Below are 112,395 nucleotides of genomic sequence, written 5' to 3'. Positions count from 1 at the left end.
GAAATATTCCGGCGGCATCGGCGGTCTCGGCGGCGGGTCGATCATGACGGCGGGCCGGTCGTCATCTGACTTCATGAGGGGGTATCGGTTGTGAGCCGCAAGAAAAGATCCACGGCGTCCTTCGCCGCAGATCCTGCTATCGACGCCCGCAAGAACTTGCCGGCTCAGGCGCGGGCACTCGTTGCGAACGCACGCAACGACATCACGCTCCCGGTCTATACCGGGCGCATGCAGCCGCTCGACGACACGCTGCTCGAGCGGGGCGACGGCAAGGGCCTGAAGATCTATGACGAGATCGAGCGCGATACCTGGGCGGGTTCGGTCCTCGACAAACGCAAGAAGCAGCTGACGGCCCGCGAGTGGCGGGTCGAGCCCGCGAATGATCCGAGCGCGCGTGACATCGAGGCGGCGGCAGTGGTGCGTCAGGTCTTCGAAAGCCTGCCCTTCGACCGCATCTGCGAAGATCTGCTCGATGCCACCCTGAAGGGCTTCGCGATTTCCGAGGTGGTCTGGGCGCGTGACGGAGCGGGGATCTGGCCACAGCAGATCGTGGCGCACGATCAGCGCCGATTCGTCTTCGACGAGGAGTGGCGCCCGCGCCTGCTGACCATGGCAAACATGTATCTGGGCGAGGAGCTTCCCGAGCGGAAGTTCATCGTCCATCGCTTCGGTGTGAAGGGCAACAACCCCTATGGTCTCGGCCTGGGGTCATCGCTGTTCTGGCCGGTCCTGTTCAAGCGCGAGGGCATCGCCTTCTGGATGCTGTTCCTCGACAAGTTCGCAGGGCCGACGGTGGTGGGTGAAACGCCCTTCGGATCGCTGCCGGAGGTCGATCGCAAGACCATCGATGCACTCGCCGGGGCGCGTACCAGTTCAGCCATCCTGGTGCCGACCGGGACCAACACCAAGTTTCTGGAAGCGTCAAAATCCGGCTCGATCACCTACCGCGATTTCCTCGAGTATTGGGACAAGCAGATCTCGATCCGGGTCAACGGGGAGACCCTGTCCACCGACATCGGGTCGAGCGGATCCCGGGCGGCGGCCGAGACCCACGCCGACCAGCTCGGCCTCTTGGTCGATGGCGATTCCGACCTGTTGTCCGCTACCCTGCGCGACACGCTGATCCGCTGGATCGTCGAATACAACGTGCCAGGCGCGCGCCTGCCGTCCGTCTGGCGCGAGCGTCCGGCAGACGCCAAGGCAGAGGCCGAGACCAGGAAAGCCGAAGCGGAGGCGGCCGCGGCCACGAACAGCGCGCTGCGCGACGTGCTCCAGATCGCGGCGAAACTGACCGATGATGCCGTTGCACGGAAGCTCATCGTGGCGTCTGGCCTCGTTGGCGATCTGGATGACGATGTGATCGATGCCCTGGTGACGATCCGCGGTGATCTGCGGGAGGCTCCGCCGGTCGATCCTGTTCCCGGTGTTCCAACGGGGGTGCCTGGCGTGACACGCGCGCCGGTTTCGGTCGGGGCTGCGCCCCGCCTGCCCGGTGTCACTCGGTGAGCGCTCCGCCTTGCCCCTGCTGCTCCTACGCGGTCGATGACCGGCCAGCCGGGATCGCGGCGCAGGCGACGCAGGCGGCACGTCCGCTGATCGAAGCACGGATCTCTGCGATCCGCGAGGTGATCGAGCGGGCGGAGAGCTTTGACGCTGCTGCTCGCGGGCTGCTCGACCTCGCTGCCAGCTGGACACCAGAGGCGTTTGGCAAGCTGATCGGATCGGCGACGGAACTGGCGGCCTGGGAGGGGCGCGAGGCGGTCTTTCTCGATCTGGACGAGGAGGAGCTGACCAGCTTCTATGCCCCCTGGTTCGTCGCGCCAGACCTGCAGCCTCCGAGCGCCGAGTTTGCGGACAAGGGGATCCTCTTCAATTTCCAGCCGCAGATCGACTTCCTGAAGCAGAAGCGGCCGGCGGCATCGAAGGTCTGGACCGACAAGATGTTCGGCGACCATGACCGCGAGTTCGTCGTGGCGGGTGTCACCGATCTTGCCATGGCGGAGGAGTTTCACCAGGCCATTCTGGATGCTGTCGATGGCGGCGGCGGATACAAGTCCTTCGCCGCTGATTTTGACCGGCTCGTCGAGAAATACGGCTGGTCCTACAACGGCGGCCGCGAATGGCGGATCCGGACGATTTTCGACACCAACGTGCGCACGAGCTACATGGCGGGCCGCCTTGCCATGATGCGAGACCCTGACGTGGTCCGGCTGCAGCCATGGTGGCAGTATATCCACGGTGAAAGCCGGACGCCGCTGCAGCCCCGGCCGATGCATGTCGCTTGGGACGGTCTGCTCGCGCGCCATGACGACCCGTGGTGGGACATCCATTTCCCGCCGAACGACTGGCTGTGTTCCTGCGGCGTCCGTGCGATGTCCGAGCGGCGCGCCATGCAGCAGCCGCGGTGGGGCCAGATTCCACCCGCGGACATCATGCGCAGCGTGCTCGATCGGACCAACCAGCGCACGGTGCAGATGCCGCAGGGGATCGGCCTTGGCTGGGACTATCAGCCGGGAAATCTCTGGGAGCGCGGCATGGTGCCGTCAAAGCTCGAGGAGGAGGCCGGTGGTTTGACGCCAGACGGGCGCCATGCAGTGCAGATCGATACGCCCGAGCCGATCGCTGATCTGGTCGCCGCCGCAAAGCCGTTCACCGCGACGCCGCTGCCGCTCAATGTGCGCGATGAGGACTACGTCACGGCCTTCCTCAAGCCGTTCGGCGCCGCGATTGGCCACGCGGTGCCCTGGACCGACCCGACCGGTGTCACCCTGCCGATCTCGGATGAGCTGTTTCGCGAGACGGCGACGGGCGCATGGAAGGTGGGAAAGAGGGATCGGGCATCCCTTACGCCGCTGCTGGCGGAAGCGCTTCTTGACCCGGATGAAATCTGGGTCGGGGTCGCGCGAAAGGTCAACCGACAGACGGGAGCGGAAGTGCTGACCGTCGATCGGCGCTACATCCGCACCGATGGGAAATCCGGGCTCATGGTGGTCTTCGAGGTCGGTCGTCGGTGGTGGCAGGAAATCACCGCCTACAACACGACCGACAAGAAGGGGAACCCGGATCTCGCGCTGCTCAATCGCCGCCGGGGCGGAAAGCTCGTCTGGTCGCGACCGAGGAAGTAAGGACCCGCCGGGGTGATCCGGCGGTAGCGTCGGGGGCCTACCAGGAACATCACCGTTCATCGGATTGCCGACACAAGGGTAATATAGCCCACAAGAGGTGAGATTTCCATATGGACCGCACGTTTTCGATCGAGGTGAACGACCGGGAGGCCAGCGAGGCACTCGCGGCGCTGCTGCACCGCATGGAAGAGCGGCGCGGTTTCTACAAGACCGTCGCGCAGCTGCTGGCAGACTCGGCGCGGGAGAATTTCCGCAAGCAGTCGGCCCCCAGCGGCATCCCCTGGGAGAAGCTCAAGGCCGCGACGATCCGGGAGCGCACCCGCAAGGGGCAGCTCCCTCTCACCATCCTGAACACGAACGGGGTGAAGGAGGGCATTCACCTGGCCGCAGCGATCTCGCAGGATGCCGACAATGACGCGGCGCGGGTCGGTGTGCTCGATCAGGATCCAATCCGCCATTATGCGGCAATCCATCAGTTCGGCGGCACTATCCAGATCCCGGCGCGCAAGGGCCGCATCTATCGTCATTACGATCCGACCTCCGGGGTGACCGGCCGGAAATTCGTGTCGCCCGAGTCCGAGGGAGCCAAGGCGACCGAGGTCGATATCCCGGCCTATACGGTCACGATGCCCGCCCGCCCCTACCTCGGTGTCTCGGCCGATGATGAGACGGAGATCCTGCTGCTGGCCGGAGACTGGCTCGGCCTCGAACCCGGGGCGTGACGGAGAGCGCTCAGGAGTGGCCTTGACCGTCTCGGGCTGCCGTCGCCCGTCCGGACCGGAGATGCCGCGTCAAACAGGCGTCAAAATCGCTCTGGCGGCATAACGCATCCCCTCCCGCCGGTGCAGGCGCTTGACCGGCCCGGGATCGGCGGCGCATGGTGCCGCAGGAGGCGGATCTCGACGCCGATCATCCCCCCGGACCATGTCCGGGGGTTTTGCATTTTCAGGCATGCAAAACCGGGGTCACCCACCTGCTCCCGGATAGCCATGCCCCAGTCACTCCCCACCTCGGCCCCCATCTCGGCTCGCATCGACGTCTTCCGGACCGGACGCTTCACCTCCATGGAGGGGGCGCCGCTCAGCTACACCGCCGCCGATCTGAAGGCGATCGCCGCATCCTACGATCCTGAGACCGCCCCCGCGCCCATCGTCGTCGGGCACCCCGCCTCTGATGCGCCCGCGCTCGGCTGGGCCGAGAAGTTCGACTTCGACCCCGAGACGGAGCATCTCAGCGCCACCATCCGCGATATCGAGCCCGCCTTTGCCGCCTCGGTCCGCGCCGGGCGCTTCCGCAAGGTGTCGATGTCCTTCTTCCCGCCGCATCATCCGGCCAACCCCAACCCCGGCTCCTGGTATCCACGCCACATCGGCTTTCTGGGGGCCGCGTCCCCCGCGGTGCCGGGGCTGAAGAATGTCGCCTTCTCGATCGCCCCGGCCGATGCGATCACCTTCTCGGCCGAGTTCGCCCAGTTCGGCGATCCCGGGTTCGAGCGTTCGGCGTCGCTGTTCCGGCGTCTGCGCGACTTCTTCATCGAGAAGCACGGCCTCGAGGAGGCGGACAAGGCGCTGCCGTCCTACGAGATCGAATGGCTGAGCGAGATCGAGACGTCCCGCAAGCCCGACGACATCGGCGATGGACCGGGCTTCGCGGCCGGTGGCTTCGTGTCCGGAGAACAGCCGCCCGGCATGCGGTGCATCATTCTGAAATCTGAAAAGGAGGCCCCCGTGCCCGGAGAGAAACCCGCCGACTTCGCAGCGCGCGAAGCGGAGCTGACCGAACGCGAGCGCAAGATCGCCGAGCGCGAGAGCGCCGCCGCCCATTCCGAAAATGCCTCCTTCGCCGAGCGCATGGTCGATGAAGGGCGTCTGCTGCCCGTGCTGCGGGACAAGGTCGTCGCGCTGATGGATGCGCTGCCCGGCCATGCCTCGGTGTCCTTCGCCGCCGGGGATGCCCCGATCTCGCCCGTCGCCGCGCTGCGCGAGGTGCTCGAAGCCCAGCCGGTGGTGGTCACCCTGGGCCGTCATGACCTCGGGCAGCTGCCGGCCGATGCCGCCGCCACCACCTCCTTTGCCGCTGATGGCAAGCCCGTCGATGGCGACGAGATCGCTCTGCACCACAAGGCCGAGGCCTACATGCGCGAGCATCCCGACACCTCCTATCTCGACGCCGTCGCGGCCGTCTCCTGCTGAGAGGATCCAACATGCAGTATTTTCACGATGTCCTGCCCTGGACCGTCATTTCCACCGGCCTGTTCGCGGCCAACGATTTGGTCGGCTTCAATGGCGCCAAGGTGGCGGCCGATGACGCAGCGGTGCTGGGCGTCGCCAAGAACCCCTGCACGGTGATCGGCGATCCGGTCGCCCTGAATGTTCTCGGGGTCGCCCGGGTCAAGGCCTCGGGTGCGATCACCGTCGGCGCGAAGCTCATCTCGGCCGCGGCCGGCGGCGTCAAGGTTGCCGGCGCCACGCCCGTCAACGTCTTCGCCACCGCACTGACCTCCGCCGCCGACGGCGAGTTCGTCGACATCCTCATCCGCTGAAGGACTGAACATGCCCCAGACCATTCTCAACACGCGCACGGCCCAGGTGATCAGCCCGATCCTGTCGAACCATGCGCGCGGCTATCGCAACCCCTCCTTCGTGTCGCACGTCCTTTTCCCGCGCGTCTCGATCCCCAACCGCTCGATGTCGGTCCTGAAGTTCGGCAAGGAAGCCTTCCGCAAGCTGAACACCCGCCGTGCGCCGGGCACCAACGTGAAGCGCGTGCAGTACGGCTTCGACGCCGGCACGGTGTCGCTCGTCCAGGACGCGCTCGAGGGCGTCGTGCCGATCGAGCACCAGCAGGAGGCCGAGAAGGTTCCGGGGATCGATCTCGGGTCGAATGCGGTCAACATGGTCCTCGATGTGGTCGATCTCGGCCTCGAATACGAGGCCGCGCAGATCGCGCGCACCGCAGCGAACTATGACGCCAACCACAAGCTGGCGCTGGCCGGTGCCGACCGCTGGACCAGTGCGACCAGCGATCCGGGCGAAGACATCGGTGATGCGTCCGAGATGATCCGGCGGTTCACCGGGCGCCGGCCGAACACGCTGATGCTCGGCCCCACGGCCGCGAAGGCGCTGAAGAACCACCCCAAGATCAAGGAGCAGTTCAAGTACGTCTCCAAGGATTCGATCACGCTCGAGATGCTGGCGGCCTATTTCCAGCTCGAGCGCGTGGTCACCGGCGACGCGGTCTACCTGCCGGAGACGGCCGACGACAGCGTGGCCGCCACCGATGTCTGGGGCGACGATGCGATCCTCGCCTGGGTGCCCACCACCGGCGGCAACTACATGGTTCCGTCCTATGGCTACACCTATGAGCTGATGGGCTATCCGCAGGTCGAGCAGCCCTATTACGACCGCCCGTCGAAGTCGTGGATCTATCCGACCACGACCGAGCGCAAGCCCTATCTGGTCGGCGCCGATGCCGGCTTCCTGTTCCAGAACGCCGGCGCGGCCGCGGTATAAGACCGCCAAGGCGGTCGGTTTTCCGAGTGGGCGGTCCGCCGCCCGCTTCATCAAACCGACAGGAGAGCGATAGCGATATGGACGTCACCGAAGTCACCCTTGCGACCGCGGCCAAGATCCGCGGCAAGATCGAGCCCGCAGGCAAGATCGTGGTCGTCGACCAGACCGTTTACCGTCATCTCAAGGAAAGCGGCGCCATCGGCGCAACCGCGCCGCAGTCGGTGGCCGACGCGGTGCTCGAAGATCGCACGATGCTCGAACGGACGATTGCCGAGCAGTCCGCCGTGATCGATGCGCTCACCGATGAGCTGAAGGCGATGGAAACCCGTGCGGACGAGGCCGAGGCGCAGCGCGACCTGCTGCAGGGCCGTGTGCTTGATCTTCAGGCACAGACCGCCCCGGGCGCGGCCGATGCGCCCGTTTCGCACGATGCCGAGGCCACGAAAAGCACGCCGCCGAAGAAGGCGCGTGGCAGTCAGAAGGGCTGACGAGCAGCAGCCCTTCACCGCCGGGGGCGCGCCCCCTTCCTCGCGCCCCCGGCACCAATCCCTCAGCATGACCAGGACATGAATATGGATACGACCAGCCTGACCAAGAGCCAGAAGTCGACCTTCGAAAAAATCAAGAACGCGAAGCAGCCGGTGGTCCTCCCCGTTTCCGCCGCGCGCGTTCTGGTCAAACAGGGACTGATCCGGAGCGATGGTTCGAAAGGGCATGGCAAGGCGAAAGCCGCCTACGTCCTCGCTTGATTACAAGGCGCACGCTCTTGGAGGTCATCTGATGCACTGGGCCGATATCCTCATCTCCCGCCTCATGCTGGCGATCGACTGGTGCGCCGGTGTCTTCGCTCTCGGCTTCAAGATCATCGTGACGCCCATCGACCTGCGGTCCAACTACCCCGGGGGTGAAGACTGGCGGGCATCGGGCGGCGCGGCGGATGTGCGCCGCCGTATGCACCTGGCGCGCTCGCTCACCGGACGACGCGTGGGCGGCATGATCTGCTCGGGTGATCTTGGCGCCGGGCGCCTGATGCTGGTGGGCTGAGCGATGTATGCGAGCCTGGATGACCTGATCGAACGCGCGGGCGAGACGGAGATCCTGCAGATCGCCGATCGCGACGGTGACGGCATCGCCGATCCCGAGGTGATCGAAGCGGCGCTCGGCCACGCCGACAACAAGATCAACTCGTGGGTCGGCGTCAAATATCGCATCCCCTTGACGGTGGTGCCCAACATCGTGCGCAGCTGGGCGGTGTCGATCGCGCGCTATTACCTGCACCGCTATGAGCGGCCCGAGTACGTGGCCGATGACTACAAGGATGCGATGTCCGACCTGAAATCCGTCGCCGAAGGCAAGGCGGCCGTGCCGGGCGCGGCAGGTCTGACGCCGGCGGCGAGCGATCAGGCCGGCACGGTCCTCGCGGTTCACCCGGCGCCGCATTTTGACCTGCGGGGCTGGCGGTGACCGATCTTCTGGATCTCGTGAAGGAGCGCCTCGAGGCGCTGGCTCCGGCACTCACCTCGGTCGAGGTGATCGAGGACATCGAGGCGATCGCGAAGGGCACACCGGCCGGATCCGGCGCTGCATTCGTCGCACCGTATCGGGAGCGTGGCACTGCCAACGAGCTGTCTACCGGCTTTCGCCAGCTGGTCTGGGTCGAGTTTCTCGTCGCCTTCCAGATCCGCATTGCCGACGACAGCAAGGGCACGGCCCGGGTCGCTGCCTTCCGTGCGATCAAAGGCGAGATCGAGGCGGCGATCGCAGGCTGGCAGCCCACCCCGGAGGCCGCGCCGATCTCGTTGATCGGTGGCCAGGGCGGGCGACTGACGACCGGGGTCAGCACCTATGTGCAGACCTGGGAGACGACGCGATACCTCACGGGTTGACGCGCTCCCCCACGCGGCCGCATTGTGGCTGCACTCCAGCGAGAGATGACCCCCGGACCTTGTCCGGGGGTTTCGCATTTCCGGCCATGTCAAACCAGACCAAGGCGCCCGGCATCCATGTCGGGCCACTGATTGTCGAGGTTTGAAATGAGTCGACCGACCACCGGAGGCCGCTGGATCCGCAGCGCCAAGACCGGCGCGCTGACCCGTCAGAATGATGCGGAGACGAGCACGCCGCCGGCCCAGGCTGATGCCCCGGCCGAGAAACAGCCGAAAACCAAGGCGAGCGACACCGCCGCCACCAACCAGGAGGCCTGACCATGGCATCCCGTCGCTGGCGCAAGCTCGCCATTCTCGTGAAAATCGAAACCATCTATGGCGCGGATGCGGCTCCGGTCGCCGCGAACAGGATCGTCGCCACCAATGTGAATTTCACGCCGATCGAAGGTGATGAAGTCTCGCGCGACCTCCTGCTGCCGTATCTCGGCAACCAGGGCGTCGTGCTGGCCGGCATCTATGGCAAGATCAGCTTCGACGTCGAGGTCTCCGGGGGCGGCGCGGCCGGTGATGTGCCCCAGTATGGTGCCCTTCTGCGGGCCTGTGGCATGGCGGAGACCATCACCGCCGGCACCTCGGTCGTCTATTCGATCGTCGAAGACGCCGTCGAAGCCGCGTCGATCTACTTCGAGAGCGACCTTGTGCGCCATGTGCTGCTCGGCAGCCGCGGCAACGTGTCGGTGAACTTCACGCCGAAGGGCATCCCGCGTTTCACCTTCACGATGACGGGGCTGCTCGGCACCATCACCGATATCGCGACGATGAGCGCCGTGACGGCGGCAGGCCTTGTCACGCCGTTGCCGGTGTCCAAGGCGAACACCCAGATGACGCTGCACGGCTGGTCCGCTGTGGCCGAAAGCCTGGCGCTGGATCTGGGCAACACGGTGACGCCGCGGTTCCTGATCGGCGACGAGCTGGTGCTGATCTCGAACCGCTCCACGACCGGCACGGCCGTGGTCGAGGCCCGGTCGCTCGCGACTGTCGACTGGTTCGGGCGCGCGCTGAACCGCACGCGTGGGGCGCTGGCGCTGACCCATGGCATCGCGGCCGGCAACATCGTCGAACTCGATGCCCCTGCCGTGGAAATCGGCAAGGTGACCCAGGGCAACACCGACAACATCTCGAACTACTCGCTGCCGCTCTCGCTGTGTCCGACCGCGGGCCTCGACGAGCTGACGATCACCGTTCGCTGACCCCATGACCGGGCGCCGCGCGCGCCTGGTCTCCCCTTCCTCTCTTCCGGAGACCTGCTGATGAAATTCACCCTCGTCGAAGCCCCGACCTTCTGGTGGCCCGTCACCGTCCGCGTCCCCGACCCGGATGCCCCCGGGAAGACCATTGCCCAGGATCTCAAGGTGCAGTTCACGCCCAAGACCCGCGACGAGGAGATCGCGCTGAATGAGCAATTCGCCGCGCTGAGCACCGATCGCGAGCGCGCCGACGCCGAGATCGCGAACTGGCTCGAGATCATCAAGGGCTGGGACGGTGTCGTCGATGGCAATGGCAATCCGGTGGCTTTTTCGAAGGAAACGCTGCGCGCCGCACTGCAGTGGCAGTGGTTCCGCTCTGCTCTTTCGAAGGCCTTCACCGACAGCGCCTTCGGCCTCGAGGCGCAGCGGGGAAACTGACCGAGGCCGCGCGGGCCTGGGCCTTCGCGCGGCTCGGCAAGGTCGACGATCGCCAGCCGGTGCGCATCGACCAGGACATCGCTGACCAGTTCGCCCGCTGGGGTGTGCCGGTTCCCACCGATGCAATCCAGGAAGACGAGGGAGAGATGTTTGAGGTCTGGGCCAGCAACTGGGATGCTCTCCTGGCGTTTCTCGCGGTCGAGACCCAGTGGCGCATTGCTGCCGGCGTTGGCGCGTTGATCTGGATCGGCCTCGATTACAGCGCCGTCGACGTCGCCTTTCGGCGGCTTGGCATTGGCGATGACGCATTCGCGGCAGTGCAGCAGATGGAGCGCGCAGCGCTCGACGTCTTCGCGAGGGCGGACTGATGGGCGAGAACAAGGCATTCAACGTCTCGATCGTTTTTAAGTCAGAAATCGAGGCGGCCAAGGCCGGGATCGAGGCCATCAAGCGCGAGCTGTGGACGGTCAGCGCCACGACCGCCCAGGCTGCGAAAGTCACCGACGAAAATGCGGCGGCGATCGACCGTGAGGCTGCCTCGACCGCCAAGGCGACGCAGGCGCAGGAGAGCTACACTGCAGCGGTCAAGCGCTCTGAAAGCGCCCGGCGCGCCGCCCAGGCTGCGCCCGTCGTGCAGTCGCTTCCGGGGACGGTTCCCGCCAACTCCCTCGGTACACCGGCACCGGGGCCATCGGCGCCACAAGATGGTGGTCTCAGCCCCGCCCAGAGGGAGGCGATCCGGGCCCGCTACAACCCGATCTTCGCGATGTCGCGGCAATACGAGACGGAGCTGAAGCGCATCGCAGAGGCCGAACGGCTGGAAGCGCTGACCGCCCACGAAGCGACCGCCGCCCGCGAAGCGGCCGCGGCCCGCATGGCCCCTGTGACTGCAGGCATGACAAAGCTCGGGGCCGCGACGAAGCTCACTTCGTGGGAAATGCGCGGCCTGTCCATGCAGGCGAGCGACACGATCCAGTCGCTGGCGCTGGGCATGCCGCCCCTGCAGGTTCTGCTGCAGCAGGGACCGCAGGCGATCGACCAGATCGGCGGGATCGGGCGGGCGCTGTCATTGCTCAAATCTGCCCTGACGCTGCCGCGTGTTGCCGCCGGCGCCGCCACAGCCGCCGTCGTGCTCGGCGCCATGGCGTGGAACGATTACCTGAAGTCCACGAAGGAGGTCACGACGGCAGCCTCGGGGCTCGGCCGCGCGGTGGCGGGCAGCGCCGGAGAGATGGAAGCGGCCGCCCAGACCGGCGCCCGGGCGGCAGGGATCTCGGTCGCCACGGCGCGCTCGATGGAAGCGGCGTTCCTACGCACCGGAAAGATCGGGCATGAGAACTTCGCCCAGCTGATCGGGATCTCGCGAGATTTCGGGGCGACGATGGGGATCAGCGCCTCGGCCGCAGGGGATGCCCTGGCCGAGATGATGCGCGATCCGGCGAAAGCAGCGAATGAGCTGAGCCAGCAATATGGCCTGATCGATGCCAAGACCGCAGAGCATGCGCGGAACCTGGCTGCGCAGAACCGCCTGACCGAGGCGCAATCCGTGCTGCTCGAAGCGCTGCGCGGCAGACTGGCATCGGCAACAGAAGCGACCACTGGCTGGGCCAAAGCCTGGGAGAGCGTCGGAACCGCCGCCGCGAATGCCTGGGACAAGGTCGGTGGCGCGCTCAGTTACGTGTTCCTGGATCGGAGCACTGAGGACAGGATCTCGGATCTGCGGCGCATCCTTTCGATGCCGCGCGTGCGGGGACGGGACGCTTATCAGGCGGAACTCGATCGCCTGCTGGCGGAGCAGGCCGCGAAAGAGGCGAAGGCGGAACAGGACAAGGCCAATGACCGCGGCACCGCGGCCAACACCATCGCGGGCGCGTCCGGCGTCAACGCGACGGCCAAGCGCATGCAGGATCTGCGCAACCAGATCGTCGTGCTGCGCGCAGGCCTCGACGGCAATACCGGCATCAGCGACGGACAGCGTGATCAGATCACCGCTGATCTCGAGGCGAAGACCCGCATCCTCGCCGCTCTCGAGAACAGAGAGGCACGCCAGGCCGAGCTCGATCGGCTCGAGATCCAGATCCAGACCGAACGCAACCCGCTGCTGCGAGCCGAGCTGGAGGCGCGCCGCACGCTGCTGCAGATGGCTGATCAGGAGGTGGCCTCCGGCGAAATCAGCACGGCCGCACAGCGCGCCCGCAACCAGGTCATTGCCCAGACGATCGCCGGCGCGAGCAGCCAGGCCAGTGCGATGGCGGCCGAAGCCGCGATCCGCGGACAGCTGACGGCCAAGATCGCCGCCGGCACGGTCGCCGCAGCTGACGCGGACACATGGATGGAGCGCGAGCTGACGATGCGCCCGCTGCTGGCCGCGGCCGCGATTGCTGAGGGGGCCGAAAGGGCGCGCCTGGAAGAGCAGATCCGCAAGCTGGGTGACGCCTATGATGGCCTCGCCACGGCGCGCCGAGAGGCGGCAGTCAACGCCGACGCACGGGCGAGCCGAGACCGGATCGCGGATCTTCGGCTGGAAACCGGTCTGATCGGCCAGACCTCGGCCGCGCGGATCCGCGCTCAGGCCGCAGCGGATGCCGAACGCTGGATCCGGGATCAGGGGCCAGACCTGTCGCCGACCGATGCCAAGGACAAGCGGCGGCGGGCCGCGGATGAGGCCGAGGCCCAGATCCAGCGGGACCGCATGCAGCGGACCGAGGAGCTGCGCCGGGCCCAGGAGGCCGCCACGTATCAGGCCGCAGCGCGTCTGGCCTCCACCCCGATCGCGCGCGCCGAGATCGAGGCTCAGCAGGAATATGCCCGGGTGATCGCCGAGACCGGCGATGCGCAGGAGGCAGCCGCCCGGGCAGACCTGATCCGGAGCGCGGCCGTGACCGAGCTGCGCGCGGCCCTGCAGGACTATGTTCGGACGCAGGACGAGCAGATTGCCCGCATGCGCCTCGAGGCGTCTCTGGCGGGCCAGTCCGCGGCCGTGCGGGCACAGGCACAGGCGGCCTATGAGGCCGAGCTCTACATTCGCCAGCAGGGCCTCGATGTGGGCAGCGCCGAGGCCGAGCAGCTGCGCGAAAGAGCGCGGCTGGCCACTGATGTGCGGCTGCAGACAGAGCGCATCACGGAGGCCTTGGATACCGTCGGCAAGGCCGGCGAAAATGCCATCGACGGCATCGTCGGGGCATTGCGAAAGGGCGATATCGGCGGGGCGGCACAGGCCCTCTCTGACCAGATCACCGGCATGCTGAGCGAGCTGGCCATCTCCAACCCGCTGAAGAACGGGCTGATGGGGACGAATTATGCGACGATCTTTGACGCAGGTGGCCTTGGCGGCATCTGGGATCGCCTGACCGGCAAGACGCCGGCGATCGATCCTACCAGGGCGGGCGCGGATGCCGCCACCCAGGCGATGCGCTCGGTCGCGACGATGCAGGTCACGGCCGCGACGGTCATCATCGGTGGCGCTGGCACGGCGCAGCTCTCGGGCTCGGCCGGTCTCGACCGGATCGGGGCCGCGAACAGCGGTGCTGCACCGATCGCGGCGAACAGCGGCAGCGCCCCACTCGGCGGATCCTCTGCGATCCAGTCGCAGATCTGGAACTTCTTCTCCGGCAAGGGCCTCGCGCCGCACCAGATCGCCGGGATCATGGGAAATCTCTCGGCCGAGAGCGGGTTCAACCCGCTGGCTGTCGGGGATGCCGGGGCGGCATTCGGGCTCGCACAGTGGAATGACCGCGCGGGATCGCTGTTTTCCTCGATCGGCGGCAAGCAGAACCTCGGCGATGTCGGCGCGCAGCTCGAGTTCATGTGGCAGGAGCTGCAGACCTCGGAGCGGGCCGCGATGCAGAAGCTGCTGGCATCGACCAACGTCCAGGATGCAACGGCGGCATTCGTCGGTTTTGAGCGCCCCTCTGGATGGAGCGCTGCGAACCCAGCCGGGTCGATGCACTTTGACCGCCGGCTTGCGGCGGCCGAGGCCGCCCTTGGGAAGTTCAGCGCCACCACGGCCACGGCCGCGACCGATCTTGGCGCGCTCGGTGAGGGCTTTGACGTCTTCGGAAATGCCCTGTCGCAGGGGCTGAGCGGGCTCATGTCCGGCGGCGCGTCTGGCGGGTTCTCGAGCTTCTTTGGCACCTTCGCCACGGGCGTTGCCCATGCCTGGGGCATCCCGGGCTTCGCGCGCGGCGGCGAAACCGGCGGCTCGGACCCGTCAAAAATCGCCGGCGTGGTCCACGAACGCGAGTATGTTTTTGACGCTGCATCGACCTCGCGCATCGGGGTCGCGAACCTCGAGGCCCTGCGCCGCGGCACGCTGCGCGGCTATGCGACGGGCGGGTATGTCGCGCCAGTGGCCTTCTCGGCGCCAGCGATGGCATCCGGTGGTGGTGGCGGCAGCTCGGCAAGCAGCGGTCCGATCCGTATGGTCGTGAACAACTACGGCACTGATCCGGTGATTGCCGAGGAAACGACCGACGACCAGGGCGGGCGCCAGATCACGATGACGATCGGTGACGCGGTGGCCGCGGCCGCCACGCAGCGCGGCAACCCGGCCCGTCGGGCGCTCGACAGCGCCTGGCAGCCGAAGAACCGGGTGGTGCGGAGATGAGCACGGTTCCGACCTGGCCCGAGACCCTGCCGCGCCCCGAGCGGTCGAGCTGGCAATCCAAGCTGCAGGATGCCCGCCGCAAGCGCCAGAACGACGCTGGCCCGCCAGCATATGCACGCAAGTTCTCCTCCGTCGCGCGCCTCGTCAGCCTCTCGGTGATGCTCGACCGCAATCAGCGGGCAGTGTTCGATCAGTTCTACGAAGACACCTGCAAGTATGGTTCGACCCTCTTCTACATGCCGGACCCGACGACCGAGGGGTGGCCGCTGCTGACGTCAGACGGTGTGCCGATCCTCGCCGGCGACGGGGTGCCGCTGCTGATGTCCGGGCGGTGGCTGTGCCTCTGGGGTGATGACGTCCCCGTCGAGACTCTGAGCGGGATCGAGTTCCGGAAGTCGTTTTCAGTGGTGGTGATGCCATGAGCCGGCGGATCAGTCTGAATGCCCGTCTGATGCAGGATGCCGAGGCCTCGGCCGAGATCCAGGTGGTGCTGATCGAAATCTCGCATCCGGATCTCGATGCGCCGGTGCGGCTCTCGACCGACAACACCGAGCGGGTATCGGAGCCGCCAGACATCGCCTATGGCACGCGCTCGAGCTGGCGCGGGGCGAACCCGGTATCGGAGCCGTGGCTGTGGATCATCGCGTCGACGGTGCTGCCGGGAGATCAGGAGGACGCGCCGGCCGCCGCAACCCTCGTGCTCGAAAACCTCGATGCCTCAATGGTGCAGCTGCTGCGCAGCTTCACCGAGCCGCCCGAGGTCGCGCTGGCCGTGGTGCTCGCCTCGAGCCCGGACGAGATCGAGGCGGAATTCGATGATCTGCAGATCGTCTCGATGGACGCCACCGCTGGCGAGATCACGCTCAGTATCTCCCGCGAGCTGATCGAGGACGAGCCGTTCCCGTCCGGGCGCATGTCCTATGCCCGCTTTCCGGGGCTGTTCGCATCATGAACTGGTCGGCCCGCTACATCGGCACGCCCTGGCGCGATCGCGGCCGCGATGCCTCTGGCTGCGATTGCTGGGGGCTGGCCTGCCTCGTCTATCGGCAGGAGCTGGGCATCGATCTGCCGGACTACCTTGGCGCCTATCTCTCGGCCGATGAGCGCGCCGAGATCGCGGCCCTCATCACGGCGGGCGCGCAGTCTCCGCTCTGGCACCCGGTCGATGACTGCCCGGGAGAGTTCGACCTGGTGGTGTTCCGCCGCGGCCGGCTGACCAGCCACATCGGCATCGTGATCCGGCCCGGCCTGATGCTGCACATGGCGGGAGAGGATGCCGCCAAGGTCGAGCACTATTGCGAGGGCCACTGGCGACCGCGGCTCACCGGCATCTGGCGCCATACCGGGAGGATCGCATGACCGACGAGCTGATGACGCCGGTCCTGGCGATGCCGCATTTCGACCCGGGAGACCGCATCGAGATCACCGTGCCCACCGGCCGGACGATCGCCGAGATCCTGCGCGTCGCGCTGCCCGATGCGGCGCCGGATGATCTGCTGCGCTGCCGCGTCGTTCTGGTGACGCCGGCCGGCGCCGAGGCGATCGAGCCGAAATTCTGGGGCTGCGTCCGGCCGCGACCCGGTGTGCGCGTGGTGATCCGGGTCATCCCGGGCAAGAGCGCCCTGCGCTCTGTGCTGGCAATCGTCGTCTCGATCGCTGCAGTGGCGCTCGGCGCGATGTATGGCCTCGGGCTCGGCACCGCGCTCGGGTTCACCGGCACGACCGCCCAGATGATCGGTGCCGGTCTGATCGGCATGGCAGTGACCGCCATCGGCACGCTCGCGATCAATGCGCTGATCCCAGTCGATGATCTCGAGGCCGAGAACCGCTATTCGATCTCCGGCTGGCGCAACACGCCGCGCCCCGACGGCGTCGTGCCGTTGGTGATGGGGCGCATCCGTTGGGCCCCTCCCTTCGCCGCGCTGTCCTACACTGAAATCGTCGGCGATTTCATGTATGTCCGGGCGGTGTTCTGCCTGGGCTATGGCGAACTCGAGGTCTCGGACCTCTGGATCGGCGAGACGCCGATCGAGGAATATGACGAGGTCACGACCGAGATCCGGACGGGGGCTGCCGGCGATGACCCGATCTCGCTCTATCCGCAGCAGATCGCCGAGCAATCGGTCGGCGTCGAGATCCAGCGGCCGCTCAATCGCGATGACCTCGGCGAGGTCACATCGGGATCAACGCTCAAGCCGGTCGTGCGCACCACGGGCGATGATGCTGCGGGCGCGAGCTGCATTTTCTGCTGGACCGGAGGGCTGGTGAAGATCTCGGATGGCGGCGACAAGCGGAGCCAGACGGTCGAGATCAAAATCGAATACCGGCTCGACGATGGCGTGTCGGACTGGGTCGAAGAGACCACTCTCAAGGTGACGGCCAAGAAGCTCGAGATGTTCTGGCGCCAGTACACGTGGCAGTTCCCCGTCCGCGGCCGCTATGACGTCCGGGTGACCATGCTGACCGAGGAAACCACCAAAACCTCGGTCCAGCGTGACACGACCTGGGCGGCGCTGCAGACACTCCGCCCCGAATATCCGCTCGCCATGGATGGGATCGCGCTGATCGGTGTGCGGATCAAGGCGACCTACCAGCTGCAAGGTACGCTCGACACCGTGACGGCGATGGTCTCGCGGGTCTGCCTCGACTGGGACGCGGCAACGCAATCATGGATCAAGCGCGCGACGCGCCGACCGGCCTCTCTCGCGCGCTATATCCTGCAGGCCGCGGGCAATGCCAAGCCGTGCACTGATGCCCGCATCGACCTCGATGCCTTCGCCGACTGGCATGATTTCTGCGTCGAAAAGGGGCTGGAGTTCAACGAGGTCTTCGAGGACAGCTCACTGACTGTCGGGGCCGCGCTGCAGCGTGTGGCCGCTGCCGGCCGCGCCTCGATCCGCTGGACTGGCACGAGATACACGGTGATCATCGACCGCCCGCGCGACCTGATCGTCGACCACATCGGGCCGCGCAACAGCCGTGGTTTCAAGGTCTCCAGGAAGTATTTCCGGGCGCCGGATGGGCAGCGGGTGCGCTTTCTCGATGAAACGAACGACTACAAGCCGGCAGAGCGGTTCATCCCATGGCCCGGCAATGATACTGGCGCGCGCGACACTGTCGAGGAGGTCTCTCGCCCGGGCAAGACCTCGCCGGTCGAGATCTGGCGCGAAACCCGCCGCCGCATGTACGAGACGATGCACCGGCCCGACATCTATCAGGTGACGCAGGACGGTGCGGCTCGTGTGGCGACGCGCGGCGATCTGGTCGCGCTCAGCCACTATGTGCTCGATGGGCGCAGCACGGTGGCGCGGGTTCGTGCTGTGACGGGGGCGATGATCCAGATCGACGAGGCGCTGACCATTCAGGAGGGCGTCAACTACGGGATCAGGTTCCGGATTTTTGACGCCGCTGACACGATCGGCACCTCCGAGCATCGTGCAGTCGAGATCGTGCAGGCAGAGCGACCGGCTCTGCTGCGCCTCACCGGCAGCGGCCCGGTGCCGGGCACGGGCGACCTCGTGCATTTCGGGGTGCTGGGAGAGGAGACCGTGCCGGCGATCGTGACCGGGATTGAGCCGGGACAGGACCTGAGCGTGATCCTGACGCTCGCCGATGCCGCACCGCAGATCGACGAGATCATCGACGCCGAGGAGGTGCCGGAATGGTCGGGCCGGGTCGGTGCGGTGATCGACATGGGCAGTACAATCCCGGCAGTCCCGGTCATCGCATCGATCAGCAGCGAATGGGACGAGACGCCATTCAGTTCAGCCTTCTGGAATTACTGGGTGATCGTGTCGCTGACGCCCGGGCATGGGTCTGCGGTGCAGATCGCGCGTTACGAGGTGGACTGGCGCCTGTCTGGGGCCTCGAGCTGGACGACGATCTCAGCGGCAGTGACAAACGGCGGCATCCAGATTGACGGCCATCGTGGCGACGCCATTGAGGTGCGCGCGCGTGCGCTCACAGCAATGGGAGTGGCCAGCAGCTATACCAACGTCGTCGCGCTGACCATTGGCGCCTCCGATCCAGCTCTGCCGGCAGAGCTGGATCCAGAGAGCATCGATATCACGGCTCTGTTGGGCGGCGTATCTGTCGCGTGGGCAGTGTCTGACCCCGATACCACGGCCGTGCAGATCTACCGATCGACGACAGCGATGCTCGATCGCGAAGCGGATGCAGTCGGCACACCGGTAGCCGTATCTGCCGGGCAGAGCTATCAGCGCATACTCGGCGCCGATCTCGACAATCGCGTTTTGGGGTCCGCACTGTCTGATGCGGGCCCCTGGACGGCCGGGCTCGGCTGGTCGATTTCCGGTGGGATCGCATCACATAGTGCTGGCGATGCGGGTGCTCTCGCCCAGGACATCGACCTCCTCAGTGGGCGGTCCTATCGCATCGCCATCACGGTCTCTGGTCGCACGGCCGGCACGGTCACCGCCTGCCTTGCCGGCGGTATCGATCGGATCGGTACTGCCATCGGCACCAATGGTCGAGCTCTCGATCGCATCACCTCGGCAGCCGGAAACACGGCGCTCGAGATCCGGGCGAGTGCTGATTTCGACGGATCGGTAGATGACGTGACCCTCTACCTCGAGACGGAATCCTGCCTGTCTCAGGGCAATCATTACATCTGGCTGGAAGCACAGAATGCCGACGGTCTCGGCACGATTTCCGGCCCCTTCACTGTGGAGATTATCTGATGGCAAATGGCGTCACGACCGTCAATCTCACCTCGTCCTCGTTGATCGACACGCTGGTCGGATCCTATGCAGGATCGACGCGCAAGATCACGCTCACGCGCCTGGTGGCGCTGATCAACTCGCTGCTCGGCCCGACCTATGCCACGCGCGCCGAACTCTATGCGGATCGTTCCTGGCCGGATGGAGCAATCGGCTACGTGCGCGGCGATCCGACCTCGGCCTACAACGGTGTCTATACGAAGTCCGGGGCGAGCGGCTCCGGATCCTGGACGCGCACGGGGGATCTGCCAACGAGCGCTGTCGAGGCCGCCCAGATCGATACCTTGTCGAATGCGCTGACGGCTCTGGGAGATGACCTGCACACCCGCCGGGTCGTCGCTACTGCCGGCAACAATTTCTCTGCCGTCACCTGGCCGCCGGGCACGACCACGGTGCTGCAGCGCGACGGCGCGTCGTTCCGGGTCTGGCGCCTCTACACCGATGCGGTGCCGACGCCGGTCGATGCCACGCATTACCAGCAGGACGCGACCGGCGCCTGGTGGAACAAGGTGTTCGATCTGGCCGAGGTGACCGCGGCGATCGCGGCCGAGGCCGGGCGGGCCGAGGCGGCCGAGGGCGTCATCTCCGCATCGCTGACGGCTCTGGGAGCGGACCTGCACACCCGCCGAGTCGTCGCCACCGCCGGCAACAACTTCTCGGCCGTCACCTGGCCCGAGGGCACGACTACGGTACTGCAGCGCGATGGCTCGTCATTCCGGGTCTGGCGTCTCTACACCGACGTCGTGCCCACGCCTGTCGACGCCACCCATTACCAGCAGGACGCGACCGGCGCCTGGTGGCACAAGGCCTTCGATCTGGCTGAGGTGATGACCGCGATTGCCGCCGAGGCCGAGCGGGCCGGCGCGGCCGAGGGTGTGATCGCCGGGAACCTCGTGAACGAGGTTAACCGCGCAACCGCGGCCGAGGGCGTCATCGCCGGGAACCTCTCGAACGAGGTTAACCGCGCGACCGCGGCCGAGGGCGTCATCGCCGGGAACCTCGCGAACGAGGTCAACCGTGCGACCGCGGCCGAGGGCGTCATCGCCGGGAACCTCGCGAACGAGGTCAACCGCGCGACCGCGGCCGAGGGCGTCATCGCCGGGAACCTCGCGAACGAGGTCAACCGCGCAACCGTGGCCGATGCACGTCTGGCGCGGGCCGCAGGCGGCGCGCACAGCTACAGTGAAGATGCACTCGACGACGAGGCTGCAATCCGCATCGACTTCGCATCAGGGGAGATGTTCATCAAGGCTGTCGATGGAGATAGCGCGCGCGATCCGTCCGAATTCGCGTCCGTCAGCCCCATGACCCAGCTCGTCAAGAACCGCTCCGGTGTGCTGCGCCGTTCGGTTGCCGGGGCGCTGCGGCGCTCAGTGGCTGCGGACGGTGCTTCGGGGGCGGTATTCGAGCCCCAGGCGACTGTCTGGGGATCCGACAATGTCCTGGGGACAGGAGTGACCGTTTCCGGGATTACCGTCGCCGCCGATAGCTCGGTGCCGGCTGTCGAAGGCACCACGCCCAAGGCGCTGACCGCCACTGCCAGCGGGACGGCTGCGCGATTTTTCGGCTATGCAGCCATCCCGATCACGGTCGGCTGGTATCAAGTCGACCTGATCCTCGCGCGCCAGGATGCGCGCTACATGATCTTTCGCCTCCCGCCCGAGGCAGGCAGCACTGCTTTCGGCGGGTCGGGCTACGTGTTCTGCATCGACCTGCAGGAGCGGACCTTCACCAACACCATGACGAGCACGGTGGCTGATGCAGATGGCCCGTTTTTTGACGACCTTCCCGGTGGTCTGATCCGCATCCGCTTCCGCTTCTGGGCATTCAGTGCCTATGCAGCTGGCCATTTTTTCTACGTCTACCCCAAGGAAACGTCGAACACGACGCTGACCTCGACATTCGCGGCGGGAACTGCGCTCGGGGTGATCCACCATTTCTCGGTCCAGAAATGCGCATCGCCGCGGCTGCCTGCTGCACCGGTCGGAAACGGTGTTTCGGTTGCCGCGGACAAGATGGAAATCGATGTCTCGAACCTCATTCAGGACCCGCTTTCCTGGTCGTTCGAGTGCCATTTCAGGCTGTCCCCAGGTTTCCGGGAAACGGCGGACGGGATAGTGCCGATTTTCAAGGTGAGCGTTGATCCGGATACCGCCAACCGCGGTGTCGGGCTCGAGATGGTCGGGCGCGCGATTACCGCGGTTCTGGGCAGCACCAGCGTCCCGAAAACTGTCTCGATCGAGGACGTCTATAGCGATAGCTATCGCGTTGCGATGTCCTACGATGGTGAAACGCTGCGACTGGCCGTCAATGGCCTGATGGCATCTGCGACGGTCAATTCTATTGCCAACCTCTACACGCAGCTCAAGCGCCTCCGTTTTGGCGACTACATGCCGATTCAGGATGGCACCCTGCGGCCGTTTTCCGGCGCGATCGAGTTCTGGCGCTATGTGCCACGGGCGCTGAGCCAGGATGAAATGATCGCGGCGACGACCAGTCCGCAGACGATCATCCCGGGGTCATCTGTGCCTGTTTTGGCCGATGGGACCGGTCAGCCTGTGCTCAGCCTCGCGGGAGACGGCAGCATCGATTTCAAGCCGGGCCGGGCTGCGGCGCGATACCTGCTGTCCGGCGCCTATTGGGCTGATGCTCTGCCGGCCGATGCGATGGCAATCACCCCGCGCACGAACGGTGACGTCGATTACCTGACGGATACCTGGGGCGGCCGCACCCACCGCGTGCGCCAGAGCGCCGAGGGGTGGGGTATTTTCTACCGGGCCGATGGGCAGGTGGATATCCTGTGGGGGTCTGGGCAGTCTCTCGCCTACGGCAACGTCTATACCGATCCGGTGGTCTCTCCGGACACGCCCGGATTTCTCGACGTCGACGACGGCAACCCGTCGTCGGTATTCGGGTACTCGGCAACGGGGTACTATAACGATCGGCTGACCTATCCGTGGATCGCTGCAGCCAATGGCGGCGGCGGCAATGTCTACCCTGCGGCAAAAATGCTCGCCAACCTGCGAGCCGAGGATGACCACACGCCGCTGCCTCTGATCGCGAAAACGATCGGTCAGAGCGGTGCACGCATTCTCTCGCTGTGGCCGTGGGGGGTCTACTCCACTGATCCGTGGGACGAGGACGGTAACTGGGTGGAGGGGACGACGGTCAAGGACCCGGCAATTTTTCCCGACACGCATTGGCTCAATGTGCGCCGCTGGCACCAGTCCGTGAAAGATGCCTGCACGCGGCTCGGGTTCACGCCCGTGGTGAAGGCGTTCACCTGGGTCCAGGGCACGGCGGACAAAACCAACTTGCACTATTATGACGACCTGGTTCTGTCCCGTGCCGATTTCCGGAAGCTCACCAAGGAGTTCTACGGGGAGCAGGAGCATGATCCGCTGTGGGTGCTGTCCCAGAGCGGCGGCGATACGGACACCAGCACCATCGTCTGGCCAGTCTGTGATGCCCAGCTGCGCTATTGCGAGGAGACGCCGCGCACCGTTCTCGGGGCGCCGCTCTACCAGCCGGATATCGTGCTGCAGGACGGTCAGGTCCACCCGAACTACCACTCGACCACGATTTTCGGCGAACTTCTCGGGCTCGCGACGCATGAAACGCTCAACGGCCGGAAATGGACGATCGGGACACCGGATATCACCGTCGCTGCCGACCATCTGATCCTCGACTATTCGAAATGGCTGCGCGACGACGAGCTGCTGACAATCGCCGCTGATACCTACTATGGCGGCATCGGCATCGATGTCGGCAAGGGTGTGCAGATCGTCGATGTGATCAACACCACCTCGTCCTCGTCCTCGCGCACCGGTGCGCTGACGCCTGTGACCGGGGTCGAGGTCATCAATGGCGGCACTGCCTACAAGGTCAGTTTCTCCGGGGCGATCCAGAAAACGCAGGGGTTCCAGGTGCGGTATGCCCTGCAGCAGCAGGATATGAGCACCGCTGACCCTCTGCACTATGCTCACCGCGGCCTGCTCCGCACCACATGGGAGCGGCCCTCATTCGCGCTCCCAGACCGCAAATTGCATCGCTGGCTGCCCTCATTCCGCAAGGAGTTCCTGCTGTGACGATCATCAAGGGCCGGGTTTCCGGCGCGATTTCGGCATTCCATTCTGGAGACCTGCGCAAGCGGTTGTCGATGTTCGGGGACGACATTCTCGGGCTGTGGGTGCCGCAACCCGGGGTGTCGTTCTCCGCGGGCGTAGCTCTCGGCAGCGCGGTCCCCGGCGTGTTCTCCTCGGCAATCGGGCGGCGGGACAGGCTCGGCATGCGGGCGTATGGCGCTGCGCGTGGAGCCACCTATCGGGTCGTCGATGGGCTGATGGCGATGGACTGTTCGACGGGCTCTGCGAATTTCAAGACCACGCCCACCAGCACCGCATCGTTTGGCCTCGGCCTGATCCTGCATCTGGATGCCGCGTGCCTCACTGCAGCCCGAACCATCGCCGGCAATGGCGAGCAGGGCGGCGGATATTTCAGCCACGCCCTGACCCGCTCCTATGGTGGTGCTGTTGACGGATTCGTCGGCTGGCAGGGGGTCTCGTCTACCTATCTGCGCGACACGGCTGACGTCTATACCCGCAAGGACTGCACCATCACCAAACCCGGATGGTATGTTTTTTCGCTCGACAGGAATAACGGACTGAACGGCATGGCAATCAACGGCGGCCGTGTCGCCGTGAATACAGCCGGCACGACGCCTCCGACGATGACGTCGACCTATGTCGGCTCGAACAGCAGTGCAGTTGGGGCCCCGGGTACGGTGTCGATGGCGGCGCTGTTCGCCTGCAATGGACCGCTGGCCCAATCCGCAGATCGTCTCGCTCAGTGGCGCGATCTGGCGGCAGCAATCCAGCGTGACCTGACGGTCAGTGGGTGAGATAGGCTAGGCGAAAATTTTCGTCCGTAAGCTAATGCTCAATCGTCCGGAAGCCGCCGCGCCGCCACACCGCAAACTGCAAACGGCCCTGACGATCAGGCCGAATGATTCTGTGGAGGGGTAGTAACTTCCGGACAAAAGCATAACCCCAGAAAAAAGCATGCAACGCGTTGAGAACGAACAGAAAAGTGCCGCTTCTGGCGAAAAGTGCTTTCGGACAAAAATGTAAGGAACCGCCCAAAACTGGCGCTTCACCTATCATCGAACGATCACGTTCTAAACATCGAGGCAACAATCACCTATCAACAGGCAACATGATGACAACATTAGTAGAAAACGCATAGCATGGAAACTTATGGGGGCTCAGAATGCCCATCTAAAGATGCGATGCGGAGCGCCAAGGTCTGACCAAGGTCGGAAATCTTGTTCCGGTCTGGTCAGATTGCGTCAGACATTAAAATTATTGTTATAAGTCAAAGTGATACCTCGGAAAATCAGAGGTAAAAACAGCATCATAGGTCTGACCAAGGTCGGAACGTAGATACAAGGCAGGATCGGGAGAATATTCTTCAAATCACGGATAAGTCAGGATGCTTTCCCATGCCTATGGGGGGGGCGCTTTGACGCTAGTGGCCCCATCACGGATCAGAGGCCGATCCAGTCCTCGGCAAGCAGCATGATCTCCATTTCGTCTTCGGCCGAGACCCCGAGGTAGGGTCGGGCAGGCATGGTGACCATGTAACCCGCGATATCGACCTCGGTCGCGCGCGCGCCGTCGGATTTTGGCGAGACGAATTTCCGGCCGGTCACTCCGGTGGTCGGATCGTAGTGACGATAGATGCGGCCCTTGCGCGCCGGGATCGGGATCGTGCCGCCGAACTGATGGATTGCAGCATAGTGGCGGACGGGATCCTGATCGAGAACACCGACCCGGGCCGCGTCATTGTCGGCATCCTGCGAGATAGCAGCTTGCAGGTGGATGCCGTCCTTCACGCCATTCGTGTTCAGGATCGTGAGAGGGAGCTGTCCCTTGCGGGTGCGCTCCCGGATCGTCGCGGCCTTGAGCTTCGCCCAGGGAGTGCCGCTGGGGGCCGTCTGCTTGCGGAAATTCTCCCGGGACGAGCTCGCGAGGAGTTCGGCTACGTTTTGGTAAAACCCGCGCCGCTCTTCCATGCGGCGCAGCAGCGCCGCGAGCGCCTCGCTGGCCTCCCGGTCGTTCACCTCGATTGTAAAGCCATTTTCTGGCATCGTCGTTGCTCCTTTAATATACGACCACATCAAGATCAGAGGATACGTGTTTAGTTCCATTTCGCTGCGATGGTCACCGCTTCGGCGAAGGTGACGGTCTTCTCGCGCTGGATGCGCAGAATGCGGGCGTAGAGTTCGGCCTGTTCCGGATCAGCATCGAAGCCGCGTGGCAAGTTCATGCCGTCAAAAACACTGACGGGGATCGCGTCCTTGACGCTTTGAGGCGGAGTGACCGGCGGGCGTGGTAGTGGCGTCTCTGTCGAGACCGAAGGGCTCGGGCCGCATTGAGGGGTCACAATCGGCTTCGGCAGGGCCGGAAGTTTCAGATCATCCAACCCGAAGACGGTGACACGGCGCAGGGACCATTGAGCGGGGGCCGGGTTTCCCGGCGCGCCCGGCGGGAAGAAATCAACGTCGATCGTGCCGCGCTGACCGGATTTCAGCGCCTTGGCGACCTCGGGCCAGACCGACCCGAAATCAGCGGTGAGGGTATCACCCCGTGCTTCGAGCAATGCCACCCAACCATAGGCCGGATCGTCTATCTTGGGGATGCCCAGAACGAGCGGCACAGGCGCGGTTTCGCGCTGCTCGTTATAGGTCGAAGCGATCTGACGCAGCACCTCTGCGGTGATGACCGGAGCCGCGCCGCCAGCTGCGCTGGCACGATAGATCGTGAGAGGGCCGACACATTGAACATCGGTCGCGAAATGCACCTTTCCGGTGATCGCGTGCGGCGTGCAACGGTCAAAGTCACCGCCGAAAATATACCCGGGGGAGCGTCCCATCTTGACCTCACAGGTTGAAGGCGAGGCCACCTTGCGGGTGACCTCACGGTGTCAACGTCCGTTCTGGGCGATCACCACGGCGTCGGCGAAGGGCATGTCCGGGTTCTGGCGCATGATCTGCTGGGCGCGGGCGGCAAGCTCATTCTGGGTCCGGTCGATCTCGTGCCCCTTGGGCATGTTGGCAGCCGCTGCCGGGGCATTCGTGAACGGGTCCGGGCCGAGGTCCATGGCCCCGAAGCTCACCACCTTCGGCATGCGCTCCAGGAAGGAGAACAGCCATTCCTTGGCCGGGATGGTTTCACCCGAGGCGAAGCTGACGGTATGGCGCTGGTCAATCCCGGCGCAGAAGCTGATGACCTCATCCTTCAGCACGGGGAGAAGACGCCCTTCGTCCACCAGCTTCTCCACCTTCTGCGCAAACAGAAGCTGTTCCAGCTCGGCTTCGCGCGCGGACACCTGTTTTCTTGACGGGCTGGACGCGAAGGCAGCGATATCGCCTTGCAGGATCGCCGTTCCGCCGTTCGGGATACTGCCCTTTCCCGGCGCGGGCAGGTCGTCGAAGAAGCTGACACTGTGAAGGTGAATTTCGCCTGGTGCGGGGTTGTCCGGTGACTTCGGCGCGTAGAGAGAGGCGAAGGTGATCGGCCTGCCCATCGACATGCCCGCCGCGAAGGACGCGTTGCCACCCGGGCGCGGGATGGCAAAGAGCGTGCCATTTTCGACCACAAGCGCGCGGATGAACGAAGCCTTCGGGGGAACACCGAACGATGCGGGGGCGGCGAACATGGTGGCGCTGTCCGCCTTGTAGTTGGCGGCGAGGGCGAACAGGTCACCCTCGTTGATTTTTGACGGCACCTGCCCGATCGCGGTGCAGATCGGGCCTGCGCGCAGGATCGGGATTGCCCCGGATTGCGGACCTGCCATGGTCATGCCCCCGTGATGCCGGTGAACAGGAAGCCCGAGGCGATGCCCGTCATCACCGGAACACGTTCATAGGTTACGCCATAGACCCACGACTTCACCTCGCTCTTCCATTCGGGCTTCTCCACGAACGGGTGCCCTTGCAGGGTGTAAGTGTAGCCGAAGGAGGGGTTTTCCATCGCCGCGTCCTGCGTCGGCGTGTAGGCCAGCACCGCGACGTTGTCCCAGGCCTCATGAAACACCGGAGGGGTGGCGTCGGTCTCGGTGACGTAGGTGGTCTTGCCCACGGCCAGCTCTTCCAGATCGAACAGGCCCGCCAGCATCTTGGCCGTGACAGATTCGGCGGTCGTATACTTGAACCGTTCGATGATCTTCGGGTGCTGCTTGAGCGCCTTGAAGCCGACATTGGCAACGACCATACGGTTCGGCTCGACGCCGCAGGTGGTGCGCACCTGATCTTTCGCGGCCTCGATGTCCGCGATCGGATCGCTCGCGCCGTCATTCCAGCAATCCGCACCCGAGAGCGCGAGCTTGTTGTTCGCGCCATAGCGGGCGGTATCGGTGGCAAGTGCGGCCTGTTCGATTTCCAGAGACAGCGTAAGGCTGTTCATGGCCGTGTTGACCGCGCGCTTGCCAAGGTCGATGCCAGGCACCGTCTGCGCATCTTCCATGAACTCACGGGGCACGGGAACATCCAGGGCATATTGCTTCAGCGCGAAGGGCTCGCCCTGATAGCCGAACTGGATCTGCGCCGTGTTCGCGCCGGGCGCACGGATCGCCTTGTAATCGACGAAGCTTTCCAGCCCGAACCGGATGACGGTGCCGCCCCGTGCCGGGACGGGGACGGCCGGGAACAGGATATGCCCGACCCGTTCGTTGTGGCGATAGCCCTGGGCGATCGTGGTGAGGATCGGATCGACGACGCGGGCCGTTCTGGTGTTGAGGACTGGCAAGGGGGAACTCCGTGTTGCTCAGGTAGGGAAAATCTGGCGCAGGAGCGGCTTTGATGGTCTCTGGCCACCCGGACACCTGAAAAGGCGAGAGGCCACGTCAAACCGGCGTCAAAATCGCTCCTGCGAGGTGTTCAGGCGAAGCCGCCCGACTGGACGGGCGTTCCGCCGCCGGACGGCGCGCCGAGAAGGGCGGGCAGACTGCGCGGTTTGCGGTTGGGATTGTTGACGCCCCGGCTCGCCAGCAGGCGGCGAACGTGGCGCTCGGTGAAGCCGATCACCTTGGCGATTTCCCAGTTCGCAAGCCCCTTGCGCACCAGATCGACCGGATCGGCTTCCGGTTCGCTGCCCCGGCGCGGAAGCGGCACGTAATAGGCCGCATAGCCGACCGTTGCCGCCATCAGGCGGGCATTCTCCAGCCCGATCGCCTGGGCGAGGAAATGCCCCTCATGGATTGTCTCGGGGCGGTTCGGGAGATTGATGGTCTGGCCGCCCAGGGCATCGCACAGCCGGTCGAAGACATAATGCCCGAGCTCGTCAAGGATCATGTCCTTGATGAGCTGGGCGTTGCTCTCGTCCGGGAAGTCGATGCGGTCGATCCGTGCAGTCATCCTTGAAACCCTCCATTCAGACCCGTTCACAGGACTATGTCCTGTGAAAAAAGCCGGTCCCCCGGACATGGTCCGGGGGATGCGGGCGGGTGCTCGGGGATGATGGCCGGGCGCAGCGGGGAAGTTTCGGGTTCTCCAAACCGCGTGTTGCTCTGACTGCGGATGGCATTGCTGCACTTTGGCAATGCAGGCAGATCGCCGGGGGTCCGTCCCACGCCCCTCGGTCGATGATGCCGGAACGGCTGGCCTTCAAGCGAGAGAAGGTCAGCCGTTTTCGCCTGATCGAACAGGAAACGGCAGATCGTGGCGGTTCTGGGTGCAACGCCACCGAAGACGCCGGAAAGGCCCGGCCGGGCGCATCCGGACGGGCCTTTCGTTCGCCAAATGTTCTGCCAGAAGCCAGACTCTGGCTTTTGGCACATGACTGATAGCGGTTGCGACCAGAGTCCAATCTCTGGACTCTGGTCGGTGGCCGAAGTCTGGCTTTTAGCACACTTTGCCCACCTCCCCCGTCAAATCCACTTGCGGCGCAGGCGTTTTTGACGCATCGTCGCAAGTGGAGCTTGAAAACTCTTACCAGTGGTGGGTCGCGCCACCGTGATCGGTGCGAAGGGTGGGAAATCATTTCCCACGCATTTTCCTGATCAGAACGGCGCAGCATATCCGGCCTTGCCGGAGGCGGTCGCACATGGTGTGGCCGGGAGGGCAAGGCGTATGTCCAAGGCGTTCGCGCCTAAAGGCCCTGCTGCCGTCCACTGGCGGTTTTCAACTCCCGGCTTCCGCGCTGTTCGCGGATTTCGCGCCTTGAAAAGCGCTTACCAGTGGATGCGACCATGAATACCGAACTTGCCCCCGACCTGAATCTGTCCGATTTCGTGACGCAGGTCGATGATACCTATCACGCCCTGCGCGCCTTCAACTTCCTGCTCGACCGGATGCACGAAACCCATGCGGGCGGGGTCGATGCGCTGATCGGCTACGGGATCGGTCAGCTCCTGCGCCGTCATGTCGATGATCTGGCCGAGATCAACAGCGATGTGTTCCGCCTGATCACCCGGGTTGACCGCGCCGAAACCGCGCTGGCCGAGATCGAGGACGCCCACCGCCCCGCCCTGCAAGACCCGGCCCCCAGCGCCGAGGATCGCATTGCCGAGATCATCCGCACCGCCGTTCTGGCCGAGGCCAGCCGCCCAGCGTGGCACGATCTGGACATGATCGCCGCCCGCGCCTGCGTTGACCGGGCAGACGTGGCCCGCGTGATGTTCGTCCTGACCGGCGAGGATCACGCCGGGGAAGCCTATCGCGACAGGGGCGGGCATCCGGCCGAGGGGATGGCCGCGCATCTGCTGGCGATGCAGATCAACCGCGCGTTGGCCCATGGCGAAATCTGGGGCCGCGTCAGCGATGCCACCGGGATCGAACTGGACCGCCTGCACGAGGTGCTGGAAGCGGTCCTGACCCACATGCCGCGCCGGGCCGGTTACAAGGGCCAGATCGCCGAAATGCAGGAGGCGGGCCGCGCCGATGCCGACATGCGGGAACAGGCGGCAGAGCGGATCGCGCAGGGGCCGAGCGCCGGGAAGCTGCGCGAGACGCTGGAAGCCGTGGTGGGCGACGATCCCGAAACCGGCGGCATGAGCGAGACGATTGCCCGGATCGCCGACGAAAGCGGCCTGCCTTCGGCCTCGGTCGCGCGCGTGGTGGGGATGCTTCTGGCCGAGGTCAGCGAAGAGCCCGAAAGCCCCGAGGAAGAGCCCACCCCCGCGCCGCGTGGTCGCCGGAAGGTGCATTGACATGGCGGTGAAACGGGACACCCGGCGCGAGGGGCCGGAGCCGCGCCTTGTGCGCGTGCTGATGGAACTGGCCAAGTTCGGCCCGAAGATGCGCCCGATTGAACGCGCCTGCAAGCTTGGCGAGGCCAAGGCGGCCTATGTCGAGATTTACCCGGAGTCGTCGGTGGGGGGCAGGCTGAAAGCTGACGAACCGGGCGGCTTCGCAGCCTTCGTCGCGAAGAGAGAACAAACGTCAAAGAAGGGCATCAACTGGTATGTCATGATCTTCACCAACCTGATGCCCGATAGCCGAGCCCGCCTTCTGGCCGCGCCGCGCGCGGACAAGATGACCCACCTGAAAGCCCTGTCCGAGCTTGCGCCCAAGGCGCAGGCCCGCGCGCTCGATCTGCTCGACACGGGCCGCGCCGCCAGCCTGCGCGAGGCCGTCGCTATGGTCGCGGGAAAGGCGGATCGCGCGCCCCGCCTGCGCCCCAGCCAACGGCGCGCGCTGGCCGATCTGCCGACCGAGGCACTGGTGGCCGAACTGCGCGCCCGGGGCCTTACTGTCCAAGGGGGCCGCGATGGATGAGCGTTTTGACCTGACGGTGGCAGTTGACGCCGATACCTGGGCCTATGCGCAACGGCGTATGGCCTTCCTTGAAGCCATGCTGGTGCGGGTGCTGCGGGAACATTTCGAGCTGCAAGAGTGGTTCGCCGCAGCCGAGCTTGAGGCCCTGCGCCTGCCGGGCCTGCCCACGCACCGCAGCACCATCACCCGCAAGGCCCGTCAGGAAGGGTGGGAATGCCGATGGTCGAATGGGCGGTATCTGTTCCACGTATCGGCGCTGCCATCGCGGGCGTTTGACGCCCTTCTGGCGCGCATCCTCGACCTGCCGCCGATCGAGGCCGAGGCCGGGGAATGGTTCGATCTGCCCGCCCCGCCAGCGCCAGCGCCGCCCATGCCGGTGAACACCGCACCGCCATGGGTGCTCCCCCTGATGCGGCTGATGCGGAACGAAACAGGCGGCGACCTCGCCCGCGCATGGCGCGAGTTGCCGCATCATGTCCCGGAAGGAACGGCCTTGCCAAGCGTTGAAGAGGCGGCGCAGGTTCTTGTCCGGTTCGGTCTGGCGTGAGGCGCGCATGTCGCAGGAATATGATGAGACCGACTGGTTCACCGCCCGGCAGATCGCCGAGGTGGTGAGCCGCTATCGCATTCCCGGGTATCGCACCTCTGAAAGCGGCGTGATCCGCTGGATCAAGGAACAGCGCGCCGGGCCATATGGCTGGCGGTTCGAGAAGAACACTGCCAAGTGGTATGGCGAATATCGCGGCGCGACGGCCTATCATTGGGCCGCGTTTTTGTTTGACGGGGCGCTGTGCTCGGCCTTGCTCGAAGAGGGCAAGCGGCGCAGGAAAGCGGCAGGAGAGGCTAAGAGGAAGGCGAAACGGATTGCCAAGGGCTGGAAGGTGAAGGGAGATCCGCTGCCATGAGGAGACGGTTGACGGTAGGGCGAGAGCCGTGAACAAAGGGGCCGACATGGCCCCTTTTCTTTGGTCTGCGGTTTTGCCATTGGAAGAACGTTTTCCCTGCCACTAATCAGCGGGAGAAGAAATTTCCATCCTAAAGCTGGTGCGCCGTTGTCCGAAAGCCGGTGCTCCGCCACAGATTCAGCGACGTCTCTTCACGATAAGGGGGAAGTTTTGGTGGCGAGGGGGGGACTCGAACCCCCGACCCCGTGATTATGAGTCACGTGCTCTAACCTGCTGAGCTACCTAGCCACGCTGTGGCGCGTAGCTATGCGATGGCGCGCGGGGCGTCAAGGGGCTTGCGCGCAAAATCTGCGCCCGCCCCGCGCGGCGGGCTTCGGCCTGCCCCCGGCAAGGCACCAGCCCTTGCGCAAGGGAACTGCCGATGCCGCCCCGGCACTGCCAACGGGCCGTCGGCGGTGGATTTCGGCCCGGAAACCCCCTAGCCTCGGCGGGCATAGCCCCGATTCCGAGCACGAGACCCGCAGTGACCACAGCCAGCCCCGGCGTCGCCTTCTATTCGATCGGAGAGAACTGCCTTGGCCACGGCGTCTTGCAGCGCCACGGCGTCGCGCCGCTGCTGACCACGCCGTTCAGCCATGCACGGTCCAACATCGACTATGCGACGCAACTCGTCGAGACCAATTTCGTCGACATGCTGACACCGCGGTTCCTGCACCACGAGCAGCGCTACAAGACGCGGATGCCGGTCCATTCCCTCTACACCTGCGAGGCCGGGCTCTATGAGAAGTCCGTCTGCAACGGCTTCGAATTCTCGCATCACGACGTGATTGACGATGCACAGATGCGCGCCAGCTGCGCGCGCAAGGCGCAGCGGTTTCTCGACGGGCTGACCGGCACGGGACCGGCGTGTTTCCTCTATCACTACCGGCTGCACCGCACTCAGGACATCGCGCGGGTGGCAGCCAAGCTGCGACGGTTTCAGGCGCTGTGCCGTGCCCGCTCCGGCCGGCCGATCTCGGTCACGATGTTCACCCAGCGCCTCGTCGGCAGTGACGACCAGCGCCGGGTGGAGTTCCTGCGGCCCGACGGCATCCCCGTTGCGATCCTCCACACCCGGCAGAAATGGTGCGGTACCGATCCCGAGCAGTTCTGGGGCCGGGTCGACGACGATCTCTTCACGCGGATGATCGGCGCCTTCGAGTTTCACGCCGCGACGGCCGGGACCTTCTGATCCCGCCCCGGGGCCCGTCTCAGTAGACCGTCACCGGCGTGCCGACGGGCACCGACTGGAACAGCTCGATGACGTGATCGTTGACCATCCGCAGACAGCCGTTCGACACCGCATGCCCGATCGAGCTCGGCTCGGTGGTGCCGTGGATGCGGATCGCGGTGTCGCGACCGTCCTGATAGAGATACATCGCCCGCGCGCCGAGCGGGTTGCCCGGGCCGCCGGGCATCCCGTTCTCGGCATATTTCGCGTAATGATCGGGCGAGCGCTTGACCATCTCGGGCGTCGGCTTCCAGCTCGGCCATTCGACCTTGCGCCCGACATAGGCGGTGCCGCGGAATTTCAGCTCGTCCTTGCCCACGGCGACGCCGTAGCGCATCGCCTTGCCCGGCGCGATGACGTGGTAGAGGAAGAACTTGTCCGAGACGATGATGATCGAGCCCACGGCCAGCTCCGGACGGACGTTCACCTCGGTCGGGTAATAGCGCTTCGCGATCGGCCATTGCGGCGCGGGCTTCTCGGGCGGCAGCACCTCGACCGGGTTCGAGGCGGAAGAGCCGGTGGCGGTGGTCTGTGCGGCCAGGGCAGTGCCCGCGAAGGGCAGCGCGGCGAGGGTGGTCAGAAGGGTGCGGCGAAGCATCGCGGTCTCCGGTTATCGTTGGGGCAAGGCTATCAGGGCGCCCTTCCCCCCTCAACGGAAAAGGAAAAGGGCGGGTTCCCCCGCCCTTTCCCGAAATCTGCATGAGGTGAGGCTTATTTGCCCTGGAAGGCACAGCCACTCTTCAGACCCAGCTTCGAAAAGATCATCGCGGCCGGGCAGAAGCCGGTGAAGGCCGACTGCAGCAGGTTCAGGCCGATGAAGACGGTGAACCACAGGAAGTAATGCGAGACATACCAGGTCAGCAGCACGCTGATCAGGACCATCACGCCGGCAAAGGCGAAGACCGAGCGGTCGAGGTTCATGGGGGGACTCCGTGACGGGGGTGGATGGGTTGGAAGGCGCTTTCGCTCCAGCTAGCATTGCCACAACACAAATTCAAGTTCGGGAATGTTTCTGTTCCGGTTGACCCGGGCCGGGGTGCGCTCCAAGTGAAGCTTCGGAGGTGCCCCATGTCCAAGACCACGTTCACCATCGACGGAATGCACTGCGGTGCCTGCACCGGCCGCGTCGAGCGGGCCCTGAGCGCCGAGCCGGGGGTGACCAGCGCCACGGCGAACCTGATGGCGCGCTCGGCCCGGGTCGAGTTCGAGGCACCGGCCACCCCCGCTTCGCTCGCCGCGGCGCTGGCGAAGGCGGGCTATCCGGTCAACCGCGCCGAGGCGAAACTCGACATCACCGGCATGACCTGCGCGAGCTGCGTCAGCCATGTCGAGCACGCGCTGACCGCGCTGCCCGGGGTGATCGAGGCCTCGGTCAATCTGGCAACCCAGACCGCGCAGGTGGGCTATGCCCAGGGCGCCGTTGCCCCCTCCGAGCTGGTGAAGGCGGTCGAGGGCGCGGGCTATGGTGCGCGCGTTGCCACCGCCGATGCCCCCGCCGCGCCGGTCGCCGAGCGTCAGGCGGCGGAGGCGGCGAAGCTGAAGCGACAGGTGCTGATCTCGGCCGCGCTCACCCTGCCGGTCTTCGTGCTGGCCATGGGCACGCATCTGATCCCCGGCTTCCACATGGCGGTGATGCACACGATCGGCGAGCGCGCGAGCTGGTGGATCCAGCTTGTCCTCACCGCGCTGGTGCTGGCCTTCCCGGGCCGGGTGTTCCTGCGCATCGGCATCCCGGCGCTGCTGCGCGGCGCGCCCGAGATGAACTCGCTCGTCGCCATGGGCGCCTTGGCTGCCTTCCTCTATTCCGCGGCGGTCACGGTCGCGCCCGAGCTGCTCCCCGCCTCCGCCCGCGTGGTCTATTTCGAGGCGGCGGCGGTGATCGTCACGCTGATCCTCGTCGGCCGCTGGCTCGAGGCGCGGGCGAAGGGCCGCGCAGGCGAGGCGATCTCGCGACTCGTCGCGCTGCGCCCGGCGACGGCGCGGGTCGCGCGCGAAAACGGCACCGTCGAGCTGCCGGTCGAAGAGCTCGCGCCCGGCGACATCGTGCTTCTGACCCCGGGCGAGCGTGTCGCGGTCGACGGGCTGGTGACCGAGGGCCATGGCTGGATCGACGAATCGATGCTGACGGGCGAGCCTGCCCCGGTCGAGAAGACCCCGGGCGCCGAGATCACCGGCGGCACGGTGAACGGGCAGACGGCGCTTGCTTTCCGCGTCACCGCGACCGGCACCGACACCGTGCTGTCGCGCATCATCGCGCTGGTCGAGGAGGCGCAGGGCCAGAAGCTGCCGGTGCAGGCGCTGGTCGACAAGGTGACGCGCATCTTCGTGCCGGCGGTAATGGTGCTCTCGCTGCTGACCTTCGCGCTCTGGATGCTGGCGGGTCAGGGCTTCACCCATGCCCTCGTCGCGGCAATCTCGGTGATGATCATCGCCTGCCCCTGCGCGATGGGGCTGGCGACGCCGGTCTCGATCCTTGTCGGCACCGGGCGCGGCGCGGAACTCGGCCTGCTGTTCCGCCGCGGCGACGCGCTGCAGCGCCTGTCCGAGGTGAAAACCCTCGCCTTCGACAAGACCGGCACGCTGACCCTTGGCCACCCCGAGCTCACCGAGCTGATCCCGGTCACGGGCATCACCGCGGAAGACGCACTTGCCACCGCCGCGGCGCCCGAGGCGCGTTCGGAGCATCCGCTCGCCCGCGCGATCGTCGCGGCGGCCGAGGCCCGCGGCCTGCCCCTGCCCCGCGCGCGCAAGGTCGAGGCCCTGCCCGGCCGCGGCCTCTCGGCCGAGGTCGACGGCAAGACCGTGCTGCTTGGCAATGCCCGCGCGATGACCGAGGCGGGCATCGACATCGGCCCTCTCGCGGCACGGGCGCTGGCGCTCGCGGGCGAGGGCAAGACCCCCATCTATCTTGCCCGCGACGGTGCGGCGATGGCGCTTCTGGCCGTCGCCGATCCGATCAAGGAGCACGCGGCCGAGGCGGTCTCGGCGCTGCAGGCGGCGGGCGTCGAGGTGGCGCTTGTCACCGGCGACGCGAAACCCACGGCCGAAGCGGTGGCGCGGCGGCTCGGCATCACCCGGGTGGAGGCCGAGGTCCTGCCCGAGGGCAAGGTCGCTGCGGTGAACGCGCTTGGCGGCAAAGGCGCCGTGGCCTTCGTCGGCGACGGTATCAACGACGCGCCGGCGCTTGCGGCGGCGGATGTGGGGCTGGCGATCGGCACCGGCACCGATGTCGCGATCGAGGCGGCCGAGGTGGTGCTGATGGGCGACGACCCGCGCGGCGCGGCACGTGCGCTCAGGCTCTCGCGCGCGGTGATGCGCAACATCCGCGAGAACCTGTTCTGGGCCTTCGCCTATAACGTCGCGCTGATCCCGGTGGCCATGGGCGTGCTGCGCCCCTTCGGCGGGCCGGGCCTGTCGCCGATGCTGGCCGCGGGCGCGATGGCCTTCTCCTCGGTCTTCGTGGTGACGAACGCGCTGCGCCTGCGCCGCGCCCGGTTCTGACCGGAAGGGGGGCGGTCACCGCCCCCCACCCGCGATCACAGCTCGCCGGTCAGGAACTGCGCCCGGCCATGGCCGAAGGACCAGTCCTCGTCGCCGTTCTCGGTGAAGGAGATCATCACGTCACTCGGCGCGATGCCGCATTTCGCCTGCAGATCGGCGCAGAGGTTTTCATAGAAGGCCACCTTCGCCTCGCGCCCACGCGGCCGCGACACCACATGCAGCAGCACGAATTTCTTGGTGCGCGGAATGCCCAGCCCGGTGTCGAGCGCCTTCAGATGGCTCGGCGCGTGCTCGGTCAGAATCTGATAGCGGTCGCCCTGCGGCACCTTGAAGGTGCGCACCATCGCCTCGTGGGCGGTGTCGAGCAGCAGCTCGATCTCTTCCGGCGTGCGGCCCTTGATGACGTGGTATTGCATGAGAGGCATTCGGTCTTGCTCCTGTTGGGTCTTTCTTCCCCCCCGTTGCGGAACCCATGCCTCCCCGCCATGGCAGGCCCGCCCCATGGGCGCGCCCGCGCCCGGGCTACGCCCCTGCCCCGGCGCTGTCGAGCCGGCCGCGCCGATCAGACCGAAATCGTTGCCGCGACGGCACGGCGCCAGCGCGCATAGGCCGCCGCGCGCGGCGCCTCGGCCATCGCCGGCTCGAACCGGCGCTCGAGCGCCCAGTGCCGGCCGGCCTCCTCGGGCCCCGGGCACAGCCCCGACTGCCAGCCCGCCAGCCAGGCCGCGCCAAGCGCCGTGGTCTCGGTCACCACCGGCCGGTCGACCGGGGCGCCGAGGATGTCGGCCAGGAACTGCATCGTCCAGTCCGAGCGCGCCATGCCGCCATCGACGCGCAGCACGCCAAGGTCGAGCGTACCGGCATCCGCCCGCATCGCCTCCCACAGGTCGCGGGTCTGATAGCCCACCGATTGCAGCGCGGCACGGGCGATCTCGGCCCGGCCGGTGCCGCGGGTCAGGCCGAAGATCGCGCCCTGCGCCTCGGGCCGCCACCAGGGCGCGCCAAGGCCGGTGAAGGCGGGCACCATCAGCACCTGTTGCTCGGGGTCCGCGGTTTCCGCCAGCGCCTGCGTCTCGGCCGCGCTGTCAATCAGCTTCAGCCCGTCGCGCAGCCATTGCACCACCGCCCCCGCGACGAAGATCGAGCCCTCGAGCGCGAAATGTGTGCGCCCGGCAAAGCGGCTCGCCACCGTGGTCAGCAGCCGGTGTCCCGAGGCGATGCGCACCGCGCCGGTGGTCAGCAACGCAAAGCAGCCGGTGCCATAGGTCGATTTCATCATCCCCGGCGCGAAACAGCCCTGCCCCATCGCCGCCGCCTGCTGATCCCCCGCCACGCCGCGGATCGGCAGCGCCCGGCCGAACAGCGCGGGATCGGTGGCGCCGAACTCGGCCGCGCAATCGCGCACCTCGGGCAAGAGCGCCATCGGCACGCCGAACATCCGGCACAGATCGGCATCCCACTCGCCGCGCTCGATGTCATAGAGCATCGTGCGCGCGGCATTGGTGGCGTCGGTCGCATGTACCCGCCCGCCGGTCAGCCGCCAGATCAGGAAGGCGTCGACAGTGCCGAAGGCCAGCGCCCCCGCCTCGGCCCGTGCCCGGGCACCGGGCACCGCATCCAGAAGCCAGCGGATCTTCGTGGCCGAGAAATAGGGGTCGAGCAGCAGCCCGGTCCTCGCCGTCACCTCGGCCTCGGCGCCCGCATCGCGCAGGGCGGTGCAGGCGGGGGTGGTGCGGCGGTCCTGCCAGACAAGCGCATTGGCGATCGGCGCACCGCTGGCGCGGTCCCAGATCACCGTCGTCTCGCGCTGATTGGTGATGCCGATCGCCACCACCGCGTCGCTCATCGCGGCGCGCGCGCAAGACAGCGTCGTCGCCCAGATCTCCTCGGGGTCGTGCTCGACCTCGCCCGGGCGCGGGTAGATCTGCGCGAATTCGCGCTGCACCGTGGCAACCGGGCTCAGCCCGCCCGTGCCGGTCACCGCGAAACGGATCGCGCGCGACGAGGTGGTGCCCTGATCGAGGGCCAGAATCTCGCTCATCCTCTCCTCCCGGCCTCTCCTCAGGCCTCCGTCATCCCGGCTTCCGCAAGGATCTGCGCCAGCATCCCCGCCACCGCCTGCACCTGCACCGGGCCCAGCCGCAGGCCAAGCTTGCTGCGCCGCCACAGCACGTCCTCGGCCGTCACCGCCCATTCCCGGGCGACGAGCCAGCGCAGCTCGGCCTCGGTCAGGGTGGCGCCCAGATCGGCGCCCAGATCCCCGGCCGTGCGTGCATCCCCCAGCCAGACCCGCGCCTCGGTGCCATAGCTGCGCACCAGCCGCGCGGCCCAGGGCGCGCTCAGGAACGGATAGTCGCGGATCAGATCGGCGGCGAGTGCGGGCCGACCGTCGATCGGGAAGTCGCCGCCCGGCAGCGCCGCACCGGCGGTCCAGGGGCCGGTCGCCGCGGGGAAGAAGGGCGCAAGCTTTGCCAGCGCCGCTTCCGCCAGCCGCCGATAGGTGGTGATCTTGCCGCCGAAGATGTTCAGCAGCGGCGCCCCCTCGGCATCGAGCCGCAGCACATAGTCGCGCGTCGCCGCGGTGGCCGAGCTTGCCCCGTCGTCATAAAGCGGCCGCACGCCGGAATAGGTCCAGACCACATCGGCGGGGGTCACGGGTTTGGCGAAATACTCCGACACGAAGGCGCAGAGATAGGTGATCTCGTCCTCGCTGCACTGCGCCGCGCCCGGGGCGCCGCGGTAATCCTGATCGGTGGTGCCGATCAGGGTGAAATCCTCCTCGTAGGGGATGGCAAAGCAGATCCGCCCGTCGCGCCCCTGAAAGAAATAGGCGCGGTCGTGATCGAAGAGGCGCCGCGTCACGATATGCGAGCCGCGCACCAGTCGCGCGCCCTCGGTCGAGGGCACGTGGATGGTGTCACGGATCACCTCGCCGACCCAGGGCCCGGCGGCATTCACCAGCGCCCGCGCCCAGAAACTGCCCGCCGGGGTGACCACGCGCCACAAATCGCCCTCGCGATGTGCCTCGGTCACCCGGCTGCGGGTGCGGATCTCGGCGCCGCGCGCCGCAGCATCACGCGCATTCAGCACCACCAGCCGCGCGTCATCGACCCAGCCGTCGGAATACTCATAGGCCTTTGCAAAGCCCGGCCGCAGCGGCGCGCCGGCCGGATCGCGGCGCAGATCGAGCGCGCGGGTGCCGGGCAGCGTGCGCCGGCCGCCGAGGTGGTCGTACAGGAACAGCCCCGCCCGGATCATCGCCGCCGGCCGCTTCCCCTTCAGCCAGGGCAGGAACAGCTCCATCAGCCGGCCGACCGGCGTGTCGGTCGGAAAGCGCATCGCCGGGTCGATCGGCAGCACGAAGCGCATCGGGTGGCTGATGTGGGGGCTGGCCGCAAGCAGCACCTCGCGCTCGGCGAGCGCCTCGTGCACGAGGCGAATCTCGAGATATTCGAGATAGCGCAGCCCGCCGTGAAACAGCTTGGTCGAAGCCGAAGAGGTGGCCTGTGCGAGGTCTGCCTGCTCGAAAAGCAGAACCGAGAGGCCGCGACCGGCCGCATCGCGGGCGATGCCGCAGCCGTTCACGCCACCGCCGATAATGCACAGATCGACGGGATTTTCCTGCGTTGCTAAGGACATGGCACCTCCTGGGCTGATCCGAGTGGGCCCGAGGACGGGGCGGATGTCAAAGCCTTTCGGCGAGATCCCGCTTATCGACACGCCGGGGCTTTGCTGCGCGCTAGGCGGCTTTCTCACGTGATTGTATCAATGTTGTAATCAAATGAGGAATGGAGCAGTTCCCGATGATGATCCGCCGCAGCCTTCTGCTGACGTTGCCCCTGGTTCTTGCCCTCGCCGCTTGCGGCACAGACCCCCGCGCGTCCTCGAAGGGCATGTCCCCGGATCAGCTGCCGCTGCAGCCCGGCGAAAGCACCGAACTGCGCGGTCTCATCAACAAATATGCCGATCATTACGAGGTGCCGCGCACGCTGGTGCACCGCATCGTGCAGCGCGAAAGCGGCTACAACCCGACGGCGCGCAACGGCTCCTACATGGGGCTGATGCAGATCGACCCGCGCACCGCCTCGACCATGGGCTTCTCGGGCTCGTCGCGCGAACTGCTCGATGCCGAGACGAACCTGAAATACGCGGTGAAATACCTGCGCGGCGCGTGGCTCTGTGCCGATGGCAACGAGAAGGAAGCCGTGGGCTGGTATGCGCGCGGCTACTACTACGAGGCGAAGCGCCGCGGCATCCTCAAGGACGCCGGCCTGCGCGGCTGATCCCTCTCGCATGACGACGCCCCTGCTCCGGGGCGGGAAGGCCGCCCCCGGGCGGCCTCATTCGTTTTCGCGCAGCACCCGGGCCGGGCGAGCGGCCAGCGGGCGCAGCGCGAAGACCAGCCCCGCGACCAGCACCGCGCCGATGCCGCCAAGCGCGATCGCGACGGCCGGGCCGGGTGCGAAGCGATAGCTTGCCTCCATGACGAAATGCAGAACCGCCCAGCCGGCGAGCGCGCCGACCGCGACGGCGATGATCCCGGCCGCGGCGCCGGCGAGCGCGGCGCGCAGCGCGAAGGAGCGCAGGATCATCCCGCGCGTGGCGCCGAGCGTCTTGAGCAATGCCGCCTCGCGCGCCCGTGCCCCCTCGCCCGCCGCCGCCGCGCCGATCAGCACGGTGAACCCCGTCGCCAGCGTGACCGAGGCCGCCAGCGCCACCGCCCGGGCGATGGTGCCAAGCGCCTCGCTCACCCGCGCGATGGCGTCGCGCACCCGGATCGCAGTGATGTTCGGAAAGGCACGCGCCAGATCGCGCAGAATCGCCGCCTCGCTCGCCTCGGGGGCGTAGATCGTGGCGATGTCGGTATGTGGCGCGCCCGCCAGCGCCGCGGGATTCAGCGTCAGCACGAAGCCGATGCCGGCGGTCGAGAAATCGACATCGCGCAACGAGGTGATCGTCGCCTCGATGTCGCGGCCCAGGATGTTCACGGTGATCCGGTCGCCCAGTTTCAGGCCGAGTTCCACCGCCTCCTTCGCGGCAAAGCTCGCCTGCGGCGGGCCGGCGTACTCCTCGGGCCACCAGGTGCCGGCGGTCAGCCGCTCGCGCGGGGTGGCGGCGAAGGTCACGCCACGGTCGCCGCGCAGCACCCAGTGATCGCCCGCCACCTCGCGCGCCGGGCGGCCGTTGATCTCGGTGATCACGCCGCGCAGCATCGGCGCGGTGTCGACGCGGCTCACCTCGGGGAAGGCCTCCAGCCGGGCGAGCAGCGGATCCAGCTGATCGGGCTGGATGTCGATGATGAAATAGGCCGGCGCCACCTGCGGCAGGTCGCGCGCGATGGCGCCGCGCAGCCCGGCGTCGATCTGGCCCACGGCCGACAGCACCGACAGCCCGAGACCGAGCGACAGCACCACCGGCAGCACCTCGGAGCGCGGCCCGCCGATCGCGGCCAGCGCCGCATGCAGCGCGGGCCGGCCCTGTGCCAGCGGGATCGCCGCGCGGGCAAGCCCGCGCAGGCCAAGCGCCGCAAGCGCCAGCAGGCCAAGCGCGCCCGCGACGCCGGCAAAGGCTGCCAGCGTCAGCCCGACCTCGCCCGAAAGCGTGGCCGCCGCCCCGACCAGCGCGGCAACAAGCGCGCCGATCAGCACCAGCGAGCCCGCGGGCGGCAGGCGGCGGCCGCGCCCGGTGCTGCGATAGAGCGTCGCCGCACGCAATGCCGACATCCGCCCGAGCGGCCAGAGCGCGAAGATCGCGGCGGTCAGCGCGCCGTAAAGCGCCGCCTCGAAGAGCGGACGAACCGAAAGCCCGACCTCGACCGGCACCGGCATCGCCCGCGCGATGGTGCCCGAGGCCGCCAGAACCGCCCCTGCCCCCAGGATCAGCCCGGCCGCGATTCCCGCCGCGCCCAGCACCGCAAGCTGGATCAGGAAGGCTGCACGGATCGTGCCCGAGGTCGCGCCAAGCGCGCGCAGCGTGGCGATAGTCTCGGCCTTGCGTTCGATCCAGGCCGAGACGGTGGCCGAAATCCCCACCCCACCGACGGCAAGCCCGGCCAGCCCGACGAGCACCAGGAAGGTCGCCAGCCGGTCGGTGAAGCGCTCGGCCCCCGGCGCGGCGCGGCGGCTGTCGCTCCAGCGCATCCCCGCCCCCTCGAACCGGGCCAGCGCCGCGGTCTTCAGGGTGTCGAGCGTCGCGCCGGCAGGCAGCGTGACGCGGTATTGGGTTTCGTAGAGCGAGCCGGGGGCAAGAAGCGGCCCGGCCTCGATCGCGGCGAGCGAGACGATGCTGCGCGGCCCGAAGGCGATGCCCCCGCCGGTGCTGTCGGGCTCGCGCACGATCCGCGCCATCATCACGAACGCCTGTCCGCCCAGGGTGAAGCGGTCGCCCGGCTTCAGCCCGAGCCGGTCGGCCAGCACCGGGTCGAGGAAGGCGCCCGGCACGCCGCCCTCGCCGGCCAGCGCCGCGGGCGGCAGCGGCGGGTCGAGGACCAGCGTCCCGGTCAAGGGATAGGCGCCATCGACCGCCTTCACCTGCGTCAGCGCAAACTCGTCGCCCGCATTGAGCATCGAGCGGAACTCGACCAGTTCCGACACCTGCGCGGCATGGGCGGCGATCCAGTCACGTTCCTCCGCCGTGGCGCGGCGATAGGTGAAGTCGTATTGCGCGTCGCCACCCAGCAGCACCGCCCCCTGATCGGCCAGCCCCGCCCGGATCGCGCCGCGCACCAGCCCGACCGCGGCAATCGCCGCGACGCCGAGCATCAGGCACAGCAGGAAGACGCGAAAGCCGCGAAGTCCGCCCCGCAGCTCGCGCCGGGCGATGCGCCAGGCAAGGCTCATGCGCGCACCAGCCCGTCGGCGATCTGCACCACCCGGTCGCAGCGCGCGGCAAGTTCGGGCGCGTGGGTGACAAGGACGAGCGTCGCCCCGTGCCGGTCGCGCAGGCCGAAGAGAAGGTCCATGATCGCCGCCCCGTTCGCCGCATCGAGATTGCCGGTGGGTTCGTCGGCGAGCAGGATCGCCGGGCGCGGCGCCACGGCCCGGGCCAGCGCCACGCGCTGCTGCTCGCCGCCCGACATCTCGGACGGGTAATGGCCGCGCCGATGCGCAAGGCCCACGGCGGCAAGCTCGGCCTCGGCCCGCGCCCGGGCGTCGCCCACCCCGGCGATCTCGAGCGGCAACGCGACGTTTTCGAGCGCCGTCATCGTCGGCACCAGATGGAAGGACTGGAACACGATCCCCATCGTGCCGCGGCGGAAACGGGCAAGCGCATCCTCGTCCATCGCCGTCAGGTCCTGCCCCAGCGCCGTGACCCGGCCGCCGCTTGCCCGTTCCAGCCCGCCCATCAGCATCAGCAGCGAGGACTTGCCCGAGCCAGAGGGGCCGGTCAGCCCGACGCTTTCGCCCCGGTTGATGTTCAGCGAAATGCCGCGCAGGATCTCGACCGGGCCGGCATTGCCGTCAAGGGTGAGCCGGGCGTCGTCGAGCGAAAGGACCGTGTCCGTCATGAGAAACCATTTTTCCGTGCCTGTCTCCGGATATGGGCCGCGCGCGCGGCTGTGCAAGCTGGCGGCGGCGGCTTTCCTTGCCCTCGCCCTGCCTGCCGCGGCGGAAGTGCCCGAGGTTCTGGCCTTCGGCGACAGCCTGACGCAGGGCTACGGGCTGATGCCGGGCGAGGGTCTGGTGCCGCAGCTGCAGGACTGGCTCGCCGCGCAGGGGACCGCGGTGCAGGTGGTGAACGCAGGCGTCTCGGGCGACACCACCGCCGGCGGGCGGGCGCGGATCGACTGGTCGCTGACGCCCGGGATCGACGCGGTGATCGTGGAACTTGGCGGCAACGACCTGCTGCGCGGCCTGCCGCCCGCCGCGGCGCGCGCGAACCTCGATGCGATCCTGTCTGCCGTGGCGGCGCGCGGGCTGCCGGTTCTGCTGGTCGGGCTGCCCGCGCCCGGCAATTACGGCCCCGCCTACAAGGCCGAGTTCGACGCGATCTGGCCGGCGCTTGCGGCGAAGTATCACGCCCTGCTGCTGCCCGATCTGCTCGCGCCGATTGCCGCGCTGCCGCCCGAGGAGCGCGCCGCGCGCGGGCTGATGCAGGGCGACAACATCCACCCCTCGGCCGCGGGGGTGAAGCTGGTGGTGGCGGAACTTGGTCCGAAGGTGCTCGAACTGCTGGCAAAGGCGCAGCCCGCGCCCTGAGCTCAGACCGGGCGGCGGTCCATCCACCACAGCATGCCGGCGCCAAGAACGCCCAGCCCCGCGCCCAGCCCGGCCACAAGCCCATAGCCGCCAAGGGCCGTGCCGATCGCGAAGGTGGCGGCGCAGATGCCGTCGCCCGCCAGTTTCTGCAAGGCCATCAGCGAGGCGCCGGCACCCGGGCGGTCGCTGAGCAGCTCCTGCAGATAGGCCATCGGCTGGGTCAGCACGATCGCGCCCCCCGCGGCACCCGGCAGCATCAAGAGCCAGACGAAGGGGGTGCCGGCCAGAAGCGGGATGCCGGCGAGGTGGACGGCGTAAAGCGCCATCCCCACCCAGATCAGGCTGCGCGCCTCGACCCGGCCGAGGATGCGCGGCAAGGCCAGCATGAAGGGCACCTCGAGCCCGGCCATGATCCCGGCGTAAAGCGCCGTCGCCCCGGCGCCGCGCCCCGGCACCAACTCGAACACAAGGCCGATGACGACGAGGTAGAGCGTCACCGCGCCATGGATCGTGCCAAGCGCCAGCACCCGCGCCAGCACCCGCCCGCCGGCGATCTCGCCCAGCGACTGGCGGAAGGTGAGGCCGGAGCGGGTGTCGCTCCAGCGCGTCGCGCCGTCGCGCGGCCAGAACAGCGCGGTGAGGGCGAGGATCGCGACCGAGAGCGTGAGGCACACGGGATAGACCGCGGTCAGCGGCGTGCCGGCGCGGAAGGCCACCGCCCAGACCGGCAGCACCACCACCCACGGCACGGCGAAAAGCGCGCGCAGCGTGCTTTGCACGGCGCGGCGGTCTTCTTCCGGATGGGTGGTCGCGGCAAGCCGGGCGAGCGCGAAAAGCTGGCCGAAGAACGAGCCCGACAGCGGCAGCAGCAACGCATGCGCCACCACGAAGCCCGGCGCGTTCGGGGCAAGGATGACGAGCCCGGTGCCGAGCGTCAGGAACGCCCCGGTGACGAGCGCGATGCCCCGCCGGTTCGCGCGCTGATCGGCGAGGATGCCGAACACCACCGAGGACGAGACGGCGAGCCCCGAGGCCACCACCAGAAGCAGCGAAAAGGCGCTGTCGCTCAGATGGAAGACGGTGACCGCCAGCGCCGAGACATAGGGCGCCATCGTCGCGGCATGGGCGCCATAAAGCAGCAGCAGCGCGGCGGCGAGCAGCAGCGCGGGGTCACGCAGGATCGGTCGGAACGGGGCAAGAAACGGCATCGTCACCTCGGGCAATGCCGCCTCATGCGCCGGGGCGCAGCGTGATGCAAGGGGGCGCCGGGGGCGCCCTGCGGCTCAGGGCAGCATCTTGCCGGGGTTTAGGATCCCCTTCGGATCAAGCGCCGCCTTGATTGCCGCCATCACGCTCAGCGCGACCGGGTCCTTGTGCGCGGCGAGCGTGGCGCGCTTCGACAGCCCCACCCCATGCTCGGCCGAGAAGCTGCCGCCAAGCGCCACCGCCTCGCCGGCGATCGCGGCGCGGATCGCGGCCAGATGGCTCGCCTCGTCGCGGCCCGGATAGACGGAATAGTGGATGTTGCCGTCGCCCAGATGCGCCACCAGGAAGACCTCGGCCTCGGGGTCGAGCGTGGCGAGCCGCTCTTCCATCCGGGTCAGGAACTCCTGCAGCCGGTCGAGCGGGAGCGCCACATCGGTGTCGACCATCACCGGCTGCACGAAGGTGATCTCGGCCGCGGATTCGCGCATCGTCCAGAGCCGGCGGCGTTGCGCCTCCGAGGTCGCCACCACCGCCTCGGTGAGCGAGCCGTCCTCGAGCGCGGCCTCGAGCAGGGTTTCCAGCCGCTCGACCGGGTCCTCGCCGGCGATGGTGGTCGCGATCTCGACCATCACGTTCACCGCACAGGGCTCGAACGGGCAGGCGAGCTCGGGCTTCAGCCGGCCGAGACGCTCCATGTAATGGGCGGGCATGAACTCGAAGGCCTCGACGGCGCCGCCGCTGCCGGCCTGCAGCCGGTGCAACAGTGCGAGCGCCCCCGCGAGCGTGTCCATGCCCAGAAGCGCGGTCGCATGGGCGACGGGCGCAGGCGCCAGTTTCAGCACCGCCGCGGTGATGACGCCGAGCGTCCCCTCGGCGCCGATCATCAGATCGCGCAGGTCATAGCCGCTGTTGTCCTTGTGCAGCCCGGTCAGCAGGTTCATCACCCGCCCGTCGGCCAGCACCACCTCGATGCCAAGGCACAGCGCCCGCGCATTGCCATAGCGCAGCACGTTCGAGCCGCCGGCATTGGTCGAGAGGAACCCGCCCACCATCGCCGAGCCCTTCGCCCCGAAGGTCAGCGGGAAGACAAGCCCGTGCCGCGCCGCCTCGTCGTGCAGCGTCTCGAGGATCACCCCCGCCTCGGCGGTGATCGTGCGCGCCGCCGGGTTCACCTCGCGCAGCCGGTTCATCCGTGCAAGCGACAGCATCAGCGCGCCCTCGGCCGCGGCCCCCCCGTTCAGCCCGGTGTTGCCGCCCACCGGCACCACCGGCGTGCCGGTCTCGCTGGCCAGCCGCAGCACCGCCGAAACCTCCTCAGTCGAGCCCGGGCGCAGCACCGCGAGCGGGGTCCAGTGGTAGTGCCCGGTCCAGTCGTCGCGGTAGCCCGCAGTATCGTCACCGGTCAGCACATGGGCGGGGCCAAGCAGGTCACGCAGGCGGTCAAGAAGGGTCATATGGGTCTCCCGTGGATGCGGCGGCCGCCGCCCCGGGGCGTTCGGGCGCAGGTCGCGCCACCGCCCCCGGAGGCAACCGTCATCGCGGCCGGCTCAGCGCCAGTCGAAAAAGCCTTTCGGCGCCTGCGCGAGCAGTCGGCGCGCCAGATCGGCGCCAAGTGCAGCGCCTTCGGTCAGCGCGCCATGCGCCTCGCCCGAGATCGACTCGGAGCCGTCCGGGCGCAGGATCTCGCCGCGCAGCCAGAGCCGGTCGCCGAGGATCTCGGCCAGACCCGCGATCGGGGTCTCGCACGAGCCGTCGAGCGTGGCGAGGAAGCTGCGCTCGGCCGCCAGCCGCAGCCCGGTCGGGCCGTCGTGGATCGCCGCGAGCAGGTCGGCGCAACGGCTGTCGGCGGCGCGCCGCTCGATCCCGATGGCGCCCTGCGCGACGGCGGGCAGCATCTCGTCGGGGCCGATCGCCGAGCGCGCGACCTCGGCCTTGCCCAGACGGTTCAGCCCGGCCATGGCGAGGAAGGTGGCATCCGCCACCCCGTCCTCGAGCTTCTTCAACCGGGTCTGCACATTGCCGCGGAACTCGACCAGCTTCAGGTCGGGCCGGCGGTTCGCCAGCTGCGCGCGCCGGCGCAGGCTCGACGAGCCGACGACCGCCCCCTCGGGCAGGTCGGCGAGGCTTGCGTAGCGCATCGAGACGAAGGCGTCGCGCGTGTCCTCGCGCGGCAGAAAGCAGTCAAGCAGCAGCCCCTCGGGCTGGGCCGTCGGCATGTCCTTCATCGAATGCACCGCGATGTCGATCGCACCCGAGGCAAGCGCCTCCTCGATCTCCTTGGTGAACAGGCCCTTGCCGCCAAGCGCCTTGAGCGGCTGATCGGCCGCGATCAGCGCGGCATTGTCGCCGGTGGTGCGGATCACCACGATCTCGAAGGCCTCCGGCGGCAGGTCATGCGCCGCACTGAGCCGCGCGCGGGTCTCATAGGCCTGCGCGAGCGCGAGCGGCGAGCCGCGGGTGCCGATCTTCAGCGGGTCCGTTGCGGAGGGCATCTGTTTCATGGCCCACGGCATAGCCGCGACCGATTGCCCGTGCAAGCGGGGCGCGCGCGCGCAATGCTTGACAATCGGCCGCAGCCCGCGATGAAGAGGGGCAAAGGAGATCCCGATGAGCGACAAGACGATCCTGCGCGCCCTGCGTGGCGAGGTGCTGCCCACCCCTCCGGTCTGGATGATGCGGCAGGCGGGCCGCTACCTGCCCGAATATCGCGCGACCCGGGCCCAGGCGGGAGATTTCCTCTCGCTGTGCTACAATTCCGAGCTGGCGGCCGAGGTCACGCTGCAGCCGATCCGCCGCTATGGGTTCGACGCGGCGATCCTGTTCGCAGACATCCTGCTTCTGCCGCAGGCGCTTGGCGTCGATCTGTGGTTCGAGACCGGCGAGGGACCGCGGATGTCGACCACCACGACGCCCGCCGAACTGGCCGCGCTGAAGGGCCGTGACGACATCCACGACACGCTCGCCCCGATCTACGAGACGGTGCGGATCCTGCGCCGCGAGCTGCCGTCGGAAACGACGCTGATCGGTTTCGCCGGCGCGCCCTGGACCGTCGCGACCTACATGATCGCCGGCCGCGGCACCCGCGATCAGGGCCCGGCGCATGCGCTGAAGGCCACAGACCGCGCCACCTTCGCCGGCATCATCGACCGGCTGACCGAGGCGACGATCGAGTATCTGGCGAAGCAAGTCGAGGCCGGGGCCGAGGTCGTCAAGCTGTTCGACAGCTGGGCGGGCAGCCTGAAGGGCCAGGATTTCGAGGATTTCGCGGTGGCCCCCACGGCACGGATCATCGCGGAGCTGAAGGCGCGCTTCCCGGGCCTGCCGGTCATCGCCTTCCCGCGCGAGGCCGGCGAAGGCTATGTGGGCTTTGCGAAGAAGACCGGCGCCGATTGCGTCGCGATCGACAATTCGGTCTCGGCCGAGTGGGCGGCGGCAAACGTGCAGAAGGACGGCTGCGTGCAAGGCAACCTTGACCCCCGGCACATGGTGACAGGCGGCGACGCGCTGGTCGAGGCCACGCGCGCGGTGGTGCGCGCCTTCTCGAAGGGGCCGCATATCTTCAACCTCGGCCATGGCATCACCCCCGACGCCGATCCCGAGAATGTCGCGCTGATGGTCGAGACGATCCGCAAGGGGTAAGCCCACGACCGTCGGGGCCGGCGCCCGGCGAAGATGAGCATTTCTGCCAAGAAAAAGGGGCCGCGAGGCCCCTTTTGTCATGCGTGGATCATTTGCCGCGGAAGGTCTTCGGCCCGGGCTTGCCGCCCGGCTTGCCGGCGAACTTGCCCGCGGGCTTGCCGGCGTATTTGTCGGCGGGCTTGCCGCCCTTCGCGTATTTCGCCTTCGGGGCCGCGTCCTTCGCGGCGGCGCCATGGCCGCCCTCGCGCGCCCAGGGGGCGGCCTTGCGGGCCTTCGGCGCACCACCCTCGCCTTCGGGGCGGTCGAACTTGCGCGCCGGGCGCGGCGCGCCCTCGCCTTCGGCGCGGTCATATTTGCGCGCGGGCTTCGGCGCGCCGTCGCCCCAGCCCTGCCCCTTGCGGTGCGGCTTGCGCGGGCCGCGGTCGTCGTCGCTCTTCGACCAGCGCGACGGGCGCGGTGCCGGACGGTCGAGCCCTTCGGGGGCCTCGGCGAGCGGCGTGACGGTGCATTTGTCTTCCATCACCATCGAGGGGGCCAGCCCGGCCTCGAACCGGGCAGCGGCTTCGGCGTGGATCTGCACGAAGGTGTGGTCCTGCATCACCCGGATCATGCCGATGTCGCGCCGGGTCAGGTCGCCCGCGCGGCACAGCATCGGCAGAAGCCATTTCGGGTCGACCCACTGGTCGTGGCCCATGGTCAGCCGGAACCAGCGCGAATTGCCAAACTCCTCGCGGGCGCGCGGCTTCGGCCCGTCGAGCGTGACCGGCACCAGATCCTCGGGCGCCGAGCGCGCGGCGCGGAAGTTGCGCAGCACGGCAGCGGCCAGCGCGCGCGGCTCGAACGCCTCAAGCAGGCGCTCGATGCCGTCGAGCTCATCGGCGGTCGGCGCCTCGGTCAGCACCGCCTGCTGCAGCATGCGTTCCTCGTCGCGGGCGAAGATCTCTTCGGGGCCCGGCGCACTTTCCCAGGTGGCGCTCACGCCCGCCTCGCGCAGCAGCCGTTCGCCCTTCGAGCGCAGGTTCAGCGGCACCACCAGCGCCGAGATCCCCTTTGCCCCGGCGCGGCCGGTGCGGCCCGAACGGTGCAGCAGCGCTTCCTTGTTCTGCGGCAGGTCGGCGTGCACGACAAGTTCCAGCCCCGGCAGGTCGATGCCACGCGCCGCGACGTCGGTCGCGATGCAGACCCGGGCCCGGCCGTCGCGCAGCATCTGCAGCGCGCGCGAGCGTTCGTCCTGCGTCAGTTCGCCCGAGAGCGCCACCACCGAGAAGCCGCGGTTCAGCAGCTTGCCGGTCAGGTGGGTGACCGCGGCGCGGGTCGAACAGAAGACGATCGCGCGCTCCGGTTCGTGGAAGCGCAGCAGGTTGACGATGGCGTTCTCGCGGTCGGTCTTGTCGACGACGAGGGCGCGATAGTCGATGTCGGCGTGCTGGCTGCGCGCCGAGATGGTCGAAATGCGTTCGGCATCGCGCTGGAAGGTCGCGGCGAGGCGGGCGATCTCGGCCGGCACGGTCGCCGAGAACATCAGCGTGCGGCGGGTCTCGGGCGCGGTCTCGAGGATGAACTCGAGATCCTCGCGGAAGCCGAGGTCGAGCATCTCGTCGGCCTCGTCGAGGGTGACGACCTTCAGCTCGCTCAGATCGAGCGCGCCGCGGCGGATGTGGTCGCAGATCCGGCCCGGGGTGCCGACGACGATATGCGCGCCGCGTTCAAGCGCCCGCCGTTCCGCCCGCGCATCCATGCCGCCGACGGCGCCGGCGATCACCGCGCCCGCCCGGGCGTAAAGCCAGGCAAGCTCGCGGCTGACCTGCTGGGCCAGTTCGCGCGTCGGCGCCACGACCAGAGCCCGCGGCAGATCGGCATAGGGCGGGATGCCCTCCTCGCCAATCAACTCGGAGGCCATGGCAAGACCGAAGGCCACGGTCTTGCCCGAGCCCGTCTGCGCCGAGACCAGCAGATCGCGCCCGGACAGCCCCGGATCGGAAACCGCCTCCTGAACGGGGGTGAGGGCGGCATAGCCCTTCTCGGCCAACGCCTCTTGCAGCGTGGCGGGAAGGTGATCGAACTGGGTCATGTCTGGGGCTTTCGCAACGGCGGAAAGCGCGGCTTCTAGCGGCTTTCGCCCAGGAAGGAAAGCCCTTTCCGCAAAGGCCCGCCGGGGCTGCGCGAAGCTCAGCCGAGGCCGGGCTCGCCCGGGGTCGCACGACCACGCCCCATCACCTGCGCATTGAAGCGCGCGATGTCGGCAGCGAAGCGCTGTCGCTCGGGCTCGCTCCAGTCGGCCAGCATCTCCTCGAGGCGGCTCAGCCGCAGCGCCTGCATCTCGGCGCAGCGCACCCGTCCCTCTGCCGTCGCCTCGATCAGCGCGCTGCGGCCATCGAGCGGGTTCGGCCGTTTCGCGATCAGCCCGCCCTTTTCGAGCGCTGCCAGCTGCCGCGTCACGGTGGAATGATCGAGCGCCAGCGTCGCCGCCAGATCGCCGCTCGGCCGCGGCCCCGCACGCAATGCCAGCAGCAGCAGGTATTGCGCCCGGTCGAGCGGGTATTTGCGCGAGCGATAAAGCCCCTCGAGCGCGCGCACGAGGACGGCAAGGTCATGCTCGATCGCCTGCGTGCCGGGCGAGGCCCCGTTGCCCTGCGCCAGATCGGTCCCGTCCATGCACGCCTCCACTTTACTTGCATTATACAACTTGTGTATCATGCACCAAGTTTATCCGGCCCGCCTGCCCCCGGCAAGCCTGCCCTCCCCTGATGCGAGCTTTCCATGTCCCATCCGTCCCCCGACACCGCCGCGCCATCGCGCTTTCTCGACCAGCCGACCGCGGTCTGGGCCACCGCCTTCGCCTGTGTCGTCGGCTTCATGTCGATCGGTCTTGTCGACCCGATCCTGACCTCGATCGCCGCCGGGCTGAACGCGGGGCCGTCGCAGGTGTCGCTGCTCTTCACCTCCTACTTCCTCGTCACCTCGGTGATGATGCTGGTGACCGGCTTTGTCTCAAGCCGGATCGGCGCGCGCGCGACGCTGATCCTCGGCGCCGGACTGATCGTGATCTTCGCGGCGCTGGCCGGCACCTCGGGCTCGGTGCGCGAGCTCGTCGCCTTCCGCGCCGGCTGGGGGCTCGGCAATGCCTTCTTCGTGGTCACTGCGCTGTCGGTTCTGGTCGCGGTGGCGAAGGGCGGCACCGGGCGCGCGGTGCTGATCTACGAGGCGGCGATGGGGCTTGGCCTGTCGGTCGGCCCGCTTCTGGGGGCGGCGCTCGGGGCCCATTCGTGGCGCTGGCCCTTCTTCGGCACGGCGACGCTGATGGCGGTGGGGCTGGTCTCGGCGCTGGTCTTCCTGCCCTCGCTGCCACGGCCGGCGCAGAAGACGGCGTTGAGCGCGCCGCTCCGCGCGCTTGGGCACCCGGGGCTGTTCACCGTGTCGCTCGCCGCCTTCTTCTATTACTTCGCCTTCTTCGCGGTGCTGGCCTTCGCGCCCTTCGTGCTGGACCTCTCGGCCCATGCGGTCGGCGCGATCTTCTTCGGCTGGGGGCTGATGCTCGCGTTGTGCTCAGTCTTCGTCGCGCCGCGGGTCGAGGCCCGCTTCGGCCTTGTGCCGGTGGTCGCGGTGGCGCTCGCGGCGCTTGCCGTGCTGCTCGTCGTGATGGGATCGGGCAACAAGCCCGCGATCGCCGCGGCGGTGATCCTGTCGGGGGCGATCATGGGCGTGTGCAACACCCTCTTCACCGAGCTCGCGCTCGAGGTCTCCGACGTGCCGCGGCCGGTCGCCTCGGCGGGCTACAACTTCCTGCGCTGGTTCGCGGGGGTGGTCGCGCCCTGGGCGGTGCCGACGATCGCCGAGCATGGCTCGGTGCTGATCGCGTTCTCGGTGGCGGCGCTGGCGGCGCTGCTGGCACCCGCGACGCTGTGGCTGCGCCGCGGCTCGATCGCGCATCACAAGGCGGCCCCTGCCATTGCCCCGACGCCGGGGCTGATCGTCGCCGCGGTCGATGGCAGCGATGCCGACGCGCGGGTGATCGACCGCGCCGTGGCGCTGGCGAAGGCCATGGGCGGGCACGCGGTGCTCGCGCTCCATGTCCGGGTCAGCGACGTGCTCGACGGCGCCGAGGCCGAGACCGAACCCCGCCCGCAGGCCGAGGCGATCGTGGCCCGCGCCCGCGCCCGGATCGCGGCCACGGGCATCGCGGCGCAGGGCGAGGTGCTGCACGCGACGCCCGGCCAGGCGGTGCGCGCCGCGCTTGCCCGCGCCGAAGCGGGCGGCGCCACACATGTGGTGATCGGCGCCCCGCACGAGGGCGCGCTTGACGACCTGCTGCATGGCAGCTTCGCCCGGGCCGCCGAGGCGGCGGGGCGTCAAAGGGCAATCGCAGTGGAAACGGTCGACTGAGGCAAGACGGAGATCCGGGGGGCCTGCCCCTCAGACCCATTTCGCCAGCGGCGGCAGGCTCATCAGCACCGCATCGGCATTGTGCCCGGTCTCGAGCCCGAATTTCGTGCCGCGGTCGTAGACGAGGTTGTATTCGGCATAGAGCCCGCGGTGGATCAGCTGCGCATCGCGGTCGGCCTCGGAGGCAGGGGTGCCGAGGCGGCGCTCGGTCACCGGCAGGAAGGCGGGCAGGAAGGCCGCCCCCACCGCCTGGGTGAAGGCGAAATCCGCCTCCCAGTCGCCACTGTTCAGGTCATCATAGAAGATGCCGCCGACGCCGCGGGCCCGGTGCCGGTGCGGGATAAAGAAATACTCGTCCGCCCAGGCCTTGAAGCGCGGGTAATAGCCCGGGTCATGCGCGTCGCAGGCGGCCTGCAGCGCAGCATGGAAATGCGCGGTGTCCTCGGCATACTCGATGCAGGGGTTCAGGTCGGCGCCGCCGCCGAACCACCACGCGCCGGGCGTCCAGAACATCCGGGTGTTCATGTGCACCGCCGGCGTGTGCGGGTTGCGCATGTGGGCGACGAGCGAGATCCCCGAGGCCCAGAAGCGCGGGTCTGCCTCCATCCCCGGCACGCCACGCGCCGCCATCGCCTTTTGCGCCCGCGGTGCCAACGTGCCCCAGACCGTCGAGATGTTCACGCCGACCTTCTCGAAGACGCGCCCGCCGCGCAGCACCGACATCTTGCCGCCGCCCTGATCCTCGCCATCGGCGCCCGTCCGGGTGGTGGGCGTCACCTCGAAACGGCCGGCAGGCATGTCGCCCGGCCCCTCGAACCCGTCCTCGAGCGCCTCGAAGGCGGCGACGATGCGGTCGCGCAGGGTCGAGAACCAGGCACTGGCGGCAGCCTTGCGGGGCTCGAATGTGTCGGTCATGGCGATCTCCCTTTTGCGCCGTCCTAACAGGCAAGACGCGAGGGGGGAATTGCGTTTTCCGCGCCGGAGGAGAAGAATGCGCCATCAGCCGGAGACCCGCCATGCGCAAGACCCCTGCCCTTCTCGCCCTGCTCATCCTTGCCGCCTGCGGCACGCCGCAGGAACAGTGCATCAACCGCGCCACGCGCGAGACCCGCACCCTGCAGTCGCTGCTGGCCGAAACCGAGGGCAACCTCGCCCGCGGCTATGCCTGGGAAGAATACGAGGTGCCGACGACGCGGTGGGAAGTGTGCGGCTATGACACCTACACCCGGCGCGACGGTCGGGTGATCCAGAAGCCGCGGATGTGCCTCGAGGATGACACGATCACCCGGCGCCGGCAGGTGGTGATCGACCCGGTCACGGAAACCCGCAAGCGCGACAACCTGCGCGCCAAAATCCGCGCCCTCGGCCCGCAGATGAATGCAGAAATCGCGGCCTGCCGGGCGGCCTATCCCGAAGAGGCGAAGTAGGCCCGCCCGGGCGTGCCGCTCAGTAGACCGGCACGCGCACCGTGTCGGCGATGCCGCGGCCGCCGTCGACGGTGACGATCTGGCCGGTGACGAAGCCCGCCCCCGACGAGGCGAGGTATTGCACGGTTTCCGCCAGTTCGGTCGGTGGCGCGATGCGGCCCAGCGGCGTGCCGGCGGTGATCGCCTCGCGCCAGTCGGCGTTCTCGCGCAGCGCCGCATGCAGCGAGGCGCTCATCATCGAGGCGAAGGCGACGCCGTTCACCCGGATCCGGTGCGGCGCGAGCGCGAGCGCGAGCCCGCGCGTCGCTTGGTCCTGCGCCGCACAGGCGATGGAATAGGCAAGCAGCTCGGGCTGGCTGCGCTGCGCGGCGAGGGTCGAGACGTTGACGATGCAACCGACCTCGCCGGTGGTGCGCCCGTCCTTCTCGGCCAGCGCGATCATCCGCTTCGCGGTCAGCTGCGACAGCCGCAACCCGGCCTTCATGTTGTGCCGCAGCATCGATTCCAGCACGTCCGCATCGGGCTCGAGCGGGTCGCAGGGGGTGAAGCTGCGCGCGGCATTGACCAGAATGTCGATGCGCTCGAAGGCGTCGATCGTGGCCGAGAGCAGGTTGGCGATGCTCAGCTTCTCGCACAGATCGCCGGCGAAGACGCGCGCCGGGCCATCGGCCTTGGCGCTGTCGCCGAACTCGGCCATCAGCTTCGCCTCGTCGATGTCGGCGCACATCACCTGCGCGCCGCGGTCGAGGAAATGGCGCGCGATGGCAAGGCCGATGCCGTTGGCGGCGCCGGTGATGATCGCGGTCTTTCCGGTGATGGCCAGAGACATGGCAGCTCCCTTCGGAGTGGTTTTCGCCCCTGTTAGCGCATTTCATCGCCGGGAGCGAGAGAGACGGCGACGTGGTGACGCCACGGCGGGCGCCGACGGGCGGGCGGCGCCCTGCACGATCGGCCGTTCGGCGCGGATCAGGCGGAAGGCGCCATCGGGGCCACCGGGCGGCACGATCTCGGTCACCTCGTGGAAGGCGGCACGCAGCGCCTCCTCGTAGGGCAGATGGCGGTTCGCCACCATCCACAGCGTGCCCGAGAGCGACAGCATCGAGGCGGCGGCGCGGATGAAAGCCTGACCAAGCGCCGGATCGGCGGCGCGCGTGCTGTGGAAGGGCGGGTTCATCACCGCCGCGGTATAGCGCGCCTCGGGCTTGAAGACGGTGGCATCGGCCCAGACGAAATGCGCCCGCGGATCGGAGATGTTGAGCCGCGCACAGTCGAGCGAAGCATGTTCCGCCTCGATCAGGTCGAGGCTCTCGACGCCCTTGCGCGCCAGCACCTGCGCCGCAAGCCAGCCCCAGCCGGCGCCGATGTCAGCCATGCGGGCGGGCAGCGTGTCGGGCAGCACCGCGGCCAGCAGCGCCGAGCCACGGTCGATGCCATCGGCCGAGAACACGCCCGGCTGGGTGACGAAGCCCGGCACCACTTCGGTGCGGTGCCCCTTCCAGTCATCAAGTGCGCCATGCACGGCCTCGAGACGGAAGATCTTGCCATGCGCCTTGGCGATCGGCTCGCCCACCGGCAGCCGCGCGCGCAGATCGCGCAGCATGGAATCGATGCCGTCGGTCTTCAGCCCGTCGACCCAGATCGGCCCGCCGGGCACCACCACCTCGCAGGCAAGCGCAAGGATCGCCCGCGCCTCGGCCTTGGCGCGCGGCAGGAACACCACCGCGGCGGCATAGGGGCCCTCGGGCGCGGGATCGGCGGCGATACCGCGGGCGCGCAGCGCCTCCCAGTCCGGGCGGAAGCCCTGCACGGCATGCAGCCGCTCGGCCGGCAGATCGCTCAGATCGGTGGCGGCGGTCGGGCGGAACAGCGCGATGCGCCCCGCGGCGGGCAGGGCATCGGGCGCGTCAAGCGCAAGGGACAGGCGGGAATGGCTCATGGCTGGCAGAGGCGCGCGCGCCTCACTCCTTTTCCATCGTGCATTGCAGCGGATGCTGATGGCGGCGGGCGAAATCCATCACCTGCGCGACCTTGGTCTCGGCCACCTCGAAGCTGAACACGCCGACGACGGCGAGCCCCTTCTTGTGCACGGTCAGCATGATCTCGAAAGCTTGCGCGTGGCTCAGGCCGAAGAAGCGTTCGAGGATATGGACGACGAACTCCATCGGGGTGTAATCGTCGTTCAGGAGCAGCACCTTGTACATCGGCGGGCGCTGCGTCTTGGGTTTCGTCTTCAGGGCAACGCCGGCCTCGCCTTCGGCATCGTCCTTGCGGTCGGCCATCATCTCAAGCGGGTGGAACATTGCGCCTCGGTCTTCGGGAATCGCTCGCGGTATCGGGGGAATATAGGAAGATCATGCCACAAGGAAAGACATTGCGGGCGAGGAATCTGCCCGCGACGGGTCCCGCGACCGGGAGTGTCGCATGAAACTCACGACAATCGGCTTCGATGCCGACGACACGCTGTGGCACAACGAGCGCTTCTTCCGTCTGACCCAGGCCCGTTTCACCGAGCTGCTGGCCGATCACGCTGACCGCACGCTCCTCGGCGAACGGCTGCTGGCGGCCGAGCGGCGCAACGTCGGGATCTATGGTTTCGGGGTGAAGGGCTTCACCCTCTCGATGATCGAGACCGCGGTCGAGGTCAGCGCCGGCGCGGTGCCGGGCGCGGTGATCGCCGAGATTCTCTCGGCCGGACGCGAGATGCTCGCCCATCCGATCGAGCTTTTGCCCGAGGCGCGTGCGGCGGTCGAGGCGCTTGCCGGCCGTTACCGGCTGGTGCTGGTGACCAAGGGCGACCTGATCGACCAGGAGCGGAAACTTGCCCAGTCGGGTCTCGGCGATCTCTTCGACGCGGTCGAGATCGTGTCGGACAAGCGCCAGGCCACCTATACCGAGGTCTTCGCCCGCCACGGCACCGGCGCGGAGGCTGCGATGATGGTCGGCAACTCGTTGAAATCCGACGTGCTTCCGATGATCGCCGCAGGCGGCTGGGGCGTGCATGTGCCACATGAGATGACCTGGGCACTCGAGGAAGCCGAGGTGCCGCAGGGCCACCCGCGGTTTGCCGCCCTGCCCTCGCTTTCCGGGCTGCACGAACTGCTCGAGCGGATCGGCTGAGCCCCGGGAGATGACGGACAACGCCTTGATCTTGTGCGATTTCGCTCCCGCGACACCATGTCGCCGGGGGAACGGTCACAGCCGCGTTACTACCCGTCGCCGCCCGGCCCGGCACAACCACGAGATCTTGGGGCACACCTGAATGTCGTGACGAAAGCACTTGAAAATAGGCGGTTTTCAGGGCGAAAAAGCCGTGTTAGGCTGAACGCCAAAGCTCCGGATCAAAACAACGGGGCACGAGGCAGCACAAGGACAGAAACCGTGACCACGCTCGCGCGATGGGTCCGTTACGGGCTATTTGCACTCTCCCTGATCTTCCTGCCGCTGGCTGCGCTGGCCGCGCCCTTTGCCGCAATGGTGATGGATGCGCGAACCGGCGAGGTGCTCTATTCGCAGAATGCCGATACCCGTCTGCACCCTGCCTCGCTGACCAAGATGATGACGCTCTACCTGACCTTCGACGCGATCGAGCGCGGCCAGGTCAGCCTCGATTCCGTCGTCACCGTCACCGCCCATGCGGCAAGCCAGCCGCCCTCGCGGCTTGGCCTGCGTGCCGGCCAGAAGATCCAGCTGCGCTACCTGATCCGTGCCGCGGCGGTGAAATCCGCAAACGACGCGGCCGCGGCGATCGGCGATTATCTCGGCGGCGACGAGGCGGGCTTTGCCACCAAGATGAACCGCATGGCCAAGGCGCTTGGCATGAAGAACACCACCTTCCGGAATGCCAACGGCCTGACCCGCGAGGGCCACATGTCGACGGCGCGGGACATGACGATTCTCGGCCGCCACGTGATCTACGACTTCCCACAGTATTATAATCTGTTCTCCCGCCGCACCGCGGACGCCGGCATCGCCAAAGTGTCGAGCACCAACCGCCGCTTCCTCGATGCCTATGAGGGCGCCGACGGGATCAAGACCGGCTATACCGTGCCCGCGGGCTTCAACCTCGTCGCCTCGGCGCAGCGCGGCAACAAGCGCATCATTGCCACCGTCTTCGGCGGTACCTCGACCGCACAGCGCAATGCCAAGGTGGCCGAGCTGCTCGATCTCGGCTTCGCACGCGCGCCGGGCAAGACCACCCTCGACAAGCCGGCACCGCCTGCCCTGATGGCGGATGCGACCGGCGTCGCCGGCCCCGAGGTCACCGGCGCCGAGGATGACGCGGACGAGGGCGATACCCCGGTCGCCGCGGCAAAAACGCTGCGTCTGGCCGCCGCCCCGCCGGCAAGCCCGCGGCCGATGGCGCGCCCGGGCACCGCGGCGCATGACCGCGAGGCGGTCGAGCTCGCGCTGGCGAAGGCGCTCGAGCCCGCGGCGCCCGCGCCGGTCGCCGCCGCCGTGGCCGAGGTCACCGATGTCGTGGCCCAGGCCCCCAGCCCGCGCCCTGCCGCCGCCCCGCGCGAAACCGTTCCGGTCGCCGCGGCGGGCTTCGTCCAGGCCGCGACGCCGCAGCCCGAGACGCTGGCGATGAGCGACTTTTCCGAGGACACGCCGGCCGAGGGCGACGCCCCCGATCCGCGCGAGCCGATGTTCGTGCAGACCTCGACGCCGCAACCCGAGACGCTGGAGATGGCCGGCCACAAGAACCCGACCGACAACACGGTGATCCTGGCCGCGCTGACGCCGCCTGCCCCCGCGCCGCAGCAGGAGCGCGAGGTGGTCGCCCGCGCCTCGAGCTCGGGCGGGCGCAACTGGGGGGTCAATGTCGGCAAGTTCCCCTCGCAATACGCCGCCGAACGCTCGCTGCTGAAGACTGCGCTGATGGAAAGCGACACGCTCGGCGATGCGCTGCGCAAGGTCGCCCGCGGCAAGACCGGCTTCGAGGCGAATTTCGTCGGCATGACCAAGGCCGGCGCCGAGCTGGCCTGCGCGCGGCTGAACGCCCGCGCCTCGGACTGCACGGTGATCGGGCCCTGAGCCCCCTGCCCCACCGCCAGACAAACGAAAGCCGGCCCGGGGCCGGCTTTTTCATCTCTGACAGTCTTGCTGATCAGCCTTTGGGGTGATCGTCGTATTCATCCGACAGGATGCGCTCGCTGTCGCCCTTCGGGTCCTCATACTGGCGCGTGCGCAGCGTCCAGAAGAAGGCCACAAGGCCAAAACCGCCAAGGAATAGCGAGATCGGGATAAGATAGGTCAGGACGGACATCGGCGCCTCCGCTCACTTCAGCCGCAGGGAGTTCAGTGACACCGTAATCGAGGAGGCCGACATCGCCAAGGCCGCGGCGAGCGGCGTCGCCAGACCGACCAGCGCGATCGGCACCGCGACGACGTTGTAAAGCCCCGAAAGCGCGAAGTTCTGCTTGATCCGCCGCCGCGCCTGCACCGAGATCCGCACGGCATCGGCCACCGGCGCCAGATCCTGACCGAGCAGCACGATGTCCGAGGCGGTGCGCGCCGCATCGAGCGCCGAGGCCGGCGAGATCGAGACATGCGCCGAGGCGAGCGCCGCAGTGTCGTTCAGCCCGTCGCCCACCATCAGCACCCGCGCGCCGGCGCCGGTCATCTCGGCGACCAGCGCCGCCTTTTCCTCGGGCCGGGCCCCCGAGTGCCACTCGGCAATGCCAAGCCGGCGGGCAAGGGCCGCAACCGCGCCCTCGACATCGCCCGAGACCAGCAGCACGCGTTTCTTCTGTGCGAGCAGCGCCGTGACCGCCGCCTCGGCGCCCGGGCGCAGGCTGTCGGCAAAGCGCAGCGTCACCGGCGCCTCGGCGCCGATGCGCAGATGCGTCGCGGTCACACTGCCCGCCTCGGCTCCGACCCAGTCGGCCCGACCAAGGCGCAGGATCGCGCCGTCGAGCCGCCCCTCGACGCCATAGCCCGGCACCTCGCGCAGATCGTCAAGCGCGGCGGGAACGATGCCGCGCGCCTGCGCCGCCGCGGCGAGCGCCGTCGCCAGCGGATGCGACGAGGCCCCGGCAAGCGCCGCGGCGATGGCGAATTGCGCGGGCGTGAGGTCAAACAGGTTCTCGGGCGTGGGCGCCCCCATGGTCAGCGTGCCGGTCTTGTCGAAGACGACGGTGTCGACCTCGGCCAGCCGCTCGAGCGCGGTGCCGTCCTTGATCAGCAGCCCCTTGCGGAAAAGCCGCCCCGAGGCCGCGGTGACCACCGCGGGCACCGCAAGGCCAAGCGCGCAGGGGCAGGTGATGATGAGCACCGCCGCAGCGATGTTGATCGCGTGGCGCACGTCGCCGCCGGTGATCCACAGCCAGATCAGGAAGGACGAGAAGGCGAGCGTGTGCACCAGCGGCGAATAGGCCCGCGCCGCCCGTTCGGCCAGCGAGGTGTATTTCGTCTTCGCCGATTCGGCGGTGGCGACCAGATCCGCCATGCGGTGCAGCGAACTGTCCTTGCCCGCCGCGGTGACGCGCAGGGTGAGCGGGCCGGTGAGATTCACCTCGCCCGCCGAAAGCGTCACGCCGGGCCCGGCATAGACGGGCAGCGATTCGCCGGTCAGAAGCGAACGGTCGGTCTCGGACGTGCCCTCGGTCACCGTGCCATCGGCCGGGATCCGGCCGCCCGGGCGCACCCGGATGATGTCGCCCGGAACCAGCTCGCCCACCGGCACCACGACCTCGGCGCCATCGCGCAGCACCGTCGCCCGCGGCACCTCGAGCGCGGCCAGCTCCTCGGCCGCCGAGCGCGCCACGGCGCGGGTGCGGTAATCGAGATAGCGCCCGACGAGCAGGAAGAAGGACAGCATCACCGCCGCATCGAAATAGGCCTGATGGCCGTGATGCGCGGTCTCGTAAAGCGAGATCGACGAGGCGAGGATCAGCGCCAGCGAGATCGGCACGTCCATGTTGACGCGCCCGTGCCGCAGCCCGGCCCAGGCCGAGGCGAAGAAGGGCTGCCCGGCGAAGACCACCGTCGGCAGCGCGATCGCCGCCGAGATCCAGTGGAACATGTCGCGCGTGGCGTCCTCGGCCCCCGACCAGACCGAGATCGAGAGCAGCATGATGTTCATCATCGCGAAGCCTGCGACGCCGATGCGCATCAGCAGGTCACGGCCGCGCTTGTCGGTCTCGGTCGCCGAGAGCAGGCCCGGATCGAGCTCGTAGGCCTCATAGCCGATGCCGTCGAGTGCGGCGACAAGCGGTGCCGCCTCCACCCCCGGCTCGGCGTCGATCGAGACGCGTTTCAGCGTCAGGTTCACCCGCGCCGAGCGCACGCCGGGCTGGCGCGACAGTTCCCGCTCGACATCGGTGATGCAGACCGCGCAATGCGCCGTCGGCAGCGACAGCATGATCCGCGCGCCGCGGAGGTCACCCGATTTCGCCAGCGCCTCGGCCGAGGGGGCCGCAAGGCAGGCCGGGCAGGCCGAGGCGGAAACATGCTCTGCCTCCCCCGTCTGCGGGGCGGAAGGGGCCAGACCATTGGCGGCAGGGGCGACCGTCATCGGCTTACTTGTCCACGAAGAGGTCGATGCGCTGGCGGAACTTGGTGCCGTCATGGGCGACCGCATCGAGATGGATCAGCCAGGCCCCCGGCGCCAGCGCCACCGGCGCCGAGAAGATCCCGCCCGAGAAGGAGAACTCGGGCTCGACATCCTCGCTGGCCATGGTGGTGCGGCCGACGAGGGCGTTCAGGGTGGCCACCCGTGCGGGCAGCCCCCCCTTGTCGCGGATCACCAGCGAAAGGACGCCGCGGTCATAGGTCGGCTCGACCACCCAGCCGAGCTTTTCCTGCGCGGCACGGTCGGCGTCGAAGGTCTGCGACGCCACGTAGGAGTTCGACACCTCGAGCCCGGGGAAGGTCTTCACCGCCTTCACCGCCATGGTGACGTTGACGGCGATGACGATGCCGAAGAAGGCAAGTGCGATCAGCAGGACCTTCCGGCCGGTCAGGGGTTTTCCCATTCTGTGCTCCTCAGTGATGCTGTTCACGGCCATTGAACACCGCTTCGGCCGCAGCCCGGTCGGTGCCCTTCACGTCTTCAACCCAGATCTTGATCTCGGACCGGTCCTCGCGGGCCATCTTCGACCCGGCCGGCGCCTCGATATAAAGACGCTGGGTCGAAAGCTGGTCGGCAGGTGCGGTCACCGTATCGCCCGGCTGGCCTTCGAGCGTCAGCGTCAGCGGCGCGCGCTCTTCATGGTCCTCCGTGGTGACCGAGATCCGGTAAGTGGTCGCCTCGCCATGCTTGTTGCGCAGCCGCAGCGTGTAGATGTTGCGGATCGAGCCGTCGCCCTGCACGACGTAGAGCGGGTCGCGGTTCGGGGTGACGTTGAAGTCGATCGGCGAGCGCATGAACAGCGCCACCACCAGCCCGATGCCGATGCCGGCCCAGAGGGTGAAATAGAGGATCGTGCGCGGCCGGAAGATGTGCTTCCAGACATTCGTCGGATGCTCGCCCGCGCGTTCCTTCGCCTCGTCCTTCAGCGCGATGTAGCCGATCAGCCCGTGCGGCTTGCCGACCTTGTCCATCATCTCGTTGCAGGCGTCGATGCACAGCCCGCAGGTGATGCATTCGAGCTGCTGGCCGTTGCGGATGTCGATGCCCATCGGACAGACGTTGAAACAGGCCTGACAGTCGATGCAGTCGCCGTTGCCCGCGACGCCCGGCTTGCCGCGCGGCTCGCCACGCCATTCGCGATAGGCGATGGTGATCGTGTCCTCGTCCATCATCGCGGCCTGGATGCGCGGCCAGGGGCAGGCATAGATACAGATCTGCTCGCGCGCGAAGCCGCCGAAGGCGAAGGTGGTGGCGGTGGCGACGGCGATCGTGGTGTAGGCCACGGCCGAGGCCGAGCCGTGCAGCAGGTCATGCAGGAGCGTCGGCGCGTCGGTGAAGTAGAAGACCCAGGCACCGCCGGTGGCGACGCCGATCAGGAGCCACAGCGTCCACTTCGTCATCCGCTTGCGGATCTTCTCGAAGTTCCACTTCTGCCGCAGCAGGCGGATGCGGGCGTTGCGGTCGCCCTCGACGATGCGCTCGACGAGGATGAAGAGGTCGGTCCAGACCGTCTGCGGGCAGGCATAGCCGCACCACACGCGCCCCATCGCCGAGGTGAAGAGAAAGAGCCCGAGCCCCGCCATGATGAGAAGGCCGGCGACGAAGTAGAACTCGTGCGGCCAGATCTCGATCATGAAGAAGAAGAAGCGCCGGTTCGCCAGGTCGACGAGCACCGCCTGGTCAGGCAGCGCCGGACCGCGATCCCAGCGGATCCACGGGGTGATGTAGTAGATGCCCAGCATCAGGGCCATCAGCACCCATTTCAGGGTACGGAAATGACCCTTCACACGGCGCGGGAAGACGGGTTCGCGCGCGGCGTAAAGCGGGCCGGATTCACTCGGTTCGGTGGAGCTCACAGGTCTCTCTCCGTTGTCTGATCTCTCAATTCCGGTCCCTTCTGCTATGGCAGGACCGGAAAGGCTTTGACATGCGTCAAAATTGCAGATTTCTGATACAGGATATGCCGGCCCGGGAAAAGGAAACCCCGCACGCGCAGGCGGCGGGGCGATTGCATCGTCCGGCAGGAAAAACACCGGCGCCCCCAGGAAACGCGCGAACAGGACGGGGCGCCGGTGCCACCCGGGGGGCTTCGGATCGCTCCGCAGTCCCCCGAATTTCTTGTGTTACTGACCGCCGCCCAGCGAGTGGACGTAGGCCGCGACCGAACGGATCTGCGCTTCGCTCAGACGCGCCGTGCCGCCTTCGGGGGCATAGCTCCACGAGGGCATGACGCCCGCGCGGCCGAATTCGACGGTCTTCGTGATGGTGGCCTGATCGCCGCCATAGAGCCAGATCGCGTCGGTCAGGTTCGGAGCGCCCATCTCCTGCATGCCCTTGGCGTCTTCGCCGTGGCACGCGGTGCAGTTGTTGGCGAAGACCTCCGCGCCGGCCGTGGCCTTGGCGGCATCGGCCTGCTGGCCCGAGATCTGCAGCACGTATTGCACGACGTCGTCGATCTGGGTCTGGTCGAGCAGACCGTCGGTCAGGTGCGCCGGCATCGCCGCGGCCGGGTTGGTGTCCGGATCCAGCGGGTCACGGATGCCGTGCAGCACGTCGGTGTAGATCTGTTCGATCGTGCCGCCATGCAGCCAGTCGCTGTCGAGCAGGTTCGGGAAGCCCGGGTTGCCGCCCGCGCCCGCGCCGTGGCACTGCGCACACCAGGTGCGGAACACCGCGCCGCCGGCGTTGCGGGTGAAGTCGACCAGTTCCGGATCGTTGGCGATCTGGTTCAGGTCGGTCGCCACCAGCTTTTCCTCGATCGGCTTGTTGGCGTCGGCATACTTCTGGATGTCGGCCGCGACATCGGCGCGGGTCGAGCTGTGCAGAAGGCCCGGCGTCGCCCCCGAGGCGAAGATCGGCCAGGCCGGCATCGCGATCGAATAGGCCACACCCCAGACGATGCAGGCGTAGAAGGTCCACAGCCACCAGCGCGGCAGCGGATTGTTGTATTCGGAAATGCCGTCCCACGAATGGCCCGTGGTCTCGACTTGCTTCTTGGTGGTCGGTTTTTTGCTCATGTCCACGCCTCCTTACAACGTGGCGCCGTCGTCCTTGCAGCAGCCGTCCTTGCAGCCGCCGCCAGAACAGGCGGGTTTGTCATCATGTCGGAAGGGGATGCTTGCCGTATCGTCATGGACCCGGCGCGAGCCAGGGCGCAGCGCGAAGACGACGGCTCCCACGAAGACAAGGAGCATCGCCAGCGCAGCCCAGCTGTCGGCGAATTCACGGAAGATATGGTAGTCCATCCCCTGCCCCCTCAGCGACTTGCCACGGGTTGGAAGGTCGAGAAGTCGACCATCGTGCCGAGAACCTGCAGATAGGCGATCAGCGCATCCATCTCCGAAATGCCGGGCTGGCCATCGAAGTTGCGGATGTTGACCTTCGCGCCATACCGTTCGGTCAGGCCATCGGTATCGCCGTCAGGATTGACCTGCGCGGCGAAGTCGGCCTTCGCGTTGGCGATCATCTCGGAGGTGTAGGGCACGCCCACGAGCTGATCGGTGTTGAGACGGTCCTCGATATAGGTGGGTTCGATCATGCGGGTCTTGAGGAACCCGTATTTCGGCATCACCGATTCCGGCACGACCGATTGCGGGTTCGTCAGGTGGTCCACATGCCACGCATCCGAGTAGCGGTTGCCGACGCGGGCGAGGTCGGGCCCCGTCCGCTTCGAGCCCCACTGGAACGGGTGGTCATACATCGACTCGGCGGCGAGCGAGTAGTGACCGTAACGTTCCACCTCGTCGCGCATCGGACGGATCATCTGCGAGTGGCAGACATAGCAGCCCTCCCGCACGTAGATGTCGCGGCCCGTCAGCTCGAGCGGGGTGTAGGGACGCACGCCTTCCACCTTCTCGATGGTGTTCTCGAGATAGAACAGGGGCGCGATCTCCACGATGCCGCCGATGGTGACGACGAGGAAGGAGAAGATCAGCAGCAGCGTGGCGTTCTTTTCGATGACGCCATGTTTGTCCAGAAGTGCCATCTGCGGATCTCCTTATTCGGCCGGAACTGCGGCGACCGAGGCGGCGGCAGCGCGCGGCTGCTTGGCGACGGTGGCCCACAGGTTGTAGGCCATGATGCAGGCGCCGGTGAGATACATCACACCACCCAGACCACGCACCACGTACATCGGATGCTTCGCGGCGACGGTGTCGGCGAAGGCGTTCACGAGGAAGCCCTGGCTGTCGACTTCGCGCCACATCAGGCCTTCCATGATGCCCGTCACCCACATCGACGCGGCGTAGAGCACGATGCCGATGGTGGCGAGCCAGAAGTGCCAGCTCACGAGCTTGGTCGAGTAGAGCCGTTCACGCGACCACAGTTTCGGCACCAGGAAGTAGAGCGCGCCGAAGGTGATCATGCCGTTCCAGCCGAGCGCGCCCGAGTGCACGTGACCGATCGTCCAGTCGGTGTAGTGCGACAGCGAGTTCACCGCCTTGATCGACATCATCGGACCTTCGAAGGTCGACATGCCGTAGAAGCCGACCGAGACCACCATCATCCGGATGACCGGGTCCGTGCGCAGCTTGTCCCAGGCGCCCGAGAGCGTCATCAGGCCGTTGATCATGCCGCCCCACGAGGGCATCCACAGGATCACCGACATCACCATGCCGAGGGTCGAGGCCCAGTCCGGCAGGGCGGTGTAGTGCAGATGGTGCGGACCGGCCCAGATATAGAGGAAGATCAGCGCCCAGAAGTGCACGATCGACAGCTTGTAGGAATAGACCGGGCGTTCAGCCTGCTTCGGCACGAAGTAGTACATCATGCCCAGGAAGCCCGCGGTCAGGAAGAAGCCCACCGCGTTATGGCCGTACCACCACTGCGTCATCGCGTTCTGCACACCCGAGAACACCTGCACCGACTTCGAGCCGAAGATCGACACCGGGATCGCGAGGTTGTTCACCACATGCAGCATCGCGATGGTCACGATGAAGGACAGGTAGAACCAGTTGGCCACGTAGATGTGGGGTTCCTTGCGCTTGAAGATGGTGCCGAGGAAGGTGATCAGATAGGTGACCCAGACGATCGTGATCAGCCAGTCGACGTGCCATTCCATCTCGGCGTATTCCTGCGACTGGGTCGCACCGAGGATATAGCCCGAGGCCGCGGTCACGATGATCAGCTGCCAGCCCCAGAACACGAACCAGCCAAAGGCCGTGCCACCGAAGAGACGCGCCGCCGAGGTGCGCTGCACCACATAGAACGACGTAGCGATCAGCGCGTTGCCACCGAAGGCGAAGATCACCGCCGAGGTGTGCAGCGGCCGCAGCTTGCCGAAGTTCAGGTAGCCCTGGGCCCACTCGAAGTTGAGCGCCGGGAAGGCGAGCTGGAAGGCGATGATGACGGCGACGAGGAAGCCCACGATTCCCCAGAACACCGTCGCGATCACGCCTGCGCGGATAACGCCGTCAAAATATTCGCTTTCGGAGGGTTTCGGCCCTCCCATGGTGCGCAGCACCCAGATGAACGCGATCGCTGCTGCCAGCATGATCTCGATCGCGTTCACCATGTACGGAAGATCGCGCGCGTAGTTGGCCGCGATAGCGGCGAGCACCGCTACCAGACCAAGCGCGATCAGCTTGATGTAATCCCACATGTTGTGCGTCCCTTCGTCTTGTCTTCCCCCCGTTCCCAGAATCGGTCGATCCGGGGCGGGAAGTTTCGACTATCGCTCTTGTGGTCTCAGGGTATGCCTGATGCCTTGATCTGTATCAAATCAATCACGAGGGGGTGAGCTCATTCGCCGCAGGATCGTCCCCGGCCAGCAACACACTTGATCGGGATCAAGGTATTCCCCATGTCATAGAGCTAGTTTGCGCCCAGGAAGCAGACGCGGAGGACAAAAACCATGGCTTACAAGACCTTGTTGACGATCGTGACGGATGTTGCGGCCGCCAAGGCACAGCTGGATGCGGCGGTCGCCGTCGCCCGGCAGGAGGATGCGCATCTCGATGTCCTGTGCATGGGCGTCGACCGGACCCAGACGGGGTATTACTACGCCGGGGCAACCGCCTTCGTACAGCAGGAGACGCTCGACCGCGCTCAGGAAGAGGCGCGCGAGATCGAGACCGCGGTGAAGGCCCGTCTCGAGGCCGAGGACATCCGCTGGAGCGCGGAAGCGGTCGTGGTGCAGATCGGCGCGATCGCCACCGTGGCCGGGCTGCGCGCCCGCTTCGCCGATCTCGTCATCATGGGCCGGCCCTACGGCAAGGGCCGCGGCCAGGAGATCGAGGCCGCGATCGAGGCCGCGCTCTTCGAGGGGCAGGTGCCGGTGATGATCGTTCCCGACAATTATGCGGGCGCGGTCGGCGCGCGGCGCGTGGTCGTCGCATGGAACCAGTCGAACGAGGCGATGAGCGCGATCCGCAAGGCCCTGCCCTTCCTGAAGGCGGCCGAGCTGGTCGACATCACGGTAATCGACCCGCCGCCGCACGGCCCGGAACGCTCGGACCCCGGTGGCCAGCTGAGCCAGATGCTCGCCCGCCACGGCGTGCATGCCGAGGTCTCGGTGCTGGCAAAGACGATGCCGCGGGTGTCGGACGTGCTGAACCGCCACGTGCGCGAGACCGAGGCCGACATGATCGTGATGGGCGCCTATGGCCACTCGCGCTTCCGCGAGGCGATCCTCGGCGGCGCCACCCGGCACATGCTGGAACTGGCCGAAGTGCCGGTGCTGATGGCGCATTGACGAAATCCACTCCGCGAACGGAAGCGGCGCCCCTCAGGGCGCCGTTTTCACATGATCGGCCGCCGCATGACATCAATGACAATGGACCCGGCCGGCCTTCCGGTCCATGTGGCAGCACTGACCGGGCGGCGAGGATTTGCGACACCCTCCCCCGTGCGCAACCGGCGTGCCGGCTGCTTCCGGCCGAACAGTCAGATGGATCAGGCCGACCGGCTGCGCCGCGGCGGCGCTCGCCAACATCAAGGCAAAGGCAAAAGCAAAACGGATCATGTCCCATCCTTTTAACAATCGTTAACAGGATAGGGGGCAGTGCCTCTCCGTCGCAAGAGCGGTCGCCAAGTTCAGACGTCTTCCAGTCTAGACGAGGAAACCGCCGTCACTGTCGTCGCCGGCCTCGATCAGCAGCCGGTCCATGTCCGGCACCGTGACATGGCGCTTGCCCTCGAGCTCGATCACCCCGTCGCGCTTCAGCGCCGAGATCTGCCGGCTCACCGTCTCGAGCGTCAGGCCAAGATAATCGGCCATCGCCTCGCGGGTCAGCGGCAGATCGAAAGTCATCCGCCCGGCCGCCGTGCGCAGCTTGATCGAGGCATCGCGGCGTGCCACGATCGACAGCAGCGAGGCGATCTTCTCCCGCGCCGTCTTGCGCCCCAGCAGCAGCATCCATTCGCGCGCCGCATCAAGCTCATCGAGCGTCATCTGCAACAGCCGCTGCGCGATGTGGGGCGTGCGCTCCATCATCTCCTCGAAGGGCTTGCGGCGGAAGCAGCACATCAGGATATCGGTGGTGGCGGAGACATTGTAGGTCGCGCTCTCGCGCCCCGGCCGTCCGACGAAGTCCGAGGGCAGCAGCAGCCCCACCATCTGCGTGCGCCCGTCCTCGAGCGTCTGCGTCAGCGTCGCGATGCCCGAGACCACTGAGGCCACGAAATCCATCTTGTCGCCCGACCAGATCACCGTCTGGCCGGCCTCGAAGCTGCGGTAATACTTGATCGATTCGAGTTCTTCGAGCTCGTCCGTCTCGCAACGGGCGCAGACGGCACGGTGCCGAATCGGACAGTCCCCGCAGGCGAGGGAGACCGGATGCACGTCGTCGTGAGCCATCGTTGCCACTTGATTTGGGTCAATTCGCGTTTCGTTTTCTCCTCCTAAAGATAGGCGCATGGAACAGGAATCGCAACTCACCCGGCTCGGGCTCTTCGACGCACGGGTGCCCCGCTATACGAGCTACCCGACCGCGCCCCATTTCTCGACCGAAGTGGGGCCGTCGCTTTTCGCCCAGTGGATCGAGGCGATCCCCGCCGGGTCGCAGATCTCGCTCTACATGCACGTCCCCTTCTGCCGCCGGCTGTGCTGGTTCTGCGCCTGCCGCACCCAGGGCACGCAAAGCGACGAGCCGGTGCGCGCCTATGCCGAGACGCTGCTGAGCGAACTGAAGATGCTGAAGGAGCGGCTGGCGCCGGGGGTCACCCTGTCGCGGCTGCACTGGGGCGGCGGCACGCCGACGCTGATGCCCGCCGACATGATGCGCCGGATCGCAGCCGCGGTCTTCGATGCCGTGCCGATGGGCGAGGGCGGCGAGTTCTCGGTGGAGATCGACCCGAACGAGATCGACGCCGCACGGATGGATGCGCTCGCCGAAAGCGGGCTCAACCGCGCCTCGATCGGGGTGCAGGACTTCGACCCGCAGATCCAGCAGGTGATCGGCCGGGAGCAGAGCTATGAGGTGACGAAGGCCGCCGTGGACATGATCCGCGACCGCGGCGTCGCCAGCCTGAACGCCGACATCCTCTACGGCCTGCCACACCAGACGCCGACGAAGATCGCGGAATCGGTGCAGAAGCTGCTGTCGCTCGGCCCCGACCGGGTGGCGCTTTACGGCTATGCCCATGTGCCGTGGATGGCGCGGCGACAGACGATGATCCCCTCGGACCACCTGCCGACGCCGCAGGAGCGGCTGGAACTCTTCGAGGTCGCGCGCAAGCTCTTCGTCGCCGACGGCTATGACGAGATCGGCATCGACCATTTCGCCCTGCCGACCGACGGGCTGTCGGTCGCGCAGAAGGCGGGCAAGCTGCGGCGCAATTTCCAGGGCTACACCGATGACCTCGCCGAGGCGCTGGTGGGCATGGGCGCCTCCTCGATCTCGCGCTTCCCGCAGGGCTATGCGCAGAACGCCCCGGCCACCGGCGCCCATACCGGCGCGATCCGCGACGGGCATTTCTCCACCGCCCGCGGCCATGTTTTCACCGCCGAGGACAAGATGCGCGCGCGACTGATCGAGGCACTGATGTGCGACTTCCGCGTCTCGGCGGCCGAGCTGGTCGCCGATTACGCCGCCGATCCGGCCGAGCTGTCCGCGATGTTCCGCAGCTGTGCCGCGCAGTTCGAGGACATGGTGAAAGTGACCGCCGGGGGGCTCGAGATCCCGGAAAAGGGCCGCCCCCTCACCCGGATGATCGCACGCCATTTCGACGCCTATGACCTGTCGAAGGCGGGCCACAGCTCGGCGATCTGAGTCACGGCCGAGGGACAGAAGGAGGGGGCGCCAGCGGGCGCCCCCTTTCTGATCCGCCCCTCCCCTGCCCCGGTCACAGGTGCCTCCGGCGGGAGTATTTGGGCCAAGAAAAAGCCGATGCCCTTTTCCCTGGAGGAAATACTCCCGGGGGCGCGGGGGCAGGCAGCCCCCGCCGCGGCCTCAGCCGGCACGCCCGGCGGCCTCGACGAACTCCACCAGCCGCGGCAGGCAGATCGTCTGCAGGTCGTATTTCTCGAGGATCGTTGCGCGCGCGGCCACGCGCAGCGGATCGTAGCGCGCGGGATCGGCCAGCGCCTCGGTCAGCGCAGCAGACCAGCCCGCGACATCGAAGAAATCGACGAGCCGCCCGTTCACCCCGTCCGTGATCACCTCGCGCAGGGGCGCGGTGTCCGACGCCACCACCAGCGCCTGCGCCGCCATCGATTCCATCAGCGACCAGCTCAGCACGAAGGGATAGGTCAGATAGGCATGCACCCGCCCGACCTGCAGGATCGAGACGAAATCATTGTAGCTGACGCGGCCGAGGAAATGCACCCGGCTCAGATCGAGCCGGTCACCGACCTCGGCCAGCATCTTCTGCTTCCAGCTTTCCGCGTCCTTCGGTGCGCCGCCATAGCTCTGCCCCTCCTCGCCGACGATCAGCACCTGTGCCGCCGGGCGCGCCTCCATCACCGCGGGCAGCGCCCGCATGAAGGTGTGAAAGCCGCGATAGGGTTCGAGCGAGCGGCTGACGAAGGTCAGCACCTCGTCGCCCGGGCGGAAAGTCAGCGTCGTGCCCGGCACGGTGAAGCGCGCCGCCGGGTCGGGCTTCACCCGCTCGGTGTCGATACCGTCATGGCATACGGTAATCTTTGCGCGCAGCTCGGGCGGGAAGGTGCCGGCCTGGAACGCGGTGGGCGAGAGCGCCGCGTCGGCCTGCACCATTGCCTGGATCAGATGCGCCGAGCGCGCGGTGGTCGAGATCCGGCTTTCCAGCCCCGGGCGGGCGAATTCCGGATCGAAATCGGTGTCGAGCCCGGTGGTACGATACATCAGCTCGGCATAGACGAGCAGCTTCGCCTCGGGCCAGACCTCTTTCAGGTAAAGCGTCTCGCCCCAGCCGGAATGGCCGAAGATCACATCGGGCACATAGCCGTAGCGTTCGCGCAGGGTGCGGGCGGCAAAGGCCGCGCGCAGGCCGCGTTCGCTGACCTCGGCATACATCCGCGTCAGCCGCGGTTCGATCGTCACCGCGTCGGGCTTGCGGTATTTCACCACCCGCACCGGCGAGGGGCGGGTGTTCGTCTCGACGGTCAGCGCCAGCACCTGATGGCCGCGCGCCTGAAGCGCCGGGGCAAGGCGGGGAAACTGCCCCGGGAAATTCTGGTGAACAAACAAAATCTTCAAACACTGTCTCCAAGTGCGGCCGCCATCAGCGCCCGGGTGTACTCGGTCTTCGGTGCGGCAAAGATCTCGGCCGCGGGGCCGGCCTCGACCACGTCGCCGCGGCGCATCACCAGCACCTTGTGCGCGAGCGCCCGCACCACGCGCAGATCGTGGCTGATGAAGAGATAGGCAAGGCCATGGCGGCGCTGCAGTTCGCGCAACAGCTCGACGATCTGCACCTGAACCGTCATGTCGAGTGCCGAGGTCGGCTCGTCCAGCACCACGAGCCGCGGCCGCAAGATCATCGCCCGGGCGATGGCGATGCGCTGCCGCTGCCCGCCCGAGAATTCATGCGGATAGCGTTCCATCATCGCCGGGTCGAGCCCGGTCTCGGCCATGATCTCGGCCACCATCTCGCGCCGGTTGCGGCCGGGCTCGAGGCCATGCACGGTCAGCCCCTCGGCGATGATCTGCTCGACCGTCATCCGCGGAGAGAGCGCGCCGAACGGGTCCTGGAAGACGATCTGCATGTCGCGGCGCAGGGGTCGCAGCGCCCGCGCCTGCCAGTGCGAGATCTCCTGCCCGGCGAAGGTGATCGGCCCCTCGCTCTCGATCAGGCGCATCAGGGCAAGGGCGAGCGTGGTCTTGCCCGACCCCGACTCCCCGACGATGCCCAGCGTCTCGCCGGCGCGCACGCTCAGCGTCGCGTCGTTCACCGCCTTCACATGGCCCACGGTGCGGCGCAGGAGCCCGCGCTTGACCGGGAACCAGACCTTGAGGTGATCGGCCTTCAACAGCTCCGCCGCATCCGCCGGCACCGGCTCGGCCCGGCCCGTCGGCTCGGCCGCCAGCAGCTTGCGGGTATAGGGGTGCTGCGGGTTGGCAAAGATCTCGGCCGCCGGGCCCTGCTCGACGATCTCGCCCTGGCTCATCACGCAGACCCGGTCGGCGATGCGCCGCACCACCCCCAGATCGTGCGAGATGAACAGCAGCGACATTCCCTCCTCGGCCTTCAGCTCGGCCAGAAGCTCGAGGATCTGCGCCTGGATGGTGACGTCGAGTGCGGTCGTGGGCTCGTCGGCGATCAGCAGGTCAGGCCCGTTCGCCAGCGCCATCGCGATCATCACGCGCTGGCGCTGCCCGCCCGAGAGCTGATGCGGGTAATCGGCAAGCCGGGTCTCGGGCTCGGGGATGCCGACGCGGGTCAGCAGTTCGAGGATGCGGGCGCGCGCCTCGGGGCCGCTCAGCCCCTGATGCAGCGCGAGGCTCTCGCCGATCTGCTTCTCGATCGTGTGCAGCGGGTTGAGCGAGGTCATCGGCTCCTGGAAGATGAAGCTGATGTCATTGCCCCGCACCCGGCGCAGCTCGGCCTCGGGCGCGCCGATCATCTCGGCGCCGGCATAGCGCACCGAGCCCTCGAGCACCGCGTTCGGCCCCAGAAGGGCCACCGTCGACAGCGCCGTCACCGACTTGCCGGACCCGGACTCGCCCACCAGCGCCACGGTCTCGCCCTTGTTCACGGCAAAGCTGACCCCCTTCACCGCGGGCACAAGCCGGCCGTCGGCGCGGAAGGAGATGCGCAGGTTCTCGACCTGGAGGACGGGGGTCATTTGAACACCTTTCTGGGGTCGAAGGCGTCCCGCACGCCCTCGAACACGAAGACGAGCAGCGAAAGCATGATCGAGAAGGTGAAGAAGGCGGTGAAGGCAAGCCAGGGCGCCTGCAGGTTCTGCTTGCCCTGCAGCGCCAGTTCGCCCAGCGACGGCGCGGAACTCGGCAGGCCATAGCCGAGGTAGTCGAGCGAGGCGAGGGTCGAGATCGCGCCGGTGATGACGAAGGGCAGCATCGTCAGGGTCGCCACCATCGCATTGGGCAGGATGTGGCGGAACATGATGACCCGGTCGGCAACGCCAAGCGCGCGGGCGGCACGCACGTATTCGAAGTTGCGCGCGCGCAGGAACTCGGCCCGCACCACGCCGGTCAGCGCCGGCCAGCCGAAGAGGATGACGATGAAGACCAGCAGCCAGAAGCCGCGCCCGAGGATCGCGAAGAGGATGATGATCACGTAAAGCGAGGGGGTCGAGGACCAGATCTCGAGCAGGCGCTGCAAGATCAGGTCGGTGCGGCCGCCGAAATAGCCCTGCACCGCGCCCGCCGCGATCCCCACCACCGAGGAGATCGAGGTGACGATCAGCGCAAACAGCACCGAGGTGCGGAAGCCGTAGATCACCCGGGCGAGCACGTCGCGCGCGGTGTCGTCGGTGCCCAGCCAGTGCTGTGCATCAGGGGCGGACGGCGCGGCGCCGACGTTGTTGATGGTGCGGTAATGGTAGGGGATCGGCGGCCAGATCATCCAGCCGCGCTCGATTTTCTCGCCGCCGACAGTGCCGGTGGTCTTCGCCTCGGCCATCGTCTCCTCGGGCGTGTCCCAGCATTCCTCGCGCCCGCCGGTGACGATCAGGCATTGCACCGAGGGGTCGCGATAGATCGCCTCGGTGCGGAAATCGCCGCCGAAGGCGGTTTCCGGGTAGAAGCGATAGGCCGGCACGAAGACCTCGCCGCGATAGCGCACGAGGATCGGCTTGTCGTTCGCGATCACCTCGGCAAAGAGCGACAGCACGAAGAGCGTGGCGAACAGCACCAGCGACCAGAAGGCGCGGCGGTTGGCGCGGAAGTTGCGCCAGCGCCGGGCGTTCAGCGGCGACAGGATCATCAGCCGGCCCTCCGCTCGAAGTCGATGCGCGGATCGACGAAGACATAGGTCAGGTCGCTGAGGATGCCGACGACCAGCGAGATCAGTCCGAACACATAGAGCGTGCCGAAGATCACCGGATAATTGCGCTCGACCGCCGCCTGGAAGCCCAGAAGCCCCAGCCCGTCGAGCGAGAAGATCGTCTCGACGATGATCGAGGAGCCGAAGAAGACGCCGAGGAAGGTGGCCGGGAAGCCCGCGATCACGATCAGCATGGCGTTGCGGAAGACGTGGCCATACAGCACCTTGCGCTCGCTCAGCCCTTTCGCCCGCGCGGTCATCACATATTGCTTGTTGATCTCGTCGAGGAAGGAGTTCTTCGTCAGCAGCGTCATCGTGGCAAAGCCCGAGATCGTCATCGCCACCGTCGGCAGGGTGATGTGCCACAGGTAGTCGAGCGCCTTGCCCGCCATGCTGAGGCTGTCGAAATTGTCCGAGGTCAGGCCGCGCAGCGGGAAGATCTTCCAGAAGCTGCCGCCGGCGAACAGAACCATCAGCATCACCGCGAACAGGAACGACGGGATCGCATAGGCGACGACGATCGCCCCCGAGGTCCATGTGTCGAAGGGCGAGCCGTCCTTCACCGCCTTGCGGATGCCAAGCGGGATCGAGATCAGATAGGCGAGCAGCGTCGACCACAGCCCGAGCGAGATCGACACCGGCATCTTCTCGAGCACCAGCTCGACCACGGTCTTGTTGTGGAAGAAGCTCTTGCCGAAATCGAAGGTTAGGTAATCGCCCATCATCGTGACGAAGCGCCGCCAGGCCGGGATCTTTTCCTTGCTGCAGGCGGGGTTCTTCAGGTCGGGCGCCACCCCCTCGGGGCAGGTGATCCGCGCAAAGCCCATCTGCACCTCGAGCTGCGCCAGCAGCTCGGGCGAGATGCCGCGCGCGCCCTGATAGCCGCCGTCCTCGACGCCGCCCTGCCCCTGCGTGCCGGCGTCGCCGCCGCCCGAGAGGTTGCGCATCGTGTCCGCCTCGCCCTGCACGCGCGCGACGATCTGCTCGATCGGCCCGCCGGGGACGAATTGCGTCAGCGTGAAGTTGATCAGCATGATCCCGAACAGCGTCGGAATCACCAGAAGCAACCGCCGCAGAATATAGGCACCCATGCCTGCCCGCCCTTTCGTGCCGCCTGTTGGCTCAGAACGCCCCGGCCGCTTTCAGCTTTTCGCCCTTTTCGGCGTTGTACCACCAGAAGTCCAGTTCGCCGAGCGCATGCGGCGGCAGCGCGGCGGGGTGCTCGTACATGTCGTAATAGGCGACGGTGTAGCTCGCCTTGAACCATTGCGGCACCCAGAAGTGGAAGGCGCGCAGGGCCCGGTCAAGTGCATGCACACGCGGCGTCAGCTCGTCTTGCGTCTGCGCCTCCTCGACCAGCCGCACCAGCCCGTCGATGCCCGGGTTCGCAAGCCCCATGGCGTTGAACGCATCCCCCGCCCCGGCCGACCCGAAATACTGCTGCAGATCGGCGCCCGGGATCTCATTTTGGCCAAGCGAGGTGGTGATCATGTCATAGTCATGCGAGCGGCGCCGGTTCTCGTATTGCGCGTCGTCCACCCGCGCCATCGCGGCGTCGACGCCAAGCGCGCGCAGGTTCTCGACATAGGGATTGATGACTCGGTCGAAGCTCTGGTCGTCGTTCAGGATCTCGACCTTCAGCGTCTCGCCCTTCGCATTGCGCCGCATCCCGTCGTCGGCCACCGGCCAGCCCGCCGCATCCAGCAGCGCCGCCGCCTTGCGCAGGTTGCCGCGGTCAAGCTGGCGCTTGCCGGACACCGGCGCCATCGCCACCGGATCGGTCAGCACCCCTTCGGGCAGATCGGCGGCGAAGGGTTTCAGGATCTCGGCCTCTTCGGGCGTGGGCGTGCCGGTCGCGGCCAGCGGCGAGTTCTCCCAGATCGAGTTCACCCGCGCGTAAAGCCCATAGAACAGCGTCTCGTTCGACCATTCGAAGTTGAACATCAGCCCGAGCGCCTCGCGCACGCGGATGTCCTTGAACCGCTCGCGCCGCAGGTTGATGGCAAAGGCCTGTCCCGAGGCGACATTGCCATTCGGCAGTTCCGCCTTCACCACCTGCCCCTTGGTCAGCGCCGGGAAGTCATAGCCCGTCGCCCAGGCAAGCGAGCTCGCCTCGTTGCGGAAGGTATAGCTGCCGGCCTTGAAGCCCTCGAAGGCGGCCTGATAATCGCCGTAATACTCGACGCGGATCTTGTCGAAGTTGTAGCGCCCGACGTTGATCGGCAGTTTCGCGCCCCAATAGGCCGGGTTGCGCTTCCACACCACGGTGCGGCCGTTCTTGGCGCTGTCGAACATGTAGGGGCCCGAGCCGATCAGCGCCGCCTGCGAGGATTTCGCCAGGTCGATGCCGTCGCGCGCGAACTCCGCCTTCGAGAACACCGGCAGCCCGCCCGCCGACTGGATGATGTCGCGCCGAGGAGAGCCCGGCACGAAGGTGAACTTCACCCGTTTCGGATCGAGCACCTCGACCGAGGCGATCTGCTGCGCCACCACCGCGCGGAAGCTCGACAGCCCCTTGTCGCGCAGCTGCTCGTAGGAAAAGAGCACGTCCTCGGTGGTCAGCGGCGTGCCATCCGAGAAGGTGATGCCGTCGCGCAGGGTGAAGATCACCCAATCCTTCGAGGCCGGGTATTCGAGGCTTTCGCACAGCAGGCAATAGGCCTCGCCCACGGTGTCGTCGGTGCCGGTCAGCATCGATTCCTGCGAGATCGAGGACAGCGCCGCCGCCCGCCCCTCGAGCGTGTAGGGGTTGAAGTTGTCGAAGCCCCCCGGCGCCCATTCCGAGATCTCGCCGCCCTTCGGCGCCTCGGGATTGACGTAATCGAGATGGGCGAAATCGGGGCCGTATTTCAGATTGCCCAGCGTCGAGATCGCCGTGGCGGTGATCGTCTCCTCGGCCCGGGCCCCGGCCGCGACCCCCGCCCAGAGCGCCGCGCCCAGCAGCAGTGCCCCGACCATCCGTCCCGCACCATTGCCCTGCATCCGCCGCACCGCGACCACCGATCCCGTCATCCGTCTCTCCCGTATCTTGCCCGCCCAGCTAAAAGGGCATCGCGCCGGGGTGCAAGTTGCAACTGCGTGAGAGCATGGCAAAAGGGCCGCCCCCGCGGGACGGCCCTTCCGGAATGCGATCCGATCGGCCTTTCGGCGATCAGTTGCTCAGGCTTTTCAGATAGGTGATGACGTTGTTGCGATCTTCCGCCTTGGGCAGACCGGCGAAGGACATCTTGTTGCCCGGGATGTAGTCCTTCGGACCGCTCAGCCAGTCGTTCAGCGCCTCGAGCGTCCATTCGCCGCCATGCGCCTTGAGCGCGTCGGAATAGCCGAAGCCCTCGACCGAGGCGACCGGACGGCCGACGACGCCGTCAAGATGCGGGCCGGTGGCGTTGGTGCCGTCGACCTTGTGGCAGGCCTTGCACTTGCCGAAGACCTTGGCGCCCTTCTCGGCATCGCCCTCGCCCAGCACGATCTGGACCTCTTCCACCGGCGCCGCGGCGGCCGCGTCACCGCCGCCCGCGCCACCCGGCGCGGCGGTCATCATCGCGACCTCGGTGCCGTCGGCCGCGACATGCGTGCCGGAGACGAGCGAGAACAGCTTGCCCGAGGCGCCATTGGCGACGAGGAAGAACAGGAAGGCGCCCAGCACGCCGCCCGCAGCCTTGGTGATCGTGGTCGAATTGAGCATGACTCGCCCCTGAGTTTCTCTGTCCAGTTGCCGGCACTTACCCGGTTTGCCCCCTTCCTTTCAAGATTTTTTGAAGAAAGCCCTGAATTCGGCGCCTTTTGTCGCGCCCGGGCGCGTTTTCGGCTGCCCCGTCGGCGCGATCCGGCTTTTCCTGTGCGCGCGCGCGGTATAGGCAGACCGCAGCTGCAGACGGAGGAACCAATGAGCATTCAGCGCAAAGGCGTGATCGCATTCCAGGGCGAACCGGGCGCCTATTCGCACGAGGCCTGCCGCGAGGCGCGCCCGGACATGGAGGCCCTCCCCTGCAACACCTTCGAGGAGGTGATCGAAGCGGTGCGCCGGGGCGATGCCGATCTCGCGATGCTGCCGGTCGAGAACTCGACCTATGGCCGCGTCGCCGACATCCACCGTCTCCTGCCCGAATCCGGGCTGCACATCCTTGACGAGCTTTTCGTGCGGGTGCGGATCTGCCTGATGAGCGTGCCGGGCCGCAAGCTCGACGAGATCACCGACGTGCGCGCGCATCTGGTGCTGTTGCCGCAATCGGCGCGCTTCCTGCGCGAGCATGGCATCACGGGGCATGCTGCCGCCGACAGCGCCGGTGCCGCGGCGGATCTGGCGCGCAGCCAGGCCCCGGGCGAAGGCGTGCTGGCCTCGGCCCTTGCCGCCGAGATCTATGGCCTAGAAGTGCTCGCCCATGACATCGAGGACCACGCCCACAACACAACCCGATTCCTGGTGATGGGGCGCGAGCCCGACCTGAAGCGGCGCGGCCACGGCCGGATGATGACCACCTTCGTGTTCCGCGTGCGCAACATCCCGGCCGCGCTTTATAAGGCGCTTGGCGGCTTCGCGACGAATGGCGTGAACATGACCAAGCTCGAAAGCTACATGGTCGACGGCAATTTCACCGCGACGCAGTTCTATGCCGACGTCGAGGGCCACCCCGACGACAGCAACCTGCGTCTCGCACTCGACGAGCTCGACTATTTCACCTCGAACATGGCGTTGCTCGGCGTCTATCCGGCCGACCCGCGCCGCCACGGCTGAGCCTGCGGCGCCACCCCGTCGCGGGCGCCAGACCGCGCCGCCGCGAAGCGCGTGTAGAGCGCGGCACCGAACGTTGCGACGCGCTCTTCGAAGCTGCGATCGAGCCGGCTGCGGCCGAGCTTTGCCGATTGCAGCAGCAACCGAGCGCCCAGCGTGCGCGGCCGCGCGTCGAGCATCACATGCAGCCGCGAGCGCCCGGGCGCGAGCACGGTGATCTGCAGCGAGAGCAGCAGCTCGAAGCCATGTGACTTGCCGCTGTAGTCGATCGCCGCGGGGCGTTCGAAGCGGATGATCTCGGCGGTCAGCTGGCGCAACCGGCCGCGGAAGTGAAAGCCGACATCCCACGACATCCCCGGCCCCGGCACCGCGCGCGCATCGATCCGGCGCAGGCTGACGCCCCGGCGCCGCGCCGCATGCTCGAAGGAGGCAAAGTCGGCGATCTGGTCGAAGACAAACTCCGCCGGGGCGGCGATGTCGACACGGCTGGAGAACTTCATGCCGGGGTTCCTTGAACGGTCGCTGCCCGGTGGGCTCGGGCGAAATGAATATGGGGGCAGCGTGCAGTCAATGCAGCCGGTCTGCAAGCCACTGCCGCAGCATCCAGCCCGCAATTGCCCCCGAGCGTGGCGCACGGATCACGGGATCGGCACCGGCAAAGACTGCCGCGAGCCGCTCGCGGCTGATCCAGAGCGCATCCTCGATCTCGGCCGGATCGCAGGTGATCTCGGTGCTCACGGCCTCGGCGGCGCAACCGATCATCAGCGAGGCCGGGAAGGGCCAGGGCTGCGACACCAGCAGCCGCACCGGCCCGACCTGCACCGCGGTTTCCTCGAACACCTCGCGACGGACGGCGGATTCGACCGGCTCGCCCGGCTCCATGAAGCCCGCGAGACAGGAATACATCCCCTCGGGCCAGCCCGGCGATCGGCCAAGCAGCACCGAATTGCCGTGGGTCACGCACATGATGACGCATGGATCGGTGCGCGGGAAATGCTGCGCTCCGCAGGCCGGGCAGACCCGCTGCCAGCCGGCAAGGGCAGGCGTGCTCGCCGCGCCGCAGGCCGAGCAGAAGCCATGCGTGCCGTGCCAGTTCAGCAGCGCCCGCGCCGTCGCCGCAAGCTCCGCCGCGCGCGGGTCGAGCCTCATCATCGCGCCGCGCAGGTCGGCGAAGGCCGCCCCCGCCGGCAGATCCGGGTGGTGCTGCGCGCTGTCATCGAAGAAGGCACCGAAATCGGGCTCGGGCCCCTCGGGCACCCAGGGCGAGATATCGGCGGCAAAAACCGGCACGCCGGTGGAAAGGCCGAGGAAGATCAACCCGCCCGCCGCGTGCGACAGCAGCGCCGCCCCCGGCGCGAGCCCGGCAAGCCCCGCACCGAGCGCCGGATCGGCCGGTGATTCCGCACCCGCCAGCAGCGGCCGGCCGCGCCAGAACGGCACGATCCGGGCGGCAGGATCCACCGCCATCCGGGCAAGCGCCGCGGCATCGCCGCGCAGAGAGGCCGCGCGATCGAGCCCCGAGCCCGCAAAGGCAAGGCCCGGGCGGGCATCGACCGCCATCACGGCGGCATCGGAACGGACATCTGGGGAACGGGCGTCTGACATGGGGGCTCCGGCACGGCGCGGAACGGCCTGCCCCGCGCCTTCCTTTTGCCATGCGGCAGCGATGAAAGGCCAGTGGCGTTGCGCCTCCGCATCATCGCCCGGGCGCCCCCGGCCCGCCCGAAAAGGCGCAACCGGTGGTTGAAACTCGGAAAATTCTGCTTAGGCTGGCACTCCGTCGTTCCGGTCGCCGACGCATTTTGTGGCTCCGGGGCGATATCGGAAGGGATCGGACATGACACGAACGGCAGAGCGGGAGGCTTCGGACGGTGCGGAAGCGGGCCGGGTGCTGCTGCGCGTGCTGGCGACGACCGATGTGCACGGCTATCTGCGCAGCCACGATTACGGCCAGGATCAGCCCGGCACCGACTGTGGCCTGACCCGGATCGCGAGTCTGGTGCAGGCAGCACGCACCGAGGTGGCGAACACGCTGCTCTTCGACAATGGCGACATCTTGCAGGGCACGCCGCTCGTCGATCACTGGGCGCGGCGCGGACTGCACCCGGGCGAGGTGCACCCGGTCTTCGAGATAATGAACGTGCTCGGTTACGACGCCGGCACGATCGGCAACCACGAGTTCAACTTCGGCCTCGACTACCTCTGCCGCGCGATCGAGGGGGCGGGCTTTCCGCTCGTCTGTGCCAATGCGGTGCGGCGCGCCGGGGCGACGCCGCTCGAGGACGAGACGCTGCTGCCACCCTGGGCGATCCTCGAGCGCGCGCTGACCGATGCGGAGGGGCAGCTCCATCGGCTGAAGATCGGGGTGATCGGCTTCGTGCCGCCGCAGATCCTGATGTGGGACCGGCTGCAGCTCGAGGGCCGGCTGAGCGTGCGCGGCATCGATGAGGCGGCGCGCGCCCATGTGCCGGCGCTGCGCGCGGCGGGGGCCGATGTCGTCATCGCCCTCGCCCATACCGGGATCGAGCCGCACCTGCCCCCGGGCCTGCCCGACCGGGCGACCGAGCATGCCGCCGTGCCGCTTGCCGCCGTGCCCGGGATCGATGCGCTGATCTGCGGCCACAGCCACCTGTCCTTCCCCGGCCCCGACACCGCCGCGACCGAGGTCGTCGATCCCCGGCGCGGCCTGCTCCACGGCAAACCCGCGGTGATGCCGGGCCGCTGGGGCTCGCATCTCGGCGTGATCGACCTGGCGCTCGCCCCGGACGGCGCCGGCGGCTGGGGGGTGGTCGACAGCCGCGCCGCGCTGCGCCCGGTGCTTGAGGCCGCCACCGGCCGGCCGGTGCCCGAAGCCCCCGCCCTCGTCGCCCGGCTCGCCCCGGCGCATGAGGAGGTGATCTGCGAATTGTCGCAGCCGGTCACCCGGCTCGCCGGACCGATCCAGAGCTTCTTCTCGATGATCGCCCCCGACGCCGGGCTGAGCCTGATCGCCGCGGCGCAGACTGCCCATGTCCGCGCCCGCCTTGCCGGCCGGCCCGAGGCGGCGCTGCCGGTGCTGGCCGCGGTAGCGCCGGGAAAATGCGGCGGGCGCGGCGGCCCGGGCTTTTTCACCGACATCCCCGCCGGGCCGCTCTCGCGCCGCCATGTGCTCGAGATGAGCCTGTTCCCGAACACTGCCACGGCCGTGCTGGTGCGCGGCGCCCAGCTTGCCGACTGGCTCGAGCGCGCGGCCTGCGTCTTCGCCACCATCACCCCGGGACAAGCCGACCAGCCGCTGCTCGCCCCGGCCTTCCCCTGCTACAACTTCGACGTGCTCGCCGGGCTGAGCTACGAGATCGACCTCAGCCACCCGGCCCGCTTCGCCCCCGACGGCAGCCTCGCCGCCGACAGCCGCCGCATCCGCGACCTGCGCCACGCCGGCCGCCCGGTCGACCCGACCGCCGCATTCGTGATCGCCACGAACAGCTATCGCAGCGCGGGCGCGGGCGGCTTTCCTGGCGCGGCGGAGGGGGCGATCGATCTCGGCCCGCCGAAAAGTTCACGCGCCGTGCTGTTTGAGCTGCTGGAACGGCACAGCCCCCTGCGGCCGGTGGCCGAACCGGTCTGGCGCTTTGCCCCGATCCCGGGCGCAAGCGCACTCCTCGAAACCTCGCCGCGCGCTGCCGGACGTCTGGCCGAGGCCGGCCCCGCCGCCGCGCGGCTTGAGGAACTCGGCCTGAACGCCGCCGGCTTTCTTCAGATTCGGGTGCATTTCTGACCAGATTGCGCAAAGTCTTTCATCAGATGCGCAAAATTAAGGCCAATCATGGGTGATCGGTCAAAATTTGACCACTCATCCCATATCTGCCGCGACGTGCGGCGCATGGCGCATTCCCCCCGCCCGACGGATGGGCGCAGGATCGGCCCGACCTCAGAACCGGGAGTTTGACCGACATGTTTCACCGCACCCTGACGGGACTGGCCGCCGCCGCAACGGTGCTGGGCTTCACCGCCCCCGCGCTTTACGCCGAAACCACCGTGCCTTTCGCCCTCGACTGGAAGTTCGAGGGCCCCGCCGCGCCCTACACGCTGGCCGTCGACAAGGGGTTCTACAAGGCCGAGGGCCTCGATGTGCAGGTGACCGAGGGCGCGGGCTCGCTCGACGCGATCCCGAAAGTGGCGACCGGTGCCTTCCCGCTCGGCTTCACCGACATCAACTCGCTGATGAAATTCCTCGACCAGAACCCCGGCGCCCCGGTCACCGCGGTGATGATGGTCTATGACAAGCCCGCCTTCGCCGTCGTCGGCCGCAAGTCGCTCGGCATCGAGACGCCGAAGGACCTTGAGGGCAAGGCGCTCGGCGCGCCGCCGCCGGACGGGGCCTGGGCGCAGTTCCCGATCTTCGCCAAGGAACAGGGCCTCGACATGTCGAAGATCACCGTCGAGCCGGTGGGCTTCCCGGTGCGCGAGCCGATGCTGGCCGAGGGCAAGGTCGCCGCGATCACCGGCTTCTCCTTCACCTCGACGCTGAACGCCGAACGGCTCGGCGTGCCGGCCGACGATCTGACCGTGCTGCTGATGGCCGATTACGGCGTCGCGCTCTACGGCAACGCGATCATCGTCAACACCGACTGGGCGAAGGCCCACCCCGAGATGGTGACGGGCTTCCTGCGCGCCACCGCGAAGGGCTGGAAAGAGGCGATCGCCGCCCCCGCCGCCGCGGTCGAGACGCTGGTGAAACGCAACCCGGCCGCCGATGCGGGGCTCGAGACCAAGCGCCTCGAGCTTGCCATCGCCGGCAACGTGCTGACCGACTACGTCAAGGAGCACGGCATGGGCAACGTCGACACGGCCCGTTTTGCCAAGTCGATCGAACAGCTCGGCACCACCTACGAGTTCAAGACCACGCCCGAGGCGAAGACCTTCTTCGACGCCGAATACCTGCCCACCGACGGCAGCCTGATGCTGCAATGACCGGACCGGGGGCCTTCGGGCCCCCGTCCTCGCTCAAGGTGGGACCATGCAGAAATTCATCGACATCCGCGGCGTGAAACACGCCTACAAGACGAAGAACGGCCTGCTGCCCGTTCTCGACGGGCTCGACGTGGGCGTGGGCGAAGGCGAGTTCTGCGCCGTCGTCGGCCCCTCGGGCTGCGGCAAGTCCACGCTGACCCGGCTTGTCTCGGGGCTGATGCGCCCCGACGAGGGCGCGGTGATCCTCGACGGGCAGGAGGTGTCGAGCCCGCGCAAGACCGTGGGCATGGCATTCCAGAACCCGGTGATGCTCGAATGGCGCACGATCCTCGAGAACGTGATGCTGCCGCTCGAGATCGTCGCGCCGGGCATGGGCCGGGCCGAGAAGGAGGCACGCGCCACCCATCTGCTCGAGATGGTCGGGCTGAAGGGGTTCGAGAAGAAGCGCCCGTCGGAGCTGTCTGGCGGCATGCGTCAGCGCGCCTCGCTGTGCCGCGCGATCGTGCACAAGCCGCAGGTGCTGATCATGGACGAACCCTTCGGCGCGCTCGACAACTTCACCCGCGAGGACCTGTGGCAGACGATGCGCGACCTGCGCGCGGCAGAGCCCTTCACCTGCATCCTCATCACCCATGACCTGCGCGAAAGCGTGTTCCTCGGCGATCAGGTGATCGTGCTCTCGGGCCGCCCGGCCAGGACGCAATACGTGCTTGATGTCGACCTGCCGGCCGACCGCACGATCGACATTCTCTATGAACCGAAGGCGGTCGCGATGCTGCACCTTCTGCGCGAGCAGATCCGCATCGCCCAGGGCCGCGACGGAGACCTGCACTGATGGACCGCGCTCAGAAAATCCTCGTGCCGCTCGCGGCGATCGTGATCTTCCTCGTGCTGTGGGAGTTCGTCGTCTGGGTGAACGGCTGGCCCGATTACAAGATGGCCGCGCCCTCGGACCTGCCGCCGGCGTTCTGGAAGTTCCACACCCTGTTCCTGACCATGGGCTGGCAGACGCTGTGGCGCACCGTGCTGGGGCTCGCGCTCGCCGTCGTCTTCGGCACCTTCCTCGGCATGGTGATGGGGTTCTCGAAGATCGCCCGCGACGGGCTCTACCCCCTGCTCGTCGGCTTCAACGCGATCCCGAAGGCGACGCTGGTGCCGGTGATTGCGCTGATCTTCATCGGCCAGCATGATTTCAACACCGTGCTGATGGCCTTCCTGATCTCGTTCTTCCCGATCGCGGTCTCGGTCGGCATCGGGCTCAGCACGCTCGAACCCGAATACCGCGACATCCTCGCCGCCCTCGGCGCCTCGAAGTTCACGATCTTCCGCAAGATCGCCCTGCCGAAGACCCTGCCCGAGTTCTTCGGCGCGCTGAAGGTCGCGGTGACGCTCGCCTTCATCGGCACCAACCTCGTCGAGATCGTCAGCCCGCATGGCAAGGGGCTCGGCGCGCTGTTCCTGTCGGGGCAGACGAACTCGGACTATCCGCTGATGTTCGCGGTGCTGATCGCCCTCGCCGTGCTCGGCATCGTGCTCTACTACGCCGTCGTCGCGCTCGAGAAGATCTTCGCCGGCTGGGCCGAGCGCAGCCCGGGCTGACCCCCCTGCGCTTCCAATCGCCCGAAATATCCCGGGGGTGAGGCCGAAGGCCGAGGGGCAGCGCCCCCTCCCTGCCCTGTCGCCAGAGCCCAGCTTGCAAGGCCGCGCCCCCCGCGCTAGGGGCAGGGATCTGCCCCCGGCACCAAGGTGTGCAATGTCCCTGCCGATCTTCTTCGCGGTGCTGGCCGCGGCCCTGCTGCATGCGCTGTGGAACGCCCTCGTCCGCCTTGGCGGCTCCAAGATCCGGGCGATGGCGATGCTGTCGCTGGCCGAGGCGGGCGTGGGGCTTGCGATCGTGCTGGCCCGCCCGCTCCCCGCCGCCGAGGCCTGGCCCTGGCTGATCGCCTCCTGCGGCTTGCAGGTCGCCTACAAGACCTTCCTCGCCCATGCCTATGAGGCGGGCGATCTGAGCCGGGTCTATCCGCTCTCGCGCGGCACCGCGCCGATGCTGGTGGCGATCGTCTCGGCGCTCTTCGCGATCGACCCGATCGCACCCGCGGGCTACCTCGGCGTCGCGGTGCTGGCCTCGGGGATCCTCTTCATGGCGCATGGCGTCTTCACCGATGGCGAAAGCCGGCGGCTTCTGCCCTTCGCCCTGGGCGCCGCGCTGTCCACGGCCAGCTATACCCTCGTCGACGGCATCGGCGCGCGGGTCTCGGGCGATGCGGCGGGCTATGTCGGCTGGCTGATGATGGGCAGCGGGCTCATCTTCGCCCTGGCGGCCCCGGCCTGGCGCGGCCCGGCGATGCTGCGGGGCTCGGCGCGCGACTGGCTCTTCGCCGCGCTCGGCGCCGCGGCCTCCTACGGCGCCTATGCGATCTCGATCTGGGCGATGACCCGCGCGCCGATCGCCCTGGTCGCGGTGCTGCGCGAGACCTCGATCCTGTTTGCGGTGCTGATCGGCTGGCTCGTCTTCCACGAGCGGATGACGCGCACGAAGGCGGTGGCGGCGGCGCTGATCGTGACGGGCGTTGTCCTGACCCGGCTTTAGGCGGCGCGGCGCTCGGGCACGATCTGCTGCACGATGCCGACGAAGAGCAGATAGACCGAGGTCACCACCAGCCCCCAATGCGCCCAGCTTTGCGGGTGGAAATGCACCATCGCCGCCCAGGCGGCGAACACCGTCCAGGCGAGCGACATCGGCAGCGACAGCGTGCGCCAGCGTTTCGTGCGGGTCGGGTGGATGAATTTCAGCGGGAAGAACATCCCCACCGCCAGCACCAGCACCACGCCGAGGATGACATAGTAATCGGGCTTCAGCGCGAACAGCACCAGCACCACCATGTTCCAGCACGCGGGAAAGCCCGAGAAGGAATTATCCTTCGTCTTCATCCGGGTATCGGCGAAATAGATGACGCTCGCATAGGTGATGGCGATGATCGCGAGCCAGCCGGTCCAGCCCGGCAGCAGGCCGGACTTGAACAGCGCATAGGCCGGCACGAAGACATAGGTCAGATAGTCGACGATCAGGTCCATCAGCACGCCGTCATAGGTCGGGCAGTTGTGCTTGACGTCGTAATGGCGGGCCAGCGGCCCGTCGATGCCGTCGACGACCAGCGCGACGACCAGCCACAGGAACATCAGCGACCACTTCTGCTCGACGGCGGCCAGCATGGCAAGCATCGACAGCACGGCGCCGGTGGCGGTGAGCAGATGCACGGAAAGGGCTTTGAGACGGATGTTCATGCGGGCCTTCCTGCCGCAATCGGGCCAAGGGTGCAAGCCTCGCCTCACCTCGCGTCAGCAATTGGCCGAACCGTTGCCGCGCCCCCTCAGGCGCGGGGATGCGCGGCCTGATAGACCTGCATCAGCCGCGCCGTGTCGACCGCGGTATAGACCTGCGTCGTCGCCAGGCTGGCGTGGCCCAGAAGTTCCTGGATCGCGCGCAGATCGCCGCCCGCGGCCAGCAGATGGGTGGCAAAGCTGTGGCGCAGCGCATGCGGCGTCGCCGTCGCCGGCAGGCCAAGCGCATTGCGCGCAAGCTCCATCGCCTTCTCGATCTGGCGCGGGTTCAGCGCGCCGCCGCGCACGCCGCGGAACAGCGGTGCCTGCGCCTCGACCGGCCAGGGGCAGAGCCGCACATACTCGGCCACTGCGGCACGCGCGGCCGGCAGCACCGGCACCAGCCGCTCCTTGTCGCCCTTGCCGCGGATGCGCAGCACCTCGGGCAGCGGATGGGCGGCGCCGGTGAGCCCGAGCGCCTCGGAAATGCGCAGCCCGCAGCCGTAAAGCAGCGTCACCACCGCCGCGTCGCGCGCCGCGACCCAAGGTTCCATCGCCTGCAGCTCGACCTGCTCGATCACCGCCTTCGCCGCATCGACGGCAAGCGGCCGCGGCAGCTTGCGGCTGTATTTCGGCGCGCGCGCCGACAGCACATGGGTGGCATCGAACCCCTCGCGGTCGGACAGCCAGCGGATGAAGCTTTTCACCGAGGACAGTGCCCGGGCGAGCGAGCGCGCCGAAAGCCCCCGCCCCCGCTCATACGCCATCCAGGCCCGCATGTCGGATTGCCCGAGCGCGCCAAGCCGCGCCAGCCCGAGACTTTCGCCGTGATGGGCGTGCAGGAAGCCCAGAAAGCCTGCCACATCGGTGCGATAGGCGGCGATCGTGTGCTCGGAGGCGCCGTCGAGCGCCCGCATCTGGTCAAGCCAGCGCGCCAGTGCATCGCCTGTCGCGGGCGAAAAGCCCGGCTGGGTCATGCCAGCCAGCGGCGCATCGCGCGCTCGAAGACCGCGCCGAAGAAGCCCAGAAGGTCGGTGCCCTGCGTCGGCTTGAACTGATGCGGGTCCTCGGCGCCGAAGACCAGCATGCCCGGCAGCCGCCCCGCGCCCAGATCGAGTGCCAGCGCCGCTTCCGAGCGGATCCAGGCCGCCGCCTCGCCATAGATCGCCTCGGATTGCGGCTGGCACTGGCGCAGCACCACCTGCCGCGGCTGGCCGCCGCGCGCGGGGCGCATGTATTCGGCGACGAAGCCCGGCTCGGCCACGCACAGCACCTCGCCCAGCCGGCGCAGGACCGCATCCTCGCCGCCATGCTGGCTTTCGAGCACCAGCCGCACCGTGTCGACGCGCAGCACCTCGGCGACCTCGGTCGTGAGGTTCTTGAGGAAGGCCTCGAAATCGACGGGATCGAGCAGCGCCAGCACCGCGCGATGGATCTGATTGGTGCCCGCCAGATTCTCATAGGCTGCGGCGATCACCGAGCGATGCGTATCCTCGAGCCGGTCGAGCCGCCGCTCGAGCCGCGCCATGGCGACGCCGCGCAGGTCGACGATGTTCGCCCCCATCGCGCGCTCGTTCGCGGCGACAAGCGCGCGCATCAGGTCGCGGTCCTCGAGGATCACGTCGGGATCGGAAATGATCTTGTCGCGCAGCTGCTGCGCGAATGCGGTGTCGCTCATGCCTGTCTCGTGCCCGGTGGTTCGCGGTCTTTTGCGCGATCCTACACGCGATCGTGGTCAATTGCAGGTGAATTCTGTCCCCGGACCACGGCGCCGAAACGAAAACGGCCCGCCGAGACGGCGGGCCGGTGCACGGGATCTGCGGCTCGGATCAGACGATCTTCTGCCCGGTCTTCGCCCAGTCCTTGAGGAACTGGTCGAGCCCTTTGTCGGTCAGCACGTGGTTCGCCATCGCCTTGATCACGGCGGGCGGCGCGGTGATCACGTCGGCGCCGATCTTCGCGCATTCGGTGATGTGGTTCACGTTGCGGATCGAGGCGGCCAGGATTTCCGTCTTGTAATCGTAGTTGTCATAGATCGTGCGGATGTCGTCGATCAGCTCGACACCGTCGAGGTTGATGTCGTCGAGACGGCCGATGAAGGGCGAGACGAAGCTCGCCCCGGCCTTCGCCGCGAGGATCGCCTGCGCGGCCGAGAAGCACAGCGTGACGTTGACCATGTGGCCTTCGGATGCGAAAGCCTTGCAGGCGGTCAGGCCATCCCAGGTGAGCGGCACCTTGATCGCGATGTTGGAGGCGATCTTGGCAAGCTTCAGACCTTCGGTGATCATGTCCTTGGCCTCGGTGGCCACGACCTCGGCCGAGACCGGGCCCGAAACCATGTCGCAGATCTCCTTCGTCACCTCGAGGATGTCGCGGCCCGATTTCAGGATCAGCGAGGGATTGGTGGTGACACCGTCGACCATGCCGAGATCGTTCAGTTCCTTGATCGCCGCCACATCGGCGGTATCGACGAAGAATTTCATGGGAAGCCTCCAGAGCAGCAATTGCGGGCCAGATAGCGCAAACGCCTCGCTTTGGCGAGAGGGGATCGGGCCAGACAGGACCGGGCAGAGGGGGGCGCTGCCCCCCGGCGGCAAGGCGGCCTCCCCCCGGAGTATTTCGGCCAGGGAAAAGCCCGGGGCCTTTCCTTGGAAAAATACTCCCGCCGGAGGCATCGAAAGTCTGTCCCATGACTGAGGTCGGGTTTTATCCCGAAGGCAGCCGCGTCGCGGTGCTGACGGCCGAGCCGATCGGGCGACCGCTCGACTATCTCGCGCCCGAGGGCGGCTGCTTCCCCGGCGCCTTCGTCGAGGTGCCGCTTGGCCCGCGCAAGGTGATGGGCGTGGTCTGGGGGCCGGGCGACGGGCGTTTCGACGCGGCCCGGCTGCGCGCGGTGGCGCGGGTGCTCGACGTGCCGCCGATGCGCGCCGAGCTGCAGGCCTTCCTGATCCGGATGGGCGCCTATACCATGACCTCGCTGCCGGCGATGCTGCGGCTGGCGACGCGCACGCCGGGCCTCTTCGACCCGCCCGGCGCGCGCAAGGTCTATCGCCGCGGCGCGGGCGCGCCCGGGCGGCTGACCGAGGCGCGCGAGCGGGTGCTCGAGGTGCTCGACGCCCATGACGGCGGCGGCTTCTATCTGACCGAGCTTGCGCAGCTCGCGGGCGTCACGCCGCAGGTGGTGAAAGGGCTGGTCGCGACCGGCGCGGTCGACGAATTCGAGCAGCCGCGTGACCTGCCCTTCGCACGGCTCGACCCCGCCTTGCCGGGCAAGGTGCTGTCCGAGGATCAGGCGCAGGCGGCCGCCGCGCTGCGTGCGGGCATGGGCGGGTTCGGGGTGACGCTTTTGAAGGGCGTCACCGGCTCGGGCAAGACCGAGGTCTATCTCGAGGCGGTCGCCGCCTGTCTGGCCGCCGGCCGGCAGGCGCTGGTACTGCTGCCCGAGATCGCGCTGACCACCGAATTCATCGCCCGGGTCGAGGCGCGCTTTGGCGCGCGACCGGGCGAGTGGCATTCGGGCGCGACGCAGGGCGAGCGGCGGCGGCTGTGGCGGATGTGCGCCGAGGGCGGGGTGCAGATGGTGGTGGGCGCGCGCTCGGCACTGTTCCTGCCGTTCCGCGACCTCGGCCTGATCGTCGTCGACGAGGAGCATGACGGGTCCTACAAGCAGGAAGAGGGCGTGCTTTACAACGCCCGCGACATGGCGGTGCTGCGCGCCTCCTTCGCCACGGCGCAGGTGGTGCTGGCCTCGGCCACGCCCTCGCTCGAGAGCTGGGTGAATGCGGAAAGCGGCAAATACGCGCGCATCGACCTCGCGGCGCGGTTCGGCGTGTCGGAACTCCCGGAGATGCGGGCGATCGACCTGCGCGAGGAGCGGATCGAAAGCGCGCACTGGATCTCGCCCACCCTCGTCGGCGAGGTGGTGAAGCGGCTTGGCAGCGGCGAGCAGTCGATGCTGTTTTTGAACCGGCGCGGCTATGCCCCCGTCACCATCTGCCGCGCCTGCGGCCATCAGATCGGCTGCGACCATTGCGATGCGCGGATGGTCGAGCATCGGTTCCTGAAGCGCCTCGTCTGCCATCAATGCGGCGAGACGAAGCCGATCCCCACCGCCTGCCCGAGCTGCGGCGTCGAGGGCAAGCTCGCCCCCGTCGGCCCGGGCGTCGAGCGGCTGGCCGAGGAAGTGGCCGAGCGCTTCCCGACAGCGCGGCTCTCGGTGCTGAGCTCGGACCTCTTCGGCTCGGCCCGCGCGCTGAAGGAGGCGATCGCCGACATCGCGGCGGGCGGCGCCGACATCATCATCGGCACGCAGATCGTGGCGAAGGGGCACAACTTCCCGCGACTGACGCTGGTCGGCGTGATCGACGCGGACCTCGGGTTGCAAGGGTCTGACCTGCGCGCGGCCGAGCATACGTTCCAGCTGATGCGGCAGGTGGCGGGGCGCGCGGGGCGGGCGGACAAGCCCGGCCTTGCGCTGTTGCAGACCTGTCAGCCCGAGCATCCGGTGATCCGCGCGATCCTCGGCGGCGACGAGGAAGCCTTCTGGCGCGCCGAGGCCGCGGCGCGGCGCGCGCAGGGGGTTCCGCCCTTCGGCCGGATGGCGGGGATCATCCTGTCGGGGCCCGAGGTGGCGCCGCTCTTCGAGATCGGCAATGCGCTGGCGCGGGCGCCCGCGCCGCTCGCCCGGATCGGCGCGCAGGTCTTCGGCCCGGCGCCCGCGCCGATCGCGCGGGTGCGCGGACGGCATCGGGTGCGGATGCTGGTGAAGGCCGAGAAGGGCGCGCCCTTGCAGGACGCGCTGCGCGCCTGGCTGCGGCAGGTGAAGCTGCCCGCGCAGGTGCGGCTCGCCATCGACATCGACCCGCAGTCGTTCCTGTGACGCCGTGCGGCCTTGAATTCCGGGGGCGGCGCTTGTATCTCCCCCTGTCCCCACCGTAGAATGGGAAGAACAGCCGGGGCCACTCCCCCGGCAGGACCGATGAAAGGGTGCCCATGTCCTGGACCGATGAACGCGTCGAACTTCTGAAGAAGATGTGGTCCGAGGGTCAGTCCGCGAGCCAGATCGCCAAGGAGCTCGGCGGCGTCACCCGCAACGCCGTGATCGGCAAGGTGCACCGGCTGGGCCTGTCGAACCGCGCCGGCGCGGAAGGCGCCGCGCCCGAGGCCGAGGCCCCGGCGGCGAAGCCCGTCGTCGAGCCGACACCCGCGCCCGAACCCGTCGCCGCCCGGCCCGAACCGGCGCCCGAGCCGGTGCGCGCCGCGCCCGCACAGCCCGTGCGCCCGGCCGCCGCCCCGCGCCCCGAGCCGGTTGCCGCTGCCCCCGCGACGCCCGCGATGCGCCGGCCCGTGGTGCCCGCGGGCCAGCCGCTGCCGCCGCAGCCCTCGCTGAACGAGATCAGCCCCGAGACCCTCGCCTCGGTGCGCGAGGTCGAGAAGCGGTCGCGCAAGATCTCGCTGATGGAGCTGACCGAGCGCACCTGCAAATGGCCGATCGGCGACCCGGCGACCGACAACTTCTATTTCTGCGGCCTGCCGAGCCAGCCCGGCAAACCCTATTGCGAGGCGCATGTCTCGGTCGCGTTCCAGCCGATGAGCACCCGCCGCGACCGGCGGCGGTGAGCGGGCAGGCGGGGCCCTGCCCCGCACCCCGAGGTATTTCCAGCAAGATGAAAGGGCGGGTCACAGGGCCCGCCTTCGCCGTCGAGAGGGCGAGATGAGCCAGAACCCCCCGAACCTGCGCCCCGACCTGGCGCCGCATCCCCGTTTCGACGAAGCCCGCCGCGAGGGCCAGCCGACGATCGGCATGGTCTCGCTCGGCTGTCCGAAGGCGCTGGTCGACAGCGAGCGGATCCTGACCCGGCTGCGCGCCGAGGGCTATGCGATCTCGCCCGACTACACCGGCGCCGATGCGGTGATCGTCAACACCTGCGGCTTTCTCGACACCGCCAAGGCCGAGAGCCTCGAGGCGATCGGCGAGGCGCTGACCGAGAACGGCAAGGTGATCGTCACCGGCTGTCTGGGCGCCGAGCCCGAGTTCATCACCGGCGTGCATCCCAAGGTGCTGGCGGTGACCGGGCCGCAGCAATACGAGCAGGTTCTGGATGCCGTGCATGGCGCCGTGCCGCCCGCGCCCGATCCGTTCATCGACCTGCTGCCGGCGACCGGGGTCAAGCTGACGCCGCGCCATTACAGCTATCTGAAGATTTCCGAGGGCTGCAACCACGCCTGCAAGTTCTGCATCATCCCCGACATGCGCGGCAAGCTGGTCTCGCGCCCGGCGCATGCGGTGCTGCGCGAGGCCGAGAAGCTGCTCGAGGCCGGGGTGCGCGAACTTCTGGTGATCTCGCAGGACACCTCGGCCTATGGGCTCGACCGCAAGCACGACCTCAGCCCCTGGAAGGGCGGCGAGGTGCGCGCCCATATCACCGATCTCGCCCGCGAGATGGGCCGGATGGCGCGCGAGGCCGAGGCCTGGGTGCGGCTGCATTACGTCTATCCCTACCCGCATGTGCGCGACCTGATCCCGGTGATGGCCGAGACCGGCGCGGGCGGCGGCGTGCTGCCCTATCTCGACATCCCGTTCCAGCACGCCCACCCCGATGTGCTGAAACGCATGGCGCGGCCCGCGGCCTCGGCGAAGACGCTTGACGAGATCGCCGCCTGGCGCGCCGCCTGCCCCGAGATCGTCCTGCGCTCGACCTTCATCGTCGGCTATCCCGGCGAGACGGAAGCGGAGTTCCAGTATCTGCTCGACTGGATGGACGAGGCGCAGCTCGACCGCGTCGGCTGCTTCCAATACGAGAACGTCAACGGCGCGCGCTCGAACGCGCTGCCCGACCATGTGCCCGCAGAGGTCAAGCAAGACCGCTGGGAGCGCTTCATGGAAAAGGCGCAGACGATCTCGGAAGCGAAGCTCGCCGCCAAGGTCGGCAGCCTGCAACAGGTGATCGTCGACGAGGTCGATGCCGAGGGCGCCACCTGCCGCACCCGCGCCGACGCGCCCGAGATCGACGGCAACCTGTTCATCGACGAAGATTTCGAGGGGCTGCAGCCCGGTGACATGCTGACCGTCGAGGTCGAGGACGCCTCGGAATACGACCTCTGGGGCCGGCGGATCTGAGTGGCGGATCGGACCTGGCGGGCGGTTTTCCGCCGTCCGCCATGATGGCGCCCGATTTGCGGCGGACAGTGGCCTCCGTTTGCGGCAGGTTCGCCGCAACCGGAGGATGAAATGACCCTGACCCGCCCTGCCCTGCTGATGCTGTTTCTGTCCCTTGCCCTGCCGCAAACCGCCGGTGCGGTGACGAGCCAGGGCGCCTGCAGCGTGTCGCAGCCGATGGTATCGCAGATGGCGCAGATGGTGAATGCCGAACGCCGGACGCATGGCCTGCCGCCGCTGAAGGTCGACGCAAAGCTGAACCGGGCCGCGCAGGCTCATGCCTGCGACATGGCGGCGAAGGGCTATTTCGACCATGTCGAGCCGAACGGCTCGACCCCTAAGGTGCGGGTCAAGCGCGCGGGCTTCCGCACCTGCCTGACCGCCGAGAATATCTCGCTCGACTGGAAAAGCCCGGAACGGGCGATGCAGGCGCTGATGGTCTCGCCCGGGCACCGCGCGAACATCCTGCGCCGCGGAGTAACGGCGCTCGGCATCGGCTATGTGCCGCGCCAAGGCAATGCCGGCCCCTGGTTCGTGCAGGTCTTCGCGAAGGGCTGCTGAGCAGCATGCAAAAGGGCGGCCCGAAGGCCGCCCCTGTTGCCTCTTCCCTTGCGGGTCGGCTCAGCTGTCACGCCCCATCGCGACCTGCGGGTTCACGACGGTGTTGCGGTTCTGGTGCGAGATGACGAAGCTCACCGTCTGCAGATCGCCTTCGCGCTGCGCCTGCTGCACGCGGATCAGTTCGGCCGTGGTGTATTCGGCCGGGTTCAGACCGACCTGCGCCGCGATCTGCGCCTTGCCGGCGGTCACGGCATCGCCCTGCGCCGCGCCGACATGCTTCAGGAAGTAGTCGTAGGTGCTCTGGTCACCGGCATCGCGGGCGCCGAGCAGCTGGTGCAGCTCCGTCGCGCTGTAGGCGCCGGCATCGACACCGAGATAGTTGGCGATCTGCTGCAGGCCCGGGTTCACATCGGCCGCCGAGGCCACACCCGCCGAAAGCACCAGCGCAAGCGCCGAATAAGCCATGTTCCGTTTCATCTTTTCTCTCCGTTCATGCGGGGCACCGGGGCGGCCCTCGCCACATCTGCCCGGTCCCCGTCAATCCGTGTTGTTATGCTGCCGTCCGCGATCGGCCGGTCAGCTGTCACGCCCCATCGCGACCTGCGGGTTCACGATGGTGTTGCGGTTCTGGTGCGAGACGACGAAGCTCACCGTCTGCAGATCGCCTTCGCGCTGCGCCTGCTGCACGCGGATCAGTTCGGCCGTGGTGTACTCGGCCGGGTTCAGACCGACCTGCGCCGCGATCTGCGCCTTGCCGGCGGTGACGGCCGCAGCTTCGGTCGCCCCCACGTGCTTCAGGAAGTAGTCGTAGGTGCTCTGGTCACCGGCATCGCGGGCGCCGAGCAGCTGGTGCAGCTCCGTCGCGCTGTAGGCGCCGGCATCGACACCGAGATAGTTGGCGATCTGCTGCAGGCCCGGGTTCACATCGGCCGCCGAGGCCACACCCGCCGAAAGCACCAGCGCAAGCGCCGAATAAGCCATGTTCCGTTTCATCTTTTCTCTCCGTATCCTCGACTTTTCAGTCGGTTATCTGTCCGCTTCGGGGTTCCCCGTCGCTGTGAGAGTGAGATAGGCATGTTCGAATAAATTGAAAACACCCACTAATAAACATGACAATGCGCATTCTTGCACATATCTCTCCCCTTGAAATTTCGCCGGGGCAGAAGAGGGGACGGGGCAGAGGCCCTTCCCTCGGGGGGGTGTTTCGCCTATCTAGCGGAAAACCCGAATTTCCCCGAAAGGTGCGCTGAATGGCCTCGTATCAATACGTCTATCACATGGACGGCGTCTCGAAGACCTATCCGGGCGGCAAGAAATGCTTCGAGAACATCCGCCTGAACTTCCTGCCCGGCGTGAAGATCGGCGTCGTCGGCGTCAACGGCGCCGGTAAATCGACGCTCTTGAAGATCATGGCCGGCATCGACAAGGACTTCCAGGGCGAGGCATGGGCCGCCAAGGGCGCAAAGGTCGGCTATCTCGCGCAGGAACCGCAGCTCGATGACTCCAAGACGGTGCGCGAGAACGTCATGGAAGGCGTCGCGGAAAAGACCGCCAAGCTCGAACGCTACAACGAGCTCGCGATGAACTACTCGGACGACACCGCCGAGGAAATGGCGCGGCTGCAAGACGAGATCGACGCCGAGAACCTGTGGGATCTCGACAGCCAGGTCGACATCGCGCTCGAGGCGCTGCGCTGCCCGCCCGACGACGCCAATGTCGCCACCCTCTCGGGCGGTGAACGGCGTCGCGTCGCGCTGTGCAAGCTCTTGCTCGAGGCGCCCGACATGCTGCTCCTCGACGAACCGACCAACCACCTTGACGCCGAGACCATCGCCTGGCTGCAAAAGCACCTGATCGAGTACAAGGGTACGATCCTGATCGTCACCCACGACCGCTACTTCCTCGACGACATCACCTCCTGGATCCTCGAGCTCGAACGCGGCCGCGGCATCCCCTACGAGGGCAACTACTCCGCCTGGCTCGAGCAGAAGGCGAAGCGGCTCGAGCAGGAAGCGCGCGAGGACAAGGCCAAGCAGAAGGTCATGGCCAAGGAACTCGAGTGGATCCGCGCCGGCGCCAAGGCGCGTCAGGCGAAGTCGAAGGCCCGTATCGCGGCTTACGAGAAGATGGCGGACCGTTCCGAGAAGGAACGGGTCGGCACCGCGCAGATCATCATCCCGAACGGCCCGCGCCTTGGCGGCAAGGTGATCGAGCTCGACGGCATCTCGAAGCATTTCGGCGACAAGCAGCTGATCGAGAACCTCTCGTTCTCGATCCCGCCGGGGGCGATCGTCGGGGTGATCGGCCCGAACGGCGCTGGCAAGTCGACGCTGTTCAAGATGATCACCGGCCAGGAGGCGCCCGACGCCGGCACCGTCACCATCGGCGAGACGGTGAAGCTCTCCTATGTCGACCAGTCGCGCGATGCGCTCGACCCCGAGAAGAACGTCTGGGAAGAGATCTCGGGCGGGGCCGAGCTGATCCAGCTCGGCGAGGCTACGGTGAACTCGCGCAGCTATGTCGGCGCGTTCAACTTCAAGGGCTCGGACCAGCAGAAGAAGGTGGGCCTGCTTTCGGGCGGTGAACGCAACCGCGTGCACATGGCGAAGCTGCTGAAATCGGGCGGCAACGTGCTGCTCCTCGACGAACCGACGAACGACCTCGACGTGGAAACGTTGCAGGCGCTGGAAGCGGCGATCGAAGATTTCGCCGGCTGCGCGGTGATCATCTCGCACGACCGCTTCTTCCTCGACCGTCTGTGCACGCACATCCTCGCCTTCGAGGGCGAGGCGCATGTCGAGTTCTTCGAAGGCAACTTCGAGGATTACGAGAACGACAAGATCCGCCGCATGGGCCCCGACGCAGCCGAGCCGAAGCGGGTGAAATACAAGAAGTTCAGCCGCTGAACTCTGGCCGCGCCGCCCCGGCGCGGCATTCCCTGCCCCGGCCTCTGCCCGTTTCCCGCGGGCAGGGGCCTTCTCTTTTCCGGGCTCCGTCCTGCGAAAGCCCCGCGGCCCCGGACCGGAACCGCCCCCGCTTTCTCCTTGCCGGAAATACCTCGGGGTGAGGCCGCAGGCCGAGGGGCAGCGCCCCTTCGCCCCGCTCAGCCCCGGCGCCGCCCCCGGCCCTCGGAAAGCCAGGCCGCCACGCTCAGAAGTGCGGCCAGCGCGAGCCAGGCCCAGGCGGGCAGCACCGGGCTCACCCGGATGTCGGCCACCGCCGCCGCACCGCGCGGCGTGATGCCGATCCAACCGCGCCCGGCGGACGGCCGCCCCTCGCGCACCGTGCGCACCGCGGGGATCCCGTCCTCGAGCCGGCTCACCCCGCCGCCCGAGGCCTGCACGGCGGCGCCCAGCGGGCCGGCGCTCGCGATCGTGCCCTCGAACTCGCGTGGCGAGGCGGGGCCGAGCGCCACCACCCGCTCCAGATCGCCCTGCTTCAGCCGATAAAGGCCCGGTCCCGGCGCCTGCCAGCGCGCGCTGAACCGGCCGGGCCCCGCCTCGGTCAGTGCCAGATCCTGCGTAGAACCATCGGGCAGCATCACCGTGACCGGCCCAGGCGCCTCCTTCATCGTGCGCCGCGTGACGGTCAGCGACAGGCTGCCCGGCTCGACCTCGGCGATCAGCGCCTCTTCCTCGAGCTCGGGCTCCTTCATCTCCCAGTGTGCGATCCGGCGCAGCAGTTCGAGCTGCGGCCCGCCGCCCTCGAAGCCGCGATCCCACAGCCACGGGTGATCCGAGGCGAGCAGCGCCACCCGCCCCTTGCCGGCATGCGACAGCACCAGAAGCGGCTTGTCCTCGGCGCCCTTCATCACCACCTCGCCGGTGGCGTCGGTCAGCTCGATCTGCAGCAGCCAGCGACCCCAGTGCTTCGGCCCGGGTTCGCCCTCGGGTGGCGGCGCGCCCTCGAGCCCCGCGGTCACCGGATGGCGCAGGCCAAGCTCGGTCGGGCGCGGCAGATAGGCCTCGGACAGCACCCGCCCGGTGGGCCGCGCCGGCATGATCTCACCCAAGGGCGTCTGCCACAGGCTCTCGACGGTGGCGAACTCGGGCCCGGCCGAGATCAGCACCGCGCCGCCGCGTTCGACGTAATCGCGGATATTGGCGAAATAGGCGGGCGGCAGGATGCCACGCTCGCCGTAGCGGTCGAAGATGATCAGATCGAACTCGTCGATCTTGTCGATGAACAGCTCCTGCGTCGGGAAGGCGATCAGCGACAGTTCCGACACCGGCACGCCGTCCTGCTTTTCGGGCGGGCGCAGGATGGTGAAATGCACGAGATCGACGCCCGCGTCGGATTTCAGCAGGTTGCGCCAGGTGCGCTCGCCCGCATGCGGCTGGCCAGAGACCAGCAGCACCCGCAGCCGGTCGCGCACGCCGTTGATCTGCACCACAGCGGCATTGTTGCGCGCGGTCAGCTCGCCGGGTGCGGGGGCAAGGGTGAACTGCACCACGTTCTGCCCGCCATGGTCGAGCGTCAGCGGCAGTTCCAGATCCTGCCCGACCTCGACGCGATAGCTGCGCGCCTCGCCGCCGTCGATGGCGATGGTCAGATCGGCCTCGGTCCCCGCGGCTTTCGGCACCGCGCCCTCGTCGAGCACCTTGAGCCGGATCCGCGTCTCCTCGCCGATGATGCCGAAGGCGGGGGCGGTCTCGATCAGCAATCGCCGGTCCCAGTCTTTCGCATGGCCGGTCAGCACCAGCTGCAGCGGCGCGGGCAGCGCGGGGGCAAGCTCGGCGTCATGCGCCTGCCCGTCGGTGACGACGATGGCGCCGGCGACGCGGGCGCGCGGCTCGGCCGCCAGCGCCTCGGCAAGCGCGACGCCGATCTGGGTGCCGGCGTTCTTCGCCCCGTCGGGCACGGTGATCCGGCGCAGCTCGGTATTGGGCAGTGCCTGCACCTCGGCCGCAAGACGCGCCACCGCGGCATCGGTCTGCGCCGCGCGGTCGGACAGGGTCTGCGAGGCGGTGCGGTCATCGAGCAGCAACACGATGTCCGACAGCGGCGTGCGCTCCTCGCGCTGCAGCGAGGGTTGCGCGAGCGCGCCCAGAAGGGCGAGGGCCGCCAGCGCCCGCAGCGCCCAGCCCCGCAGCCCGCGCCACAGCGCCAGCGCCAGCAGCAGCGCCGCCAGCCCCGCGCCGGCGGCAATCACCGCCCAGGGCAGCAGCGGCGCGAAGATCACCGAAAGCCCGCTCATTGCCCCAGCCTTTCCAGCAGCGCCGGCACATGCACCTGGTCGGATTTGTAATTGCCGGTCAGCACATGCATCACCAGGTTCACGCCGAAGCGCCAGGCGATCTCGCGCTGGCGCTCGCCGGCCGAGCCGCGGCCGAGCGGGAACATCGGCTCGCCCACGTCATCGACGGCCCAGGCCGAGGCCCAGTCATTGCCGCCGATCACCACCGGTGTCACGCCGTCGTTCAGGTTGCGAAAGGGCATGCCCTCGGTCGTCTCGGCCTCGGCCGCGGCCTCGACCCAGATCGGCCCGTCATAGCGGCCGGGGAAGCTTTGCAGCAGGTAGAAGCTGCGGGTCAGCACATGGTCTGCCGGGATCGGTTCGAGCGGCGGAATCTCCAGCGGCGCGGCCAGCGCCTGCAGCCGCCGCCCGGCGTCGGTCGCGGTGCCGATGCCGGCCAGATCGGCGTCGCGGGTGTCGAACAGGATCATCCCGCCACCGCGCAGGAAGCGGTTGAGTTTCGCATAGGCCGCGGCCGAGGGGGCGGGCTCGTCCGCCGTCACCGGCCAGTAGATCAGGGTGAAGAGCGCCAGATCGTCGGTCTCGAGGTTCAGCTCCATCGGCGCCGAGGGCTCGACCGTGGTGCGCCGGGTCAGCACCTGCGTCAGCCCGCGCAGCCCCGCCATCGACACCCGGTCGATCGCCGCATCCCCGGTCGGCACATAGGCGAGGACAACGTTCGAGGCGGCCTCGACCGCACGGTCGATCGGCATGGTGTCCTCGGCGCGGGCCTGCGGCGCCAGCCCAAGCGCGGCTGCCAGAACCAGCACCGCCGTGCCCGCGCGCGGGCCGCGCAGCCGGCCAGCCAGGGCGAGCGAGGCGAGGATGTCGATCAGCAGCGCCAGCAATGCCGCCGCCAGCAGCGCGCCCTTGAGCGGCATCTGCCGCGGCGCGGCCAGCCCCTCGAGCGTCACGCCAAGCGGCCAGCTGGCCGGCGCCAGCACCCGCCCGCGGGCGAGCGCATCAAGCGCGACACTGCGGTCATCGGCGGCATAGATCCCGGGTGGCAGGTCGGGGCCCGGCGTCGCCTCGGCCAGCACCTCGCCGGCCACACCCGCGGCGGCCTCGGCGGTCTCGATCCGGCCGAAGCCGTCAAGCCGCTTCACCGGCACCCAGGTGCGGCCGGCAAGATCGGCGGCGGTGGGGGCGGCGGTGCGACTTGACACGGCGAGGCGGTCGAGCATCTGCGGGAACAGGCCCGAGAGCGGCAGGTTCGACCAGTCAGCATTCGCGGTGACGTGGAACAGCACCACCTCGCCCGCGCCAAAGGCCGCGCGGGTGACGAGCGGCGTGCCATCGGCCAGCGCGGCGATGGTGCGCTCGGCAAGTTCGGGGCCGGGCTCGGCCATCACCTGCTCGCGCACCGTCACGTCCTCGGGCACGGCGAGGCCCGCGAAGGGCGAGGCCTCGGGGAAAGGCGCAAGGCGGCGGGGCTCGCCCCAGCTCATCGTGCCCCCGACCGAGCGCCCGCCCTGCCGCAGCCGAACCGGCAACAGGACATCGCCCGCGGTGTCGGCCGCCGCCATGCGCGGGCCGGCGAACCGGATCAGCAGCCCGCCCTTCTCGACCCAGTCGGCCAGCGCATCGGCCTCGGCCACCTCGCCGACATCGGCGAGGATCACCACGTCGGGGTTGGCCACCAGCGCGTCTTCGAGCGTGCCCTCGATCAGATCGGCGGTCGGCGCCAGCGCCTGATGCAGGTAATGGAGCGGCGACAGCAGCTCGAGCCCCTCACGCGGCGCGGCGGCGGAAATCAGTGCCACCTTGCGCCGCTTCACCGCATCATCAGTCAGGCTGACCGCACCGGCCGAGCGGATGCCGGCGATCTCGAAGCGGGCGACACGGTTGCGCAGCTCGGGCGGCAGGTCGAAGCGGGCCATGGCCTCGGTCGCGTTTTGCGGGTGCACCGTCTCGCGCGCCAGTTCCCGCTCGATCCCCGAGGGGTCGGGGCCGATCGCGGCGATCTCGTAATCGCCCGAGACCGGGGTCGCGGACAGAAGCGGCAGCGAGACCACGCGCCCCTCGACCGTCGCGGGGCCAAGCGCCAGAACCGGCGTGCCCGGCTGCCAGACCCGCAGCGCGCCGCGCGCGGTGAGGGCGGCGACCAGCCCGGCGCGCCCGGCACGATCAAGCCCGTCCGAGAGCCACAGCGTGTTGAAGCGCCCGGCAGGCAGGATCTTCGCCGGGTCGAGATCGGGCGAGGGCTCCCAGGGGTTCGGGGCGAGGCCCGGCAGGCCGGCCTCGAGGTCGGCGGCATTGACGAAGGCGGGCGGCGCGGGCGGCGGATCGGCGAGCGAGACGAGCGCCACCGGGCGACCGGCCGCGGCCGCCTCGGTCAGCGCGCGCGAGATCCGCTCGAGCCGGCGCGGCCAGTCGCGGGCCGAGGGCCAGCCGCCATCCTCGACGATCAGCAGCGGCCCCTGCCCCGGCGCGACCGGCACCGGGTGCAGCACCGGCCCGGCAAAGCCGAGGATCGCGGCAGCGAGCGCCGCCATGCGCAACGCCAGAAGCCACCAGGGGGTGCGCTCTGCCTGCACCTCCTCGTCGGCAAGACCGGCGAGCAGTGCGACACCCGGAAAACGGCGGCGCACCGGCGCGGGCGGTGTCGCGCGCAGCAGGAACCACAGGATCGGCAGCGCCGCGAGGCCCAGCAGCAGCCAGGGCGCAGTGAAGCCGAGGGGGCCGAAGATCGTCATCCCCGCCCCCGTTCCAGCGCCGCATGCAGCCACAGAAGCGCCGCCTCGGGCGCCGTCGCGGTGCGGTGGGTCGAGAATTGCCAGCCCGCCTCGGCCGCCATCCGGGCCAGACGGTCGCGCCGCTCGGCCAGCCGGGCGCGGTAGCGGGCGCGCAGATCGGCCGCCTCACGCGTCTCGTGGCGCAGCCCGCCGCCCATCGATTCGAAGATGGTGCGACCGTCGAAGGGGAAGTCCTCCTCGGCCGGGTCGAGGATCTGCAACATCACCCCGGTCACACCGCGATCGGCGAGCGCGCCAAGCGCGGCGGCAATCGCCCCGATGTCACCGAAGAAATCGGACAGAAACACCGCCCGCCCCTGCGCGGCGATCCCCGCGACCTCGGGCGTGCCGTAATCGGGACCGGGGGCGGGGTCGTCGTCGCCCAGCAGCGCGGCAAGCGTCATCAGCTGCGCCCGGCCCGGGCGCGGCGGGGCGAGCGGGCCGGAGAGCCCCACCCGTTCGCCGCCCCGCACCGCGAGAACCGCTAGCGCCAGCGCGAGCAGCCGGGCGCGCGCGCCCTTGGTCGGGCGCGCGCCCCGCCCCGAGGGGGCGCCGGTGAAGCGCATCGAGGCCGAACCGTCGACCCAGAGCGACAGCGACTGCGCCAGTTGCCATTCCCGGTCGCGCACGAATTGCGTGTCGGACCGCGCCGAGCGGCGCCAGTCGACGAAGCGCGCGGCATCGCCCGAATGGGCGGGGCGGTATTGCCAGAATTCCTCGCCCGGACCGGCACGGCGCCGGCCGTGGCCGCCCATCTGCACCGTGGCGGCCAGCCGTTCGGCCGCGACCAGAAGCGCAGGCAGCGCGCCCGCCGTCCGCTCTGCCTCGCGGCGCAGCGACAGCGCGGCGATCTCGGGGCCGGGAAGGCTCACGCAGCCGCCTCGATCTCGATCCCGGTCACCTCGGCCGCGACGCGGGCGATCACCTGCGACAGGGTCTCGCCACGGGCGCGGGCGGCAAAGCCGAGCGCCATGCGGTGGCTGAGCACCGGGCGGGCGAGCGCCACCACATCCTCGACCGAAGGGGCGAGGCGGCCGTTCAGCAGCGCCCGCGCCCGCACCGTCAGCATCAGCGCCTGCGCCGCGCGCGGACCGGGGCCCCAGGCAAGGGCCTCGCGCACCACCGGCAGCGCCTCGGGCTCGCCCGGGCGGCAGGCGCGGACGAGATCGAGGATCGCCTCGACCACGCTTTCGCCGACCGGCATCCGCCGCACCAGCGCCTGTGCGGCGATCAGCTCCTCGGCCGAGAAGACGCGGATCGCCTCGGCCTCGGTCGCGCCGGTGGTGGCCAGCAGGATCTCGCGCTCGGTGTCGCGGGTCGGGTATTCGACGTCGACCTGCACGAGGAAACGGTCGAGCTGTGCCTCGGGCAGCGGATAGGTGCCCTCCTGCTCGATCGGGTTCTGCGTCGCGAGCACGTGGAAGGGCGGCCCGAGCGGGCGATGCACGCCGGCGACCGTCACCTCACGCTCCTGCATCGCCTGCAGCAGGGCGGATTGTGTGCGCGGGCTGGCGCGGTTGATCTCGTCGGCCATCAGCAGCTGACAGAAGACCGGCCCCTCGAGGAAGCGGAAGGCGCGGCTGCCGTCGGGCGCGGTCTCGAGCACTTCGGAACCGAGGATGTCGGCGGGCATCAGGTCGGGGGTGAACTGGATCCGGCCCGGGTTTAGCCCCATCACCGTGGCAAGCGTGTCGACGAGCATGGTCTTGCCGAGCCCCGGCAGGCCGACAAGCAGCGCGTGCCCGCCCGAGAGCATCGCGGCCAGGACCAGCTCGACCACCCGCTCCTGCCCGATGAAGCGGCGGTTGACCGAGGCCCGCGCCGCGCCAAGCTTGGCGCCGAGGCGCTCGATTTCGCTGACGAGGTCTTCGGTCATGACAGTGGCTCCCTTCGACGATATGGTCATCTGAACAGATATCCGTCCACGACCCAATCGCAAAGAGCCGATGACCCAGACCGACGCCTCACAAAAGACCGTGAAAGCCCCGAGCGCCGAGGGCATCGCCGCGGCCGCGACGCAGGCGCGCCGCAAGGGGCCGCCGCCCGTGCACCTGTGGAACCCGCCCTTTTGCGGCGATATCGACATGGAAATCCGCCGCGACGGCACCTGGTTCTATCTGGGCACGCCGATCGGGCGGGCGCCGCTGGTCAGGCTTTTCGCCTCGATCCTGAAACTCGAGGACGGCAAGTATTTCCTCGTCACCCCTGTCGAGAAGGTCGGCATCCGCGTCGTCGATGCCCCCTTCGTCGCCGTCGATTGCGAGGTCTCGGGCACCGGCGTCGATCAGACACTGAGCTTCACCACGAATGTCGGCGATGTGGTCACCGCGGGGCCCGAGCACAGGATCCGCGTCACCCGCGCGGCCGATGGCGAACCCAGCCCCTACATCCACATCCGCCGCGGGCTCGAGGCGCTGATCGACCGCAAGACCTTCTATCGGCTGGTGGAGATCGCCGCCCCCGGCCCCTTCGAGGGCGCGGACTGGCTTGGCCTGACCTCGCAGGGGGAGTTCTTCCCGATCATCCCGATGGCGGAGCTGAGCGGGATCTGAGCGCCCCGCCGGTCACCGGCGGGACGCGCGGCGGGGGCTGACTAGCCCCGCCCCCCCCGGGGAGTATTTTGCCAAGAAAAAGAAGGCGTCAGGCGCAGCCACCCGCTGCCGCCTGATCGGCACAGCCGGCGGCGCGGGTCTCGGGTTCGAGCGTGGCGTGGCGGATGTCGAAATCGGCGGCCAGCATCGCCTTGGCCCGGGCGATGGTCGCGGCGTAATCCGCCCCCTCGGCCAGCACCAGATGCGCCTCGAGCGCGTCGCGTTTCTCGTCGAGCGCCCAGATGTGCAGGTGATGCACGCCCTCGACCCCCTCGATCGCGGCAAGGCGGGTGGCCACATCGCCGCTATCGCATTCGGGCGGGGCGCCCAGCATCAGGATGCGCAGCACCGGCCGGATCTCGCCCGCGACATGCCACAGGATGATCGCCGAGATCGCGATGGTGAGGACCGGGTCGACGAGGCGGAAATCCCACAGCAGGATCATCACGCCGCCGACGATCACCGCAACCGAGGCGCCGGCATCGGCGAGGTTGTGCAGGAAGGCGGCGCGGATGTTCACGCTGTCCTTCGCCAGGCTGAAGGTCAGCGCCGCGGTGCCGAGGTCGATGACGAGGGCGAGAAGCGCCAGCCAGACCACCGGCCAGCCCGCGACCTCGGGCGGGTTCGCCAGACGGCCCGCGGCCTCGGCCAGAAGCCACAGCGCCACGAGGATCAGCGCGACATAGTTCACCAGCGCCGCCACCACCTCGGCCCGATCCCAGCCGAAGCTCATCTCGGGGCTCGGCCCGCGGCGGGCAAGGCGACGCGCGCCGAAGGCAAGGACCAGCGCCGCCGCATCCGAGAAGTTGTGCACGCCATCCGCGATCAGCGCGACGGAATCGGCAAGCCAGCCGCCGATCACCTGCGCAACGGTCAGAAGGACGTTGATCGCCACCGCCCAGACCACCAGCCGGTCGCCCATCTCGGCGCTCAGGTGGTGGTGCCCGTGATCGTGGGAATGGCCGTGGTCGTGGGTGTGGTCATGCGGCATGGGGAGGTCCGGTTTCAGTGCCGCCCGGAGGCGGGGGGCCGCCCCATCCTTGCGCCGCACGCGGCCGGGGTCAATGCGCCTCGGCCCAGCTTGCCCCCTGCCCCGCCTCGACCACGAGCGGCACCGAGAGCTTCACCACCGGCTCGGCCGCGCCTTCCATGATGTCGCGTGCGGCGCCAATCAGCGGCTCGACATCGGCCTCGGCCACCTCGAAGATCAATTCGTCATGCACCTGCAACAGCATCGTCGCATCGAGCCCGGCGATCGCCGCCGGCATCCGGATCATCGCACGGCGGATGATGTCGGCGGCCGCACCCTGGATCGGGGCGTTGATCGCGGCACGTTTCGCAAAGCCCGCCCGCGGCCCCTTGTCGTTGATCTCGGGGGTGTGGATCTTGCGCCCGAAGAGGGTGCGCACGAAACCGTTCTCCTTGGCGAAGGCAATCGTGTCGTCCATGTAGGCGCGGATGCCGGGGAAACGCTCGAAATAGCGGTCGATGAAGGCCTGCGCCTCGGCCCGCGGGATGCGCAGGTTGCGGGCGAGGCCGAAGGCCGAGATGCCGTAGATCACCCCGAAGTTGATCGCCTTCGCCTGCCGGCGCACCATCGGGTCCATGCCCTCGATCGGCACGCCGAAAATCTCGGAGGCGGTCATCGCGTGGATGTCGAGCCCATGATGGAAGGCATCGCGCAGGGCGGAAATATCGGCGACATGGGCGAGGATGCGCAGCTCGATCTGGCTGTAGTCGAGCGAGACGATCCGCCGGCCCGCGGGCGCCACGAAAGCCTCGCGGATGCGCCGCCCCTCGTCCGAGCGGACCGGGATGTTCTGCAGGTTCGGATCGGTCGAGGCGAGGCGGCCGGTGTTGGCACCGGCGATGCTGTAGGAAGTATGCACGCGCCCGGTGTCGGGGTTCACATGGGTCTGCAGCGCGTCGGTATAGGTCGATTTCAGCTTCGAGATCTGCCGCCAGTCGAGCACCTTGGCAGCGAGCCGTGCGGCCTGCGGGTTGGTGTCCTCGAGCGTGGTGATGTCCTCGAGCACGTCGGCGCCGGTCGACCAGGCACCGGCCTTGCCGCGCGAGCCGCCCTCGACGCCCAGCTGCTCGAAGAGGATCTCGCCGAGCTGCTTCGGCGAGCCGACGTTGAAGGGCTGCCCCGCAACCTCCTGGATCTCGGCCTCGAGCCCGGCCATGCGCTGTGCGAAGACATTCGACATGCGGGCAAGCACCGCGGTGTCGACCTTCACCCCCGCCATCTCCATCTCGGCCAGCACCGGCACCAGCGGGCGCTCGAGCGTCTCGTAGACGGTGGTCACCCCGGCGCGGTGCAGCATCGGTGCGAAACGGCGCCAGAGCCGGAAGGTGATGTCGGCATCCTCGGCCGAATAGGGCACGGCCTTGTCGATCGCGACCTTGTCGAAGGTGATCTGGGCCTTGCCCGAGCCCAGAAGCTCCTTGATCGGGATCGGGGTGTGGCCGAGGTATTCCGCGCTCAGCGCATCCATGCCGTGACCGTGCAGCCCGGCGAACATCGCATAGCTCATCAGCATGGTGTCGGCGATCGGCGCGACGCGGATGCCCTGACGCGCGAAGATCTTCCAGTCGTATTTCATGTTCTGGCCGATCTTCAGGATGGCCGGATCTTCGAGCACGGGTTTCAGCAGCGCCAGCGCTTCGGCCGGGTCCATCTGCCCCTCGGCCCGTTCGACACCGCCGAAGAGGTCGTCGCCGCCACGGCTGTGGCCAAGCGGCACATAGGCCGCCCGCCCCGCCGCGGTGGCGAGCGACACGCCGACCAGATCGGCCTGCATCTCATCGAGCGAGGTGGTCTCGGTATCGACGGCGAGAATGCCGGTCGCACGCGCCTCGGCCAGCCATGCGGCCAGCGTTTCGCCATCGCGGATGCAGACATAGGCGGCGGTATCGAACGGCGCCTCGGGCACAGCGGCGGGTGTGGTGGCGCGCGCGCCGGCGCCGGCACGCTCGGGGGCGGTTTCGGACACCGCGGCCGGGGCCGCAACCGGCACCTCAAGGCCGAATTTCTCCGCTACCCGCTTCGTCAGGGTGCGGAATTCCATCTGGTTCAGGAACGCCATCAGCGCCGCGGGCTCGGGGTCCTTCACCTCGAGATCGTCGAGGGTGAAATCGAGCGGCGCGGCATCATCGAGGGTGACGAGGCGTTTCGACAGCCGGATCTGATCGGCAAAGTCGATCAGGGTCTGGCGGCGCTTGGGCTGTTTCACCTCGGTGGCGCGGGCGAGCAGTGTCTCGACATCGCCGTATTCCTGGATCAGCTGCGCCGCGGTCTTGATGCCGATGCCGGGCGCGCCCGGCACGTTGTCGACCGAATCGCCGGCAAGCGCCTGCACATCGACCACCCTCTCGGGCGGCACACCGAATTTCGCCTCGACCTCGTCGCGGCCGATGGTCAGGTTCTTCATCGCGTCGAGCATCTCGACGCCGCCGCCCACCAGCTGCATCAGATCCTTGTCGGAGGAGATGATGGTGACGCGGCCGCCCGCCTCGCGCGCCTGGCGGGCAAGGGTGGCGATGATGTCGTCGGCCTCGAACCCTTCCATCTCCTTGCAGGCGATGTTGAAGGCGCGCGTCGCCTCGCGGGTCAGCGGGAACTGCGGGCGCAGATCCTCGGGCGGCGGCGGGCGGTTCGCCTTGTAGTCGGGGAAGATCTCGGACCGGAAGGTCTTCGAGGAATAGTCGAAGATCACCGCCGCATGGGTCGGCGCATCGCCGTTCTTGGCATCCTCGATATAGCGGAAGACCATGTTGCAAAAGCCCGCGACGGCGCCCACCGGCAGCCCGTCCGACTTGCGGGTCAGCGGCGGCAGCGCGTGATAGGCGCGGAAGATGAAGGCAGAGCCGTCGATCAGATGCAGGTGGCAGCCTTTGCCGAAAGCCATGGGGTCCCTCCGTTCAGGCCCCTGTTGTGCCACAGCCGCGCCCGCCCCGAAACCCGAAACGCGGCCACAAATGCGAACGGGCGGCCCGAGGGCCGCCCGCATGCGCGCGAAGATGCGTCAGGTCTCAGTGACCCGATTGCGCATGCTCGCGGTCGATCACGTATTTCTTGTCGCAATAGGGGCACTCGACCCAGCCCGTGTCGTGCGGGATCGTCAGCCAGACGCGCGGATGGCCAAGCGCACCCTCACCGCCGTCACAGGCGACCTTCCAGCTGGTCACGACTTGCGTCTCGGGGGCGTCGGGGGCGGTTGCGGTCATCTGCGGCTCCGTGGAATGCGGCGCGGTGGCGCCTTTGGCGGCATATTAGCGATTGCCGGGAACGGGGCAAGGGGCCCT

General features: G+C 68.0%; 103 protein-coding genes and 1 tRNA gene (1 of these 104 running past the window's edge). 51 read left to right on the top strand and 53 right to left on the bottom strand.

Going from position 1 to position 112,395, the window contains the following annotated elements; genetic code table 11:
- The 23 genes from terL to EOW65_RS06475 all read left to right on the top strand — a co-directional run.
- Positions 1 to 94, top strand: partial view of a phage terminase large subunit gene (gene terL, locus EOW65_RS06575; RefSeq protein WP_128148171.1) — the end only. It extends 1,556 nt beyond the left edge of the window; the window shows 94 of its 1,650 coding nt (coding positions 1,557-1,650); its start codon lies off the left edge, out of view; its stop codon occupies positions 92 to 94.
- Complete coding sequence (locus tag EOW65_RS06570; protein ID WP_240664537.1) at positions 91 to 1,506, top strand: phage portal protein family protein; 1,416 nt, start codon at positions 91 to 93, stop codon at positions 1,504 to 1,506. The genes terL and EOW65_RS06570 overlap by 4 nt, the downstream gene beginning before the upstream one ends.
- A complete protein-coding gene (locus EOW65_RS06565) occupies positions 1,503 to 3,125 on the top strand; it encodes a PBECR2 nuclease fold domain-containing protein (protein WP_240664535.1) in 1,623 nt (540 codons plus the stop codon). The genes EOW65_RS06570 and EOW65_RS06565 overlap by 4 nt, the downstream gene beginning before the upstream one ends.
- A gap of 110 nt (positions 3,126 to 3,235) precedes the next feature.
- On the top strand, positions 3,236 to 3,847 hold the full coding sequence (locus EOW65_RS06560) for a phage virion morphogenesis protein (protein WP_128148170.1): 612 nt from the start codon (positions 3,236 to 3,238) through the stop codon (positions 3,845 to 3,847).
- Positions 3,848 to 4,189: 342 nt separating this feature from the next.
- Complete coding sequence (locus EOW65_RS06555) at positions 4,190 to 5,317, top strand: hypothetical protein (protein WP_240664533.1); 1,128 nt, start codon at positions 4,190 to 4,192, stop codon at positions 5,315 to 5,317.
- Positions 5,318 to 5,328: 11 nt separating this feature from the next.
- Positions 5,329 to 5,667 carry a DUF2190 family protein gene (locus EOW65_RS06550; protein WP_128148168.1) on the top strand — a complete coding sequence of 113 codons (339 nt, stop codon included), beginning with the start codon at positions 5,329 to 5,331 and terminating at the stop codon, positions 5,665 to 5,667.
- Positions 5,668 to 5,677: 10 nt separating this feature from the next.
- On the top strand, positions 5,678 to 6,637 hold the full coding sequence (locus EOW65_RS06545; RefSeq protein ID WP_128148167.1) for a major capsid protein: 960 nt from the start codon (positions 5,678 to 5,680) through the stop codon (positions 6,635 to 6,637).
- A 77-nt stretch (positions 6,638 to 6,714) separates the two neighbouring features.
- Positions 6,715 to 7,125, top strand: coding sequence for a hypothetical protein (locus EOW65_RS06540; RefSeq protein ID WP_128148166.1), 411 nt, complete (start codon positions 6,715 to 6,717; stop codon positions 7,123 to 7,125).
- 84 nt (positions 7,126 to 7,209) lie between these two features.
- Positions 7,210 to 7,386 carry a hypothetical protein gene (locus EOW65_RS19930; RefSeq protein ID WP_164880016.1) on the top strand — a complete coding sequence of 59 codons (177 nt, stop codon included), beginning with the start codon at positions 7,210 to 7,212 and terminating at the stop codon, positions 7,384 to 7,386.
- Positions 7,387 to 7,417: 31 nt separating this feature from the next.
- Positions 7,418 to 7,681, top strand: coding sequence for a hypothetical protein (locus tag EOW65_RS06535; RefSeq protein WP_128148165.1), 264 nt, complete (start codon positions 7,418 to 7,420; stop codon positions 7,679 to 7,681).
- Between the two features lie 3 nt (positions 7,682 to 7,684).
- Positions 7,685 to 8,101: a gp436 family protein gene (locus EOW65_RS06530; RefSeq protein ID WP_128148164.1), complete on the top strand. Its 417-nt coding sequence runs from the start codon at positions 7,685 to 7,687 to the stop codon at positions 8,099 to 8,101.
- The gene (locus tag EOW65_RS06525; protein WP_128148163.1) at positions 8,098 to 8,523 is read left to right on the top strand and encodes a phage tail terminator protein; all 426 of its coding nucleotides are present in this window, start codon (positions 8,098 to 8,100) and stop codon (positions 8,521 to 8,523) included. The genes EOW65_RS06530 and EOW65_RS06525 overlap by 4 nt, the downstream gene beginning before the upstream one ends.
- 147 nt (positions 8,524 to 8,670) lie before the next feature.
- Positions 8,671 to 8,841 (top strand): hypothetical protein, encoded by a 171-nt coding sequence (locus tag EOW65_RS19925; protein WP_164880015.1) that lies wholly within the window; start codon positions 8,671 to 8,673, stop codon positions 8,839 to 8,841.
- 2 nt (positions 8,842 to 8,843) lie between these two features.
- On the top strand, positions 8,844 to 9,773 hold the full coding sequence (locus EOW65_RS06520; RefSeq protein ID WP_128148162.1) for a phage tail tube protein: 930 nt from the start codon (positions 8,844 to 8,846) through the stop codon (positions 9,771 to 9,773).
- Positions 9,774 to 9,833: 60 nt separating this feature from the next.
- Positions 9,834 to 10,208: a hypothetical protein gene (locus EOW65_RS06515; RefSeq protein ID WP_128148161.1), complete on the top strand. Its 375-nt coding sequence runs from the start codon at positions 9,834 to 9,836 to the stop codon at positions 10,206 to 10,208.
- Positions 10,209 to 10,267: 59 nt separating this feature from the next.
- A complete protein-coding gene (locus EOW65_RS06510; protein ID WP_240664531.1) occupies positions 10,268 to 10,576 on the top strand; it encodes a DUF1799 domain-containing protein in 309 nt (102 codons plus the stop codon).
- Positions 10,576 to 14,814, top strand: coding sequence for a phage tail tip lysozyme (locus tag EOW65_RS06505; protein WP_128148160.1), 4,239 nt, complete (start codon positions 10,576 to 10,578; stop codon positions 14,812 to 14,814). Before EOW65_RS06510 ends, EOW65_RS06505 begins: the two co-directional genes overlap by 1 nt.
- Positions 14,811 to 15,236 (top strand): hypothetical protein, encoded by a 426-nt coding sequence (locus EOW65_RS06500; RefSeq protein ID WP_128148159.1) that lies wholly within the window; start codon positions 14,811 to 14,813, stop codon positions 15,234 to 15,236. Before EOW65_RS06505 ends, EOW65_RS06500 begins: the two co-directional genes overlap by 4 nt.
- Complete coding sequence (locus tag EOW65_RS06495) at positions 15,233 to 15,766, top strand: hypothetical protein (RefSeq protein WP_128148158.1); 534 nt, start codon at positions 15,233 to 15,235, stop codon at positions 15,764 to 15,766. Before EOW65_RS06500 ends, EOW65_RS06495 begins: the two co-directional genes overlap by 4 nt.
- Positions 15,763 to 16,173 (top strand): C40 family peptidase, encoded by a 411-nt coding sequence (locus EOW65_RS06490; RefSeq protein ID WP_128148157.1) that lies wholly within the window; start codon positions 15,763 to 15,765, stop codon positions 16,171 to 16,173. The genes EOW65_RS06495 and EOW65_RS06490 overlap by 4 nt, the downstream gene beginning before the upstream one ends.
- Positions 16,170 to 19,514: a TipJ family phage tail tip protein gene (gene gpJ, locus EOW65_RS06485; RefSeq protein WP_206364021.1), complete on the top strand. Its 3,345-nt coding sequence runs from the start codon at positions 16,170 to 16,172 to the stop codon at positions 19,512 to 19,514. The genes EOW65_RS06490 and gpJ overlap by 4 nt, the downstream gene beginning before the upstream one ends.
- Positions 19,514 to 23,641: a hypothetical protein gene (locus EOW65_RS06480; protein WP_128148156.1), complete on the top strand. Its 4,128-nt coding sequence runs from the start codon at positions 19,514 to 19,516 to the stop codon at positions 23,639 to 23,641. The genes gpJ and EOW65_RS06480 overlap by 1 nt, the downstream gene beginning before the upstream one ends.
- Positions 23,638 to 24,453 carry a hypothetical protein gene (locus EOW65_RS06475; protein WP_128148155.1) on the top strand — a complete coding sequence of 272 codons (816 nt, stop codon included), beginning with the start codon at positions 23,638 to 23,640 and terminating at the stop codon, positions 24,451 to 24,453. The genes EOW65_RS06480 and EOW65_RS06475 overlap by 4 nt, the downstream gene beginning before the upstream one ends.
- A 645-nt stretch (positions 24,454 to 25,098) precedes the next feature.
- Here the strand turns inward: EOW65_RS06475 and EOW65_RS06470 are convergent.
- The 5 genes from EOW65_RS06470 to EOW65_RS06450 form a co-directional block, all read right to left on the bottom strand.
- Positions 25,099 to 25,701: a phage virion morphogenesis protein gene (locus EOW65_RS06470; RefSeq protein WP_164880014.1), complete on the bottom strand. Its 603-nt coding sequence runs from the start codon at positions 25,699 to 25,701 to the stop codon at positions 25,099 to 25,101.
- Between the two features lie 50 nt (positions 25,702 to 25,751).
- On the bottom strand, positions 25,752 to 26,486 hold the full coding sequence (locus tag EOW65_RS06465) for a hypothetical protein (protein WP_128148153.1): 735 nt from the start codon (positions 26,484 to 26,486) through the stop codon (positions 25,752 to 25,754).
- A 51-nt stretch (positions 26,487 to 26,537) separates the two neighbouring features.
- Entirely contained in the window at positions 26,538 to 27,416 is an 879-nt protein-coding gene (locus EOW65_RS06460) for a hypothetical protein (RefSeq protein WP_128148152.1), read from the bottom strand.
- On the bottom strand, positions 27,413 to 28,360 hold the full coding sequence (locus tag EOW65_RS06455; RefSeq protein WP_128148151.1) for a major capsid protein: 948 nt from the start codon (positions 28,358 to 28,360) through the stop codon (positions 27,413 to 27,415). Before EOW65_RS06455 ends, EOW65_RS06460 begins: the two co-directional genes overlap by 4 nt.
- Positions 28,361 to 28,491: 131 nt before the next feature.
- Entirely contained in the window at positions 28,492 to 28,968 is a 477-nt protein-coding gene (locus tag EOW65_RS06450; protein WP_128148150.1) for a hypothetical protein, read from the bottom strand.
- Positions 28,969 to 29,198: 230 nt separating this feature from the next.
- On the opposite strand from EOW65_RS06450, the gene EOW65_RS19920 reads away from it, so the two are divergent.
- From EOW65_RS19920 to EOW65_RS06430, 5 genes are all read left to right on the top strand, one after another.
- The gene (locus EOW65_RS19920; RefSeq protein ID WP_164880013.1) at positions 29,199 to 29,396 is read left to right on the top strand and encodes a hypothetical protein; all 198 of its coding nucleotides are present in this window, start codon (positions 29,199 to 29,201) and stop codon (positions 29,394 to 29,396) included.
- A gap of 405 nt (positions 29,397 to 29,801) precedes the next feature.
- Positions 29,802 to 30,761: a hypothetical protein gene (locus EOW65_RS06445; RefSeq protein WP_128148149.1), complete on the top strand. Its 960-nt coding sequence runs from the start codon at positions 29,802 to 29,804 to the stop codon at positions 30,759 to 30,761.
- A gap of 1 nt (position 30,762) precedes the next feature.
- Positions 30,763 to 31,329: a hypothetical protein gene (locus EOW65_RS06440; RefSeq protein WP_128148148.1), complete on the top strand. Its 567-nt coding sequence runs from the start codon at positions 30,763 to 30,765 to the stop codon at positions 31,327 to 31,329.
- On the top strand, positions 31,322 to 31,876 hold the full coding sequence (locus EOW65_RS06435) for a DNA-binding protein (RefSeq protein ID WP_128148147.1): 555 nt from the start codon (positions 31,322 to 31,324) through the stop codon (positions 31,874 to 31,876). Before EOW65_RS06440 ends, EOW65_RS06435 begins: the two co-directional genes overlap by 8 nt.
- Before the next feature lie 7 nt (positions 31,877 to 31,883).
- Positions 31,884 to 32,234: a hypothetical protein gene (locus tag EOW65_RS06430; protein WP_128148146.1), complete on the top strand. Its 351-nt coding sequence runs from the start codon at positions 31,884 to 31,886 to the stop codon at positions 32,232 to 32,234.
- Positions 32,235 to 32,445: 211 nt separating this feature from the next.
- Here the strand turns inward: EOW65_RS06430 and EOW65_RS06425 are convergent.
- A tRNA-Met gene (locus tag EOW65_RS06425) sits at positions 32,446 to 32,522 on the bottom strand.
- A gap of 235 nt (positions 32,523 to 32,757) precedes the next feature.
- Here EOW65_RS06425 and EOW65_RS06420 point away from each other — a divergent pair.
- Positions 32,758 to 33,465 (top strand): DUF1796 family putative cysteine peptidase, encoded by a 708-nt coding sequence (locus EOW65_RS06420; protein WP_164880012.1) that lies wholly within the window; start codon positions 32,758 to 32,760, stop codon positions 33,463 to 33,465.
- A 19-nt stretch (positions 33,466 to 33,484) separates the two neighbouring features.
- On the opposite strand, the gene EOW65_RS06415 is transcribed toward EOW65_RS06420, so the two are convergent.
- On the bottom strand, positions 33,485 to 34,102 hold the full coding sequence (locus tag EOW65_RS06415; RefSeq protein WP_128148144.1) for a L,D-transpeptidase: 618 nt from the start codon (positions 34,100 to 34,102) through the stop codon (positions 33,485 to 33,487).
- Between the two features lie 113 nt (positions 34,103 to 34,215).
- Complete coding sequence (locus tag EOW65_RS06410; protein WP_128148143.1) at positions 34,216 to 34,425, bottom strand: YgaP family membrane protein; 210 nt, start codon at positions 34,423 to 34,425, stop codon at positions 34,216 to 34,218.
- Positions 34,426 to 34,572: 147 nt separating this feature from the next.
- Between EOW65_RS06410 and EOW65_RS06405 the strand changes: the two genes are divergently transcribed.
- Positions 34,573 to 37,005 carry a heavy metal translocating P-type ATPase gene (locus EOW65_RS06405; RefSeq protein WP_128148142.1) on the top strand — a complete coding sequence of 811 codons (2,433 nt, stop codon included), beginning with the start codon at positions 34,573 to 34,575 and terminating at the stop codon, positions 37,003 to 37,005.
- A gap of 35 nt (positions 37,006 to 37,040) precedes the next feature.
- On the opposite strand, the gene EOW65_RS06400 is transcribed toward EOW65_RS06405, so the two are convergent.
- The 3 genes from EOW65_RS06400 to glpD all read right to left on the bottom strand — a co-directional run bounded on the left by EOW65_RS06400 (position 37,041) and on the right by glpD (position 40,644).
- Entirely contained in the window at positions 37,041 to 37,430 is a 390-nt protein-coding gene (locus tag EOW65_RS06400; RefSeq protein WP_128148141.1) for a tautomerase family protein, read from the bottom strand.
- Between the two features lie 137 nt (positions 37,431 to 37,567).
- The gene (gene glpK / locus EOW65_RS06395) at positions 37,568 to 39,046 is read right to left on the bottom strand and encodes a glycerol kinase GlpK (protein ID WP_128148140.1); all 1,479 of its coding nucleotides are present in this window, start codon (positions 39,044 to 39,046) and stop codon (positions 37,568 to 37,570) included.
- 20 nt (positions 39,047 to 39,066) lie between these two features.
- Positions 39,067 to 40,644 (bottom strand): glycerol-3-phosphate dehydrogenase, encoded by a 1,578-nt coding sequence (gene glpD / locus EOW65_RS06390; protein ID WP_128148139.1) that lies wholly within the window; start codon positions 40,642 to 40,644, stop codon positions 39,067 to 39,069.
- A gap of 254 nt (positions 40,645 to 40,898) precedes the next feature.
- Between glpD and EOW65_RS06385 the strand changes: the two genes are divergently transcribed.
- On the top strand, positions 40,899 to 41,288 hold the full coding sequence (locus EOW65_RS06385) for a transglycosylase SLT domain-containing protein (protein WP_240664530.1): 390 nt from the start codon (positions 40,899 to 40,901) through the stop codon (positions 41,286 to 41,288).
- A gap of 57 nt (positions 41,289 to 41,345) precedes the next feature.
- Here the strand turns inward: EOW65_RS06385 and EOW65_RS06380 are convergent, their stop codons facing one another.
- A complete protein-coding gene (locus tag EOW65_RS06380; RefSeq protein WP_128148138.1) occupies positions 41,346 to 43,844 on the bottom strand; it encodes an ABC transporter permease in 2,499 nt (832 codons plus the stop codon).
- The gene (locus EOW65_RS06375) at positions 43,841 to 44,512 is read right to left on the bottom strand and encodes an ABC transporter ATP-binding protein (RefSeq protein ID WP_128148137.1); all 672 of its coding nucleotides are present in this window, start codon (positions 44,510 to 44,512) and stop codon (positions 43,841 to 43,843) included. The genes EOW65_RS06380 and EOW65_RS06375 overlap by 4 nt, the downstream gene beginning before the upstream one ends.
- Between EOW65_RS06375 and EOW65_RS06370 the strand changes: the two genes are divergently transcribed.
- Positions 44,511 to 45,203, top strand: a complete 693-nt coding sequence (locus EOW65_RS06370) for an arylesterase (protein WP_128148136.1) — start codon at positions 44,511 to 44,513, stop codon at positions 45,201 to 45,203. The genes EOW65_RS06375 and EOW65_RS06370 overlap by 2 nt on opposite strands.
- A 2-nt stretch (positions 45,204 to 45,205) precedes the next feature.
- Here the strand turns inward: EOW65_RS06370 and EOW65_RS06365 are convergent, their stop codons facing one another.
- The 3 genes from EOW65_RS06365 to hemC all read right to left on the bottom strand — a co-directional run bounded on the left by EOW65_RS06365 (position 45,206) and on the right by hemC (position 48,901).
- Positions 45,206 to 46,411, bottom strand: coding sequence for an MFS transporter (locus EOW65_RS06365; RefSeq protein ID WP_128148135.1), 1,206 nt, complete (start codon positions 46,409 to 46,411; stop codon positions 45,206 to 45,208).
- A gap of 75 nt (positions 46,412 to 46,486) precedes the next feature.
- On the bottom strand, positions 46,487 to 47,863 hold the full coding sequence (locus tag EOW65_RS06360) for an FAD-binding oxidoreductase (RefSeq protein WP_128148134.1): 1,377 nt from the start codon (positions 47,861 to 47,863) through the stop codon (positions 46,487 to 46,489).
- 93 nt (positions 47,864 to 47,956) lie between these two features.
- A complete protein-coding gene (gene hemC / locus EOW65_RS06355) occupies positions 47,957 to 48,901 on the bottom strand; it encodes a hydroxymethylbilane synthase (RefSeq protein ID WP_128148209.1) in 945 nt (314 codons plus the stop codon).
- A gap of 115 nt (positions 48,902 to 49,016) precedes the next feature.
- On the opposite strand from hemC, the gene hemE reads away from it, so the two are divergent.
- Entirely contained in the window at positions 49,017 to 50,048 is a 1,032-nt protein-coding gene (hemE, locus tag EOW65_RS06350) for a uroporphyrinogen decarboxylase (protein WP_128148133.1), read from the top strand.
- Positions 50,049 to 50,136: 88 nt separating this feature from the next.
- Here hemE and EOW65_RS06345 read toward each other — a convergent pair whose 3' ends face one another.
- Positions 50,137 to 52,119, bottom strand: coding sequence for a DEAD/DEAH box helicase (locus EOW65_RS06345; protein WP_128148132.1), 1,983 nt, complete (start codon positions 52,117 to 52,119; stop codon positions 50,137 to 50,139).
- 98 nt (positions 52,120 to 52,217) lie between these two features.
- Positions 52,218 to 52,703, bottom strand: coding sequence for a MarR family winged helix-turn-helix transcriptional regulator (locus EOW65_RS06340; RefSeq protein WP_164880011.1), 486 nt, complete (start codon positions 52,701 to 52,703; stop codon positions 52,218 to 52,220).
- Positions 52,704 to 52,808: 105 nt separating this feature from the next.
- Between EOW65_RS06340 and EOW65_RS06335 the strand changes: the two genes are divergently transcribed.
- Complete coding sequence (locus EOW65_RS06335; protein WP_128148130.1) at positions 52,809 to 54,431, top strand: MFS transporter; 1,623 nt, start codon at positions 52,809 to 52,811, stop codon at positions 54,429 to 54,431.
- 30 nt (positions 54,432 to 54,461) lie between these two features.
- Here EOW65_RS06335 and hemF read toward each other — a convergent pair whose 3' ends face one another.
- Positions 54,462 to 55,346, bottom strand: coding sequence for an oxygen-dependent coproporphyrinogen oxidase (hemF, locus tag EOW65_RS06330; protein ID WP_128148129.1), 885 nt, complete (start codon positions 55,344 to 55,346; stop codon positions 54,462 to 54,464).
- A gap of 101 nt (positions 55,347 to 55,447) precedes the next feature.
- On the opposite strand from hemF, the gene EOW65_RS06325 reads away from it, so the two are divergent.
- Positions 55,448 to 55,858: a hypothetical protein gene (locus EOW65_RS06325; protein ID WP_128148128.1), complete on the top strand. Its 411-nt coding sequence runs from the start codon at positions 55,448 to 55,450 to the stop codon at positions 55,856 to 55,858.
- A gap of 19 nt (positions 55,859 to 55,877) precedes the next feature.
- Here the strand turns inward: EOW65_RS06325 and EOW65_RS06320 are convergent, their stop codons facing one another.
- The 3 genes from EOW65_RS06320 to clpS are packed head-to-tail and all read right to left on the bottom strand — an operon-like array spanning position 55,878 to position 58,158.
- On the bottom strand, positions 55,878 to 56,687 hold the full coding sequence (locus tag EOW65_RS06320; RefSeq protein WP_128148127.1) for an SDR family NAD(P)-dependent oxidoreductase: 810 nt from the start codon (positions 56,685 to 56,687) through the stop codon (positions 55,878 to 55,880).
- A 42-nt stretch (positions 56,688 to 56,729) separates the two neighbouring features.
- On the bottom strand, positions 56,730 to 57,794 hold the full coding sequence (locus EOW65_RS06315; RefSeq protein WP_128148126.1) for a methyltransferase: 1,065 nt from the start codon (positions 57,792 to 57,794) through the stop codon (positions 56,730 to 56,732).
- A 22-nt stretch (positions 57,795 to 57,816) separates the two neighbouring features.
- On the bottom strand, positions 57,817 to 58,158 hold the full coding sequence (clpS, locus tag EOW65_RS06310) for an ATP-dependent Clp protease adapter ClpS (RefSeq protein ID WP_113899604.1): 342 nt from the start codon (positions 58,156 to 58,158) through the stop codon (positions 57,817 to 57,819).
- A gap of 121 nt (positions 58,159 to 58,279) precedes the next feature.
- Here clpS and EOW65_RS06305 point away from each other — a divergent pair, with 121 nt between their 5' ends.
- Both EOW65_RS06305 and EOW65_RS06300 read left to right on the top strand, forming a co-directional pair.
- Positions 58,280 to 58,975 carry an HAD family hydrolase gene (locus EOW65_RS06305; RefSeq protein ID WP_128148125.1) on the top strand — a complete coding sequence of 232 codons (696 nt, stop codon included), beginning with the start codon at positions 58,280 to 58,282 and terminating at the stop codon, positions 58,973 to 58,975.
- A gap of 261 nt (positions 58,976 to 59,236) precedes the next feature.
- On the top strand, positions 59,237 to 60,892 hold the full coding sequence (locus EOW65_RS06300; RefSeq protein ID WP_449406763.1) for a D-alanyl-D-alanine carboxypeptidase family protein: 1,656 nt from the start codon (positions 59,237 to 59,239) through the stop codon (positions 60,890 to 60,892).
- Positions 60,893 to 60,965: 73 nt separating this feature from the next.
- On the opposite strand, the gene ccoS is transcribed toward EOW65_RS06300, so the two are convergent.
- From ccoS to ccoN, 8 genes are all read right to left on the bottom strand, one after another.
- The gene (gene ccoS / locus EOW65_RS06295) at positions 60,966 to 61,124 is read right to left on the bottom strand and encodes a cbb3-type cytochrome oxidase assembly protein CcoS (protein WP_113899601.1); all 159 of its coding nucleotides are present in this window, start codon (positions 61,122 to 61,124) and stop codon (positions 60,966 to 60,968) included.
- A 12-nt stretch (positions 61,125 to 61,136) separates the two neighbouring features.
- On the bottom strand, positions 61,137 to 63,374 hold the full coding sequence (locus tag EOW65_RS06290; protein WP_128148123.1) for a heavy metal translocating P-type ATPase: 2,238 nt from the start codon (positions 63,372 to 63,374) through the stop codon (positions 61,137 to 61,139).
- A 4-nt stretch (positions 63,375 to 63,378) separates the two neighbouring features.
- On the bottom strand, positions 63,379 to 63,834 hold the full coding sequence (locus tag EOW65_RS06285) for a FixH family protein (RefSeq protein WP_128148122.1): 456 nt from the start codon (positions 63,832 to 63,834) through the stop codon (positions 63,379 to 63,381).
- A 10-nt stretch (positions 63,835 to 63,844) separates the two neighbouring features.
- Positions 63,845 to 65,287: a cytochrome c oxidase accessory protein CcoG gene (gene ccoG / locus EOW65_RS06280; RefSeq protein WP_128148121.1), complete on the bottom strand. Its 1,443-nt coding sequence runs from the start codon at positions 65,285 to 65,287 to the stop codon at positions 63,845 to 63,847.
- 267 nt (positions 65,288 to 65,554) lie between these two features.
- Positions 65,555 to 66,448, bottom strand: coding sequence for a cytochrome-c oxidase, cbb3-type subunit III (gene ccoP / locus EOW65_RS06275; RefSeq protein ID WP_128148120.1), 894 nt, complete (start codon positions 66,446 to 66,448; stop codon positions 65,555 to 65,557).
- A gap of 12 nt (positions 66,449 to 66,460) precedes the next feature.
- Positions 66,461 to 66,676, bottom strand: a complete 216-nt coding sequence (locus tag EOW65_RS06270; protein ID WP_121533778.1) for a cbb3-type cytochrome c oxidase subunit 3 — start codon at positions 66,674 to 66,676, stop codon at positions 66,461 to 66,463.
- An 11-nt stretch (positions 66,677 to 66,687) separates the two neighbouring features.
- Complete coding sequence (gene ccoO, locus EOW65_RS06265) at positions 66,688 to 67,416, bottom strand: cytochrome-c oxidase, cbb3-type subunit II (RefSeq protein ID WP_128148119.1); 729 nt, start codon at positions 67,414 to 67,416, stop codon at positions 66,688 to 66,690.
- A 12-nt stretch (positions 67,417 to 67,428) separates the two neighbouring features.
- A complete protein-coding gene (gene ccoN, locus EOW65_RS06260; RefSeq protein ID WP_128148118.1) occupies positions 67,429 to 69,030 on the bottom strand; it encodes a cytochrome-c oxidase, cbb3-type subunit I in 1,602 nt (533 codons plus the stop codon).
- Between the two features lie 252 nt (positions 69,031 to 69,282).
- Here ccoN and EOW65_RS06255 point away from each other — a divergent pair, with 252 nt between their 5' ends.
- A complete protein-coding gene (locus EOW65_RS06255; protein WP_128148117.1) occupies positions 69,283 to 70,122 on the top strand; it encodes a universal stress protein in 840 nt (279 codons plus the stop codon).
- 72 nt (positions 70,123 to 70,194) lie between these two features.
- Here the strand turns inward: EOW65_RS06255 and EOW65_RS06250 are convergent, their stop codons facing one another.
- Together EOW65_RS06250 and fnrL are read right to left on the bottom strand one after the other, a co-directional pair.
- Positions 70,195 to 70,392 (bottom strand): hypothetical protein, encoded by a 198-nt coding sequence (locus tag EOW65_RS06250; protein ID WP_128148116.1) that lies wholly within the window; start codon positions 70,390 to 70,392, stop codon positions 70,195 to 70,197.
- A gap of 87 nt (positions 70,393 to 70,479) precedes the next feature.
- Positions 70,480 to 71,226 carry a transcriptional regulator FnrL gene (fnrL, locus tag EOW65_RS06245; protein ID WP_128148115.1) on the bottom strand — a complete coding sequence of 249 codons (747 nt, stop codon included), beginning with the start codon at positions 71,224 to 71,226 and terminating at the stop codon, positions 70,480 to 70,482.
- Between the two features lie 58 nt (positions 71,227 to 71,284).
- Between fnrL and hemN the strand changes: the two genes are divergently transcribed.
- Positions 71,285 to 72,640, top strand: coding sequence for an oxygen-independent coproporphyrinogen III oxidase (gene hemN, locus EOW65_RS06240; RefSeq protein WP_128148114.1), 1,356 nt, complete (start codon positions 71,285 to 71,287; stop codon positions 72,638 to 72,640).
- A gap of 180 nt (positions 72,641 to 72,820) precedes the next feature.
- On the opposite strand, the gene EOW65_RS06235 is transcribed toward hemN, so the two are convergent.
- The 6 genes from EOW65_RS06235 to EOW65_RS06210 form a co-directional block, all read right to left on the bottom strand.
- Positions 72,821 to 74,047, bottom strand: a complete 1,227-nt coding sequence (locus EOW65_RS06235) for a glycosyltransferase (RefSeq protein WP_128148113.1) — start codon at positions 74,045 to 74,047, stop codon at positions 72,821 to 72,823.
- Positions 74,044 to 75,636, bottom strand: coding sequence for an ABC transporter ATP-binding protein (locus EOW65_RS06230; RefSeq protein WP_128148112.1), 1,593 nt, complete (start codon positions 75,634 to 75,636; stop codon positions 74,044 to 74,046). Before EOW65_RS06230 ends, EOW65_RS06235 begins: the two co-directional genes overlap by 4 nt.
- Positions 75,633 to 76,739 carry an ABC transporter permease gene (locus EOW65_RS06225; protein WP_128148111.1) on the bottom strand — a complete coding sequence of 369 codons (1,107 nt, stop codon included), beginning with the start codon at positions 76,737 to 76,739 and terminating at the stop codon, positions 75,633 to 75,635. The genes EOW65_RS06230 and EOW65_RS06225 overlap by 4 nt, the downstream gene beginning before the upstream one ends.
- A complete protein-coding gene (locus tag EOW65_RS06220) occupies positions 76,739 to 77,890 on the bottom strand; it encodes a microcin C ABC transporter permease YejB (RefSeq protein ID WP_128148110.1) in 1,152 nt (383 codons plus the stop codon). Before EOW65_RS06220 ends, EOW65_RS06225 begins: the two co-directional genes overlap by 1 nt.
- 31 nt (positions 77,891 to 77,921) lie before the next feature.
- Complete coding sequence (locus EOW65_RS06215; RefSeq protein ID WP_128148109.1) at positions 77,922 to 79,811, bottom strand: extracellular solute-binding protein; 1,890 nt, start codon at positions 79,809 to 79,811, stop codon at positions 77,922 to 77,924.
- A 139-nt stretch (positions 79,812 to 79,950) separates the two neighbouring features.
- Entirely contained in the window at positions 79,951 to 80,484 is a 534-nt protein-coding gene (locus tag EOW65_RS06210; RefSeq protein ID WP_128148108.1) for a c-type cytochrome, read from the bottom strand.
- A 201-nt stretch (positions 80,485 to 80,685) separates the two neighbouring features.
- Between EOW65_RS06210 and EOW65_RS06205 the strand changes: the two genes are divergently transcribed.
- The gene (locus tag EOW65_RS06205; RefSeq protein WP_128148107.1) at positions 80,686 to 81,534 is read left to right on the top strand and encodes a prephenate dehydratase; all 849 of its coding nucleotides are present in this window, start codon (positions 80,686 to 80,688) and stop codon (positions 81,532 to 81,534) included.
- Here the strand turns inward: EOW65_RS06205 and EOW65_RS06200 are convergent.
- Both EOW65_RS06200 and nudC read right to left on the bottom strand, forming a co-directional pair.
- Positions 81,504 to 82,031 carry an SRPBCC family protein gene (locus EOW65_RS06200; RefSeq protein ID WP_128148106.1) on the bottom strand — a complete coding sequence of 176 codons (528 nt, stop codon included), beginning with the start codon at positions 82,029 to 82,031 and terminating at the stop codon, positions 81,504 to 81,506. The genes EOW65_RS06205 and EOW65_RS06200 overlap by 31 nt on opposite strands.
- A gap of 67 nt (positions 82,032 to 82,098) precedes the next feature.
- Complete coding sequence (nudC, locus tag EOW65_RS06195; protein WP_240664548.1) at positions 82,099 to 83,091, bottom strand: NAD(+) diphosphatase; 993 nt, start codon at positions 83,089 to 83,091, stop codon at positions 82,099 to 82,101.
- Positions 83,092 to 83,368: 277 nt separating this feature from the next.
- Between nudC and EOW65_RS06190 the strand changes: the two genes are divergently transcribed.
- The 5 genes from EOW65_RS06190 to EOW65_RS06170 all read left to right on the top strand — a co-directional run bounded on the left by EOW65_RS06190 (position 83,369) and on the right by EOW65_RS06170 (position 89,074).
- Entirely contained in the window at positions 83,369 to 85,288 is a 1,920-nt protein-coding gene (locus EOW65_RS06190) for a bifunctional 2',3'-cyclic-nucleotide 2'-phosphodiesterase/3'-nucleotidase (protein WP_128148104.1), read from the top strand.
- Positions 85,289 to 85,464: 176 nt separating this feature from the next.
- Complete coding sequence (locus EOW65_RS06185; RefSeq protein ID WP_128148103.1) at positions 85,465 to 86,484, top strand: ABC transporter substrate-binding protein; 1,020 nt, start codon at positions 85,465 to 85,467, stop codon at positions 86,482 to 86,484.
- A 46-nt stretch (positions 86,485 to 86,530) separates the two neighbouring features.
- Positions 86,531 to 87,319 carry an ABC transporter ATP-binding protein gene (locus EOW65_RS06180; protein WP_128148102.1) on the top strand — a complete coding sequence of 263 codons (789 nt, stop codon included), beginning with the start codon at positions 86,531 to 86,533 and terminating at the stop codon, positions 87,317 to 87,319.
- A complete protein-coding gene (locus EOW65_RS06175; RefSeq protein WP_128148101.1) occupies positions 87,319 to 88,083 on the top strand; it encodes an ABC transporter permease in 765 nt (254 codons plus the stop codon). The genes EOW65_RS06180 and EOW65_RS06175 overlap by 1 nt, the downstream gene beginning before the upstream one ends.
- Positions 88,084 to 88,237: 154 nt before the next feature.
- Entirely contained in the window at positions 88,238 to 89,074 is an 837-nt protein-coding gene (locus EOW65_RS06170) for a DMT family transporter (protein WP_128148100.1), read from the top strand.
- On the opposite strand, the gene EOW65_RS06165 is transcribed toward EOW65_RS06170, so the two are convergent.
- The 4 genes from EOW65_RS06165 to fsa all read right to left on the bottom strand — a co-directional run bounded on the left by EOW65_RS06165 (position 89,071) and on the right by fsa (position 92,288).
- Positions 89,071 to 89,769, bottom strand: a complete 699-nt coding sequence (locus EOW65_RS06165; protein WP_128148099.1) for a CDP-alcohol phosphatidyltransferase family protein — start codon at positions 89,767 to 89,769, stop codon at positions 89,071 to 89,073. The genes EOW65_RS06170 and EOW65_RS06165 overlap by 4 nt on opposite strands.
- Before the next feature lie 86 nt (positions 89,770 to 89,855).
- Positions 89,856 to 90,782 carry a tyrosine recombinase XerC gene (locus EOW65_RS06160; RefSeq protein WP_128148098.1) on the bottom strand — a complete coding sequence of 309 codons (927 nt, stop codon included), beginning with the start codon at positions 90,780 to 90,782 and terminating at the stop codon, positions 89,856 to 89,858.
- Positions 90,779 to 91,483, bottom strand: a complete 705-nt coding sequence (locus tag EOW65_RS06155; protein ID WP_128148097.1) for a DUF484 family protein — start codon at positions 91,481 to 91,483, stop codon at positions 90,779 to 90,781. Before EOW65_RS06155 ends, EOW65_RS06160 begins: the two co-directional genes overlap by 4 nt.
- A gap of 151 nt (positions 91,484 to 91,634) precedes the next feature.
- Positions 91,635 to 92,288, bottom strand: a complete 654-nt coding sequence (gene fsa / locus EOW65_RS06150; RefSeq protein WP_113899573.1) for a fructose-6-phosphate aldolase — start codon at positions 92,286 to 92,288, stop codon at positions 91,635 to 91,637.
- A gap of 206 nt (positions 92,289 to 92,494) precedes the next feature.
- On the opposite strand from fsa, the gene EOW65_RS06145 reads away from it, so the two are divergent.
- From EOW65_RS06145 to EOW65_RS06130, 4 genes are all read left to right on the top strand, one after another.
- Complete coding sequence (locus tag EOW65_RS06145) at positions 92,495 to 94,684, top strand: primosomal protein N' (RefSeq protein ID WP_128148096.1); 2,190 nt, start codon at positions 92,495 to 92,497, stop codon at positions 94,682 to 94,684.
- A 113-nt stretch (positions 94,685 to 94,797) separates the two neighbouring features.
- A complete protein-coding gene (locus EOW65_RS06140) occupies positions 94,798 to 95,424 on the top strand; it encodes a GcrA family cell cycle regulator (RefSeq protein WP_128148095.1) in 627 nt (208 codons plus the stop codon).
- Between the two features lie 94 nt (positions 95,425 to 95,518).
- Positions 95,519 to 96,925 carry a 30S ribosomal protein S12 methylthiotransferase RimO gene (gene rimO / locus EOW65_RS06135; RefSeq protein WP_128148094.1) on the top strand — a complete coding sequence of 469 codons (1,407 nt, stop codon included), beginning with the start codon at positions 95,519 to 95,521 and terminating at the stop codon, positions 96,923 to 96,925.
- 111 nt (positions 96,926 to 97,036) lie between these two features.
- On the top strand, positions 97,037 to 97,525 hold the full coding sequence (locus EOW65_RS06130) for a CAP domain-containing protein (protein WP_128148093.1): 489 nt from the start codon (positions 97,037 to 97,039) through the stop codon (positions 97,523 to 97,525).
- 60 nt (positions 97,526 to 97,585) lie between these two features.
- Here the strand turns inward: EOW65_RS06130 and EOW65_RS06125 are convergent, their stop codons facing one another.
- Complete coding sequence (locus EOW65_RS06125; RefSeq protein ID WP_128148092.1) at positions 97,586 to 98,002, bottom strand: hypothetical protein; 417 nt, start codon at positions 98,000 to 98,002, stop codon at positions 97,586 to 97,588.
- 99 nt (positions 98,003 to 98,101) lie between these two features.
- Positions 98,102 to 98,518 carry a hypothetical protein gene (locus EOW65_RS06120; protein ID WP_128148091.1) on the bottom strand — a complete coding sequence of 139 codons (417 nt, stop codon included), beginning with the start codon at positions 98,516 to 98,518 and terminating at the stop codon, positions 98,102 to 98,104.
- A gap of 257 nt (positions 98,519 to 98,775) precedes the next feature.
- Between EOW65_RS06120 and ettA the strand changes: the two genes are divergently transcribed.
- Positions 98,776 to 100,431, top strand: coding sequence for an energy-dependent translational throttle protein EttA (ettA, locus tag EOW65_RS06115; RefSeq protein WP_128148090.1), 1,656 nt, complete (start codon positions 98,776 to 98,778; stop codon positions 100,429 to 100,431).
- Positions 100,432 to 100,628: 197 nt separating this feature from the next.
- Here the strand turns inward: ettA and EOW65_RS06110 are convergent, their stop codons facing one another.
- Genes EOW65_RS06110 through EOW65_RS06095 form a run of 4 tightly spaced genes read right to left on the bottom strand, consistent with a single transcriptional unit; the run spans position 100,629 to position 107,372 of the window.
- Entirely contained in the window at positions 100,629 to 102,722 is a 2,094-nt protein-coding gene (locus EOW65_RS06110; protein ID WP_128148089.1) for a hypothetical protein, read from the bottom strand.
- On the bottom strand, positions 102,719 to 105,457 hold the full coding sequence (locus EOW65_RS06105) for a DUF4159 domain-containing protein (protein ID WP_128148088.1): 2,739 nt from the start codon (positions 105,455 to 105,457) through the stop codon (positions 102,719 to 102,721). Before EOW65_RS06105 ends, EOW65_RS06110 begins: the two co-directional genes overlap by 4 nt.
- Complete coding sequence (locus tag EOW65_RS06100; RefSeq protein ID WP_240664526.1) at positions 105,454 to 106,368, bottom strand: DUF58 domain-containing protein; 915 nt, start codon at positions 106,366 to 106,368, stop codon at positions 105,454 to 105,456. The genes EOW65_RS06105 and EOW65_RS06100 overlap by 4 nt, the downstream gene beginning before the upstream one ends.
- On the bottom strand, positions 106,365 to 107,372 hold the full coding sequence (locus tag EOW65_RS06095; RefSeq protein ID WP_128148087.1) for an AAA family ATPase: 1,008 nt from the start codon (positions 107,370 to 107,372) through the stop codon (positions 106,365 to 106,367). The genes EOW65_RS06100 and EOW65_RS06095 overlap by 4 nt, the downstream gene beginning before the upstream one ends.
- 70 nt (positions 107,373 to 107,442) lie before the next feature.
- Between EOW65_RS06095 and EOW65_RS06090 the strand changes: the two genes are divergently transcribed.
- Entirely contained in the window at positions 107,443 to 108,048 is a 606-nt protein-coding gene (locus EOW65_RS06090) for a DUF1285 domain-containing protein (RefSeq protein ID WP_128148086.1), read from the top strand.
- Positions 108,049 to 108,136: 88 nt separating this feature from the next.
- On the opposite strand, the gene EOW65_RS06085 is transcribed toward EOW65_RS06090, so the two are convergent.
- From EOW65_RS06085 to EOW65_RS06075, 3 genes are all read right to left on the bottom strand, one after another.
- Entirely contained in the window at positions 108,137 to 109,078 is a 942-nt protein-coding gene (locus EOW65_RS06085; RefSeq protein WP_128148085.1) for a cation diffusion facilitator family transporter, read from the bottom strand.
- 70 nt (positions 109,079 to 109,148) lie between these two features.
- Positions 109,149 to 111,998, bottom strand: coding sequence for a DNA polymerase I (polA, locus tag EOW65_RS06080; protein WP_128148084.1), 2,850 nt, complete (start codon positions 111,996 to 111,998; stop codon positions 109,149 to 109,151).
- A gap of 124 nt (positions 111,999 to 112,122) precedes the next feature.
- On the bottom strand, positions 112,123 to 112,317 hold the full coding sequence (locus EOW65_RS06075; RefSeq protein WP_113899559.1) for a zinc-finger domain-containing protein: 195 nt from the start codon (positions 112,315 to 112,317) through the stop codon (positions 112,123 to 112,125).
- Between the last annotated feature and the right edge of the window lie 78 nt (positions 112,318 to 112,395).

The sequence above is a fragment of the Paenirhodobacter ferrireducens genome, assembly GCF_004022265.1.
Taxonomy (GTDB): domain Bacteria; phylum Pseudomonadota; class Alphaproteobacteria; order Rhodobacterales; family Rhodobacteraceae; genus Rhodobacter; species Rhodobacter ferrireducens.
Note: the sequence above shows the minus strand (reverse complement) of the source record. Positions and strands in the feature narration are given on the sequence as shown.

Excerpts from the sequence above, each read along its gene's own strand:
- EOW65_RS06560 (WP_128148170.1), top strand. The coding sequence starts at position 3,236 with ATGGACCGCACGTTTTCGATCGAGGTGAACGACCGGGAGGCCAGCGAG.
- EOW65_RS06555 (WP_240664533.1), top strand. The coding sequence starts at position 4,190 with ATGGAGGGGGCGCCGCTCAGCTACACCGCCGCCGATCTGAAGGCGATC.
- EOW65_RS06550 (WP_128148168.1), top strand. The coding sequence starts at position 5,329 with ATGCAGTATTTTCACGATGTCCTGCCCTGGACCGTCATTTCCACCGGC.
- EOW65_RS06545 (WP_128148167.1), top strand. The coding sequence starts at position 5,678 with ATGCCCCAGACCATTCTCAACACGCGCACGGCCCAGGTGATCAGCCCG.
- EOW65_RS06540 (WP_128148166.1), top strand. The coding sequence starts at position 6,715 with ATGGACGTCACCGAAGTCACCCTTGCGACCGCGGCCAAGATCCGCGGC.
- EOW65_RS19930 (WP_164880016.1), top strand. The coding sequence starts at position 7,210 with ATGGATACGACCAGCCTGACCAAGAGCCAGAAGTCGACCTTCGAAAAA.
- EOW65_RS06535 (WP_128148165.1), top strand. The coding sequence starts at position 7,418 with ATGCACTGGGCCGATATCCTCATCTCCCGCCTCATGCTGGCGATCGAC.
- EOW65_RS06530 (WP_128148164.1), top strand. The coding sequence starts at position 7,685 with ATGTATGCGAGCCTGGATGACCTGATCGAACGCGCGGGCGAGACGGAG.
- EOW65_RS19925 (WP_164880015.1), top strand. The coding sequence starts at position 8,671 with ATGAGTCGACCGACCACCGGAGGCCGCTGGATCCGCAGCGCCAAGACC.
- EOW65_RS06520 (WP_128148162.1), top strand. The coding sequence starts at position 8,844 with ATGGCATCCCGTCGCTGGCGCAAGCTCGCCATTCTCGTGAAAATCGAA.
- EOW65_RS06515 (WP_128148161.1), top strand. The coding sequence starts at position 9,834 with ATGAAATTCACCCTCGTCGAAGCCCCGACCTTCTGGTGGCCCGTCACC.
- EOW65_RS06505 (WP_128148160.1), top strand. The coding sequence starts at position 10,576 with ATGGGCGAGAACAAGGCATTCAACGTCTCGATCGTTTTTAAGTCAGAA.
- EOW65_RS06500 (WP_128148159.1), top strand. The coding sequence starts at position 14,811 with ATGAGCACGGTTCCGACCTGGCCCGAGACCCTGCCGCGCCCCGAGCGG.
- EOW65_RS06495 (WP_128148158.1), top strand. The coding sequence starts at position 15,233 with ATGAGCCGGCGGATCAGTCTGAATGCCCGTCTGATGCAGGATGCCGAG.
- EOW65_RS06490 (WP_128148157.1), top strand. The coding sequence starts at position 15,763 with ATGAACTGGTCGGCCCGCTACATCGGCACGCCCTGGCGCGATCGCGGC.
- gpJ (WP_206364021.1), top strand. The coding sequence starts at position 16,170 with ATGACCGACGAGCTGATGACGCCGGTCCTGGCGATGCCGCATTTCGAC.
- EOW65_RS06480 (WP_128148156.1), top strand. The coding sequence starts at position 19,514 with ATGGCAAATGGCGTCACGACCGTCAATCTCACCTCGTCCTCGTTGATC.
- EOW65_RS06470 (WP_164880014.1), bottom strand. The coding sequence starts at position 25,701 with ATGCCAGAAAATGGCTTTACAATCGAGGTGAACGACCGGGAGGCCAGC.
- EOW65_RS06465 (WP_128148153.1), bottom strand. The coding sequence starts at position 26,486 with ATGGGACGCTCCCCCGGGTATATTTTCGGCGGTGACTTTGACCGTTGC.
- EOW65_RS06460 (WP_128148152.1), bottom strand. The coding sequence starts at position 27,416 with ATGACCATGGCAGGTCCGCAATCCGGGGCAATCCCGATCCTGCGCGCA.
- EOW65_RS06450 (WP_128148150.1), bottom strand. The coding sequence starts at position 28,968 with ATGACTGCACGGATCGACCGCATCGACTTCCCGGACGAGAGCAACGCC.
- EOW65_RS19920 (WP_164880013.1), top strand. The coding sequence starts at position 29,199 with ATGCCGGAACGGCTGGCCTTCAAGCGAGAGAAGGTCAGCCGTTTTCGC.
- EOW65_RS06445 (WP_128148149.1), top strand. The coding sequence starts at position 29,802 with ATGAATACCGAACTTGCCCCCGACCTGAATCTGTCCGATTTCGTGACG.
- EOW65_RS06440 (WP_128148148.1), top strand. The coding sequence starts at position 30,763 with ATGGCGGTGAAACGGGACACCCGGCGCGAGGGGCCGGAGCCGCGCCTT.
- EOW65_RS06435 (WP_128148147.1), top strand. The coding sequence starts at position 31,322 with ATGGATGAGCGTTTTGACCTGACGGTGGCAGTTGACGCCGATACCTGG.
- EOW65_RS06430 (WP_128148146.1), top strand. The coding sequence starts at position 31,884 with ATGTCGCAGGAATATGATGAGACCGACTGGTTCACCGCCCGGCAGATC.
- EOW65_RS06415 (WP_128148144.1), bottom strand. The coding sequence starts at position 34,102 with ATGCTTCGCCGCACCCTTCTGACCACCCTCGCCGCGCTGCCCTTCGCG.
- EOW65_RS06410 (WP_128148143.1), bottom strand. The coding sequence starts at position 34,425 with ATGAACCTCGACCGCTCGGTCTTCGCCTTTGCCGGCGTGATGGTCCTG.
- EOW65_RS06405 (WP_128148142.1), top strand. The coding sequence starts at position 34,573 with ATGTCCAAGACCACGTTCACCATCGACGGAATGCACTGCGGTGCCTGC.
- EOW65_RS06400 (WP_128148141.1), bottom strand. The coding sequence starts at position 37,430 with ATGCCTCTCATGCAATACCACGTCATCAAGGGCCGCACGCCGGAAGAG.
- glpK (WP_128148140.1), bottom strand. The coding sequence starts at position 39,046 with ATGAGCGAGATTCTGGCCCTCGATCAGGGCACCACCTCGTCGCGCGCG.
- glpD (WP_128148139.1), bottom strand. The coding sequence starts at position 40,644 with ATGTCCTTAGCAACGCAGGAAAATCCCGTCGATCTGTGCATTATCGGC.
- EOW65_RS06385 (WP_240664530.1), top strand. The coding sequence starts at position 40,899 with ATGTCCCCGGATCAGCTGCCGCTGCAGCCCGGCGAAAGCACCGAACTG.
- EOW65_RS06380 (WP_128148138.1), bottom strand. The coding sequence starts at position 43,844 with ATGAGCCTTGCCTGGCGCATCGCCCGGCGCGAGCTGCGGGGCGGACTT.
- EOW65_RS06370 (WP_128148136.1), top strand. The coding sequence starts at position 44,511 with ATGAGAAACCATTTTTCCGTGCCTGTCTCCGGATATGGGCCGCGCGCG.
- EOW65_RS06375 (WP_128148137.1), bottom strand. The coding sequence starts at position 44,512 with ATGACGGACACGGTCCTTTCGCTCGACGACGCCCGGCTCACCCTTGAC.
- EOW65_RS06365 (WP_128148135.1), bottom strand. The coding sequence starts at position 46,411 with ATGCCGTTTCTTGCCCCGTTCCGACCGATCCTGCGTGACCCCGCGCTG.
- EOW65_RS06360 (WP_128148134.1), bottom strand. The coding sequence starts at position 47,863 with ATGACCCTTCTTGACCGCCTGCGTGACCTGCTTGGCCCCGCCCATGTG.
- hemC (WP_128148209.1), bottom strand. The coding sequence starts at position 48,901 with ATGCCCTCCGCAACGGACCCGCTGAAGATCGGCACCCGCGGCTCGCCG.
- hemE (WP_128148133.1), top strand. The coding sequence starts at position 49,017 with ATGAGCGACAAGACGATCCTGCGCGCCCTGCGTGGCGAGGTGCTGCCC.
- EOW65_RS06345 (WP_128148132.1), bottom strand. The coding sequence starts at position 52,119 with ATGACCCAGTTCGATCACCTTCCCGCCACGCTGCAAGAGGCGTTGGCC.
- EOW65_RS06340 (WP_164880011.1), bottom strand. The coding sequence starts at position 52,703 with ATGGACGGGACCGATCTGGCGCAGGGCAACGGGGCCTCGCCCGGCACG.
- EOW65_RS06335 (WP_128148130.1), top strand. The coding sequence starts at position 52,809 with ATGTCCCATCCGTCCCCCGACACCGCCGCGCCATCGCGCTTTCTCGAC.
- hemF (WP_128148129.1), bottom strand. The coding sequence starts at position 55,346 with ATGACCGACACATTCGAGCCCCGCAAGGCTGCCGCCAGTGCCTGGTTC.
- EOW65_RS06325 (WP_128148128.1), top strand. The coding sequence starts at position 55,448 with ATGCGCAAGACCCCTGCCCTTCTCGCCCTGCTCATCCTTGCCGCCTGC.
- EOW65_RS06320 (WP_128148127.1), bottom strand. The coding sequence starts at position 56,687 with ATGTCTCTGGCCATCACCGGAAAGACCGCGATCATCACCGGCGCCGCC.
- EOW65_RS06315 (WP_128148126.1), bottom strand. The coding sequence starts at position 57,794 with ATGAGCCATTCCCGCCTGTCCCTTGCGCTTGACGCGCCCGATGCCCTG.
- clpS (WP_113899604.1), bottom strand. The coding sequence starts at position 58,158 with ATGTTCCACCCGCTTGAGATGATGGCCGACCGCAAGGACGATGCCGAA.
- EOW65_RS06305 (WP_128148125.1), top strand. The coding sequence starts at position 58,280 with ATGAAACTCACGACAATCGGCTTCGATGCCGACGACACGCTGTGGCAC.
- ccoS (WP_113899601.1), bottom strand. The coding sequence starts at position 61,124 with ATGTCCGTCCTGACCTATCTTATCCCGATCTCGCTATTCCTTGGCGGT.
- EOW65_RS06290 (WP_128148123.1), bottom strand. The coding sequence starts at position 63,374 with ATGACGGTCGCCCCTGCCGCCAATGGTCTGGCCCCTTCCGCCCCGCAG.
- EOW65_RS06285 (WP_128148122.1), bottom strand. The coding sequence starts at position 63,834 with ATGGGAAAACCCCTGACCGGCCGGAAGGTCCTGCTGATCGCACTTGCC.
- ccoP (WP_128148120.1), bottom strand. The coding sequence starts at position 66,448 with ATGAGCAAAAAACCGACCACCAAGAAGCAAGTCGAGACCACGGGCCAT.
- EOW65_RS06270 (WP_121533778.1), bottom strand. The coding sequence starts at position 66,676 with ATGGACTACCATATCTTCCGTGAATTCGCCGACAGCTGGGCTGCGCTG.
- ccoO (WP_128148119.1), bottom strand. The coding sequence starts at position 67,416 with ATGGCACTTCTGGACAAACATGGCGTCATCGAAAAGAACGCCACGCTG.
- ccoN (WP_128148118.1), bottom strand. The coding sequence starts at position 69,030 with ATGTGGGATTACATCAAGCTGATCGCGCTTGGTCTGGTAGCGGTGCTC.
- EOW65_RS06255 (WP_128148117.1), top strand. The coding sequence starts at position 69,283 with ATGGCTTACAAGACCTTGTTGACGATCGTGACGGATGTTGCGGCCGCC.
- EOW65_RS06250 (WP_128148116.1), bottom strand. The coding sequence starts at position 70,392 with ATGATCCGTTTTGCTTTTGCCTTTGCCTTGATGTTGGCGAGCGCCGCC.
- fnrL (WP_128148115.1), bottom strand. The coding sequence starts at position 71,226 with ATGGCTCACGACGACGTGCATCCGGTCTCCCTCGCCTGCGGGGACTGT.
- hemN (WP_128148114.1), top strand. The coding sequence starts at position 71,285 with ATGGAACAGGAATCGCAACTCACCCGGCTCGGGCTCTTCGACGCACGG.
- EOW65_RS06230 (WP_128148112.1), bottom strand. The coding sequence starts at position 75,636 with ATGACCCCCGTCCTCCAGGTCGAGAACCTGCGCATCTCCTTCCGCGCC.
- EOW65_RS06225 (WP_128148111.1), bottom strand. The coding sequence starts at position 76,739 with ATGATCCTGTCGCCGCTGAACGCCCGGCGCTGGCGCAACTTCCGCGCC.
- EOW65_RS06220 (WP_128148110.1), bottom strand. The coding sequence starts at position 77,890 with ATGGGTGCCTATATTCTGCGGCGGTTGCTTCTGGTGATTCCGACGCTG.
- EOW65_RS06215 (WP_128148109.1), bottom strand. The coding sequence starts at position 79,811 with ATGACGGGATCGGTGGTCGCGGTGCGGCGGATGCAGGGCAATGGTGCG.
- EOW65_RS06210 (WP_128148108.1), bottom strand. The coding sequence starts at position 80,484 with ATGCTCAATTCGACCACGATCACCAAGGCTGCGGGCGGCGTGCTGGGC.
- EOW65_RS06205 (WP_128148107.1), top strand. The coding sequence starts at position 80,686 with ATGAGCATTCAGCGCAAAGGCGTGATCGCATTCCAGGGCGAACCGGGC.
- EOW65_RS06200 (WP_128148106.1), bottom strand. The coding sequence starts at position 82,031 with ATGAAGTTCTCCAGCCGTGTCGACATCGCCGCCCCGGCGGAGTTTGTC.
- nudC (WP_240664548.1), bottom strand. The coding sequence starts at position 83,091 with ATGGCGGTCGATGCCCGCCCGGGCCTTGCCTTTGCGGGCTCGGGGCTC.
- EOW65_RS06190 (WP_128148104.1), top strand. The coding sequence starts at position 83,369 with ATGACACGAACGGCAGAGCGGGAGGCTTCGGACGGTGCGGAAGCGGGC.
- EOW65_RS06185 (WP_128148103.1), top strand. The coding sequence starts at position 85,465 with ATGTTTCACCGCACCCTGACGGGACTGGCCGCCGCCGCAACGGTGCTG.
- EOW65_RS06180 (WP_128148102.1), top strand. The coding sequence starts at position 86,531 with ATGCAGAAATTCATCGACATCCGCGGCGTGAAACACGCCTACAAGACG.
- EOW65_RS06175 (WP_128148101.1), top strand. The coding sequence starts at position 87,319 with ATGGACCGCGCTCAGAAAATCCTCGTGCCGCTCGCGGCGATCGTGATC.
- EOW65_RS06170 (WP_128148100.1), top strand. The coding sequence starts at position 88,238 with ATGTCCCTGCCGATCTTCTTCGCGGTGCTGGCCGCGGCCCTGCTGCAT.
- EOW65_RS06165 (WP_128148099.1), bottom strand. The coding sequence starts at position 89,769 with ATGAACATCCGTCTCAAAGCCCTTTCCGTGCATCTGCTCACCGCCACC.
- EOW65_RS06160 (WP_128148098.1), bottom strand. The coding sequence starts at position 90,782 with ATGACCCAGCCGGGCTTTTCGCCCGCGACAGGCGATGCACTGGCGCGC.
- EOW65_RS06155 (WP_128148097.1), bottom strand. The coding sequence starts at position 91,483 with ATGAGCGACACCGCATTCGCGCAGCAGCTGCGCGACAAGATCATTTCC.
- fsa (WP_113899573.1), bottom strand. The coding sequence starts at position 92,288 with ATGAAATTCTTCGTCGATACCGCCGATGTGGCGGCGATCAAGGAACTG.
- EOW65_RS06145 (WP_128148096.1), top strand. The coding sequence starts at position 92,495 with ATGACTGAGGTCGGGTTTTATCCCGAAGGCAGCCGCGTCGCGGTGCTG.
- EOW65_RS06140 (WP_128148095.1), top strand. The coding sequence starts at position 94,798 with ATGTCCTGGACCGATGAACGCGTCGAACTTCTGAAGAAGATGTGGTCC.
- rimO (WP_128148094.1), top strand. The coding sequence starts at position 95,519 with ATGAGCCAGAACCCCCCGAACCTGCGCCCCGACCTGGCGCCGCATCCC.
- EOW65_RS06130 (WP_128148093.1), top strand. The coding sequence starts at position 97,037 with ATGACCCTGACCCGCCCTGCCCTGCTGATGCTGTTTCTGTCCCTTGCC.
- EOW65_RS06125 (WP_128148092.1), bottom strand. The coding sequence starts at position 98,002 with ATGAAACGGAACATGGCTTATTCGGCGCTTGCGCTGGTGCTTTCGGCG.
- EOW65_RS06120 (WP_128148091.1), bottom strand. The coding sequence starts at position 98,518 with ATGAAACGGAACATGGCTTATTCGGCGCTTGCGCTGGTGCTTTCGGCG.
- ettA (WP_128148090.1), top strand. The coding sequence starts at position 98,776 with ATGGCCTCGTATCAATACGTCTATCACATGGACGGCGTCTCGAAGACC.
- EOW65_RS06110 (WP_128148089.1), bottom strand. The coding sequence starts at position 102,722 with ATGAGCGGGCTTTCGGTGATCTTCGCGCCGCTGCTGCCCTGGGCGGTG.
- EOW65_RS06105 (WP_128148088.1), bottom strand. The coding sequence starts at position 105,457 with ATGACGATCTTCGGCCCCCTCGGCTTCACTGCGCCCTGGCTGCTGCTG.
- EOW65_RS06095 (WP_128148087.1), bottom strand. The coding sequence starts at position 107,372 with ATGACCGAAGACCTCGTCAGCGAAATCGAGCGCCTCGGCGCCAAGCTT.
- EOW65_RS06090 (WP_128148086.1), top strand. The coding sequence starts at position 107,443 with ATGACCCAGACCGACGCCTCACAAAAGACCGTGAAAGCCCCGAGCGCC.
- EOW65_RS06085 (WP_128148085.1), bottom strand. The coding sequence starts at position 109,078 with ATGCCGCATGACCACACCCACGACCACGGCCATTCCCACGATCACGGG.
- polA (WP_128148084.1), bottom strand. The coding sequence starts at position 111,998 with ATGGCTTTCGGCAAAGGCTGCCACCTGCATCTGATCGACGGCTCTGCC.
- EOW65_RS06075 (WP_113899559.1), bottom strand. The coding sequence starts at position 112,317 with ATGACCGCAACCGCCCCCGACGCCCCCGAGACGCAAGTCGTGACCAGC.